This window comes from Bacillus sp. S14(2024) (assembly GCF_050473785.1).
Classification (GTDB): Bacteria; Bacillota; Bacilli; order Bacillales; family Bacillaceae_G; genus Bacillus_A; species Bacillus_A yunxiaonensis.
In genome coordinates this window covers 351,030-466,372 of sequence record NZ_JBFLUP010000006.1, presented here as the reverse complement: position 1 = coordinate 466,372, position 115,343 = coordinate 351,030, and the positions used below count along the sequence as shown (strand labels likewise).

Annotated in this window: 121 protein-coding genes, 1 tRNA gene, 1 other RNA gene, 1 pseudogene and 2 other annotated features (1 of these 126 only partly in view); of the genes and pseudogenes, 39 read left to right on the top strand and 85 right to left on the bottom strand. The window is 37.2% G+C overall.

Going from position 1 to position 115,343, the window contains the following annotated elements:
• Positions 1–62: 62 nt before the first annotated feature.
• From AB1279_RS02535 to AB1279_RS02490, 10 genes are all read right to left on the bottom strand, one after another.
• Positions 63–1,076, bottom strand: coding sequence for a PTS transporter subunit IIC (locus AB1279_RS02535; protein WP_429757728.1), 1,014 nt, complete (start codon positions 1,074–1,076; stop codon positions 63–65).
• A 20-nt stretch (positions 1,077–1,096) separates the two neighbouring features.
• Positions 1,097–2,047, bottom strand: a complete 951-nt coding sequence (locus AB1279_RS02530; RefSeq protein WP_429757727.1) for an L-lactate dehydrogenase — start codon at positions 2,045–2,047, stop codon at positions 1,097–1,099.
• 234 nt (positions 2,048–2,281) lie between these two features.
• On the bottom strand, positions 2,282–2,530 hold the full coding sequence (locus AB1279_RS02525) for a spore coat protein (protein WP_429757726.1): 249 nt from the start codon (positions 2,528–2,530) through the stop codon (positions 2,282–2,284).
• 13 nt (positions 2,531–2,543) lie between these two features.
• Positions 2,544–2,729: a hypothetical protein gene (locus AB1279_RS02520; protein WP_098308865.1), complete on the bottom strand. Its 186-nt coding sequence runs from the start codon at positions 2,727–2,729 to the stop codon at positions 2,544–2,546.
• A gap of 110 nt (positions 2,730–2,839) precedes the next feature.
• Positions 2,840–3,415: a permease gene (locus AB1279_RS02515; RefSeq protein ID WP_429757725.1), complete on the bottom strand. Its 576-nt coding sequence runs from the start codon at positions 3,413–3,415 to the stop codon at positions 2,840–2,842.
• Positions 3,416–3,608: 193 nt separating this feature from the next.
• Positions 3,609–4,163: a TetR/AcrR family transcriptional regulator gene (locus AB1279_RS02510; protein ID WP_429757724.1), complete on the bottom strand. Its 555-nt coding sequence runs from the start codon at positions 4,161–4,163 to the stop codon at positions 3,609–3,611.
• A 3-nt stretch (positions 4,164–4,166) separates the two neighbouring features.
• A complete protein-coding gene (locus AB1279_RS02505) occupies positions 4,167–4,889 on the bottom strand; it encodes an MBL fold metallo-hydrolase (RefSeq protein ID WP_429757723.1) in 723 nt (240 codons plus the stop codon).
• 138 nt (positions 4,890–5,027) lie between these two features.
• The gene (locus AB1279_RS02500; protein ID WP_429753243.1) at positions 5,028–6,812 is read right to left on the bottom strand and encodes an acyl-CoA dehydrogenase family protein; all 1,785 of its coding nucleotides are present in this window, start codon (positions 6,810–6,812) and stop codon (positions 5,028–5,030) included.
• 203 nt (positions 6,813–7,015) lie between these two features.
• A complete protein-coding gene (locus AB1279_RS02495; protein WP_429753242.1) occupies positions 7,016–8,191 on the bottom strand; it encodes an acetyl-CoA C-acetyltransferase in 1,176 nt (391 codons plus the stop codon).
• Between the two features lie 15 nt (positions 8,192–8,206).
• On the bottom strand, positions 8,207–10,588 hold the full coding sequence (locus AB1279_RS02490) for a 3-hydroxyacyl-CoA dehydrogenase/enoyl-CoA hydratase family protein (protein ID WP_429757722.1): 2,382 nt from the start codon (positions 10,586–10,588) through the stop codon (positions 8,207–8,209).
• A gap of 395 nt (positions 10,589–10,983) precedes the next feature.
• Here AB1279_RS02490 and AB1279_RS02485 point away from each other — a divergent pair, with 395 nt between their 5' ends.
• Together AB1279_RS02485 and AB1279_RS02480 are read left to right on the top strand one after the other, a co-directional pair.
• Complete coding sequence (locus tag AB1279_RS02485; protein WP_090916082.1) at positions 10,984–11,130, top strand: YuzL family protein; 147 nt, start codon at positions 10,984–10,986, stop codon at positions 11,128–11,130.
• An 83-nt stretch (positions 11,131–11,213) separates the two neighbouring features.
• On the top strand, positions 11,214–12,053 hold the full coding sequence (locus AB1279_RS02480) for a D-alanyl-D-alanine carboxypeptidase family protein (RefSeq protein WP_429757721.1): 840 nt from the start codon (positions 11,214–11,216) through the stop codon (positions 12,051–12,053).
• Between the two features lie 24 nt (positions 12,054–12,077).
• Here AB1279_RS02480 and AB1279_RS02475 read toward each other — a convergent pair whose 3' ends face one another.
• From AB1279_RS02475 to AB1279_RS02465, 3 genes are all read right to left on the bottom strand, one after another.
• Positions 12,078–12,995, bottom strand: coding sequence for a proline dehydrogenase family protein (locus tag AB1279_RS02475; protein WP_429753238.1), 918 nt, complete (start codon positions 12,993–12,995; stop codon positions 12,078–12,080).
• A gap of 407 nt (positions 12,996–13,402) precedes the next feature.
• Positions 13,403–13,648, bottom strand: coding sequence for a YusU family protein (locus tag AB1279_RS02470; protein WP_336482407.1), 246 nt, complete (start codon positions 13,646–13,648; stop codon positions 13,403–13,405).
• Between the two features lie 176 nt (positions 13,649–13,824).
• Complete coding sequence (locus AB1279_RS02465) at positions 13,825–14,127, bottom strand: MTH1187 family thiamine-binding protein (protein WP_090998954.1); 303 nt, start codon at positions 14,125–14,127, stop codon at positions 13,825–13,827.
• A gap of 256 nt (positions 14,128–14,383) precedes the next feature.
• Between AB1279_RS02465 and AB1279_RS02460 the strand changes: the two genes are divergently transcribed.
• Positions 14,384–15,001, top strand: a complete 618-nt coding sequence (locus AB1279_RS02460) for an adhesin (protein ID WP_429753237.1) — start codon at positions 14,384–14,386, stop codon at positions 14,999–15,001.
• A 120-nt stretch (positions 15,002–15,121) separates the two neighbouring features.
• On the opposite strand, the gene AB1279_RS02455 is transcribed toward AB1279_RS02460, so the two are convergent.
• Positions 15,122–17,119 carry a methyl-accepting chemotaxis protein gene (locus tag AB1279_RS02455; protein ID WP_429757720.1) on the bottom strand — a complete coding sequence of 666 codons (1,998 nt, stop codon included), beginning with the start codon at positions 17,117–17,119 and terminating at the stop codon, positions 15,122–15,124.
• Between the two features lie 212 nt (positions 17,120–17,331).
• On the opposite strand from AB1279_RS02455, the gene AB1279_RS02450 reads away from it, so the two are divergent.
• Positions 17,332–18,090 (top strand): TrmB family transcriptional regulator, encoded by a 759-nt coding sequence (locus tag AB1279_RS02450; protein WP_429757719.1) that lies wholly within the window; start codon positions 17,332–17,334, stop codon positions 18,088–18,090.
• A 35-nt stretch (positions 18,091–18,125) separates the two neighbouring features.
• Here AB1279_RS02450 and AB1279_RS02445 read toward each other — a convergent pair whose 3' ends face one another.
• Both AB1279_RS02445 and AB1279_RS02440 read right to left on the bottom strand, forming a co-directional pair.
• Positions 18,126–18,293 carry a hypothetical protein gene (locus AB1279_RS02445; RefSeq protein ID WP_429757718.1) on the bottom strand — a complete coding sequence of 56 codons (168 nt, stop codon included), beginning with the start codon at positions 18,291–18,293 and terminating at the stop codon, positions 18,126–18,128.
• 106 nt (positions 18,294–18,399) lie between these two features.
• Positions 18,400–19,728, bottom strand: a complete 1,329-nt coding sequence (locus AB1279_RS02440) for an APC family permease (RefSeq protein WP_429757717.1) — start codon at positions 19,726–19,728, stop codon at positions 18,400–18,402.
• Between the two features lie 66 nt (positions 19,729–19,794).
• Positions 19,795–20,032 (bottom strand) — a binding site (T-box leader).
• Positions 20,033–20,399: 367 nt separating this feature from the next.
• On the opposite strand from AB1279_RS02440, the pseudogene AB1279_RS02435 reads away from it, so the two are divergent.
• Positions 20,400–21,452 (top strand): annotated as a pseudogene (locus AB1279_RS02435) (CHASE4 domain-containing protein); the annotation flags it as partial.
• The gene (locus AB1279_RS02430; protein WP_429761282.1) at positions 21,447–22,394 is read left to right on the top strand and encodes a methyl-accepting chemotaxis protein; all 948 of its coding nucleotides are present in this window, start codon (positions 21,447–21,449) and stop codon (positions 22,392–22,394) included. The pseudogene AB1279_RS02435 and the gene AB1279_RS02430, both read left to right, overlap by 6 nt.
• Before the next feature lie 93 nt (positions 22,395–22,487).
• Here the strand turns inward: AB1279_RS02430 and yidC are convergent, their stop codons facing one another.
• Positions 22,488–23,291, bottom strand: coding sequence for a membrane protein insertase YidC (gene yidC, locus AB1279_RS02425; RefSeq protein ID WP_429757716.1), 804 nt, complete (start codon positions 23,289–23,291; stop codon positions 22,488–22,490).
• 31 nt (positions 23,292–23,322) lie between these two features.
• Positions 23,323–23,607 (bottom strand): hypothetical protein, encoded by a 285-nt coding sequence (locus AB1279_RS02420; RefSeq protein ID WP_429757715.1) that lies wholly within the window; start codon positions 23,605–23,607, stop codon positions 23,323–23,325.
• Positions 23,608–23,812: 205 nt separating this feature from the next.
• On the opposite strand from AB1279_RS02420, the gene AB1279_RS02415 reads away from it, so the two are divergent.
• Positions 23,813–24,706, top strand: coding sequence for a YitT family protein (locus AB1279_RS02415; protein ID WP_429757714.1), 894 nt, complete (start codon positions 23,813–23,815; stop codon positions 24,704–24,706).
• A 321-nt stretch (positions 24,707–25,027) separates the two neighbouring features.
• A complete protein-coding gene (locus AB1279_RS02410) occupies positions 25,028–25,405 on the top strand; it encodes a DUF3938 domain-containing protein (RefSeq protein ID WP_429753230.1) in 378 nt (125 codons plus the stop codon).
• Between the two features lie 88 nt (positions 25,406–25,493).
• Here AB1279_RS02410 and AB1279_RS02405 read toward each other — a convergent pair whose 3' ends face one another.
• Positions 25,494–26,678: a cell wall-binding protein gene (locus AB1279_RS02405; RefSeq protein ID WP_429757713.1), complete on the bottom strand. Its 1,185-nt coding sequence runs from the start codon at positions 26,676–26,678 to the stop codon at positions 25,494–25,496.
• Positions 26,679–27,073: 395 nt separating this feature from the next.
• Here AB1279_RS02405 and AB1279_RS02400 point away from each other — a divergent pair, with 395 nt between their 5' ends.
• Complete coding sequence (locus tag AB1279_RS02400) at positions 27,074–28,090, top strand: N-acetylmuramoyl-L-alanine amidase family protein (protein ID WP_429757712.1); 1,017 nt, start codon at positions 27,074–27,076, stop codon at positions 28,088–28,090.
• Between the two features lie 133 nt (positions 28,091–28,223).
• Here the strand turns inward: AB1279_RS02400 and AB1279_RS02395 are convergent, their stop codons facing one another.
• A complete protein-coding gene (locus AB1279_RS02395; protein ID WP_336482395.1) occupies positions 28,224–28,838 on the bottom strand; it encodes a DedA family protein in 615 nt (204 codons plus the stop codon).
• 399 nt (positions 28,839–29,237) lie between these two features.
• Between AB1279_RS02395 and AB1279_RS02390 the strand changes: the two genes are divergently transcribed.
• Positions 29,238–30,143 carry an EamA family transporter gene (locus tag AB1279_RS02390; protein WP_429757711.1) on the top strand — a complete coding sequence of 302 codons (906 nt, stop codon included), beginning with the start codon at positions 29,238–29,240 and terminating at the stop codon, positions 30,141–30,143.
• Between the two features lie 385 nt (positions 30,144–30,528).
• On the opposite strand, the gene AB1279_RS02385 is transcribed toward AB1279_RS02390, so the two are convergent.
• Together AB1279_RS02385 and metG are read right to left on the bottom strand one after the other, a co-directional pair.
• Positions 30,529–31,059: a hypothetical protein gene (locus AB1279_RS02385; RefSeq protein ID WP_429753225.1), complete on the bottom strand. Its 531-nt coding sequence runs from the start codon at positions 31,057–31,059 to the stop codon at positions 30,529–30,531.
• A 219-nt stretch (positions 31,060–31,278) separates the two neighbouring features.
• On the bottom strand, positions 31,279–32,913 hold the full coding sequence (gene metG / locus AB1279_RS02380; protein ID WP_429753224.1) for a methionine--tRNA ligase: 1,635 nt from the start codon (positions 32,911–32,913) through the stop codon (positions 31,279–31,281).
• 51 nt (positions 32,914–32,964) lie between these two features.
• Positions 32,965–33,237, bottom strand: a binding site (T-box leader).
• A gap of 118 nt (positions 33,238–33,355) precedes the next feature.
• Here metG and AB1279_RS02375 point away from each other — a divergent pair.
• From AB1279_RS02375 to AB1279_RS02360, 4 genes are all read left to right on the top strand, one after another.
• On the top strand, positions 33,356–34,156 hold the full coding sequence (locus tag AB1279_RS02375) for a class I SAM-dependent methyltransferase (RefSeq protein WP_429757710.1): 801 nt from the start codon (positions 33,356–33,358) through the stop codon (positions 34,154–34,156).
• Positions 34,157–34,504: 348 nt separating this feature from the next.
• Entirely contained in the window at positions 34,505–36,199 is a 1,695-nt protein-coding gene (locus tag AB1279_RS02370) for a methyl-accepting chemotaxis protein (RefSeq protein WP_429757709.1), read from the top strand.
• 354 nt (positions 36,200–36,553) lie between these two features.
• Positions 36,554–38,245, top strand: a complete 1,692-nt coding sequence (locus AB1279_RS02365) for a methyl-accepting chemotaxis protein (protein WP_429757708.1) — start codon at positions 36,554–36,556, stop codon at positions 38,243–38,245.
• A 129-nt stretch (positions 38,246–38,374) separates the two neighbouring features.
• On the top strand, positions 38,375–38,689 hold the full coding sequence (locus tag AB1279_RS02360; RefSeq protein ID WP_429753221.1) for a metal-sulfur cluster assembly factor: 315 nt from the start codon (positions 38,375–38,377) through the stop codon (positions 38,687–38,689).
• A gap of 101 nt (positions 38,690–38,790) precedes the next feature.
• Here the strand turns inward: AB1279_RS02360 and AB1279_RS02355 are convergent, their stop codons facing one another.
• The 3 genes from AB1279_RS02355 to AB1279_RS02345 form a co-directional block, all read right to left on the bottom strand.
• A complete protein-coding gene (locus AB1279_RS02355) occupies positions 38,791–39,489 on the bottom strand; it encodes a pirin family protein (protein WP_429757707.1) in 699 nt (232 codons plus the stop codon).
• A gap of 48 nt (positions 39,490–39,537) precedes the next feature.
• Complete coding sequence (locus tag AB1279_RS02350) at positions 39,538–39,951, bottom strand: MarR family winged helix-turn-helix transcriptional regulator (protein ID WP_429757705.1); 414 nt, start codon at positions 39,949–39,951, stop codon at positions 39,538–39,540.
• Between the two features lie 111 nt (positions 39,952–40,062).
• Positions 40,063–40,497: a DUF3920 family protein gene (locus AB1279_RS02345; protein WP_429753217.1), complete on the bottom strand. Its 435-nt coding sequence runs from the start codon at positions 40,495–40,497 to the stop codon at positions 40,063–40,065.
• 191 nt (positions 40,498–40,688) lie between these two features.
• On the opposite strand from AB1279_RS02345, the gene AB1279_RS02340 reads away from it, so the two are divergent.
• Positions 40,689–41,129, top strand: coding sequence for a Dps family protein (locus AB1279_RS02340; RefSeq protein WP_377880204.1), 441 nt, complete (start codon positions 40,689–40,691; stop codon positions 41,127–41,129).
• A gap of 319 nt (positions 41,130–41,448) precedes the next feature.
• Here the strand turns inward: AB1279_RS02340 and AB1279_RS02335 are convergent, their stop codons facing one another.
• Positions 41,449–42,027, bottom strand: a complete 579-nt coding sequence (locus AB1279_RS02335; protein ID WP_429753215.1) for a TIGR00730 family Rossman fold protein — start codon at positions 42,025–42,027, stop codon at positions 41,449–41,451.
• Positions 42,028–42,099: 72 nt separating this feature from the next.
• On the opposite strand from AB1279_RS02335, the gene AB1279_RS02330 reads away from it, so the two are divergent.
• The 5 genes from AB1279_RS02330 to AB1279_RS02310 all read left to right on the top strand — a co-directional run bounded on the left by AB1279_RS02330 (position 42,100) and on the right by AB1279_RS02310 (position 45,494).
• On the top strand, positions 42,100–42,414 hold the full coding sequence (locus AB1279_RS02330; protein ID WP_429753214.1) for a MazG nucleotide pyrophosphohydrolase domain-containing protein: 315 nt from the start codon (positions 42,100–42,102) through the stop codon (positions 42,412–42,414).
• A 66-nt stretch (positions 42,415–42,480) separates the two neighbouring features.
• Positions 42,481–42,987 carry a ferritin gene (locus AB1279_RS02325; RefSeq protein WP_429757703.1) on the top strand — a complete coding sequence of 169 codons (507 nt, stop codon included), beginning with the start codon at positions 42,481–42,483 and terminating at the stop codon, positions 42,985–42,987.
• 549 nt (positions 42,988–43,536) lie between these two features.
• The gene (locus AB1279_RS02320; RefSeq protein ID WP_429753212.1) at positions 43,537–43,977 is read left to right on the top strand and encodes a DUF1641 domain-containing protein; all 441 of its coding nucleotides are present in this window, start codon (positions 43,537–43,539) and stop codon (positions 43,975–43,977) included.
• Between the two features lie 44 nt (positions 43,978–44,021).
• A complete protein-coding gene (locus tag AB1279_RS02315) occupies positions 44,022–45,200 on the top strand; it encodes an NAD(P)/FAD-dependent oxidoreductase (protein ID WP_429757702.1) in 1,179 nt (392 codons plus the stop codon).
• Positions 45,201–45,401: 201 nt separating this feature from the next.
• Positions 45,402–45,494 carry a zinc ribbon domain-containing protein gene (locus AB1279_RS02310; RefSeq protein ID WP_429753210.1) on the top strand — a complete coding sequence of 31 codons (93 nt, stop codon included), beginning with the start codon at positions 45,402–45,404 and terminating at the stop codon, positions 45,492–45,494.
• Positions 45,495–45,748: 254 nt separating this feature from the next.
• Here AB1279_RS02310 and AB1279_RS02305 read toward each other — a convergent pair whose 3' ends face one another.
• The 4 genes from AB1279_RS02305 to AB1279_RS02290 form a co-directional block, all read right to left on the bottom strand.
• Positions 45,749–46,930, bottom strand: a complete 1,182-nt coding sequence (locus AB1279_RS02305; RefSeq protein WP_429757701.1) for a NupC/NupG family nucleoside CNT transporter — start codon at positions 46,928–46,930, stop codon at positions 45,749–45,751.
• 308 nt (positions 46,931–47,238) lie between these two features.
• Positions 47,239–48,663, bottom strand: a complete 1,425-nt coding sequence (locus tag AB1279_RS02300) for an alanine/glycine:cation symporter family protein (protein WP_429757700.1) — start codon at positions 48,661–48,663, stop codon at positions 47,239–47,241.
• Positions 48,664–49,128: 465 nt separating this feature from the next.
• Positions 49,129–49,395, bottom strand: coding sequence for an ArsR/SmtB family transcription factor (locus AB1279_RS02295; RefSeq protein WP_429753207.1), 267 nt, complete (start codon positions 49,393–49,395; stop codon positions 49,129–49,131).
• Between the two features lie 155 nt (positions 49,396–49,550).
• Positions 49,551–50,438 carry a thioester domain-containing protein gene (locus AB1279_RS02290; protein WP_429753206.1) on the bottom strand — a complete coding sequence of 296 codons (888 nt, stop codon included), beginning with the start codon at positions 50,436–50,438 and terminating at the stop codon, positions 49,551–49,553.
• A 194-nt stretch (positions 50,439–50,632) separates the two neighbouring features.
• Between AB1279_RS02290 and AB1279_RS02285 the strand changes: the two genes are divergently transcribed.
• Positions 50,633–51,241: a DedA family protein gene (locus AB1279_RS02285; RefSeq protein ID WP_429761280.1), complete on the top strand. Its 609-nt coding sequence runs from the start codon at positions 50,633–50,635 to the stop codon at positions 51,239–51,241.
• Positions 51,242–51,457: 216 nt separating this feature from the next.
• Here AB1279_RS02285 and AB1279_RS02280 read toward each other — a convergent pair whose 3' ends face one another.
• From AB1279_RS02280 to AB1279_RS02270, 3 genes are all read right to left on the bottom strand, one after another.
• Positions 51,458–51,580: a DUF4023 domain-containing protein gene (locus tag AB1279_RS02280; protein WP_230574650.1), complete on the bottom strand. Its 123-nt coding sequence runs from the start codon at positions 51,578–51,580 to the stop codon at positions 51,458–51,460.
• Between the two features lie 71 nt (positions 51,581–51,651).
• Positions 51,652–53,046, bottom strand: coding sequence for a DUF4179 domain-containing protein (locus tag AB1279_RS02275; protein ID WP_429757699.1), 1,395 nt, complete (start codon positions 53,044–53,046; stop codon positions 51,652–51,654).
• The gene (locus tag AB1279_RS02270) at positions 53,016–53,576 is read right to left on the bottom strand and encodes a sigma-70 family RNA polymerase sigma factor (protein ID WP_429757698.1); all 561 of its coding nucleotides are present in this window, start codon (positions 53,574–53,576) and stop codon (positions 53,016–53,018) included. Before AB1279_RS02270 ends, AB1279_RS02275 begins: the two co-directional genes overlap by 31 nt.
• A gap of 256 nt (positions 53,577–53,832) precedes the next feature.
• On the opposite strand from AB1279_RS02270, the gene AB1279_RS02265 reads away from it, so the two are divergent.
• On the top strand, positions 53,833–54,144 hold the full coding sequence (locus AB1279_RS02265; RefSeq protein ID WP_154711262.1) for a heavy metal-binding domain-containing protein: 312 nt from the start codon (positions 53,833–53,835) through the stop codon (positions 54,142–54,144).
• Positions 54,145–54,244: 100 nt separating this feature from the next.
• Here AB1279_RS02265 and AB1279_RS02260 read toward each other — a convergent pair whose 3' ends face one another.
• The 8 genes from AB1279_RS02260 to AB1279_RS02225 all read right to left on the bottom strand — a co-directional run bounded on the left by AB1279_RS02260 (position 54,245) and on the right by AB1279_RS02225 (position 61,812).
• Positions 54,245–55,768 (bottom strand): HAMP domain-containing sensor histidine kinase, encoded by a 1,524-nt coding sequence (locus AB1279_RS02260; RefSeq protein ID WP_429757697.1) that lies wholly within the window; start codon positions 55,766–55,768, stop codon positions 54,245–54,247.
• Complete coding sequence (locus tag AB1279_RS02255; RefSeq protein ID WP_429757696.1) at positions 55,752–56,453, bottom strand: response regulator transcription factor; 702 nt, start codon at positions 56,451–56,453, stop codon at positions 55,752–55,754. Before AB1279_RS02255 ends, AB1279_RS02260 begins: the two co-directional genes overlap by 17 nt.
• Positions 56,454–56,472: 19 nt before the next feature.
• Complete coding sequence (locus tag AB1279_RS02250; protein WP_429757695.1) at positions 56,473–57,105, bottom strand: DedA family protein; 633 nt, start codon at positions 57,103–57,105, stop codon at positions 56,473–56,475.
• A 16-nt stretch (positions 57,106–57,121) separates the two neighbouring features.
• A complete protein-coding gene (locus AB1279_RS02245) occupies positions 57,122–57,682 on the bottom strand; it encodes a class I SAM-dependent methyltransferase (RefSeq protein ID WP_429757694.1) in 561 nt (186 codons plus the stop codon).
• Positions 57,683–57,888: 206 nt separating this feature from the next.
• A complete protein-coding gene (locus tag AB1279_RS02240; protein WP_429757692.1) occupies positions 57,889–58,224 on the bottom strand; it encodes a heme oxygenase in 336 nt (111 codons plus the stop codon).
• Positions 58,225–59,031: 807 nt separating this feature from the next.
• Positions 59,032–59,550, bottom strand: a complete 519-nt coding sequence (locus AB1279_RS02235) for a PadR family transcriptional regulator (RefSeq protein WP_429757691.1) — start codon at positions 59,548–59,550, stop codon at positions 59,032–59,034.
• Positions 59,551–59,740: 190 nt separating this feature from the next.
• On the bottom strand, positions 59,741–60,583 hold the full coding sequence (locus AB1279_RS02230) for an aldo/keto reductase (RefSeq protein ID WP_429757690.1): 843 nt from the start codon (positions 60,581–60,583) through the stop codon (positions 59,741–59,743).
• A gap of 35 nt (positions 60,584–60,618) precedes the next feature.
• Positions 60,619–61,812 carry an MFS transporter gene (locus tag AB1279_RS02225; RefSeq protein WP_429757688.1) on the bottom strand — a complete coding sequence of 398 codons (1,194 nt, stop codon included), beginning with the start codon at positions 61,810–61,812 and terminating at the stop codon, positions 60,619–60,621.
• Between the two features lie 347 nt (positions 61,813–62,159).
• Between AB1279_RS02225 and AB1279_RS02220 the strand changes: the two genes are divergently transcribed.
• On the top strand, positions 62,160–62,540 hold the full coding sequence (locus AB1279_RS02220) for a winged helix-turn-helix transcriptional regulator (RefSeq protein WP_429757687.1): 381 nt from the start codon (positions 62,160–62,162) through the stop codon (positions 62,538–62,540).
• A 118-nt stretch (positions 62,541–62,658) separates the two neighbouring features.
• Here AB1279_RS02220 and AB1279_RS02215 read toward each other — a convergent pair whose 3' ends face one another.
• Positions 62,659–63,399 carry an SDR family NAD(P)-dependent oxidoreductase gene (locus tag AB1279_RS02215; RefSeq protein WP_429757686.1) on the bottom strand — a complete coding sequence of 247 codons (741 nt, stop codon included), beginning with the start codon at positions 63,397–63,399 and terminating at the stop codon, positions 62,659–62,661.
• A 119-nt stretch (positions 63,400–63,518) separates the two neighbouring features.
• On the opposite strand from AB1279_RS02215, the gene AB1279_RS02210 reads away from it, so the two are divergent.
• On the top strand, positions 63,519–64,337 hold the full coding sequence (locus tag AB1279_RS02210; RefSeq protein WP_429757685.1) for a LysR family transcriptional regulator: 819 nt from the start codon (positions 63,519–63,521) through the stop codon (positions 64,335–64,337).
• 4 nt (positions 64,338–64,341) lie between these two features.
• Here the strand turns inward: AB1279_RS02210 and AB1279_RS02205 are convergent, their stop codons facing one another.
• The 3 genes from AB1279_RS02205 to AB1279_RS02195 all read right to left on the bottom strand — a co-directional run bounded on the left by AB1279_RS02205 (position 64,342) and on the right by AB1279_RS02195 (position 65,693).
• Positions 64,342–64,518 (bottom strand): hypothetical protein, encoded by a 177-nt coding sequence (locus AB1279_RS02205; RefSeq protein WP_429757684.1) that lies wholly within the window; start codon positions 64,516–64,518, stop codon positions 64,342–64,344.
• 564 nt (positions 64,519–65,082) lie between these two features.
• Positions 65,083–65,418 (bottom strand): zinc ribbon domain-containing protein YjdM, encoded by a 336-nt coding sequence (locus tag AB1279_RS02200; protein WP_429757683.1) that lies wholly within the window; start codon positions 65,416–65,418, stop codon positions 65,083–65,085.
• A 116-nt stretch (positions 65,419–65,534) separates the two neighbouring features.
• Positions 65,535–65,693, bottom strand: coding sequence for a XapX domain-containing protein (locus tag AB1279_RS02195; protein WP_429713855.1), 159 nt, complete (start codon positions 65,691–65,693; stop codon positions 65,535–65,537).
• Between the two features lie 423 nt (positions 65,694–66,116).
• Between AB1279_RS02195 and AB1279_RS02190 the strand changes: the two genes are divergently transcribed.
• The gene (locus AB1279_RS02190; RefSeq protein ID WP_429753188.1) at positions 66,117–66,230 is read left to right on the top strand and encodes a YjcZ family sporulation protein; all 114 of its coding nucleotides are present in this window, start codon (positions 66,117–66,119) and stop codon (positions 66,228–66,230) included.
• Between the two features lie 154 nt (positions 66,231–66,384).
• Here AB1279_RS02190 and psiE read toward each other — a convergent pair whose 3' ends face one another.
• Both psiE and AB1279_RS02180 read right to left on the bottom strand, forming a co-directional pair.
• Complete coding sequence (psiE, locus tag AB1279_RS02185; protein ID WP_429757682.1) at positions 66,385–66,789, bottom strand: phosphate-starvation-inducible protein PsiE; 405 nt, start codon at positions 66,787–66,789, stop codon at positions 66,385–66,387.
• Between the two features lie 334 nt (positions 66,790–67,123).
• Entirely contained in the window at positions 67,124–67,492 is a 369-nt protein-coding gene (locus tag AB1279_RS02180; protein WP_429757681.1) for a YxeA family protein, read from the bottom strand.
• 748 nt (positions 67,493–68,240) lie between these two features.
• Between AB1279_RS02180 and AB1279_RS02175 the strand changes: the two genes are divergently transcribed.
• Together AB1279_RS02175 and AB1279_RS02170 are read left to right on the top strand one after the other, a co-directional pair.
• On the top strand, positions 68,241–69,713 hold the full coding sequence (locus AB1279_RS02175) for an MFS transporter (RefSeq protein ID WP_429757680.1): 1,473 nt from the start codon (positions 68,241–68,243) through the stop codon (positions 69,711–69,713).
• A gap of 289 nt (positions 69,714–70,002) precedes the next feature.
• Complete coding sequence (locus AB1279_RS02170; protein WP_429757679.1) at positions 70,003–70,530, top strand: DinB family protein; 528 nt, start codon at positions 70,003–70,005, stop codon at positions 70,528–70,530.
• Between the two features lie 241 nt (positions 70,531–70,771).
• Here the strand turns inward: AB1279_RS02170 and AB1279_RS02165 are convergent, their stop codons facing one another.
• Positions 70,772–71,332, bottom strand: a complete 561-nt coding sequence (locus AB1279_RS02165) for an NADPH-dependent FMN reductase (RefSeq protein WP_429757678.1) — start codon at positions 71,330–71,332, stop codon at positions 70,772–70,774.
• A 74-nt stretch (positions 71,333–71,406) separates the two neighbouring features.
• Here AB1279_RS02165 and AB1279_RS02160 point away from each other — a divergent pair, with 74 nt between their 5' ends.
• Positions 71,407–72,498 carry a low temperature requirement protein A gene (locus AB1279_RS02160; protein WP_429757677.1) on the top strand — a complete coding sequence of 364 codons (1,092 nt, stop codon included), beginning with the start codon at positions 71,407–71,409 and terminating at the stop codon, positions 72,496–72,498.
• A gap of 68 nt (positions 72,499–72,566) precedes the next feature.
• Here the strand turns inward: AB1279_RS02160 and AB1279_RS02155 are convergent, their stop codons facing one another.
• The 3 genes from AB1279_RS02155 to AB1279_RS02145 all read right to left on the bottom strand — a co-directional run bounded on the left by AB1279_RS02155 (position 72,567) and on the right by AB1279_RS02145 (position 74,756).
• Positions 72,567–73,292: a MerR family transcriptional regulator gene (locus AB1279_RS02155; protein ID WP_429757676.1), complete on the bottom strand. Its 726-nt coding sequence runs from the start codon at positions 73,290–73,292 to the stop codon at positions 72,567–72,569.
• Between the two features lie 421 nt (positions 73,293–73,713).
• Entirely contained in the window at positions 73,714–74,484 is a 771-nt protein-coding gene (locus AB1279_RS02150; RefSeq protein ID WP_429757675.1) for an alpha/beta fold hydrolase, read from the bottom strand.
• A 68-nt stretch (positions 74,485–74,552) separates the two neighbouring features.
• Positions 74,553–74,756, bottom strand: a complete 204-nt coding sequence (locus AB1279_RS02145) for a hypothetical protein (protein WP_429753181.1) — start codon at positions 74,754–74,756, stop codon at positions 74,553–74,555.
• A 529-nt stretch (positions 74,757–75,285) separates the two neighbouring features.
• On the opposite strand from AB1279_RS02145, the gene AB1279_RS02140 reads away from it, so the two are divergent.
• Together AB1279_RS02140 and AB1279_RS02135 are read left to right on the top strand one after the other, a co-directional pair.
• The gene (locus AB1279_RS02140; RefSeq protein WP_429757674.1) at positions 75,286–75,477 is read left to right on the top strand and encodes a hypothetical protein; all 192 of its coding nucleotides are present in this window, start codon (positions 75,286–75,288) and stop codon (positions 75,475–75,477) included.
• 35 nt (positions 75,478–75,512) lie between these two features.
• Positions 75,513–76,544, top strand: a complete 1,032-nt coding sequence (locus AB1279_RS02135; protein WP_429757673.1) for an alpha/beta hydrolase — start codon at positions 75,513–75,515, stop codon at positions 76,542–76,544.
• A gap of 40 nt (positions 76,545–76,584) precedes the next feature.
• Here the strand turns inward: AB1279_RS02135 and AB1279_RS02130 are convergent, their stop codons facing one another.
• From AB1279_RS02130 to AB1279_RS02105, 6 genes are all read right to left on the bottom strand, one after another.
• Complete coding sequence (locus AB1279_RS02130) at positions 76,585–76,992, bottom strand: hypothetical protein (RefSeq protein WP_429757672.1); 408 nt, start codon at positions 76,990–76,992, stop codon at positions 76,585–76,587.
• Positions 76,993–77,246: 254 nt separating this feature from the next.
• Entirely contained in the window at positions 77,247–77,996 is a 750-nt protein-coding gene (locus tag AB1279_RS02125) for an ABC transporter permease (protein ID WP_429757671.1), read from the bottom strand.
• Positions 77,997–78,758 (bottom strand): ABC transporter ATP-binding protein, encoded by a 762-nt coding sequence (locus AB1279_RS02120; protein ID WP_429757670.1) that lies wholly within the window; start codon positions 78,756–78,758, stop codon positions 77,997–77,999.
• A gap of 446 nt (positions 78,759–79,204) precedes the next feature.
• Positions 79,205–79,546, bottom strand: coding sequence for a DUF1048 domain-containing protein (locus tag AB1279_RS02115; RefSeq protein WP_429757669.1), 342 nt, complete (start codon positions 79,544–79,546; stop codon positions 79,205–79,207).
• Between the two features lie 72 nt (positions 79,547–79,618).
• On the bottom strand, positions 79,619–79,939 hold the full coding sequence (locus AB1279_RS02110; protein WP_017151750.1) for a PadR family transcriptional regulator: 321 nt from the start codon (positions 79,937–79,939) through the stop codon (positions 79,619–79,621).
• A 739-nt stretch (positions 79,940–80,678) separates the two neighbouring features.
• Positions 80,679–81,803, bottom strand: coding sequence for an RNA-guided endonuclease InsQ/TnpB family protein (locus tag AB1279_RS02105; protein ID WP_429757668.1), 1,125 nt, complete (start codon positions 81,801–81,803; stop codon positions 80,679–80,681).
• A 348-nt stretch (positions 81,804–82,151) separates the two neighbouring features.
• Between AB1279_RS02105 and AB1279_RS02100 the strand changes: the two genes are divergently transcribed.
• Positions 82,152–82,778: a LysE family translocator gene (locus tag AB1279_RS02100; protein ID WP_429757667.1), complete on the top strand. Its 627-nt coding sequence runs from the start codon at positions 82,152–82,154 to the stop codon at positions 82,776–82,778.
• A 224-nt stretch (positions 82,779–83,002) separates the two neighbouring features.
• Here AB1279_RS02100 and ssrA read toward each other — a convergent pair.
• The 18 genes from ssrA to AB1279_RS02010 all read right to left on the bottom strand — a co-directional run bounded on the left by ssrA (position 83,003) and on the right by AB1279_RS02010 (position 101,196).
• Positions 83,003–83,364, bottom strand: a transfer-messenger RNA (tmRNA) gene (gene ssrA, locus AB1279_RS02095).
• Between the two features lie 127 nt (positions 83,365–83,491).
• Entirely contained in the window at positions 83,492–83,959 is a 468-nt protein-coding gene (gene smpB / locus AB1279_RS02090) for an SsrA-binding protein SmpB (RefSeq protein WP_377880243.1), read from the bottom strand.
• 73 nt (positions 83,960–84,032) lie between these two features.
• Positions 84,033–86,372 carry a ribonuclease R gene (gene rnr / locus AB1279_RS02085; RefSeq protein WP_429761278.1) on the bottom strand — a complete coding sequence of 780 codons (2,340 nt, stop codon included), beginning with the start codon at positions 86,370–86,372 and terminating at the stop codon, positions 84,033–84,035.
• Between the two features lie 113 nt (positions 86,373–86,485).
• Positions 86,486–87,226 (bottom strand): alpha/beta hydrolase, encoded by a 741-nt coding sequence (locus AB1279_RS02080; RefSeq protein ID WP_429753173.1) that lies wholly within the window; start codon positions 87,224–87,226, stop codon positions 86,486–86,488.
• A 145-nt stretch (positions 87,227–87,371) separates the two neighbouring features.
• The gene (secG, locus tag AB1279_RS02075; RefSeq protein ID WP_336482343.1) at positions 87,372–87,605 is read right to left on the bottom strand and encodes a preprotein translocase subunit SecG; all 234 of its coding nucleotides are present in this window, start codon (positions 87,603–87,605) and stop codon (positions 87,372–87,374) included.
• Between the two features lie 102 nt (positions 87,606–87,707).
• A complete protein-coding gene (locus tag AB1279_RS02070; protein WP_429757666.1) occupies positions 87,708–88,397 on the bottom strand; it encodes an LrgB family protein in 690 nt (229 codons plus the stop codon).
• On the bottom strand, positions 88,394–88,762 hold the full coding sequence (locus tag AB1279_RS02065) for a CidA/LrgA family holin-like protein (RefSeq protein ID WP_429757665.1): 369 nt from the start codon (positions 88,760–88,762) through the stop codon (positions 88,394–88,396). The genes AB1279_RS02070 and AB1279_RS02065 overlap by 4 nt, the downstream gene beginning before the upstream one ends.
• 359 nt (positions 88,763–89,121) lie before the next feature.
• Positions 89,122–89,697: a topology modulation protein gene (locus AB1279_RS02060; protein ID WP_429757664.1), complete on the bottom strand. Its 576-nt coding sequence runs from the start codon at positions 89,695–89,697 to the stop codon at positions 89,122–89,124.
• 195 nt (positions 89,698–89,892) lie between these two features.
• Positions 89,893–91,188, bottom strand: coding sequence for a phosphopyruvate hydratase (eno, locus tag AB1279_RS02055; RefSeq protein WP_429753169.1), 1,296 nt, complete (start codon positions 91,186–91,188; stop codon positions 89,893–89,895).
• A 27-nt stretch (positions 91,189–91,215) separates the two neighbouring features.
• Complete coding sequence (gpmI, locus tag AB1279_RS02050) at positions 91,216–92,745, bottom strand: 2,3-bisphosphoglycerate-independent phosphoglycerate mutase (RefSeq protein ID WP_429753168.1); 1,530 nt, start codon at positions 92,743–92,745, stop codon at positions 91,216–91,218.
• Positions 92,742–93,497 carry a triose-phosphate isomerase gene (tpiA, locus tag AB1279_RS02045; protein ID WP_429753167.1) on the bottom strand — a complete coding sequence of 252 codons (756 nt, stop codon included), beginning with the start codon at positions 93,495–93,497 and terminating at the stop codon, positions 92,742–92,744. The genes gpmI and tpiA overlap by 4 nt, the downstream gene beginning before the upstream one ends.
• A 31-nt stretch (positions 93,498–93,528) precedes the next feature.
• Positions 93,529–94,713 (bottom strand): phosphoglycerate kinase, encoded by a 1,185-nt coding sequence (locus AB1279_RS02040; RefSeq protein WP_429753166.1) that lies wholly within the window; start codon positions 94,711–94,713, stop codon positions 93,529–93,531.
• Positions 94,714–94,847: 134 nt separating this feature from the next.
• Positions 94,848–95,852 (bottom strand): type I glyceraldehyde-3-phosphate dehydrogenase, encoded by a 1,005-nt coding sequence (gene gap, locus AB1279_RS02035; protein WP_429753165.1) that lies wholly within the window; start codon positions 95,850–95,852, stop codon positions 94,848–94,850.
• Between the two features lie 34 nt (positions 95,853–95,886).
• Entirely contained in the window at positions 95,887–96,909 is a 1,023-nt protein-coding gene (locus AB1279_RS02030; RefSeq protein ID WP_429761276.1) for a sugar-binding transcriptional regulator, read from the bottom strand.
• Positions 96,910–97,042: 133 nt separating this feature from the next.
• A complete protein-coding gene (locus AB1279_RS02025) occupies positions 97,043–97,291 on the bottom strand; it encodes a glutaredoxin family protein (protein WP_429757662.1) in 249 nt (82 codons plus the stop codon).
• 9 nt (positions 97,292–97,300) lie between these two features.
• Positions 97,301–98,596, bottom strand: coding sequence for an RNA polymerase factor sigma-54 (gene rpoN, locus AB1279_RS02020; RefSeq protein WP_429757661.1), 1,296 nt, complete (start codon positions 98,594–98,596; stop codon positions 97,301–97,303).
• Positions 98,597–98,947: 351 nt separating this feature from the next.
• Positions 98,948–99,023 (bottom strand) — tRNA-Arg (locus tag AB1279_RS02015).
• Positions 99,024–99,282: 259 nt separating this feature from the next.
• A complete protein-coding gene (locus tag AB1279_RS02010) occupies positions 99,283–101,196 on the bottom strand; it encodes an APC family permease (protein ID WP_429757660.1) in 1,914 nt (637 codons plus the stop codon).
• A gap of 389 nt (positions 101,197–101,585) precedes the next feature.
• On the opposite strand from AB1279_RS02010, the gene AB1279_RS02005 reads away from it, so the two are divergent.
• The 8 genes from AB1279_RS02005 (at position 101,586) to clpP (ending at position 106,286) form a co-directional block, all read left to right on the top strand.
• Positions 101,586–101,792, top strand: coding sequence for a DUF1657 domain-containing protein (locus AB1279_RS02005; protein ID WP_336482332.1), 207 nt, complete (start codon positions 101,586–101,588; stop codon positions 101,790–101,792).
• A gap of 192 nt (positions 101,793–101,984) precedes the next feature.
• Positions 101,985–102,467, top strand: a complete 483-nt coding sequence (locus tag AB1279_RS02000; protein WP_429753161.1) for a YhcN/YlaJ family sporulation lipoprotein — start codon at positions 101,985–101,987, stop codon at positions 102,465–102,467.
• A gap of 34 nt (positions 102,468–102,501) precedes the next feature.
• Positions 102,502–102,978 carry a stage V sporulation protein AC gene (spoVAC, locus tag AB1279_RS01995; protein ID WP_429757659.1) on the top strand — a complete coding sequence of 159 codons (477 nt, stop codon included), beginning with the start codon at positions 102,502–102,504 and terminating at the stop codon, positions 102,976–102,978.
• Positions 102,979–103,992, top strand: a complete 1,014-nt coding sequence (gene spoVAD, locus AB1279_RS01990; RefSeq protein ID WP_429757658.1) for a stage V sporulation protein AD — start codon at positions 102,979–102,981, stop codon at positions 103,990–103,992.
• Positions 103,993–104,343 (top strand): stage V sporulation protein AE, encoded by a 351-nt coding sequence (gene spoVAE, locus AB1279_RS01985; protein ID WP_429753158.1) that lies wholly within the window; start codon positions 103,993–103,995, stop codon positions 104,341–104,343.
• A gap of 11 nt (positions 104,344–104,354) precedes the next feature.
• Positions 104,355–104,561, top strand: coding sequence for a DUF1657 domain-containing protein (locus AB1279_RS01980; RefSeq protein WP_429753157.1), 207 nt, complete (start codon positions 104,355–104,357; stop codon positions 104,559–104,561).
• 20 nt (positions 104,562–104,581) lie between these two features.
• Positions 104,582–105,457, top strand: a complete 876-nt coding sequence (locus AB1279_RS01975) for a DUF421 domain-containing protein (RefSeq protein ID WP_429757657.1) — start codon at positions 104,582–104,584, stop codon at positions 105,455–105,457.
• A gap of 247 nt (positions 105,458–105,704) precedes the next feature.
• Complete coding sequence (clpP, locus tag AB1279_RS01970; RefSeq protein WP_098308426.1) at positions 105,705–106,286, top strand: ATP-dependent Clp endopeptidase proteolytic subunit ClpP; 582 nt, start codon at positions 105,705–105,707, stop codon at positions 106,284–106,286.
• Between the two features lie 49 nt (positions 106,287–106,335).
• On the opposite strand, the gene AB1279_RS01965 is transcribed toward clpP, so the two are convergent.
• The 10 genes from AB1279_RS01965 to AB1279_RS01920 form a co-directional block, all read right to left on the bottom strand.
• Positions 106,336–106,593, bottom strand: a complete 258-nt coding sequence (locus tag AB1279_RS01965) for an HPr family phosphocarrier protein (protein WP_377880264.1) — start codon at positions 106,591–106,593, stop codon at positions 106,336–106,338.
• Positions 106,594–106,614: 21 nt separating this feature from the next.
• Entirely contained in the window at positions 106,615–107,565 is a 951-nt protein-coding gene (gene whiA, locus AB1279_RS01960) for a DNA-binding protein WhiA (protein WP_429757656.1), read from the bottom strand.
• A gap of 128 nt (positions 107,566–107,693) precedes the next feature.
• Complete coding sequence (locus AB1279_RS01955; protein ID WP_429757655.1) at positions 107,694–108,647, bottom strand: gluconeogenesis factor YvcK family protein; 954 nt, start codon at positions 108,645–108,647, stop codon at positions 107,694–107,696.
• Between the two features lie 3 nt (positions 108,648–108,650).
• Entirely contained in the window at positions 108,651–109,532 is an 882-nt protein-coding gene (gene rapZ / locus AB1279_RS01950) for an RNase adapter RapZ (RefSeq protein WP_429753153.1), read from the bottom strand.
• Positions 109,533–109,550: 18 nt separating this feature from the next.
• Complete coding sequence (locus AB1279_RS01945) at positions 109,551–110,009, bottom strand: NUDIX hydrolase (RefSeq protein WP_098308417.1); 459 nt, start codon at positions 110,007–110,009, stop codon at positions 109,551–109,553.
• Between the two features lie 256 nt (positions 110,010–110,265).
• On the bottom strand, positions 110,266–110,967 hold the full coding sequence (locus AB1279_RS01940; RefSeq protein WP_429757654.1) for a LutC/YkgG family protein: 702 nt from the start codon (positions 110,965–110,967) through the stop codon (positions 110,266–110,268).
• A complete protein-coding gene (locus AB1279_RS01935) occupies positions 110,967–112,382 on the bottom strand; it encodes a LutB/LldF family L-lactate oxidation iron-sulfur protein (RefSeq protein WP_429757653.1) in 1,416 nt (471 codons plus the stop codon). The genes AB1279_RS01940 and AB1279_RS01935 overlap by 1 nt, the downstream gene beginning before the upstream one ends.
• Before the next feature lie 2 nt (positions 112,383–112,384).
• The gene (locus AB1279_RS01930; protein WP_429757652.1) at positions 112,385–113,116 is read right to left on the bottom strand and encodes a (Fe-S)-binding protein; all 732 of its coding nucleotides are present in this window, start codon (positions 113,114–113,116) and stop codon (positions 112,385–112,387) included.
• 822 nt (positions 113,117–113,938) lie between these two features.
• Positions 113,939–114,892 carry a thioredoxin-disulfide reductase gene (gene trxB, locus AB1279_RS01925; protein WP_429753149.1) on the bottom strand — a complete coding sequence of 318 codons (954 nt, stop codon included), beginning with the start codon at positions 114,890–114,892 and terminating at the stop codon, positions 113,939–113,941.
• 192 nt (positions 114,893–115,084) lie between these two features.
• On the bottom strand, positions 115,085–115,343 hold the 3' end of the coding sequence (locus AB1279_RS01920; protein WP_429757651.1) for a tetratricopeptide repeat protein. Its footprint extends 1,253 nt past the window's final position; only the last 259 of its 1,512 coding nucleotides appear in the window; its start codon lies beyond the right edge, outside the window; the stop codon is at positions 115,085–115,087.

Sequence of the window (115,343 nt, the reverse complement as noted above, 5' to 3'; positions counted from 1 at the left end):
ACTGTGGCTTCTTCAGTCTGCTTTTATCTATGTAAGGGGAGATTTTCAAATTGGCATATTTTTTAGGATTGCGGTACAGTCATGTCCCCAGGTTTAATGCGACCTGCTTTTTTCAAAATCATATATAGTATATAAGAAACAGCTACTGGAATTATGATGTAAGTAATCACCATCGCTGGAACAACACTTAATCCTTTGCTTGAAATCAAATTAATTGGTGCGATTAAAGAACTTAGTCCAAGACCCGCAATTTCTTTCCCAGCTGTCATTTGGAATACAAGCGCCGATACAGGACCTACAATTGCGCTAGCGACAACAGTTGGTACAAGAATCATGGGGTTTTTAGTGATATTCGGAAGCTGTACTTTCGGTGTACAAAGAGCTTGTGCTAAAATACCGCCTAAATTATTTTCTTTCGCAGAGATAACAGCGAATCCGATAAATTGAGCGACGCATCCTGCAAGTGCAGCACCGCCTGCCACGCCGTCTAGGCTAAGTGCAATTGCTAGAGCAGCTGATGAAGCTGGAGAAATTAATAATAATCCCCAAGCAACCGCAAGTACCACAGAAGCGATAAATGGGCTACCAGCTGAGCTATCTTTAATAAATGCTCCAACTGCATGTAAAACCGGACTAATATTTTGGGATAACCAAATACCGACTAAACCTGAACCTAATATTGCAGCAAACGGAACGAGCATCATATCTACAGCAGTTTTTCCACTTAATCGTTTACCAATATAGACCGCTAGAGTTGCTGTTAATAACGCACCGATTGGTTCACCAGTTTTAATCATCAAACCGGCTGCAGTAATCGAGATTGATCTAGCTCCAATCGCTCCTGCAACCATCGCTGAGAAAATGACAAGTCCATTTGATCCGAGCATAAAAGCAATTCCTGCTCCAATTGCTGGCGCCATGAGTGATTTCGCAACAACTCCAATTGTAATTAACATAGGAATATCAGCAATTCTTCCTATATTTTCAATGAGCAGACCAATCCCAAGAGATACGAAAATACCTTGTGCAATTCCTGCAGATCCTTTGAATATACGAGGCATGATATATTCCTTCATCTGTTTCACCTTCTCCTAGTTTAGTAACCGATTGTTTTCATGTAGTCGCGTAAAATTTCATTTGATTTTGCAAATCGGCTTTCTTCAGCTTCTGTTAAGTTCAGTTCGACAAGTTCTTTTATACCATCTCTTGTAATGATAGCTGGTACACCTGTGGAAATTTCATACTCACCATATTCACCGTCTAAAACGGCTGATACAGCAATAATACAGTGATCATCATTAAAAATAGAACGTGCAATATAAGCTAACGCATTCCCAATGCCGTAATAAGTAGTTCCTTTCCGCTTATAAATCTCCCAACCAGCTTTTGCTGTTTCTTCTACAATTTCATCTAAATCAAGTTCACCTAGACGCTCTTTTTGCTCTTCTAAAATTTGTAGAATCGGCTTTCCACCAACTGTTACGTGAGACCAGGCAACCATTTGTGAATCGCCATGCTCCCCTAACGAATAACCTTGAATGCTACGAGGATCAACATCTAGCAATTCCGACAAAATTGTTCTTAGACGAGAAGAATCTAATGATGTCCCAGTACCAAGAACGCGATTTCTTGGCAAACCTGATAATTTCCAAACTTGATAAGTAATAATATCAACTGGGTTTGATGCAATTAGGAAGATGCCATCAAATCCGCTCTCCATTACACTGGGTACAATACTTTCCATAACTTTTGCACTTGCTCCTAAAGTATCAAGGCGACTTTGACCTGGCTTTGGCGCAGGCCCTGCTGTAATAATAACAATGTCCATATCTTTGCAGTCTTCATAAGTTCCTGCGTATACTTTTGTTCTTGTATTTGTAAAATTAATGCAGTGTGATAAATCCATTTCTTCGCCAACTGCTCGCTCATGATTAAGATCAATTAACGCTAATTCTTCACAGATTCCTTGATTCACAATAGAATACGCACAGCTTGATCCAACTAATCCAGTACCAATAATCGCAATCTTTCTTGTGTTTCTATTCATGACAATCTCACCTGCTTCTTCGTGTAATTTTCTTTGTGTTGTGTTCTTTACACTTTTTATTATAGAAGTTTTTTCCATGGAAGCCATGTACAATTTGTGAAATATATCACAAATAATATGGACATTTTATGTCCCCTCGCACATAATTCCGACAAAGTCACGAACATTTCACTTTCGCAAAAAAAAAACGAGTAACGTCTCAATCACGTCACCCGTTTTAAAAAGTCTCTTTTCTTATTGCGCACTTAATTGATTCTTCAGCTGCTGAACAATCGTTGGATTAGCAGGAGCTGCTGGTTGATAATAATTCTTTTGTTTTGCGTATTGATACAGATTACGTTGACGCATTTCGTCTTGATTACGAATTTGAACTAACGTTTGATATAATTGATCGTTATTCGTTTGCGCAATGTAATTCGCATAGCCTGTTAAACTTGCATTTAATTCAGCTAAATAATCATTTACCATATCTTTTTCATTCATGTTCTTTACACCCCTATCCTAGAAAAGACATTAATTGTTGTTTCGTATTTTGTGCATCTTGCACATCTTTTTGCAGCATCTGCTTTAACTGCGGATCCGTACATGCCTGTGCATACTCTTGTAATTTGTTAATAACTGTTGCATGCCCGCCAATAAGATGACGTAAATTCTCCACTTCAAGCTCATTTAAATTTTGCATCGTAACAGCCTTCCTTTCTTTGTTCATTCAAGATTTAGTATCTATTTATTTTTAGATTGTATGCACTAAAAAACCTTAGAATCGCTTCTAAGGTTTCCTTTTATTCATACTCAAGCCGCAAAGCCAAATACATCTGTAATTAACGAAAGAATCAATAACACAACTACTACACCACCGGCTACTCTTGCTATCAATTTCTTTCGTTGTTCTACACTCGAAACAACAAATCGGAAGTATAATATACCACCTAACGCAATAAGAATACATTCCAGTGCGATACTAATAGCTGGAAAGCGCCACAACTCAAAACCCAGCAAAGGAAAGTCTCCAAAATTCCCTGGAAGTAACGGCAAATCAGCACGATGCACAAGTAAATCAAGAATCCAATGACTGAAAACTACCGCTCCAATAACAAAGCCACTTCGTTTTCCCCAAAACTTCCTACCCACTATTCCTGCAAAAATGGCAATACACAGTGCTCCGATTAAAGAGTGTGAATAATCCGCATGAATCACCGCTTCACCATACCCATTACCACCAACAGGCTCTATTGTCTCTACTCCTAAAACATAAAGCGGCACAAAGATGACGTCCAATAGTTGTGTGCTTAACATGAGAGCCCAAAGCGGTATTTTCGGTGAATTCGCTTTCACTGCTGCAGCTAAGCCAAAATGTCCTGCAAACATTTCACTTCACATCCTTTAGCACTTTCGCCTCTAACAAACCGCAACCTACTGTAAAAAGAAGCATGAACAGCAAAAAATTCATGGTTTCTCTCTCCTTATTCACTCTTTTATCCCGCACTAACGGGCAGTAAGACCCCGATTGGTTCAACTAACCATCAGTGAGGGATGAAGAAAACCCCCACTGATGGAAGTTTCACTTTATAACATGTAGCCCTTTAATAAACGTTTCCAATAATAAATGTAAACTTGTATCTAGATCCAGCGGCAATCCAAATCCACCTTGCTGTTCAATCGATGCAAATCCGTGACAAATACTTCTTAGTCCACGAGTCGCATGAAGCGCCTGCTCACCTTCTAAACCGTATTGTTGTAAAACACGAAGACAAAGCTCTACAGTTCCATCACCTGCTTGTTGCACTTCTTCATCTCGTAAAAAAGTTGCTTCATACAATCCAGGATGTTTTCGGACAAACGATACGTATGCTTCTCCTAATGCATAAATTGCTTCATCCATACGTTTACCCTCTATCGCCTCTTTCAGCGCCTCATGCAGCTGTTCTATTCCGTAAACACCAAGATTTTTCCGTACGTCTTGTAAACCTTTCACATGATTATATAGAGAAGGAGAACGTATTCCAAGCCTTTGCGATAATGACGCTAATGTTACTTCTTGTATCCCATTTGTATCTGCGATTTCTGCTGCTGTGTCTACAATTTTCTGTAATGTAAGTCCGATTCTCGGTGACATAAATTAACCCTCTTTCATACTTTCTACATTTCGCTTTGCTTCCTCAATCGCACGGTCTATTGCAGCGACTGGATTATTTATCATTTTCCCATGCCCTGCCGCAAGTAAGGAAGGCTCATATTCTCTTAGCTTCTCTGCACTCTGTAATGCTAATTCTTTACTCCATGTTGCCATTGCAGGAAACGGAAACCAAAATTTCATTTGTCCCGAAACAGCCATGCCCCCTCTTGTTTGAAATGCATCCCCGGCAATAAGGGCGTTATTTCGCGTATCAAGAAACGACATGGAGCCTGGTGTATGTCCCGGTGTCATAATCGCAAGAAGCGATCCAATTCGATCTCCATCTTCCAATAAAACATCCGGTCTCGTTTTCACCTTTTTAGGTACACCGCCTTTTATTGGCGTATTTTGTTCATCTCTTTGTAATGTCGTATCTCCTTCTAACAACCGTGCATCCCGCTTAGAAATATAAACAGGAACATCTGGAAGTACTTCCTTTAATGCATCTAGCGCACCGATGTGATCATCGTGTGCATGTGTTAATACAATATTAGTAATCGGTTTTCCTATTTTTTGAGCTGCTTGCAAGATACCTTTTGCGCTATATGGCAAAGCCGCATCAATTAAAGTTAAACCGTCTTCTTCCTCCACAAAGTAACAATTTACAGGAAACGCTCTTGGCAAAAATGACAATTGATATACCGTTTTTTCATGAATCATTCTCATATTTCCAGCTCCCCTTCACAAAAACTAATGTCGTTAGTTTTATTATAACTAACGACATTAGTTTTTGTCACTAGAAATTCCATTTTTGTGCAAAAAAAGGGCAGGAGTCGCTCCAAACGACTCCCGCCTTTTTACATATTAAACTGTATAACGCTCATCCTCTAACACTTTCGCTGCGATTTCACGTTTCTTTGGAATCACATTAAGCGGTGTATGACGAGTGAATTTACGAAGCGCAGATAACATCATGCGCAGCATATCGCCATTTTCTACAGCAATAATTGTTTCTTTCGCATCTGCTTCGATTTGATTGAACGCCTCTTGGCAGAATACTTCAGTGTATAATACTTTCTGTTTGTTCTTCTCAAGGCCAGTTGTTTTGATTGCTTTTTCTGTACGAAGAACTGCAGATTCCATTGCATATAGGTTGCTTACGATATCAGCGATATTAACAAGAACTTCTTGTTCTTTATCTAACGCTTTACCGTATTTTTGAACAGCTAAACCAGCAACCATTAAGCCAATTTTCTTCGCATTTTTCACTAAATGTTTTTGCAGTGCTAATGGCTCATCGCCTACTTCTTCCGGCATCATCATCATTAATTCTTCTTGTAATTTTTGTGCTTTTTGCAGAAGTGGTAATTCACCTTTCATTGCTTTACGCAAGAACGTACCTGGTACGATTAAGCGGTTAATCTCATTCGTACCTTCGAAAATACGGTTAATACGAGAATCGCGGTACATTCTTTCAATCTCGTACTCTGCCATAAATCCGTAACCACCATGAATTTGAACACCTTCATCTACTACATAATCTAGCACTTCAGAACCGAATACTTTATTTAAAGAACACTCAATTGCATATTCAGCGATAGAAGCTGCTACAGCTTTCCCGTCTTTTACTTCTTCTTCTGATAATGTACTCATACGGCTTTCAAACAAACCAACTGTACGATATACAGAGCTTTCAGCTGCATAAATTTTCGCTGCCATATTTGCAAGCTTCTCTTGAATTAATGGGAAGCGAGCAATTGGTTGCTTAAACTGCTGACGTTGATTTGCATATTGTGCTGAAATTTCTAACGCACGTTTTGATGAACCAACTGTACCAACACCTAATTTATAGCGGCCGATATTTAAAATGTTAAATGCGATTACATGACCTTTACCGATTTCACCAAGTACATTTTCTTTTGGCACTAGTGCGTCTTCTAAAATTAACGTACGAGTAGAAGAACACTTAATACCCATTTTCTTTTCTTCCGGGCTTGTGGATACGCCAGCGTATTCTTTCTCTACGATAAACGCCGTGAAGTGCTCGCCATCTACTTTTGCGTATACAACAAATACATCGGCGAAAGCGGAGTTTGTAATCCACTGTTTTTCACCGTTTAATACATAGTGTGTACCTTCCGCATTTAAGCGAGCTGTTGTTTTTGCTCCTAATGCATCAGATCCAGATCCTGGCTCAGTTAATGCGTACGCAGCTAGCTTTTCGCCTGTTGCTAATGCAGGAAGATATTTTTTCTTTTGTTCTTCGTTACCGAATAATACGATTGGTAACGACCCGATACCAACGTGAGCACCGTGCGTAATCGCAAAGCCGCCCGCACGAGAGAATTTCTCTGCAATTAACGCAGAGCTAACTTTATCAAGGCCAATACCGCCGTACTCTTCTGGTACATCAGCACCTAATAATCCAAGCTCACCTGCTTCTTTTAATAAACGAACAGAGCGATCAAACTCATGCTGCTCTAAATATTCAAGCTCTGGCAGTACTTCATTTACAATAAAGTCCTCTGTTGTTTTCGCAATCATTTTATGCTCATCTGTATAATCTTCAGGTGTAAACACTTGATCAATTGTAATATCATCAACTAAAAAGCTGCCGCCTTTCACTGCACTTCCTACTATTTTTTCCATGAAAAATTCCTCCTTCATATTTTCATAGGCTGCTTCTCTTGTTACGAGAGAAGCTAGCCCTCCCTTTATTTGTTTTCGTACCCTTTAGTCGCTTCCATTCTTTATCTGTCTAACTTCACTTTTATTAAATCCAGTTCCAGCGGCTAGAATGTTCGGTGGCTTCACTTCTTCCTCACATTCTGAGCGAGCCGCTTCCACTTTTTTTATAATAATTCAAACACTCCAGCAGCACCCATTCCGCCGCCAATACACATTGTCACGATACCGAACTGCTCATTACGGCGCTTCATTTCATGAATAAGAGATAATGTTAGTTTCGCTCCTGTACAACCAAGTGGATGTCCAAGGGCAATCGCTCCGCCGTTTACGTTTACTTTTTCTTCATCTAATCCAAGTTCACGAATAACTTGGATCGATTGAGATGCGAATGCTTCATTTAATTCAAATAAGCCAATATCAGATAACTCTAAACCTGCTAATTTTAACGCTTTTGGAATCGCTGCAATTGGACCGATTCCCATTACTTCTGGCGGTACACCAGCTACTGCGAAGGAACGGAATTTTGCAAGCGGCTTTAATCCGTCGCTTACTGCTTTTTCACGATCCATCAGTAATACTGCAGCTGCGCCGTCGCTCAGCTGCGAAGAATTTCCAGCTGTTACCGAACCGCGCACGTTAAATGCTGGTCGCAGTTTCCCAAGCACATCTAACGTCGTATCTGCTCTTACCCCTTCATCTTGTGAGAACACAATTGTTTCTTCTTGTAACTTGTTGTTTGCTGAAACAGTGCGAAGTGTTACATCCACCGATACTGTTTCATCTACGAACTTTCCTTCCGCTAATGCTTTTGCTGCGCGTTGATGGCTTCTTACCGCAAACGCATCTTGCTCTTCACGGGAAATTCCATATTTCATCGCTACTTGCTCCGCTGTATGTCCCATGCTCATATAATATTCTGGAGCTGCTTCAACAAGGCGGTTATTCGGACGAACAACGTGTCCCATCATCGGTACTAAACTCATAGATTCAGCACCGCCGGATAATACCGCTTCCGAATGTCCAAGCATAATACGCTCTGCACCGAAAGCAATACTTTGCAGTCCAGAAGAGCAGTAACGGTTAATTGTAATAGCTGGAACATTATAAGAAAGTCCTGCTAGCCCGCCGATATTACGCGCCATGTTTAAACCTTGCTCTGCTTCCGGCGTCGCACAGCCAAAAATTAAATCATCAATTGGACCGTCGTAGTTATTCGCACGTTTTAATGTTTCTTTTACAACTAATGCCCCTAAATCATCAGGACGTACTGTTTTTAATGATCCTCTCTTCGCTTTCCCAACTGGCGTTCTTGCCCCTGCAACAATAACAGCTTCTCTCATGAACACTCTTCCTCCTTAGTTACGTAATGGTTTTCCTTTTACAAGCATGTGCTGCATTCTTGCTTGTGATTTCATTTCGCTCACTAAACTGATAAATGCTTCGCGTTCCACATCTAATAAATATTGTTCATCAACTTCTGTTCCATATGGAATTTTTCCGCCAGCAATGACATATGCAAGTTTTTTCGCAATGTGTAAGTCATATTCGGAAATATAGCCAGATAAGTGCAGTGCTTCTGCCCCAAGCACGAGCGTTGCATATCCTGTTTCACCGACAACTGGGATCTTTTTACGAATTGGTGCTTTATAGCCCGCTTCATATAAGGCAAGTGCCTTTTGTTTTGCATCATATAGTAAGTGATCGCCATTGACGCTAATACCATCTTTATCGCCTAAGAAGTTATGAGAAGCTGCTTCTTGTGCAGATGTTGAAACTTTCGCCATCGCTACTGTTTCAAACACTTTGTTTGCAACTTTTTGCAGGTCAAACTCAACACCGTTTGCCATTTTGTTCAAATGTTTAATGTATAGCTCTTTGTTACCGCCTCCGCCAGGGATTAAACCAACACCGACTTCTACTAATCCCATGTATGTTTCGCTAGAAGCTTGAATACTAGCAGCTGGTAAGCAAACCTCTGTACCGCCGCCAAGTGTCATACCATAAGGCGCTGCCACGACTGGTTTTGAACAGTACTTTATTTTCATCATTGCATCTTGGAAGTTTTTCACGACCCACTCAATTTCAAAGTAGTTATCGTCTTGTGCTTCCATTAAAATCATCGCAAGGTTCGCACCAACGCAGAAATTCTTCGATTGATTTCCAATAACAAGCCCTTTATAGTTCTTTTCTACTTCATCGACAGCGTAATTAATCATTTGCGTAATATCCATACCGATTGCGTTGCTCTTCGAATGGAATTCTAAACAAAGAATACCGTCACCTAAATCAATCAGGCTCGCACCGCTATTTTTCTTCAGTACGCCATTTTTCTCTTTCAGTTGTTTTAGAGAAATTGCCTTTTTATTACGAACGATTTGTTTATATTCACCGTTATCATAGTAATAGCTCTCGCCATTATCATGTTTATAGAACGATGTAATACCTTTCTCGATCATTTCTTTTACCCAAGCTGGAACTACTTGACCGTTTTCCTCCATTTTCTGAACGGACTTCTCAACGCCAATTGCATCCCAAATTTCAAATGGTCCTTGCTCCCAGCCAAAGCCCCACTTCATCGCATTATCAATTGCGACAATATCATCAGCAATTTCTTTCATTAGCTTTGCTGAATATAGAAGAGTTGGTGTAATAATGTTCCATAACAATTCACCAGCGCGATCTTGTGCATATACAAGCGCTTTCAATTTATTCGCTAATCCTTTTTCTTGTTTACTTAATTCAACAGAAGCCGCTTTCATTTTTTTACGTTCTTCGTATTCCATTGTTTCAGGATTTAACTCTAAAATCTCTTTTCCTTGTTTTAAGAAGAAGCCTTGACCTGTTTTACTTCCAAGCCATTTTCTTTCTAACATGTCGTGCATGAAAGCTGGTACTTTGAAAACTTCACGCTCTTCTTCTTGTACGTTTTCATATACGTTATTTGCAACATGAACAAATGTATCTAATCCGACAACATCTAATGTACGGAACGTTGCACTTTTCGGACGGCCAATTAATGGGCCTGTTACAGAATCTACTTCGCCAACGCTATAACCGCGTTTTACCATCTCTTGCAATGTTACAAGCAGTCCGTACGTACCGATGCGGTTTCCAATAAAGTTTGGTGTGTCTTTTGCAACAACAACACCTTTTCCAAGTACATCTTCGCCAAATAGTTTCATGAAGTCTAACACATGAGGAGCCGTTTCTTTTGTCGGTATAATCTCAAGAAGTTTTAAATAACGCGGAGGGTTAAAAAAGTGCGTTCCCAAGAAATGCTTTTTGAAATCGTCTGAACGCCCTTCTATCATTTTTTCAACGGAAATACCAGATGTATTTGAGCTAACAATAGAACCTGACTTACGAACAGCGTCTATTTTCTCAAATACTTTCTTTTTAATTTCTAAATTTTCTACAACAACTTCAATAATCCAATCAACGTCAGCAAGGCGTTCCATATCATCTTCCATATTGCCAGCCTCAATTAACGTTAAGTTTTCTTTCATTGTAAGAGGAGCTGGTTTTTGCTTTAACAATTTTTGCAGAGCTCCGTTACTGAAACGATTTCGTACACTTTTATGTTCTAATGTAAGTCCCATCGCTTCTTCCTCTTTTGTAAGCGATGGCGGTACAATATCAAGCAATAATGTCGGTATACCGATGTTAGCTAAATGCGCAGCAATTCCAGAACCCATTACACCAGAACCAAGAACTGCAGCCTTTTTAATTTGGAACATCCAATTCTCCCCCTTATTCTTGAATGAATGCTCATTCAATTTTTTGACAAACGTCGCAATCTATGAATGAGCCTCTACTAATAAATATATGATATAGTTTAAATTTTCGCAATATATTTAAAAATAAAATTTTCTGAACTTATTTCTTTTTTTCTATTTTGGGCATGATATGTAGTGAACTTCCTTTCTTAAACACCTTACCTTAAAGGGTTCGTTACAATTTAAAAAATCCATAAAGTGAAACTTCCATCAGTGAATGATTTTTTCACTGATGGTTAGTTTCACCAATCGTGCTTTTACGGGCAGTTATTTTTCTCGCTTTTCTCTGCATCTTGATGTGGAAGTCTTACTGCCTGTTAAAGCGGGATAAATTTGATCACACGGAGGCATAACTTATGGCTAAAATTAAGAAAAACCCATCAAAAGCAGGTATTAGTTCTACAAGCGTGACAGGAAATGCTGGTCCAGTTGATCGAGGTATCGAAAAAGGCCGACAAGGAAACAATCAGCAATATAAAAAACAAAACATGGGTGAAAAATAAGAGTACAAATATAGGCAGCGAACATGGCATAATAAAAAATAGGCTATATCGCTGCCTATTCCATACATAAAAGAGGGTACAGAATGAAACGAACGATTACACTACTTGTTATTACTGCTACATTATTTATTGCAATGATTTTTTCTTTATATGCGCACAGGCAAAAAGTAGCCAGGGCCAACCAGCCTGATATATACGGGAAATACGGCGTGACAATTGACGCAAATACAGGAGAAATTTTATACGGAAAACATGAACATGACCGTTCCTATCCAGCGAGTGTAGCGAAAATGATGACCGCTCTTCTTCTACTGGAAAACGTAAAAGAAGATGAGGAAATTACCGTTACAGAAAATGCGATAAAAACAGAGAGCCAAAGTAAAAAAATTTCACTACATGCTGGGGAAAAGCTAAAGCGCGATGAGGCATTAAAGTTGATGCTTGTTATTAGCGCCGATCCAATCGGTGAATCGGTTGCAGAACATATTGCCGGTTCCAAGGAAAAATTCGCTAAAATGATGAATGAACGAGCAAAGCAGCTCGGAGCGACACATACAACGTTTAAAAATGCAAGCGGGGCTGATGCACTTGGAAATAAAATTTCACCATATGATTTGGCACTTATTACAAAAGAAGTATTAAAGTATCCACAAGTCTTGCAAGATATGAATACAATTCATACAACTATACATACATCCATGCAAACGAAAAAAATCGCAAACTATGGACGTGAAGAATTGTACGCTGATCCACATGCGATTGGAAGTAAAAGCGGTCTTTCTGCATTAGCAGAATATACAGTCGTTACAATAGATGAGAAAGACGGTAAAAAGGTTATTACGGTTGTCCTCTCTTCTGGTCGCAAAACACTGTACCCTGATGCAAAAAAGATGGCTGACTATGCTTTTGGACAATTAAAATAACCAAGGAAGTCTATGCTTCCTTGGTTATTTTTTAATCATTCCTTTTAATACGAATGCTACGTTAGCTGGACGTTCTGCTAAGCGACGCATGAAGTATCCGTACCAATCGTTTCCATATGGTACATACACGCGCATTTTATATCCTTCTTTCACAAGCTCAAGTTGACGCTCTGTACGAATGCCATATAACATTTGGAATTCAAACTGATCACGCGAAATGTTGTATTCCTCAGCAAGTTTTTTTGTATATTCAATAATTGCATCATCATGTGAAGCGATTGCTGTATAATTACCATTTAATAAGTGCGTTCTAATAATCTTTTTATAATTGTCATCTACATCTTTCTTTTCTGGAAATGCAACTTCTTCAGACTCTTTATAAGCCCCTTTTACAAGACGCAAATTTGGGTTATACGCATTCAAATCATCTATATCTTTTTCAGTACGATATAAATACGCTTGAATTACTGTACCAACATTGTCATATTCTTCTTTTAACAGCTTGAAGATTTCAATTGTTTTTCCACAACGTGAGTAATCTTCCATATCAATTGTTACAAACACACCGTTTTCTTTCGCTGCGTCTAAAATACGGCGCATATTGTTCATAACTAAATTTTCTGAGATGTCTAAACCCATAGAAGTCATTTTTAATGAAAGCTGAGAATCTAGCTTTTCGCGACCAATTGCACGAATCGCTTCAATCGATTCATCCGCCATTTCGTTTGCCTCTGCTTCGTTATCAACAAATTCCCCTAAATAGTCGATCGTAACACAAAGGTTTTGCTTGTTTAAATCTTTAATTGCAGCTACTGCTAAATCAATTGTTTCCCCTGCAACAAAGCGTCCTGCTCCAAAACGTAAACCGTATTTTTTCGCTAGTTTTGTCATCGCTTTATTTTTTGATAAAAACAAGAAGGAATTACGCATTAATTGTTCCATGTACTCCACCCCTATGACTGTACTTTGTCTGTTTTTTACCCCTCTTCTAAATTATATCATTGTTTAAAATTATTTGATACAAATAATTATTTAGATAATTAACACAATAATACGAGAATGTTTGTATAATTGAATTTTAAAAGGAAAAATACGAAATAAAAATGTTTCGACATATAGAAATTCCAGGTGTATGAGTAGCAATATAGGAAAACAACGCCTATGAGAAATAATTTCGACAAATAATCTTTAATACTTTCTTCTCTTTATACAAAGAAAAAAACACTCCCTTTATTTCGTATAAAGATGGCATACACATAACCAAACATTATATAAAAATAACTCATATACATGTTCATCAAAAAATACAAAAAAAGACTACTTGATTACAAGTAGCCATTTCTCATTTGTCACTTATTTTGTCTATGTTCATCATTGCGCTTTTTAATTTCTGTAATTAATTTTACCATCTCTTCTTTCGCATCTGGATACGTTTCATTCCAATGCTTTACAAGCGCTGGCATTGTTTTAGCAATATACGAATATAACGCCCATTTCTCAACCTTTTGTTTATATTCTTCATCGCTCTCTCCTAATAATAGCTCTGTATACTTCTGTAGCAACCCATCAAACTGTTCTTGAAATTTTTCATTCACCCTATAGCCCCTCCTTCATATTTCTTTACACTTGATAATAAAGAAATTTAAAGGCGGAAACAAATTTCTTGCCCTTCATACAAAAAGAAGCAGCTCTATTTAGCTGCTTCCCCTATACTTCATCTCGCTACCTTCGGACAGTAAGGCTCGACTGATTCCACTAGTTAAGGTTCACTCTATAACTTCGACTGTACAGATTGTAACTTCTTCTCCATAGAGCTAACTTTATCACGGCGGTCATCAACGCGAATATTTGTTGCTACGCGGCCTGCACCTTTTGAAAATGGAACTTCATGCATTTGTTGAATAACTTCAAATAACACCGGAAGTTCTCCTTCAATAATTGTATTCATTGGTGTTAATTGATACTTCACGCGATCTGCATTTTTCTCAAGTACTTTTTGTATTTCTGCTACATACTCACTTACACTTGTAGTACCTGTTCCAACTGGGATAATTGTAACATCAACAATTGCCATTTCTGTTCACCTCTTCTATAGATTCTTTATTATTGTACAAAATTTTCTCCGCAATTTCCTACATTACATACTTATGTAAATCAAATTTTCATCTTTTGAACTTCCTACTACCTAATATCTTAGCTTAATGCTCTATAAATTAGTTTATTTTCTCTGAATATGCTTATCTACCGTAACTCTTTTCTGTCCGCCTTGCATATATTGATATCACTTCTGCAAGAAATCGCTTTTTCGCAACTTTGAAAGGGAGTGAACGATGAAACGTTTATTTATTACTTCATTATTAGCGGGCAGTCTTCTACTCGGAACAACAGCTTGTGGAAAAGAGAAAGAAAAACCAACTTCTTCTCCTCCAGTTGAAAAGCCGGTTCCACCAGAACAACAACTACCTCCTACTCCACAACCTGCTCCTCAACCGAGCCAACCTAATCCATCTCAACCAGCACAAGTTGAGACAACTCGAACTATCCAAGAATTTGTCTCAACTTTTAACAGTCTCGGGAAGCCATCCGGATATAACTTAGGGAATGTTAAGCTATTCACAGAGGATCAAGCAACTGTTACGTACAATGGGACATTCAGCAATGGTTTAGGATTTGGCATGACAATTTATAAATCTAACGGCAATATCGGCGCTGTTGCTGTTGTCGGTTCAGATGCTTCTGAACAAGACATTTCAGCCTTTTATGCAACGGTAGGTCTTATTATTTTGAGTTTAGATCCTTCTCTTGGTCAACAAGGTGTTATGTCTATTTTAGAACAACTTGGATTAACTGATCTTACATCTCATCAATATACAACACAAGCTATTGGGGGTACATTAAAAGTAACAGAAAGTAACGGTACCCTTACATTTCAAGCTGTCCATAATTAAATATGAAAAGAGCTGCAATCTCAACATGTAGACGCTTCTCATGATATATCGGTGTTTCTACAATATACGATATGAATAATTCAAAAATGGCTGTCGGGAAAATCCCGACAGCCTGAAATTTTATTTTTCTATTTTAAATTGTTCTACTAGCTTTTCCAAATCGCTCATTTCCACTGTTAATTGCTTCATCGTTCCTGATACTTGTTCTAGATGCGATACCTGTGTTTCTGTCGCTGCATTAACTTCTTCTGATACAGCCGCACTCTCCTGACTTGTTTCAGCGATGGTTTGCATAACTTGTGTAATATCTTTCTGCTCATGTCCAATATTTCGCACTTCAGTAGAAATGTTTTCAATTGAAGTTACAATTGTATTTACTACAGACATAACAATTTTGAATGCTTTCTCAGCATCGACCGTTACATGGCCTTGTACATTTGCAATTTCTTTTAAATTACCGACAACTTCTACAACGCGAGATACTTCGCGCTGTACTTCCCCAATAATAGATGCGATATCCCCGGTCGCTTCTTTTGATTGCTCTGCTAATTTTCGTACTTCTTCTGCAACAACAGCAAAGCCTTTTCCTTGTTCCCCTGCACGCGCTGCTTCAATAGAAGCATTTAATGCTAATAAATTTGTTTGATCAGAAATTCCTTTAATAAGCTCAACTACATTTTGAATAGACTGCACACTCTGTTCAAGCTTATCAGCTGCCGCTTCTGTTTCAGTCACAATCGAAGAAGCTTCTTCTCTTGTATTCACTAAACGCTGCATCGTCTGCAAACCATTTTGTGACGCTTGTTCTGCCTGGCTCGTTACATCTTTAATAGAAATTACTGATCCATTTACCTGTCCCACTGACTGTTCCATATTTTCTAGCTGCGCTGAAATTTCCTCAACACTATTTGCTAGCGTCGATGCACCGCCCGTCACATCATCCATTGCACTAGAAACTTCCTTACTTGCGGCAACTGTTTCATTTGTTAAATAATGCAAGTTATCCGCTGACTGTTGTACTGATGATACGTTATGCTTAATACGGCTAACCATTTCATTCATTTGTCCAACCATTTCGTTAAAATGCTTTGTTAGCACACCGACTTCATCATTCGTTTGGACGTTCATTTGTAGCGTTAAATCCCCTTCTGCTACTTTCTGTACTTGTCCCGTTAATGATTGAAGCGGTCTTGTTAATCTTCTTGCAAAGAAATACGATACGAGAAGTGCAACAAGCATACCAGCACACGCTAACCATATAAACGTATTTCTTAGCTCTGTTAATAAATTATCAACATTCTCTTTCGGATAAACAATTGCTATCTTCCATTGCATTGATTTCATTGGCTGACTATACGCAATTACATCTTTCCCCTTTAACGTAGAAGCAACAAAATCATTTTTCTCTTGTTTGAAACTTTGAATCAGCGGTTCTTTTGATACATCTTTTCCAACTTTATCCGGATACACTAACGCTATGTTTTTATCATTCACAATAAGCGTTTGTCCTCCATAGTTATACTGGACGTTATGAAGCATCTGCTGGACTCTGTTTAAGGACACATCCATTGCTACAACACCAATTACTGAACCATCTGGTGATAACATCGCTTTGGAAACACCAACACTTAATTGTCCTGTCGTAAGTTCATACTGAGGCTGTCCCCAATGTATAGTTTTCGGGTCCTTTATAGCATCCTTATACCAGGCCCTTGTTGTAGGATCATATCCTTCTGGCAACTTCCCGCCATCTGCAACACTCGCACTTAATGTATTTTTATCTTTCGTCCCAATATAAAGATCTAAAATATCAGGGTGATTTTTTTTAAAATCTAAAAACTCCCTCGTTATCAGCGCTTCTTCTTCTGGCGTAACACCATCTTGTAACATTTTAATGGTCATCTCACTACCTGAATAGTATTGCATATCCTCTCCAATCCCATTAATAAACCCATTCATTTGTTGTGATAACAAATCCATCGTATTATGAGAATATTGATCAAGGATACGTGACTGCTGCGTTTTTTGTAAATGATATATAGTTGTCCCTAAAATCACAAACAACATTGAAATAAGTACCGAAAATACAATTGTTAATTTCCAACGTAAACTTCTCATAATCTCTAATCCCCTAGCCCCTTCTTAATAAATTTTATTTAACCGCTAATATTATTATATTAAGAAAAAGTAATTATTGTAAAATCTTATTCATTTCCATAACCAAAAATTCTTATATAACCATTTCCGTATAGGGCAAAATAACTGTACTTGTATTCATAAGGAGAGTTCCTTATTCTTAAGAAAGAAGAAATTTTCGTTCAGGAGGCACTATGTTACAAAGATTCGGTTTTTCACAATATGAAAGTCAAGCATACGAGGTCCTCGTTTCAAGCGAAGAGCCGCTTGATGCAACGAGCATCGTGAAGTATTCTGGTGTTCCGAAAGCAAAGATATACGAGGTATTAACACGTCTTATTGATAAAGGCATGGTGATGGATTCTGTTTCCGAAAAGAAAAAGCTATATACAGCCTTGCCGCTGCAACTTGCTATTGAAAAACTAACCACAGAATTTCAATCACATATTGAAGAGTTACAAAACAACGTATCGAAAAAAATATTTACAGATGACCGGGTTTGGAGCTTAAAAGTGCAATCTTCTATTCACGCACAAAGTAAACAACTTGTACAGGAAGCGAAAAAATCCATTCGTATGTCTGCATGGAATGATACGTTCCTAGAATATATGCCGCTATTAGAAGAGAAGAAAAAGCAAGGCGTAGAGATAGAAGCACTTGTTGTAGGGAATCTTGATACAACACTAGAACAGATTCACCTTCTTATTCCAACAGAAGAACATGATGCACTTGAACGCTTTTTACTGATTATTATCGATGATCGTGAAATTTTATTTGCGGGCGTTGAGCAAAACTCATGGCAAGCAATGAAAACAATGTCTCAACCATTCGTTAAATTTTTCACAGAATTTTTCTATCACGACGTTGCTCTTGCGAAAATTACAGAGAAGCATCATGATTTATTTATGAACGATGAGGAAATTCGAGGCCTCTTAATGAAACTACGTTATTAAAAAAACGGACATGTATTCCCACTCATGTCCGTTCTTCATTTTGCTTCTTTATATCCGATAACAACGAAATGATTTGCTGATTTTGCCTTATTTGTTCTTCTGAGTTTACATATAAAAAAACGGATCCATCGAAACACAAAAGCAAGTACTACAACAGGAATTATCATAAAGAAAAAACCAATAACAGACGATAACATTGCCACTAGCATCCACCTCCTTTTAACAACATATTCCACAATCCCTTTCAACATCCTTGCACAAAAAAATAGGCATCTCCAAAAGATGCCTATTTCAAAATTTCATTATCGACTAACTTACCTTTTTCTTATTCAAATTTACCTCTTTCTTATTCAAATACCAATATACCGGTAATCCAGTCAATACGATACCAATTGACAAGAAACAACTTACTGGATCATTAATAATCGCACTTCCAATTACAAATAACGACCCTAAAATTGCTAATATTGGCACGATTGGATATAAAGGAACACTATATTCACGTTTTTGTCCTGCATTACGTTTTCGTAAAATAAATACACCGATAAATGTCATCACATAGAAAATATAAATAATAAATACGGAAATCTCGGACAATTTATTCGGGTCACTTATGATCATCAAAATAATACCAAGCATAATCTCAACAAAAATTGCATTTGCTGGCGTTTTAAACTTATCATTAATTTTTGCAATAAATTTTGAAAACGGTAGCTGACCAAGCTCTGCCATTGATACTGGAATACGTGGGAATGTTAAAATCTTTCCGTTTAAACATCCAAAGATTGAAACAATAACACCAATACTAATCAATTTTCCGCCATATTCACCTAATAACATTTCAGCCGCTTTCGCTGTTGCATTCTCGCTAAGCACAACAATTTGCGGAGCTGGTAACACTTTTAATAATGCAAGATTAATTAACACGTACGCTGCTGTTACCACAAGAATTCCAACTGTCAGCGCTTTTGGCAATAGCTTTGTTGGGTTTTTCATTTCACCGCCGATAGACGCGAGTAGAATCCAACCATCATATGCAAATAATGTTGCTAAAATTGCCATCCCAATACTTTGATTTGCAGACTCTGGTACAACAACGTTAAATACATCACTATTCCCCTTCCAAAATCCCATCACAATAATAAGCACAATTGGAATCATTTTTCCAATCGTTGTCGCGGTTTGAACAATGCCCCCATACTTTGTTCCAACACTATTTACAACACCAAGAAATACAACTGTTCCAATCGCGATTGGCAAATTCCACACTTTATCAATATGGAAAAAATTCATGACTAGTGAACTAAAATACAATCCTAATGTCCCAATAATTGCTGGTCCATATACAAGTGTTTGCATCCACCCAGATAAATAACCCCAAAATCTTCCATAAATCTCTTCTAAATACGTATACAAACCACCGTTTTTCGGAATTTGTGCCCCAATTTCCGCAACAGTTAAACCGCTTGCTAAGGTTAAAATACCACCTATTACCCAAGCGAAAATTGCCATGTTAGAGCTTCCTGCATAATCCAATACTTTACCTGGCTTCATAAATACACCAGAGCCGATAATTGTTCCGATAACGATTGATAATGCGACTGTTAGGCCAATTTTATTTTTGTCATCGTGATGCATGCTGCGTTCCCTCCTTCTAATTCTAGTTTGATTTAAAGTAAAATAAAAAAAACACTCATCCCTAAAAAAAGGGACGAGTGTTTGATTCGCGGTTCCACCCTTGTTCCAATTGACACGAAGACACAATGCGCCAATTGCTCAAGTTTCAGATAACGGCTGTTGCCGGCAAGCAATTACTAGATGTTCGTTCACTGCTGCAGTTCAAAGGTGGTAAACTATTCTTTCGTATTAGGAAGCTCACAGCCTAAGGCTCCCCTCTCTGAGAATCGTAAAAAACAGATCATGTCCTTATCAATACTTTTATAATTTCGAATGTTGTTGTTATTGTTCATTATATTGAATTTTTTTAAAAAAGCAAGAGTGTTTTATATTACATACAGGAATTATTTCAGTATAATATAACAGATGTAAACTTTCTTCTACACCGCTGAAAGAATTCAAATTTCTTTTCCCACTCATCAATCATTTTCCAAAATTAAATTATCCTTTCAAATAATATTTGCAAAAATAAGTATTATAGGAATTTTTTGTTATTTTTTTGTTACATTATTCAAAATATCGTTATATAATAGTGTATTGATTTTAATTACATTTTTCGTAACACGATAAAAAAGAACGTTGTATATAAGCAACGGCTTTTTACTATTCAGAAATGAAAGAAGGAATCTTGAATGTCTTTTATGAAAAGGTCTTCATTAATTAAACAAATTACTCTATTTATTACTCTACTATTATGTATCCCGCTCACCATAGCCGGCTATTATTTCTTTACAAAATTAAATGATGACATAACAATTGTAGAACAAAATCAAATGAAAGAAGCTGCCCGCGCTTCTGAAAAACTACTGCAATTTCAAGGCAGCAACTTGCTAAAATTTACTCAGACAAATTCACAATGGGAGGCTAATAGACAAGCTGTTGAACATAAAGATGTGAAGTGGATTGAGGAAAATGTAAACGTAAACACGAAAATCAACCCTGATATTGACTTTATCGCCACTAGTACCTTTGATGGTACCGTTTTGAGCCAAATAGGAGATATAAAAGAATTTACAGGAACGATAAATGACAAAACGTTACTGCAGACGGTTCAACAAAAGTCAGACTTGTATACTTTTGTTCAAACTTCTAAAGGACTAGCAATCATTGCTGCCTCTAAAATTATAAATGAAAATGAAAAAATGGAGCCCGCAGGAATTTTAATATTCGGGAAATTTTTAAACAACGAAAATCTTACTAGTATAAAAAATACGTTAGGAACTGATCTTTCCATATTAACTGCTGAAGGAACGTATTTAACAACGTCTCAATCTCTTTCTAAAACAATCATGAATGAATATTCAGAGAGATTAAAAAAGGATCCCAAAGGGGATATTTTTCAGATCCAGCATACAGATGGACAAAACGTTCTCCAACATCCTGTCTTACTAAAAGACTTGGATAATCATGCATTAGGAGCGCTCGCTGTTAGTCGAGATGCGAAAGTAAGCGCGATGTTTAAGAAAGAACTTACAAATGTGAGCATTGGGATTGGAATTGGATTAGTTGTATTGATTATCGTGCTAATGATTACAATCCACCGCATTATTGTACAACCATTGCAACGTTTGTCTGTTATTTCAAATGAAGTATCAAATGGTATGTTAACGAGTGAAGTACCGCCAAATCTTTTAGAACGCAGTGATGAAATCGGTTTTCTTAGCCAATCTATTGGCGGCATGGTTACAAATTTAAAGAATTTAATTAGCGATGTTTATACCACGTCCGATCATGTAGCAACTTCTGCTGGGCAGTTATCTGTTCATTCTAAAGAAACGAGAAGTGTAACAGACATCATCGTTTCTTCAATGCAAGAAGTAGCAAGCGGATCTGAATCTCAGTTAAACAGTGTGCAGCAATCCAAAATAGCGATTCAAGAAATGACCGAAGAGGTAGGGCATATCGCAGTTCATATGTCCAATGTATACGATAAATCACTGGAAGCGACTCGAGAAGCAGAGGAAGGTAATAGCAGCATGCAACTGGCGATTAATCAAATGGAGGCTATTAACGAATCCGTTCAGCACTCTCTTTCTATCATTCAAGAGTTAAGCGAGCACTCGAAAGAAGTAGGAGAAATTATCTCTATGATTCAAAATATCGCCGATCAAACAAATTTATTGGCGCTAAATGCAGCGATTGAAGCAGCACGCGCAGGAGAAAATGGGAAAGGTTTTGCTGTTGTAGCAGAAGAAGTACGAAAACTAGCAGAACAATCTACTGGCTTTACAAAGAAAGTAACAGAACTCATTACAGGCATACAAAAAGATTCCCACTCCGCAGTGAGTTCAATGGAACATGTATATAAAGATGTCCAAGATGGAGTCCATACGATTCAATCAACAGGTAACATGTTTCAACATATCCATCTGACTACACAAAGTGTTTCTGAGCAATCGCAGGAAGTATCCATTGCTGCTCAACAAATTTCTGATGGAACGATACAAATTTTAAAAACTGTAGAGCATATTTCCGAAATTGCTGAAGAATCATCTGCAAGTACACGTGAAGTGGCTGCTTCTTCTGAAGAGCAGCTAAACGCAATGGATGCGATTCAGCATTCTAGCAATGAATTGAAACAGATTGCTCATAAGCTTCAAGAATTGATGCAGCAGTTCCATATATAGAAATCACACAAAAAATAGACAGTGCTCGTAACGAGCACTGTCTTATTCATTTTCCACTGAGGGACGTTTCACTTTAGAGTAAATAAACTTTTCTTATGCCCCTTGCCCTTGTACTTGTACATCTTCACGATCCAAGACTTTCTTCAATACTATAGTTTGAATCACAGTAAATAGGTTACTTGTAATCCAGTACAAGACAAGTCCTGATGGAGCAGCAGATCCCATAAACAAAATCATTGCCGGCATCATAAACTGCTGGACTTTCAATACTTGATTTTGAGCTTGTTCTCCTGTCATATTAGACTGAAATACTTTCATTTGCAAAAATGTTGTCATAGCAGCAAGGACAGGTAAAATGTGATAAGGATCTGGATGTCCTAAATTTACCCATAAGAAAGACGCTGAACGAATCTCTTCCGTATGACTAATTGCATAATACAATGCTGAGAAGACTGGCATTTGCAGCAACAGTGGTAAACAACCCATTAGCGGGTTTACACCGCTCGTTTTCATTAAAATCATCATTTCTTGTTGATATTGCTTTTGTTTTTCCGGATTGTTCGTCATATCGCCATACTTTTTCTTCAACTTCTGCAACTCTGGCTGCATTTTTTTCGTTTTTAATTGGCTGCGATATTGCGTAATTGTCAGCGGCAGTAGTATCGAACGAACTATAATCGTAATAATAATAATGGCAATCCCAAAGCTATGATTCGGCAAATGGTGCGCCACAAACTGCAACATAACAGAAATTGGATATACAATATAGTGATTCCAAAATCCTGGGCTATTCGCATCAATTGGTCCTGCATTCGCACTTGCATTACTACAACCAGATAAAACAACAACAAGTAATAAAGATAAACTTACGAGCCGAGCTCGGTATGATTTAAACATATATATGATTCCTCCAATGTTTCATAATTCTTTAGCGAAACATTGGTATATACGGACCTACATCCTCACTCTCTCCGCTTGCTTCTTGCCTGCGAACTGAGCGAGCCATTCCATGTTTATAAAAGATAGGGAAAAACGAGATATTCCCTATGTGCTCCTCACATGTTTCAACAACTGCAAAGGCTTTCTGTCTGCCCCTATATGTTTGCTGGCGTACAAAGCGCGAAACATTAGTGAGAAATAAGACTTCTAATAAACAAAGAGCTGTTGTTACAACAGATATATATAACATTGCATCTTGCAATAGAAATTCCATCTCTTCACATCCTTATGACAGGATTATATCATACTACTTCAACATGTAAATTCCTTATATTTTACATATTCATGTTTTTATTTACACACTCGAATTGTAAAAATTTTATAAAATTTTCGTATAATAATAAAACTATTGCCAGTGCTTGAAAAAAGCATTATTCTCTTCTTGTAATCAAAAACGAATATGGAGATGAAAATAGACTATGGGCCAACTAGGAGACGCCGATTACGTTCCCGATACCGCCTTTTTATCATTCCCGGCCGCAAAAACATTACATTTAGAATTCATTATTCAACTTGTTGTTATTTCAGTTGCTTCAATTCTCTATGCAGTTTCAATGAATATGTTTTTTATTCCACACCACATGATTAGTGGCGGTTTTGCTGGCGTTGGGATGATTATCGGTTACTTAATGCACTACAGTATTGGTGCACTCATCTTTTTATTAAACATTCCACTGCTCTTTCTTAGCTATTTTTACTTAGGAAAGAAAACAACTTTTTTAACAGCATACTTTCTTGCTGTATCGACTCTTGCTATGAATATCATTCCAGTTCATCAACTTTCTGAGGATGTGTTGTTGTCTTCTGTTTTTGGTGGTGTATTGTGCGGAGCTGCAACAGGAATCATTTTCCGATTTGCTTCTTCGACAGGTGGGTTTGATATTATTGGGTTAATTGTGGCAAAACATAGAGATATTTCTATTGGATCCATTATTTTTGGCTTTAACCTTATTCTACTTGCAGTCGGTGGTTTTATTTTTGGATGGGATATTACACTTTACACACTTATTAGCCGATTTGTTGTAAGTAAAGTCATTGATGCCATTCATACAAAACATATTAAATTAACAGTGATGACCGTTACAGAAAAAGGAAATGCCATAAAAAAAGCATTACTACACAACGGGATTCGCGGTGTAACAATGGTTGATGCTGTCGGTGGATATACAGATCATAAGAAAAAAATGATTTACACAGTTGTTACACGCTATGAACTAGGAGAAATTAAACGTCTAATCCGCCACGTTGATAGCCATGCTTTTATTAACATTACAGAAACAGTAGAAGTGGTTGGACGATTTAAACGTATATAACAAAACGCAAGGAGTGGATCCTTGCGTTTTTATTTTGCACATAAAGGGAAACTTCCATCAGTGGGGGTCTTCTTCATTCCCCACCTATCTTCTTCGCTTCCCTCAATCTTAAGGTGAGGGTCTAACTGCCCACGAATAGCGAGATAAATTCAAAACATTAAAAACTAGAAATATCAGATAATTATTTTTATTCAAATCTAAAACATGTTATACTATGTATATATTGTAAAAGTAGATAATAAATATAGCATCTTATTTAATTGCTATTAATTAAAATTCAGGTCCTCCTGTTCAAATGATGATGATAAAGGAGATGAACGTATGAACAAACAATTTAGATTTATAATCGCAACATTATTTGCCGTAGCAGGCGGCCTCGTATGCTTTTGGACAAATACGTATACTGGGGAAAATTTATATATGAATGGAATCGACTCCATTGTAAGCGCTTCAATTTTAGGTTCATTTATTTTCTTCCTTTTCAATCCGGAAGAAAACGCAAGAAAAACGACACTTTTAACAATGATTGGAATTGTCGGCGGTTGTATCTCATTTTCAACAACAACTTATGATTTACCTCTGCAACTTAGTACAGCATTCTTCCATGGCCTTTGGACTTGGTTCATCGCATTTTGCATAGCAGATGTCTTTGATTTACTACAAGATGAAGGACAAGTTCAAGTGGAAAGTAATTCGTAATAAAAAAGAAGGTGGTACGAGACCACCTTCTTTTTTATTACGCTATTCGCGGACAGTAAGCCCCAACACTGATGGAAGTTTCACTTTATTAATAATATTTCAGTTCATTCTCCGGTGTTTGCACAATCACAGGACTTTTAGCAGGATCTAACCATCGTAAAACGGAAAGAACATTTTCCCGAGATGTCGCTGTACAACCGTATGTATACATGTCTGAAATATGGAAGAAAATCGCCGAACCAGCTCCAGGTATTCGTTTTGTATTATAGTTAATCACAAACCCATAATCATATTGAGGAATATCCATGTTTTCGGCACTGCTCCAACGACCATTCGCTGGTTTTTGCTGCCACGTATTATATAAAGATGAATTAGAATCATCCACCCAAACATCATTTGATGTAATTTGTCGATATGATAGTTTTGTTCCTGGATTACCGTAGCGACCGAACGCTGTTCCAATTGTATATTTACCGCGTGGAGAACTCTTTCCCGCTTCTGACATCGTATAAGCAAATCCGTCACGACCAATATATCCCTGCATAGCAGCATACACCGGATACCATTTATTATTTCGTTTCTCGAATGTTTGAATTTTCGCCTTATTAGTTCCGTAATCATTTGCTGTCACAAGAATAAGCTGCTGATTTTCTCCTATTGTATATAAATAGTCAGCAGCATTGCTTGCAACCCATACACCGTTATTCTCAAAGTAATACCATGTCCCACCTATTTTCTGCCAACCAATCTCCATTCCACCATTGTTATTCATATAAAACCAATTCGTTCCGTCAAAATACCAATCTGTTTTCATTACACCATTACTCGCAAAGTAATACCACGTTCCTTGAATCTTTTGCCAGCCTGTCTCCATTCCACCATTGCTATTCATATAAAACCAATTTGTTCCATCAAAATACCAACCTGTTTTCATTACGCCATTACTCGCAAAGTAATACCACGTTCCCTGAATCTTTTGCCAGCCTGTTTCCATTCCACCATTGCTATTCATATAAAACCAATTCGTTCCGTCAAAATACCAACCTGTTTTCATTACACCATTACTCGCAAAGTAATACCATGTTCCCTGAATCTTTTTCCAGTCGCTTACCGGCACATTATTCGCATAATAATACCAATTGTTTTGTTCAAACACCCAACCATCTTTTACAACAGCTTGCTGATTTCCACCTGTATTTACTTCTGCAAAACTTTGTATAGGTGCTATTAATAAACTTCCTGCTACACATATCGATGCAATCATTCGTCTCATTACATTTCTCCTCTTTTTCTTTACAAAATATACACTTACACTTTTAAAATATTGAACTAAAAAACTTTCCTAGCATCCTATTAAAAAAATGCTAGCGAATCAAAATCACACTGCTGATTTTGACGAATTTCCTTCTTCTATAATAGAAGGGAAAAGAAACAGCTAGCAAGAAATATTTTAGAACTCCTTTGCATACTAATGGTAATGGTGATTTTATTCGGTATTAACAGATACTAATGAATAATACCTTTACTAAAAGAAATATTTCATACATATTCAAGAAATGTTTTTAACATTTTTGTAACATTACTGTAATAAAAGTATTGAATTTGTTTTAATAACTAGATATATTAGTAGTAGGGAAAGAGAATTCCCCAATAAAGGAGCAGATAATTATGAAAAAACAAATTGCTGGTATGTTATTTGCTGCAGGTATATTGTTTAGCACAATACAGCCTCATGTTTATGCAGAGACAACTAAACAATCTACTCCCGTAACTGGTTGGGTACAAAAACAACAAGCATGGTATTATTACATAAATGGAAAAACAGCAACAGGATGGATAAACACAAATAACAATTGGTATTTCCTTGCTGAAGACAGTGGAATTATGAAAACTGGATGGTATCAAGAAGGACCAAATTGGTATTTTCTTGATAAAAATGGTGCTATGCATACTGGATGGTTAAAACAAGATCAAAAATGGTACTTCTTGAATAAAAGCGGTGCTGTGCAGTATGGATGGATTTTTGATAATGGAAAATGGTATTTTCTTGGTAAAAATGGTGTCATGAAAACTGGATGGCATCAAGATTCACCATATGATTGGTACTATTTAAATAACGATGGTTCTATGAAAACTGGATGGGTTTTTGATCAAAACAAATGGTACTTTTTAAATGCAAAAGGTATGATGCAAACAGGCTGGGTACTCGATCAAAACAAATGGTACTACCTTGATAAAAGCGGCGCTATGAAAACTGGATGGATTGTCGACGATCGATTACAATGGTACTACCTCGATAAAGACGGTGTTTGGAATTCTGATGCAAAACCAACTTCTATTCTATACAACGTTCAAGGAACATGGTCAGAACAAGAATTACCGAAAAAACCACCGTATATCGGTCCAGCTTTCACAATGATGCAGATTAGTCCTATTTCTGAAAACGAAGCAGTTGTCGGTGTATCTTCTTATTCCGATAATGCTGAAGATATTGCATATGTAGACGGTACTGTAACATTCAAAGACAATAAAGCAACTTTAGTTTTTGATCAATTTGGTAAACAAGGTCAAATTGATATTGAAATTGTAGATGGTAAAGTATTGTTAGATATTAAACTTCTAAAAAGTGAAGATGAATGGAACTTAATTCAAGGGAAGCATACATTGCCTATCTATAAAAGATAAGATCTTATAAATAAGAAAGAGGAGAACTAGCATACTTTGCTAACTCTCCTCTTTTTTATGTATCTATTTACTTAACAAAAAGGGCGGTGCTTCTTCTCTAAGCACCGCCCTTTTCGACATAGAATGGATTTTTTCAATTTACTGTTTGGGCAAACACACGTTTAAGTTGTTTACGGAATCTTACCGCTAAAGCTGCTGCCACGACTGCAACAACACCAATAATAATCTTTCCGATATGACCTTCAACCGCTCTAAAAATATTATCTAAGTTTCCACCTAACCAATAACCGCCTACTAGGAAGAATGATACCCAAAACACTGCTCCAGAATAAATCGTCATTGCGAAGCGGCGAAATGGTAAATTAATAATTCCTGCAAAATACCCTGTAAAATGACGCACACCAGGAATAAAGAAACCAATAAAGATTAAAAAATAACCGTACTTATCAAACCATTTATTCGTTAAATCAATTTTACGCTGTGTTAAAAAAACATATTTTCCGTACTTTTGTATAAATGGCATCCCAAGCTTGTTTCCTACAAAGTACTGAATTGTCATACCTACACTTGTTCCTACAAAAGATAAAAAGATTAGCGGTACTAAATGTAAATCACCGGTATGCGCTAAATACCCTGCATACGCTAATGTCGGCTCTCCCGGAAATGGAAATGCAATATATTCTAGCATCAATCCAATAAGTACAACATAGTATGCATGCTGTTGAAATAAGTCGTGAATCCATTCCATCTCTTTCTCTCCTTTTTTGTTAATACCCATCCTTCTAGCACGTACTGATTTTGTACCTTTATTGTATAATAGATTTTATCAAAACTACCATCACAATGACTTACAATAAGATTACATTTTTGTAAGAAAAGTGCTTTGTATATAATCATCAGTCGAACATCTTCTCTTACCTTCCATACGTCCGTAATACTGTATATTTCAAAATACAGTTCCTTACATCCTGCTTTTCATATATTGACGAAAAAAAAGATGACAGCTACAATCTTATATAGAATGTAATATCCAAACTCACACTTGCTTGTGAGAGGTGAAATTTTGTAGAGCCTTGACTCTGTTTCGTTCGCCCGTTGTCCATTTATGGACAGCGGGCGTTTTTTATTTCACAAGGGGGGATCTATTATGGGAAAACTAAAGTATTCATTACTAGTATTATTTGGCGCCTGTAGCTACGGCGTTCTTTCTACGATCTTTAAACTCGGATTTTTAGACGATTTTTCTGCCCATGAATTGCTAGGCGGACAATATGTGTTTGGCTGGGTAGGACTGTTATTACTCGTCCTGTTCTTCTCACGTCATACAGTAACAAAAAAACAATTCTTTTCTCTGTTAACAGTCGGATCAACAATGAGTATGACAGGAATTTTCTACGCGATTTCTGTTGAAGAATTACCGGCATCCATTGCGGTTGTCCTACTATTTCAATTCACATGGATTGGTGTCCTTATTGAAGCAGTAGCAAACAAAACGTTCCCAAGCCGAGAAAAAATTGTATCTATTATCATTTTATTCATCGGTACACTCTTTGCCGGTGGTGTCTTTGAAAGGTTAGGACAGAGCTTATCAACAAAAGGAATCATCTTCGGGTTGCTCGCTGCTGTTTCCTTTTCGTTTTATATATTTGCAAGCGGCCGCATCGCAACAGACGTACCACCTTATACGAAAAGCTTCCTTATGACAACAAGTGCTACTCTTATTGTGTGCCTTATATTTCCGCCAACCTTTCTAACAAATGGAGCACTGCAAGCTGGGCTTTGGAAATACGGGCTCTTTCTAGGTTTATTTGGCGTTGTCGTTCCCGTAATTTGCTTCTCAATCGGTGTACCGAAAGTAGGTACAGGACTTGGCACCATTTTGGGAGCTGCTGAATTACCAACCGCTATCATTGCTTCTATTACTCTTGTACATGAAGCTGTATCACCGCTGCAATGGTGCGGAATTATTTGCATTTTACTTGGCATCGCTGCGCCGCAATATCTCACAATGAGAAAAGAAAAACAGAAAAGCGTTCAGCATGCTGTTTCATAAAAAAATGTATGAAACCATAAAATGAAACTTCCATCAGTGGGATCTTTTCATCCCCCACTGATAGTTAGTTGAACGAATCGGGCTTTTACGAGATAAAAAAAGATGATCCCTGTCAATACAGAGATCATCTTCTTAAAGCCGCCTAGACTTTTTAATGTCCTTTACAAAAGGCACATTTTAAGATTTGAAGGGACTTTTCATTCACATAATTAATGTTATCGATAGTTACTAAAGTACTCATTAGCTTAATACCTTACTTGCCATGTATTCCAGAAGGGAAGAAATAATATCTTGATTGGTACTTTGTAGCAAGTTTGGGATATCATCACGATAACGCAAATTAATAAGAAGTTAATTTTCTTTAGACTTGTTTCAGATAGTTAAGTTAGGCTTCTACTTGGTCGCCTATCTCACCATCGTTTTCTGCCGTACCACCGCCACCAACAGCGTGTTGCTGTTTCGTATTGGAACTTTCAATTGCCGCGTTTGTTCCAGCTGTACTGTCTTTTCCAGCCCCGCTTGCAACCTGAGTAGCAGAAGATTGTTCCTGACCCATATCGATTTGATTATTGATAACAATCACATTTTCTTGCTCATCGTGGCCATGTCCATGTTCATTGTGCGGTTCAGTCTGAGTACCTTCTATACCTGTATTTCTCGCTGTTCCGTCAGCTCCCACACTCTGTTGTTGTTCAGTATTCGATGAATCAAGAGCAGCATTATTCCCTGCAGCGCTGTTTCGTCCAGCCCCGCTCGCGATTTGTGTAGTATTTGGTGCACTAGTAAACTGGTTGTTGATGACAATCACATTCTTCTTTTTTCCAGATGGAGAAGGCATAACAACAAATCTTTCTCCGTCTCTTTCAAAAATGACAGTCGGCCGTTCATCGTTATCATGTTTTTTACCAAAATCCATTTTCAAATTTCCCTCCTTTTTATAGAGATAATAGAAGGGACTTTCATATTTTAACGTTTTTATATGCCCTGATTCCTTAACTTTTTCACTAGAATATGAATAGCTCCCCTTACTATAAAATGAAAATTTAAAAAAACTGCTTGGACAAATATATAAAATCTTAACATTCTCTCAAACACCTACGAACTTCACGCTGTTTAATCTAATAAGATATTTACTTTATACGAAAGACCCGTACAGCTTTTCTACTTCCTCCTCAATTTTCTTCACATCAATACGTTCAAATAATGGTGACACATTCGAAATAGAATCCGGGCATTCAGCAATGTAATCCCATTTGCTCTGAGAAACATCTAACATTTGTTGCACTTGTGCGGATGAAAACGGAAGAAACGGCGCTAATAGCTGCGCAAAATTCACTATAAGATGCATACAATTTCGCATTGTCGCATCACATTCTATCCTCTCTTCTTTAATTTGTTTCCATGGTTGTCTCTCATCGAAATATTTATTCGCATAGCGAATTGTTTCAAAAATTATTTCTAGCGCTTGTTTAAAATGGGCTTCTTCAATTAATCGGCCTACTTCCACATATAATTCTTTTAGTCTTTCTTCAATTTCTTGATTGATGTGTCCAGTTGGTACAGTATTCTCGTAATATTTTTCAAGAAACTTTAGCGTTCTATTAACAAAGTTTCCATATGCTCCTAACAATTCACTATTATGACTATAAATGAACTCTCGCCATGAAAAATCTGTATCTCGATTTTCTGGTGCGTTTACAGTTAAAAAATAACGGATCGAATCAGGATTATATTCCTTTAACATGTCTGGAACCCAAACAGCCCAGTTCCTACTCGTAGATAACTTCCTTTTTTCCACCGTTAAATATTCATTTGAAACAATATATTCTGGTAATGCTTTTGCTTGTATCCCCTGCAAAATAGCTGGCCAAATGATTGTATGAAAAGGAATATTATCTTTGCCGTGAACATAATACGTTCGTGTATCCTCTTGCCAAAATGGTGCGTCATCACAGTTTGTTTCTTGTGCCCATTGTTTACTTGCTGAATAATAACCAGACACAGCCTCAATCCAAACATACACCTTCTTATCTTCGTACCCAGCAACCGGAACGCTTACTCCAATTGGTAAATCCCTCGAAGCAGCACGGTCTTGTAAGCCTTCTTGTAAATATCGCTGCGTCAGCTGCACGGCGTTCTCACGCCACGTGCCATTCTGCTTTACCATTTCTACATACTCTTCTAACTGCTTCTGTAATGACGTTAATGCAAAATAAAAATGCTCTGTCTCCTTAATTGCCGGCCTACTTCCGCACAACTTACATGTTTTCTCCAATAAATCTATCGGATCCAAAATAGCAGAACATGCATCGCATTGATCACCACGCGCTCCAGCACTGCAGTGCGGACAAATCCCTTCCACATAACGATCCGGCAAAAATTGCACGCAAGTCTCGCAGTACGTTTGCTCCACCTTCTTTTTATAAATAAGCCCTTTTTCTAGAAGCTCTAAGAAAATGTTCTGAACTACTTGATGATGATGAACACTGTCAGTACGTGTATAGCAATCATAGGAAAAACCCAGCTCCTGAAAACATCGCTCAAATTCCTCATGATAGCGATTCGCAATTTCTTTTACACTTACTTCTTCCTGCTTAGCACGAATCGTAATCGGTGTACCGTTACAATCACTTCCCGATACATATAACACATTGTCCCCTTTTAACCGATAATAACGTGCTAAAATATCTCCTGGCAGTAAGCTAGCAATATGGCCAAGGTGCAATGAACCATTTGCATACGGCCAAGCGCCTCCAATAAAAATATTCATCCTACATTCCCCCTTTAAAAATAAAAAAGCCCCGCCCTTATCTTCTAAAAAGATAAGGACGAGGCTGTATATACAGTCGTGGTACCACCTTATTTCATCAATCGCTCACACGATTGACCTCTGCAAGTACGGAGCTACTATTGCTCGTATACTGTGACTTTGATAACGAGAGCCAACACTCGTCGCCGCCTACTATTATCAACTGATAAGTTCAGGACGAAGCTCAGAGGCCATTGTTCGAATGCGCATTCTTGCTTCTTTTCAGCTACCGAAGCTCTCTGGAAAGAATGATTTCATTCTACTTTTCCTCTTCAACGCTTTTCGTATGTAATCTACATTGTATAGATATTATACAGAAAAATCAAACTATTTTATAAATAACAAGCAGGATTTTTCACTTTCATAAGGAAACTATATACCTTCACGGAAAGGAGCGATATGTTTGAATCAACAGCAATTAAGTGCAAAAAATAAAGCCGGCTGGAGCAAAGCCGCTTACGAAGCTTGGACGAATCGCCACGGAACGCCGCATTCTTTTGGCAAACGAATACGGGAAAATCCTACCGCCGAGGTTGCTTATTATTTGCCTTATCTCGGTGAATTGAAAGGTAAACGTATTATAAATTTAATGGGATCAAAAGGAAGTAAGGCAGTTGCCCTTTCATTATTAGGAGCAGAAGTAACAGTTGTCGATATTTCAGAGAGTAATGCAACATATGCTAGAGAACTTGCCGCAGCCGCTGAAACACATATTGAATACATCGTGTCTGATGTGATCGATATACCAAAAACAATAGGCTCATTTGATGTAGTATTACTTGAGCTTGGTGTACTCCACTATTTCATAGATTTAGAGCCTTTATTTACACTGATTTCTCAATTACTAAAACAAGGTGGAACATTCCTTTTACGCGACTATCACCCAATGTATACAAAGCTTCTGCAAATAGAAAATAACCGAGCAATCGCAAATGGTAATTACTTTGATGAAAATGTAATCGAAGTAGATGTGGCCTACAGTATGCTCTTATCAGTATCAGAGCGCTCCTGTTTACCTAAAAATACAATTCGCAGATGGACGTTGGGAGAAATTGTAACAAAAATTGCGCAAGCAGGACTCCATATCGAAGAACTCACAGAAGAATACGGCGCAAAGCAAAAATGGGTCTTTCCACCTCACGCTCCGGAAGGAATTGAACATCGCATCCCTGGACTCTATACACTAATTTCCAAAAACACATAGAAAAACCCTCTTCAAAGTGAAGAGAGTTTTTCTTCTATGTATAGCGCATACAAGTCGAAGCTGGAGATTACTAAATAGTCAAAAGCAGTATCCAAACAAGCTTCACTATCATTATTTTAGGATTATACAGCAACAAATTCGTTCATACAATACATATTTTTACTTTCACAATATAATTTTATTATCCTATATATAAATGTATACATTTCTTGAACAAAAGCCTTCATCTATTTCTCTCCTATATGCCGTTTGTTATAATTCCAGTGAACATACATTAGGAAACAAAGCGTTCTCTTTTCATTCAATATATATAAATCATAATAAAAAGATAAAAAGGAATGGTTCCAAATGAAGTATGTTAGTATTCGGAAGAAACTCATCTTTATGCTACTAAGCGTTTGTTCATTATTTGGCATCGCTTTAGCAGTGATTTTATTCTTCGCTACAAGTCAAGCGCAACAGGCAGAAACATTACAAGCTGATGTTTCTCGCAAAGCAACTATCTTAAAAGAGCGCGGAGATTTGTTTCAGGCTCAAGTTGCTGGCTTACAAGGCTATTTATTACTGCACGATGAAAAAGAGCTAGAGCGGTTTAATAAAGCTGGGAAACAATTAGCCGATACACGCGAACAAGTAACAAGCGATAAGAGTCTTCCACAAGAAATGAAAGACACCATTAACATGGGCGCAAAATGGCGTGGCGTAATGGATAATCAAGTCATTCCTCTTACACGAGAAGGCAAATGGGATGAAGCAACCAAAATTGCATTAGAGCAAAACGAAATTGTAGATACCATTTTAGGAAATTTCGCGAAATATACAGCGCAGGAAAACACAAAACGTGATGAATTAATCGATCAAATTAAGCATTCATCAACATTAATACAATTGATTATTTTCATCTCACTTATCACATGTACAATAGTAGCTCTTATACTAGCATGGTGGTTCTCTGGTAAACTTGTGAAGCCTATTCAAGAAATTGATTCTAAACTAAAAGAACTAGCATCTCAGGATGGTGACCTCACAGCTCGTCTTCCTATACGTAGCAAAGATGAGGTTGGAGAGATTGCAGCATCATTTAATCAAATGCTTTCAAACTTACAAAACATTATTAATCAGGTTAAAAAAACATCTACAGACGTACAGGCAGCTTCTGAAAATATGTTAACGGAAACAACACATTCTATGAATGTAACAACTCATATTCAAACAACGATGTCAACATTAGAGCATAGTATTCACTCTCAAATTGCCAGCATTGAAGAAAGCTCTACTGCTATGGATGATATGGCTGTTAGTGTACAGCGCATTGCTGAATCCGCTTCTACTGTTGCGGAACTTGCTGTAGCAGCTTCTGAGCAAGCGGATGATGGTGGTCACGTCATTGAAAAATCTATTACGCAAATGGGTACCATACACAAAGCTGTTCATGCAACATCTGAAGTTGTTGAGCGTCTTATTACACATACAAACTCTATTGATCATGCTGTACAAGCAATCTCTAATATTGCAGAACAAACAAATCTTCTTGCCTTAAATGCTTCCATTGAAGCTGCACGCGCCGGGGAACATGGAAAAGGATTTGCTGTTGTTGCTGATGAAGTGCGAAAGCTCGCAGAACAGTCTAAAACAGCTGCAACAGATATCAATCAATTACTTCGCCATATTCAAAACGATACAAGCACTGCAAACACGATGATGCTACAAGGTCAAATAGAAGCTGCTGAAGGAATTTCAGTCATTCAGGAAGCTGGTTCTTCTTTTGCAATCATTGTAGAAAAAATTAATGAAGTATCTTCACAAATGCAGGAATTTTCTGCAGCTGCGGAAGAAATGGCTGCAAGTGCAGAAGAAATGAATGCTTCACTTAATAACATCTCTTCTATTTCAACTGAAGTTGCAGCAGAAACAACACAAACTGCAAACTCCGCCGATAAGCAAGTAAACGTAATGAAAGATATGTCTGTGATTTCTAAAGAGATGAAACTTGCTGTAGAAAAAATGGAAACACTCGTATCTCGTTTTAAAACGGAATCATAAGCCTGAAAACAACTTTGCAAATGAAGTATGGAGTGAAATATTTCGCAAACTCCTCCTTTTGTAGAAAACTTGAGACAAAGGAGGAGTTTTTCATTTTATAATCACCATACTTCCGCTTTGCTAAATCATATTTAAAACTATATCTCAACAACGCCTATCTGTTTCTCTCTCTGCCACCCATGACAGGTCTATAAAAAAATAATTTTTTCTCACTTTTCCTGCCATATCGTGTCTGCTATAATGCCTAAAGGAGAAGAATGCTTTATTTCAAATACAGTCGAAATAAAGCATTCTTTTAAATTTTTATATACAATAATCGTTATAAAACAATTATAAAAAGGAGGATTTATAATTATGAAATACATGGGTATTCGTAAAAAACTTATGTTTATGATGGGTACAATTTGTGCTTTATTTGGCATCGCATTAGCTTTTATTCTTTTCTTTGCTATAAGTGAACAAAAGATAACAAACACATTACAAAAAGATCTTGCACCAAGAGCAACACTCTTACAAGAACGCAGTGTGGCATATCAAGTGCAACTTTCAGCCTTACGAGGCTATCTATTACAGCACGATTCTGCTGAACTAGATAAGTATCGCGAAATGGAAAAGCTACTAGACGATACAAAAGGAAAACTGCTAGACGATCCAAATACTTCCCAAAATATAAAAGATACCATCGATTTAGGATCACAGTGGAATCGTTTTATTAATGAAAAAGTGCTTCCTCTTACTAGCGAAGGGAAATGGGAAGAAGCACAAAAAGTTACTGCTGAACAAAACGGAACTGTTTATACAGTAATCGGTAGTTTCACAAAATATAGTAGTGACGAAAATGCAAAGTGTGATCAGCTCATCCAAGAAGTAAAAAATTCATCTGCATTCGTTGAATTGATTATCTTTATTTCTCTTGTTCTTTGTACAATGATTGCGATCATCGCAGCGTGGTTATACTCCGGTAAACTTGTAAAACCAATTCAACAAATTGATACGAAGTTAAAAGAGCTTGCCTCTCAAGATGGGGATTTAACAGCAAGATTACATGTAAACAGCAATGACGAAATTGGTAAAATTGCTGCTTCCTTTAATCAAATGCTAGAGAACTTACAACATATCATTGGACAAGTACAGAAAACGTCTCTTGATGTAAAAACTGCTTCTGACAGCATGTTAAAAGAAACAAACATCTCTATGGATGCAACAACGAATATCCAAACGACAATGTCTGAATTAGAAAATAGTATTCAATCACAAGTTTCTAGCATTGAAGAAAGCTCTACTGCTATGGATGATATGGCTGTTAGTGTACAACGCATCGCTGAATCTGCTTCTACTGTAGCTGAACTTGCTGTAACTACTTCTGATCATGCAAATAGCGGTACGCAAGTAATCGAAAAATCAATTACACAAATGACAACCATTCATAAAGCGGTCAATGCTACATCTCAAGTTGTCGAACGTCTAACTACACATACAAAGCAAATTGATACAGCTGTCCAAGCGATCTCAAATATTGCGGAACAAACAAATCTCCTTGCCTTAAATGCTTCTATTGAAGCTGCACGCGCCGGGGAACAAGGAAAAGGGTTTGCCGTTGTTGCTGATGAAGTACGAAAACTTGCAGAACAATCAAAAACAGCTGCAATAGGCATTAACCAATTGCTTCAACATATTCAAGATGATACAAAAGCTGCAAACAATATGATGACACAAGGTCAACAAGAAGCTTCTCAAGGAATTACAGTTATACAGGAAGCTGGTTCTTCTTTTGCAACTATTGTAGAAAAAATTAATGCAGTAGCCTCACAAATGCAAGAGGTGTCAGCGACTGCTGAAGAAATGGCTGCAAGTGCAGAAGAAATGAATTTCTCCCTCAATAATATCGCTTCCATCTCTAATGAAGTAGCAGCTGAAACAACGCAGACTGCAAGCTCTGCTGGTAAGCAAGTAAATGTAATGAAAGATATGTCTGTAATGTCTAAACAAATGAAGCATACTGTAGAAGAGCTGGAAACACTCGTTTCTCGCTTTAAAACAGAGTAATAAGAAAGGCATTCCTTTTATAAGGAATGCTTTTTAATCTAGAAAAAATGCTGTGAGCTCAATCACTGCATTTTCTCTCCTCATCTTGTATAATGAGAATAAATATCAATCATAAATAGAGGTGTTAGTATGTCTCAACCTTTAGAGGATAAAGTATATGCCAATTTAGAAGCTGTAATTGACCCTGAGCTTGGCGTAGATATTATAAACCTTGGATTAGTATATGATGTTACAACTGACGAACAAAATAATGCCGTCATTACAATGACAATGACTTCTATCGGGTGTCCAATGGCTGGTCAAATTGTATCTGATGTCAAAAAGGTATTATCGACAAATGTTCCAGAAGTAAACGAAATAGAAGTAAATGTTGTTTGGAATCCACCTTGGTCCAAAGAACGGATGTCACGTATGGCAAAAATCGCACTAGGAATTCGCGATTAGACGAAAAGAAAGACCTGACATTATCAAAGTCAGGTCTTCTTCATTTCTTATCCCGCTATTCGCGGGCAGTAAGCTTCCTCACTGTTGAAAGTTTCACTTCATTATTGTTTCTTCATCTCAATTACTAAGTAATGAGCTGTTTCTGCTGCTTGAATGCGGATATCTTCTTCAATTACTTCTGCTGCATCTCTCATCACTAACGTTTCACCATTCACAATACCGCTTCCTTCAATTTGAACCAAATAAGCTTGACGTCCTTCACCAACTGAGAATGTAATCTCTTTTCCTTTTTCTAAAGCAAGAGAGTACAAATTTGCATCTTGATGAATTTCAATCGGTGCACCGCCATCAATTGGTGAAACCATATGGAACCATGTATTCTCACGTTTATTCCAATCAAATTTAAACTCACCGTAATTTGGCGTATGGCCAGCGCGGTCTGGTAAAATCCAAATTTGCAGAAGACGTAATGTTTCATCTCCTAAGTTGTGCTCACTATGGAAGACACCTGTTCCAGCGCTCATATATTGCACATGACCACGCTCAATTGTCCCGCGGTTTCCCATACTATCTTGATGCGTTAATGCTCCGTCCACTACATAAGAAATAATCTCCATATCGCGGTGTGGATGCATATCGAATCCTGTTTGTGCCGCTACTAAATCATCATTAATTACGCGAAGCGCACCAAATCTCATATTATTTGGATTGTAGTAATCTGCAAATGAAAAATGAAAATGTGTATTTAACCAACCGTGATTTGCTCTTCCCATTTGTTTATGATCGATTTTTTTAAACATATCCTTCACCTCATATTATCTCGAATTCGAGATATTTATTAAAATTTTTTATGATTGTAATTTACGAAGTAACGCTAACAGCTGTTTCTGTTCCTCTCGGTCCAACTTGCAAAATTGCGATGCTTGAAACCTTTCTTGAGGCGGAACAACTTCTTCATACAGTGCTTTACCTTTCTCTGTTAAAGAAAGATACTTCGTTTTTCCTTCTTGCTCTCTTTGAATCAAACCAAGTTGCTCCATTTTACTTAAAAGCTGCGTAACATTTCCTTTTGTAACGAAAAGCTTTCGTCCTAATTCTTGTTGCGTCAAACGATCCCCTGCCCCAACTTGTACTAATACATCAAATTGCGCAGCAGACAAATCCCACTTTTTTAAATGTCGATTCGTTTCTCTAATACTCTGGTTGTAAAAGCGTGATAAACGAAACCATACTAATAAACCAAGTCGTTCATCTGTTTTCATTCCATCACCTCACTAAGCTCTGTAACAACAGTTTAGAACTAAACTTTTAAAAAGTCAACTACTTTCTTTTTGTAAGTACAAACTAAAACATAGAGCCGTGCCCAATATGTTTTAGTTTGCACGCCTTCTCATAAATTCTCTCATCTTTCTCTTCGCAAACACTCTTGCATCCTTCTCAATCCACCGCTGTTCATACATTTCATTACCGACATACAATAACTTTCGTTCATGCTGCATATCATGCCGAAACTCATGCAACAGCGTTTCTAATAATTGCTCATACTTCTCCCACATACAAACGAAAATTAAACGTTTTTCTTTATGATAAAATCCGTTCAACGGAAATAAAAATTCTTCTTCCTCTTCTCCTAATTGTACTAACACATCATTTGTTTCACACGTATCACAGAAAAATACAGGTACCTCACGCCGTTCAATTAATGAGAACACATCCCTCTTTACTTGATTTATATCCCATGGAAAATCGTCATCAAGTACATACCAGTTCCCAGCTTGTTGATATACCTTTTGAAATAGGAGCTGCATCTTCATTCCCCTTTCTATTTATTCTCTTTTATCTATATGTCACATTATCCTCTGTTTTAAACATACCGCTTCGTCACAAAATGTTTAAAAATTATATATGCAAAAAGGGTTGATTTCATACCCGTTATTAGATTATAATAATTATAAATTAGTAATTGATACAAAATAAAAACGTGAAGGAGATTGATAGTATGAATACACAAGTTATTGAAGTATTAAACAAACAAGTAGCAAACTGGAACGTTTTATTTACAAAATTACACAACTACCACTGGTACGTAACAGGACCTCAATTCTTTACATTACATGAGAAATTCGAACAACTTTATACAGAAGCAGCTACGCACATCGATGAAATTGCAGAACGTATTTTAGCAATCGGCGGCAAACCAGTAGCAACAATGAAAGAATACTTAGAACTATCTTCTGTTCAAGAAGCAGCTTACGGAGAAACTGCCGAAGGGATGGTTGAAGCAATTATGAAAGACTATGAAGTGATGCTTGGTGAACTGAAAAAAGGCATGACAATCGCGCAAGATGCAGACGATGAAACGACATCTGACCTACTACTTGGCATCTACACAGAACTTGAAAAACACGCATGGATGTTACGTGCATTCTTAAACCAATAAGAAAAGCGGAAGCGGCACCGATATATCGTCTCTTTTTCTAATATAACGGTGATTCGACACAACACAAAGATCCTTCGACCGCATTCGACAAATATCAAGCCAAAAAATCGAGCGGGAATATTCCGCTCGGTTTTTTATTTATCCCGCTATTCATGGGTAGTAAAAAGTTTCACTTTATCCCGCATTAACGGGCAGTAAGATTCCCACCTCAAGATTTAGAGAGAAACGAAGAAGATAGGTGGGGGATCACTACCCGTAAAAGCCCGATTGGTTCAACTAACCATCAGTAAAAAAATCACTCACTGATGGAAGTTTCACTTTATGTTAACTGCTTCCATTTATTTCCCATCACTGGTCGTTTGTACTCTTTCATTTTAGGAACCAACTCATTAGCCGTTTTTGCAGATACAAGTAATTCTTTATTCGATGGGTTCATAAAGCCTTCCTCTGCCGCACGATCCACCATTTGTAATAACGGTGTGTAGAAGTCTGCAATGTTCAGCAATCCAACAGGCTTTTCATGAATCCCAATTTGCGACCAACATACCACTTCAAACAGCTCTTCAAATGTTCCATAACCGCCTGGAAGTGCAATAAATGCATCAGCAAGTTCACTCATCTTCGCTTTTCTCTCATGCATCGTTTCCACTTCGATTAGCTCTGTTAAGCCTTGGTGAACAATTTCACCTCTAAATAATCCGCGAGGCATGACACCTGTTACACGGCCGCCTAGCTCTAATACTTGATTTGCTACCTCTCCCATTAATCCAACACAAGAGCCTCCGTATACAAGCTCTATGTTATTTTGAACTAGTATTTCTCCAAGCTGCCGAGCTTCTGCTTGAAACTCTGGACGCTCTCCAACATTCGATCCTGCAAATACACAAATACGTTTCATTACTCCACCCCAAGACTACATATTGTTATGCTACAATGTAATCATACTACATATTGGGAGGATGGGAAAAGGATGAATACGAATGAATTTCAAAGCTGGGTGGAACAATTTTATTATGAGCGAGGATGGGCACAATATAATTCCTTTATTCGCGTTAATTTTTTAGCGGAGGAAGTTGGCGAAGTTTCTCGCGTCGTGCGTGCTATTGAAATTGGCCGTGATCGTCCAGATGAACAAAAAAAGAGCGAAGAAGAATTAACAATTGAATTAAAAGAAGAAATTGGAGATGTATTAGGGAATCTTATTATTTTAGCGCAAAAATATAATTTAGATTTACAAGATATTATGGAAACGCATGTTAAGAAACTCTCCAAGCGATTTGAATAATGAGTGAGAATTATTTTCAATTATGATATGATTATATCGTAATAATATGAAAGGGGTCTTTTTTTTATGTTATCTCCAAAATTACGCGACGCACTAAATGATCAAATGAACTTTGAGTTTTACTCCGCCCATGTGTATATGGCAATGGCGGCATATTGTACATCAGAAAGCTACGATGGATTTGCTAATTTCTTTCTTGTACAAGCAGAGGAAGAGCGTTTCCATGCTATGAAGCTGTACAATTATATTAATAATCGCGGTGAGCGTGCAATCATTACTGGATTTGATCATCCAAATAACGAATATGAATCGATTTTATCTGCTTTTGAAATCGCCCTTGAGCATGAACGTAAGGTTACAAAACGTATTTATAACCTATCTGATATCGCTTGGGATGAGCGCGAACATGCTACCATCACCTTCTTAAAATGGTTCGTTGACGAGCAAGTAGAAGAAGAAGCATCTTTCGATAGCATCATTCAAAAATTAAAGCGTATTACAAACGATTCAAATGCATTATTTATGTTAGATGCTGAATTAGAAAAACGCACGTTTACACCACCAGCTGAGTAATAGAGTAGAAAACTAAAACAGATGTCTTAGAGATGGCTTTGCCATCTCTTTTCTGTTCCAGCTTAGCTGGGCACGCAAACAAAAAAAGCATAAATCAACTGCTTTCGTCAATTTATGCTTCTTACATTGTAAAATTGAAATAAAACAACAGATATAACGCCCTGTAAGTTCGTAGATCATAGTCATTAAAATCGAATGCTTAATAATCATTTTTATGTTAACATAGGTGTATTGTAGTATATAATATACTCAGTTGGTAGACAAAGTCTTTTACTGGACAAGTCCATAAGCTAGAGGACGCAACTAGCCTTTTAAAATTTACTATTTCAGATTCGGTGATTACGTATAGTTCATTCGAATGTTGCAACGGTTTGAAAAGACGTATTCACCCGCAATAGTAACTTTAAGAGCATCTTGCCTTAAATCTTTGTGTAAAGTTTTACAAATTTCCTCGAGTTGTTACGGACGAAGAAATCTTACCTATAATGGGGAATCTTCTTTGATTCCCAAAAATTTAAGACGTATTGCTATCGTAAAGGAGAATTGGAGATGCCAGAAACAATCACTCAAACAAAGCCTGAACAAGAATCATTACAAATTTCTGCTAGTCAAGCACAGCTTGATGTACTTGATCAGCTATTAAAGCCTGAAGTTCAAGAGTCTTTAACTACATTAGTAGAACAACTTCCAAAATTAACTGAGCTCGTTAACATTTTAACAAAGTCTTATGATTTCGCTCAAGCAGTCGCTACTGATGAAGTATTAAAAAATGATACTGTTGGAGCAATCCAAGAACTTGCAGAACCTGTAAAAGATACAGTGAAAACCATTGCTGCAACTGCTATCGAAGCGAAAGATCGCGCTGAAGAAAGCAACGAAGTTATCGGTCTTTTTGGCCTTTTAAAAATGCTAAAAGATCCGCAAGCACAAAAAATGTTTCGCTTTGTAAACGCTTATCTTCAAATTACTGGAGAACGCAATCATAAATAATTCTTTCTTACACAACAATTAGTAAAGACGGGGGATATCATACTATGTCAAAACAAATTGTCATCTTAGGTGCTGGTTATGGCGGACTTCTTGCAGCTTTAAATGTACGTAAACATTACAGCAAATCAGAAGCACAAGTTACAGTTATCAACCAATATCCAACACATCAAATTATTACGGAACTACACCGCCTTGCAGCAGGAAATATTTCTGAACAGGCAATTGCTATGCCATTAGAAAAACTTTTCAAAGGCAAAGATATCGATCTTAAAATCGCAACAGTTGAGTCATTCTCAGTTGATAGCAAAGAAATTAAACTAGCTGGTGGCACTACTTTATCTTACGATGCACTTGTAGTTGCTTTAGGAAGTAAAACTGCTTACTTCGGTATTCCAGGACTAGAAGAAAACAGCATGGTATTAAAATCTGCTGCTGATGCAAACAAAATCTACAAACACGTTGAAGACCGTATTCGTGAATACGCTAAAACGAAAAACGAAGCTGATGCTACAATCTTAATCGGCGGCGGCGGATTAACTGGCGTTGAGCTAGTTGGTGAACTTGCTGACATTATGCCTAAACTTGCAAAAAGCCACGGCGTAAATCCAAAAGAAATTAAACTTCTTCTTGTTGAAGCAGGTCCAAAAATCCTTCCAGTATTACCTGATCATTTAATTGAACGTGCAACTACTAGCTTAGAAGCACGCGGCGTTCAATTCTTAACAGGTCTTCCTGTAACAAACGTTGCTGGCAATGAAATCGACTTAAAAGACGGTCAAAAAATCGTAGCTAACACATTCGTTTGGACAGGCGGCGTACAAGGTAACCCATTAATCGGTGAATCAGGTCTTGAAGTAAACCGTGGTCGTGCAACAGTTGATGCATACCTACAATCTACTTCTCACAAAAACGTATTCGTTGCTGGAGACAGCGCTGTTGTCTTTGCTCCAGACGGTCGTCCATACCCACCAACTGCACAAATCGCTTGGCAAATGGGTGAGTTAATTGGATACAACTTATACGCAGCACTAGAAGGCAAAGCATTCGAAGAGTTCGCACCAGTAAACTCTGGAACACTTGCAAGTCTAGGACGTAAAGATGCGGTTGCTACAATCGGAGCAAGCTCAACTCCACTTAAAGGCTTACCAGCATCTCTAATGAAAGAAGCAAGTAACGTTCGTTACTTATCACACATTAAAGGTCTATTCAGCTTAGCTTATTAATCTGAATGATAGCCCGAATCATGTTTATCTATGATTCGGGTTTTTTATTTGATCAAAATTCTCTATCTAACTTATTCGCTAAGAAAGTAACATACACCTTTCAAAATTTCTGAATATACTGTTTAATTTGTTACGATTTTGTGTATTGTAAATACTCTATGTACTCCTCTTTCTCACAAGACTGTTCTTTTTGCAAAAATCGTGCGAAGAAGTCTCTCCATTCGTACTCACATTTGTACAAAGTGTGGAACGGTATTGGATAGAGACTATAACGCGAGCCGGAGCATCTTATAAAAAGGATTAGAAGAATTGTTTACCACAAACTGTAGGGCAAGGTTATGTCCGAACAGTATAAGCTCGCACTTCTAGTAAAAAGTTACTTTGTCACAGGGCTTCAATCTTAGAATTCCTCCCCCATTGCCTGTCAGCTACTAGGCGACTTGGTTCTTACCTAGACTGGACTTTCGCCGGCGAGCAGTGCCCAACTAAGCTGGGCACGCAACAAAAAAAGCAATGAGCCCACTGCTCATTGCTTTTTCTTCTTCTTTTTATAGCATTACCCCAACGATAATTGCTGATAACACACTTACTAATGTTGCACCGTATACAAGTTTTAACCCAAAAGAAGATACAACGTTTGCTTGTTTTGCGTCGATACTCTTCGTTGCGCCTGCGATAATTCCGATAGATGAGAAGTTCGCAAATGATACAAGGAATACAGATAAAATACCAACTGTACGAGGTGTTAAATGACCTGCTACTTTTCCTAAATCAAGCATCGCAACGAATTCGTTTGTTACTAATTTTGTTGCCATAATTTGTCCAGCTGTTACCATCTCAGATGCTGGAATACCCATAATGAACGCTAATGGTGAGAACACATATCCTAAGATTGTTTGGAATGTAATACCGAAAATAGAATCAAACAGACCGTTAATTGCCGCCATCAATGCAATGAATCCGATTAACATCGCTGCTACTGTAACCGCAATTGTAAATCCTAACATAATGTACTCGCCTAACATTTCGAAGAACGTTTGGTGCTTGTCCTCTTGTAACTCTAAAATATCTTCCTCTTCACTTACATCGTAAGGATTTAAAATGTGAATGATAATAAATCCGCTAAATAAGTTTAAAACAAGTGCTGTTACAACATATTTAGGATCAATCATTTTCATGTAAGAACCAACGATTGACATAGATACTGTTGACATAGAAGAAGCACATAGTGTGTATAAACGATTTTTTGGTAACTTACTTAGTTGATCTTTTACTGTAATGAAGACTTCTCCTTGACCAACAATTGCTGCTGCTACTGCATTATAAGATTCTAATTTTCCTAAACCATTTACTTTACTTAATAAAAATCCAACTGCTTTAATAATAACTGGTAAAATTCTTAGATGTTGCATAATTCCAATTAACACCGCTAAGAAAATAATTGGAAGTAATACAGAAAGGAAAAATGTATATTCTCCCTTATTTACAAGTCCGCCAAATACAAAGCTAATTCCAGCGTCCGCAAATTTTAAAATTGCAGTAAAACCGTCAGAAATCCCTTTAACTAAATAGTATCCAATCTGTGTATTTAGTAAGAAATATGATAATGCTAATTGAATAACAAGCATTATAGCAATTGGCTTGTATTTAATCTTTTTTCGATCAGTACTTACGAGAAACGCTAATATAAATACAGCAATTAATCCTACAAGAAACATGACAAATTTCATATGTGAATCCTCCATTTTTTTCGTTTCATCTATCATTCCCTATTAGTCGTTGAACGATAGACGTCTGACAATTCAGATTAAAAAAATAAGTCCCTCTAAAAACCATTTAACACTTACATCAGTAAGCGTTTGCATTGCGCGAATTTATATACTACATAGTTCATGTGGAATATGAGAATGATATCATTTTGTTCTATCCATAAGGAAATTGTAAGCGTTATCTTTCAGAAATGCAATATATTTTTTAAAGGGAAAAATAGCCAAAAAAAGAACATAGAAGCTATCCCTTCTATGTTCTTTTCGGATCACTAACCTACTTGTTTTTCTTTTCCAGCAACTGAATCTTCCCAGCATTCCGCATTCTTTAATCCTGGGATAGAGCTTGCATGGAATACAGGATCTTTTCCTTGCTTCTTCTGTTTTAAATAGTCTGTAAGTGCAGCAAAGGCTGTTTTTGATAGGAATGCAATAGCAATTAAATTTATAATAACCATAAAGCCCATAAATAAATCCGCTAAATCCCATACAAATTGGACCTTTGCTACAGAACCGAATACAATCATGGCTAACACGCTTATTCGGTATACCATCAACCATACTTTACTATTGTTTAAGAATCGAATATTTGTTTCTCCGTAATAATAGTTACCAATTAACGCACCGAATCCAAATAGGAAAACAAAGATAGCTAGACAGCCTGACGCCCAAGAACCGATGTGTTCACTTAATGCTGCTTGTGTAAGTGCAATACCAGTTAGATCTGGTTGTTTGTATGCATCAGAAAGTAAAATAATAAAGGCTGTGCTTGTACAGATAATCAGTGTATCCGTTAATACGCCAAATGCTTGAATAAGTCCTTGTTTCACTGGATGGCTTGTTGTTGCCGTTGCGGCAACGTTTGGCGCACTCCCCATACCAGCTTCATTTGAGAATAAACCACGTTTAACTCCATTCATGAGCGCTGCACCGATTGAACCGCCCGCTATTTGTTTAAAGCCAAATGCGTTTTGAACAATAAGAGAAAGAACCTCCGGCATTTTTGTTATGTTCGTAATTACAACAAATAATGCAACACCAATGTATAACACCGCTAGGAACATTACCTTATATTCAGCCATTTTGGCAATACGCTGCACACCGCCAAAGATAATCACAGCGAAAGCAATTGCCATGATAATCCCTAAAGTTAGACGATCTGTACCGAATGAGTTCTGAAAAGCAAGTGTAACGGTATTTGATTGGACAGAATTGAATACAAGACCGAAAGTAATCGTAATTAAAATGGAGAATAATACTCCCATCCAACGTTTGTTCAATCCTTTTTCCATATAATAGGATGGACCGCCACGGAAACCATTTTTATCTTTTACCTTATATATTTGAGCTAATGTACTTTCAACAAAGCTGGATGCTGAGCTAATAATAGAAATAATCCACATCCAGAATACCGCTCCAGGACCACCTAATGCAATTGCAATCGCAATTCCTGTGATATTTCCCGTTCCAACACGAGCGGCCATACCAACACAGAACGCTTGAAATGGGGAAATTTCATCTTTAGAACCAGCTTTCCCTTCCATTAACACACGGACCATTTCCTTTAACATTCGAAACTGTACAAATTTCGATTTAAATGTGAAATAAACTCCGCAAGCAATAAGCATAATAATTAACAATTTAGACCACATAAAATCATTCGTTATTCCAATAAACTTTTGTAAAATATCTATCATGTTTCACCCTCCCTTTTTTCCTCACATAAGTTAAATTATAATTTGAAATCGTTCAAAAAACAACAATTTTCGACAAAACATAACAACTACACATTTTTACCTCGCTAATTCTTTGTTTTTCTTATAAATACTCAATAATACTATCACTTGCATAAAAATAATCCATGTCACATTTTCTGACATGGAAATATAATTCACATAAAAAAGCGCAATTCTTTCTTGAAAGAATTGCGCTTTTTTATGGTTTTTTTCTTTTCTTTTCTCTATTATTCGGTTAACAGCCTAATATTTTATTACGAAATATTTTAGGATCTACAATAAACTATTAGAATGTTAAAAAATAGCGTTAGAATGAAAAAACAATCGGAATGTGTTGTATCTGGAACCTTCAAAAAATTATTTTAGGGGCTTTACGTCTTTTACAAAAGTAGTGAGTTCCACGGAGTCAAAAAAATACTATTTTACTTAAATAAGGTTTGCTACTATCGTTTTTGTACGATCATCCACTACTTCATAATAAATTTCTAATCCCTTTCGAGTACCTGCAACGACTTTAGCAGCTTTCAACTTAGATAAATGTTGACTAATTGTACTTTGAGGCATTCCTAATTTTTCATACATTGTTGTTACATTCGTAGGGCCTTTTGTAAGCATTGTTTCTACTAAGCATAAACGCACAGGGTGTGCTAATACCTTTAATACTTCAGCAATATCTTCATATTTTTCTATCATTTTCCTTATCTCCTCTTTATATATAAATATTTTGTTTATAGCTTTCCTCTATACTATTCGAAAGAACATACGATTTTATGTCCGTCGTTTTTTAAAAAATTTTAGAAATTAAAAATCCCAACGTTCACACTAACTCGAAGCGTTGGGATTTGTTATTATCTTTTATTTTTAGAAGGTGCTGGTGCTTTCCAATTTACTAACAAGTCAGGACTCGTTTTCTCTTCTCCTCGTTCTACAAGAACTGTTGCATCTTGGATTGCAGGAGTACCTTTATATTTAATAGCTTGTAACCTCGAAAGGTTTGCAACAACTTTAAAGCTAAATTCCCCTGCTTTTGTTGCTTTTGGAATTAGAACACGGAATTTTTCACCTACGTTAAACTGTGTTTTTGCTTCGCCATTTTCATTCACAAACTTTACGCCTTCAGGGGCGTTCGTTGCTTGCACTTGATACGTGCCTTTTGTTGCATTTGTTTCCACTGTATACAAATCAGTTTCAAAGAAATCATTTTTTAACGTTGCTGTTTGCTTTTCTGTTGGAGTCACATTCATCGTAATCTCTTGCACTTCTGTGCTGTTCTCCGCATTTGTAACAATTTCTCTCATTGCTTTTCCTACATTTTTATTGCGATGATCTAAATCATTGATATCGATTTGCTTCAGCGCATTCCATACAGCTAGCTGCGTTGCATAATGTGCTTCTTCCCAAGTTGATACACCGAGCTCTTGCGGACTTTTTACCGGATATCCATTGAGTAATACACGGTATACCCCAATATCTGCTTTTCCTATTTCAGGTAAATCCTGACCGCTTGGTGATTTTAAATGTACATTTAAACAGTAGGCAATTTTTCCATCTGCTGTTTTAATAAGCTCAGTTCGAATTGGTTTCTTTAAAGACTTACTATAACTCCAATCCATTTGATACTTCGTATGATCCATTACTAGTGCAAATGCCTTTCCAAGTGGAAAAACAAAACTTGAAACAATAATTAACACACTCACTAAGGCAATCCACAACTTATACGGTTGTTTTAAAATCATGTTTACAGCCCCTTTTTAGATTATAATAAAAAATAGCAAATTTAATATGGTTAGTATTTAATTGCGGGACGTTTTTATACATGCTATTTCTTATAAATTAAATGATCCGTATAGTAATGATTGCATGTAATTAGGTGAAACTAAGAAGAATACATAGTAATTCTTAATGCATATGAGACGGACGGTGATTACAAATAGAACAGCACTTAACTTATTTCATTTCCCATTATGGATATTTTGGACTGATTATTGCTTTAGTTGGAGGAATTATCGGCTTACCGATACCCGATGAAACTTTGTTAACTTTTGTAGGGTATTATATATTTCAAAAAAAGATGATATTTTCTCTTGCCTTACTAACTGCCTGGTTTGGCTCTGCAGTTGGGATTACGCTTAGTTACATATTAGGAAAAACACTTGGACTTCCCTTCTTAAGGAAATTTGGCCCTAAACTGCACATTACAGAAAATAAAATTGCCCGGACACAAAAGCTCTTTCAAAAAATTGGTCCACCTTTATTGGTTTTTGGTTACTTTATTCCGGGAGTTCGGCATGTTACTGCCTATTTAACTGGTATCTCCCGTTTGAGCTTTCGAAAATTTTGCCTTTACGCTTACACGGGAGCACTCATATGGAGTTTCACTTTTATTAAATTAGGAATGGTATTCGGGAAAGATTGGCATCTGATCGGTCATTCTATTCACCGTTACGCTTTTATCTTAGTAGTTGTATTACTCGTTCTCGCACTTTTCGTTTTGCTATATATTCGCAGTAGAAAAACAAACACTAAGCGCTGCACATAAAGTGAAACTTCCATCAGTGGGGGGATGAAAAGCTCTCACCAATCGGGCGCATGCCAGCAGTTGTCTCCCACCTATCTTCTTTGTTTTCTCGAAACCTTAAGGTGGGAGTCTTACTGCCCTAAAGTAGCGGGATAAAATTCAGAAAGAAAAAAGAAATTAAAAACAAAGAAAAAACACCTCCTCAATACGGAGGTGTTTTTCATAAACTTTTCGTAATTATTTATGTGTTTTATTCGGCTTTTTTTTGCCTGGATTCCCGTTACCTTGGCGCTTTTTATTTCTTTCAGCTTTCTCCTGTGTATCGTGCAATTTCTCTAAAAAGTTACTACTGTTGTCCACTAATGTAGCCTCCTTGATTATCGTTCCTTTGTTACTATAACCAATTGCACGTAAAATCATGAAGGATCGTTTTACTTTAATTTAATCTGAACTGGCGGCAATGTTTTCTCAGGGTGATACGATGACATATCCACTTCTAATACATAATCCTTTAAGCTGAAATTTTTCACGCCATATTTTCCGTCCAATTGGAACGTTGCTTGAAATTGCAGTTTTTCCTTATCTAACACTTTCACCGTGCTTCCCTTTACAATATGACCAATCGGTGCAAATTCCTTATCTATATACGCAGAATCCATTACATTCATAACTTCACCACGATTCATTAACTCATCCATAGATATACGCTTTGTATCCACATTTTGAAGTGTGTACTGCACGATTAATCGGCTGTTCTTATGTTGAATTTTATTCACACTAATTTTGAAATCACTACGTGTACTCTTAATTTCAAATGGTGTTTTTTCATCCAATTTCACAATTGCTGGTTTTTCAGATAAAAGAACAAGAGGATATAATGTAATAAATTCTGCACCATCAGGAATTTTTCCGAAAATAGAACGTTCTTCAGATTCTACATGATCACCTACTTTTTCTCTGCCAAATTTAATTCCTGAACTGGACAAATGAATTTCTTTTCCTTTGTCATCTGTTATTTTGCGAATTTGTGCTAAGTCGTTCTCTCCTGCAAGCGGATAAATCGCTTTGTAGTCAATCGTCGTTGCTCCTTTACCAATTGTAATATTTTCAAAGTGAAATGTATGCTGCTGATCCTCACTGCTAATGGACTGCTGCAAGTTAATCTTTTTATTCTCTAATTGCTTCACAGGGATATCAAATTTCCAGAACCCTTTTGTTTCGCCAATAGATGTAATCGTAATTGGCAACGTTGTATTTGGGGGTAATTCTTTTTCTGGATAATTAATACGGATATTACCCAGCCAGCCATTTTCCGTTCTCCTCCCAATCCATGAAGCGGAACTCTGCCATTTCCGACTCCCATCAACAAGTTTAAAATTATAATCAAACTCATTAGCAAAAGTCTTTCCCATCTTTACTTTTTCAGGATTATCCACTTTAAATATGATACTAATCCGACCGCCATCATAATAAACGCTTTTCATCGTTACACTAACACCATTGCTCACTGCTTGTTGATTCAATTCTGTTATAAGTTTACTTTCTGTGAGGTCTTGTCCCATCGTATCATGAAAATAATCATACACTTTCCCTATAAGCGGAACTTCTGCTAATACACGATTCATTTGCGGAAAAACAAATCCTGAACCTAGTACACACATACATACTGATGCTGCAGCTAACCATGCAATCTTTCTTCGTTTATCTTTTCTTTTTACTGGTTTTTCTTGTTGGGCCCTATTCATACCTTTTGTTATAGCAATATGTAATTCTTCCCGAGGAACTTCGATTTTGTTTATTTCATCATTAAACCACTGTTTATCCAATTCTCATCACTCCCTCCTAATAATTTCTTTAATGATTTTCTCGCTCTATGTAAATACGTTTTGACGGTTCCTTCAGGTACATGCATATGCCAAGCAATTTGGTTTATCGGAAGATCATAATAATAATGTAAAATAATTACGGTTTGATAATTTTCATTTAATTGTCCAATCGCTACTTGTAAATCAATGTTTTGCTCAATTTGGTTTACCTTGTTCCGTTCGTCTCCGTAAGCAGCAGATTCCCTGCTATCTTCTAATTTTTGAACCTTCTTCTTCTCATTCAACAACTGATAAGCATTATGCATTAAAATACGCGTCAACCACGTCAGAAAAAAGTTGGGTTGCTGTAATTGATTTAAGGATAAGTACGCTTTATAAACTGTTTCTTGTACGATATCTAATGCATCTTCTTTGTTTTGCACATACATATAAGCAGTTCGATATAATTGGTCCTGATGGAGGTTAATGAGCTGTTCAAACGCTGCAGCATCACCTTTTTTCGCTTTTTTCACTAATTTTATTTCATCCATCTTATCCCTCCTTCCACTTATTAGATAGAATATGGAATGTTTTGGTTTCAAAAATTTATATTTTTTTATTTCTACATTACTATACAAGAAAACGCCTCAAGAAAACTTGAGACGTTTTTTCATCAGAATAAAATGAAACCTTACGAAACTGTCACCTTTATGTAAGAGAATTAGATAGTTACTTTACTGTTTCAATGTAATAATAAAAGCATAAAAACAATCACAAATTTTTAGAGATTATAGGAGAGTGTCGGTAATGATCGTAACAACAACTTCTGTTATTCAAGGAAAAGAAATTATTGAGTATATTGATATCGTAAACGGTGAAGCAATTATGGGAGCAAATATTGTACGTGACATATTCGCTTCTGTTCGCGACGTTGTCGGCGGCCGTTCTGGTGCATATGAAAGTAAATTGAAAGAAGCACGTGATATTGCAATGGAAGAAATGAAAAGTCTTGCGAAGCAAAAAGGCGCAAATGCAATTGTCGGTATCGATGTAGACTACGAGGTTGTTCGCGACGGGATGTTAATGGTTGCTGTAAGCGGTACGGCTGTGCGTGTGTAAATATATGTAAGAAAAAGCATCTCATTGGAAGTTGAGGTGCTTTTCTTTTTTATAATCATCCGATTCATGATGGTTTTCCATCAATTGATACGAAGAACAATTATGTTTCCGCTACAACCGGCAATACAATAATAAACCGAACTATTCCATTCTCATATTCTGCTCGAATTTCTCCGCCCTGCATCTCAACAATACTTTTCGCAATTGCAAGACCAAGTCCCGACCCTTCTGAGACCCTACTTCTCGATTGATCCTTTTTATAAAAGCGTTCAAATACGTTCTCAAGCTCTTCTTTTGTAAATTCTTCACTATGATTCGCAACAGAAATGCAAATGTTACGCCGCTGCTTTTGAAGTGAAACTGCAATTTCTCCCTCATCTTTACTATACTTAATTGCATTCATCAATAAGTTATCAAACACACGGACGATTTTTTCCGAATCCAAGGCAGCGTATAGACGTTCTTCAGGAAATTCTTTCACAAACGAAAGATGATGTTCTTCTGCTTGTGGTACAAGTTCTTCGATTAATTGATCAAGAAGTTCGTTTACACATACTTCTTGCTTTTCTAATGTGATTTTCTCATTTGTTAGCTTTGTGTACTCAAATAAATCTTCTATTAAATTCTTTAACTGCTCTGACTTTGAAAATGCGATTCTTACATACTCATCATATTGTTCTTTATTTTCATATTTGGCATCTCTAAGTAAACGTAGATATCCCATAATAGAAGTAAGCGGTGTTCGCAAATCGTGTGATACATTTGTAATCAATTCACTTTTTTGCTTTTCAATTTTCCGTTCTTTTTCAATATTCATCCTAATCTCTTCTGCCATATGATTAATATTTTCTGTTAATAAAGCCAGTTCATCTTGTCCCTTTTCCTCAATTCGATATGCTAAGTTTCCTTTCGCGATTTCTTTCACCCCTTGCGCCATCGCTTCAATCTGTTTCATCTTTCGCTTCGTTATATAGAAGAAAGAAAAAATGAATACAATAACGCCAATAAGAAATGGAAAAGGTCCTTCTGTCGTGTTATATATAACATCTCCTCTTGGAATGCCGCTCACGAACATATATAAATTTTTACCTTCAATTGTAACTGGGTAAAAAGTGATAAATTCTTTATGCAAGTCCTCAATTTCTCTTGAACCACTATTATCAATTGGACGGTTAATAGCAAAGGACATCACATTGCGAATGGTATCATGCAGGTTGATTTGTTCTTCCTGTGCTTGTTTTGTTTTATACAAAACCTTACCTGTTTCATCCGTAACTAGTACTTTTAAAGCATGCTGACTATGTTCAGCTTTTTGGTTTTCCATATCAATCATGCTTTGCAACGCATCTACTGTATTTTCTCTCACTATGGTCTCTGCTGTGCGCTTTGCTTCGTCATTAATTTGCTCCATACCACTTCTATAATCAATTTCTGCATGTTGATTAGCCCTTTCAAAAAATGGAGCGGATAATCTTGTTACAAAAAAACCTAACAATGCACAAAAAATAAACGTAGTAATTAATTGAATTCTAATACTTCGGCGAACATGATGATTTAAAACTTTGTTTATTAACCCTATTATTTTTTTATTCACATAATAAAATGGTTTAAATATCTTTCTCAATCTTATAACCCACTCCCCACACTGTTTTTATATAACGAGGTTTCCTTGGATTTTCTTCCGTCTTCTCACGGATATTCCGAATATGTACCATTACAGTGTTATCAGATTGAAAAGGCTGTTCATTCCATATTCGCTCATAAATTTGATCCGCACTAAATACTATCCCGCGATTTCTGGCAAGTAACTCTAAAATCGAAAATTCCCTCGGTGTCAATTTCACTTCTTCCTCTGCAACAATCACCTCATGTGTTGCAACATTCATTTTCATATCCCCGATTTCAATTTCATTTTCATTTTGTATAAAGCCTCCGCTCATTTTCATATATCTGCGAAGCTGCGATTTAATTCGTGCAATTAATTCTAATGGATTAAAAGGCTTTGTTACATAATCATCTGCACCAGTTGTTAATCCTAAAATCTTGTCCATGTCTTGTGTTTTTGCAGATAACATAATAATCGGCATCTCAGCTATTTCCCGTACTTTCATACACATATGAATACCATCTACTTTCGGCATCATAATATCTAATACGACTAAGTGCACTTGATGTTTCTTTACTAGCTCTAATCCCTCTGCACCATCCCCAGCCTGTAATACTTCATACCCCTCATTTTTCAAATAAATGGTAATGAGGTCCCTAATTTCTTTTTCATCATCTACGACAAGTATTGTTTCTTTGCTCACAATAGCCCCTCCAACATTTTCAGCCTATCAAATCTTTAGATTCCTTCGATTCTTTACCTACAACTATCTGTTCTTTTCGCTGTCTATATAAATAAGAAGTACCAAATGCAATCGCAATAACTACTCCAAAAAACACGCCATACTTAGTTGTGAGTTCTACAATACGCTCTATGTTTCCTCCAAAGATAAATCCAATTATAAAGTATAACAATGTCCAAACAAATCCTGTAACGTATGAGTACTTGGCATACGTTTTAAATGGCATATTATTGATTCCAACTAAATAAGGAACAATATGTCTCACTACTGGTATGAAATAGCTTGTTACCAATGCATAACGTCCGTATCTATTCAGTAGTTCTTGTGATTTTAAAAGATACTTCATCTTCTTCTTTTTCATAATTCTATCAAGAATTTTCGAGCCAAACATTTTCCCAAGTATATATCCTAAAGATAGCCCTGACACAACACCCAAATACGTTAGTATAAAAGCTGGAATTGGTTTTAATATACCCATCGATGAAACAAATCCACCGCTCATCACAACCATTTCATCAGGAATTGGCATCCCAATAATCCCTAACCATAAACAAAAAAACAAGGCACCGTAACCGTAATGTTGAATATATAATAACAATTCATGTAAGTCCATTCGCTACAGTCCTCCCTTATTCTTTTCCGCAACAAAACACATAAGCTGGCGGGAAATTGAACCATACCTTTTTAAGTGATATCGCTGGAAAGAACTTCTGGATAAATGCTTTCTTTACAAGCGAATATTGAAATGTGATGAATTCACCATTCTCTTGTAATGCTTCCATAACATTGCTTAAAATACGCAATGATACTTCCACCGGTAAAGAAGTAAACGGTAATCCAGATAATACATAGTCGATTTTTTCTATATTTAGCTCTTTGATGTACGTTTGAATATTTTCAGCCGATCCATGTACAACAAAAACGCTTGGATCATCCTCAAACTGTTTCTGTAGATCTTTGAAAAACACTTCATTAATTTCAATAAGAATCAATTTGGTATGTTTCTTTTTTCTCTTCATTATTTCTTTTGTAAAAGATCCTGTTCCAGGTCCTAATTCGACAATATATTTCGCTTCTTCAAAGTTGATAGCATCCACCATTTTTTTCGCTAATATTTTCGAGCTCGGAGCAATCGCCCCAGTGTTTTTCGGGTGCTTAATAAATTCAGTTAAGAATGTAATGAATTGCATAAAATATCTCCTCGCTTAATCACTATTGTGTAAGATGACTCTAAGTATAAATATTGTTTCTTAACAAATAGCGAGGAGGTTTCTTAAGATTTTCTTAAGAAAATGAAAATGTCCCAAAACGAAAAAGATACTACTTTTTCGTTTTGGGACACACATTTAAATAATAGAATAGGAACGGATACATCCATTCCTATAAAAAAACATATTTACTCAGAAATTGCCTCCATTACACCTGCAACTTCTGCAACAATAATTTGGTTACCTAAAATCGGTGATTCTTGCTGTGCTTCGTGAGAACCTGGCTCTGGTCTTTTATGTGATTCTTTAAAAGCATCACTATTTCTCCAGTTCGTAAAGCTGTCCATGCTTTCCCAGTACGTGTTTACACTGATTTCATCATGCTCAGGTAAGTTTTGTGTAATTAAAACTTCAACTTTCACAAAGCCTTCCATTTTTTGTAGTGCACCTGGGCGAGTAAATGCTGGAGCCATCTTTTCTGCAAATCCTACTTTTGTTTTAATTCTGTTTGTAACAACGATCATCTTCAAAAACCTCCTTAAAGTTTGGAAAAACTTCTTTGAATTGAATATCTACATTACATATATACTTTTTTCATTAATCCTAATGCTAGAATGATCTCTGTTTCTACTTTCTTGGTAAATAACACTTAGCTTACTCTAGTTTACCGTCTTTCATTCGGTAGACTTTGTCACAGTATTCAAGCATGCGTTACCATAATGGTTACTTGATTTCTAAAATTTACTTCTTTTACGATAGTTGGACGACTTCATAGACTCTCTGAATATCAAGGCTTACTTTCAATTTATCTACTAGAATAATAGAATGACTGTCCATGACAGTACGAGAAATAATGTAAGTCACCCCTTTAGTTTTAAAATAATTAGTCACACGTGACTAATTAAGGTTATTATATACACAACATTCTTATTAGTCAACTGTGACTAATAAGAACATGACTATAAATTATATCGTCATATTTAGCAACGGGATATGCAGCAAAAACACTCACATAAATAAAGTGAAACTTCCTTTCATGAATGCTTTTTTCATGAAAGGTTAGTTGAACCAATCGGGCTTTTACGGGCAGTTATCCCCCACCTATCTTCTTAAGAAAAGCGGAAGCGGCTCGCTCAGAATCGCAGGACGTTGGAGCACCCGACAGAGAGGCGCTTTTTGCCTCGTCCGAGGGGGCGAAACGACCGGAGATTCTAGCAGCTAGAGCTGGACAATGCCTCTCTCCAATTCTTGAGGTGGAGGTCTTACTGCCCGTTAATGCGGGATAGCAAAAAAGAACCTGCTATACAGAGGTTCCATTGCCTTTAGAGCATTTAAATTTTAGAACTAAGCGTTTGAATCGCTTTTTCAAGAAATGCAATTTCTGCTTCTAACATTGTTATTTTATGCTCTATTGCCAGATTGACTCCAATCCTCATCTCATGAGCTGGAGTTTGTTTAAACATATGAATGAACTTCCTATTTTTATTTAATCGTTCCTCTAGAGCAGGCAACGATTTTTCTAATGGAAGAAAGTCAATAAACATCAATCCTATATCACCTTGATAGTTAACACTCTCGGCTGATGATAAGTTGTCCAATAACAATTTGTAAAAATATTGCTTACCATTTTCATTAATAGAATATACTTTGCGGGATGGTCTGTTTCCTTCTTGCTCCAATTGAACATCAATGTATCCCTTTTTATGAAGTTTATCTAAAGTTGCATAAGCAGTAGGCTTTTTCATATCTGTAACTGTACTTAAATTTCTTTCAATAAATTCATTAATTTGATATCCATGCTGACTTTGGCTCATAAGCAAACCAAGCAGGACGAGCGAGCGCTGTTCCATAGAAATCATCCTTTCTAAACCATATTATAGCTGATGATGTAAATGAGAACTAGACAATAACTCAATTATCATATTATGAAAACTCCCGCACTTATCTCTTTGCAATCTTGAAGTGCGGGTTCTTCATGTATCCCCTTAGATGCTTAACATGAGCAAAAGTGACACAGATAACTCCTAATAGTTCATTACATTAAAAATCAAAATTATCAGGATCTGGACCAACACGATGATCCTCATTCAAATCATCAATGCGTTTCATATCTTCTTCCTTTAACTCAAAATCAAATACATCTGCATTTTCAACAATTCGATGCTCTTTTGTAGATTTCGGGATGGTTATAACGCCATTTTGTAAATCCCAGCGTAAAATGACCTGTGCAACAGATTTGTTATAGTTGTTAGCAATTTCTTGAAGAACTTCATGATTAAGTAATTGTCCTTGCATTAATGGAGACCAAGCTTCTAACTGAATGTTATGTTCCTGACAAAATGCTTGCAGCTCTTTTTGCGTTAAGCGCGGATGGTACTCTACTTGGTTCACCATTGGTTTAATCTCTGCATCTTTCATTAAGTCTTCAAGATGATGGATTTGAAAATTACTTACTCCAATCGCTTTTACTCGTCCTTCCTTATAAAGGGTCTCTAATGCTCTCCACGCCTCTTTATATTTCCCTTCCACAGGCCAATGAATCAAGTATAAATCTAAATACTCTAGTCCAAGTTTATCTAAACTTGTCTCATAAGCAGCAATTGTGGACTCATATCCTAAATCTGCATTCCAAACTTTTGATGTCACGAATATATCTTCTCTAGAAATATCCGCTTGTTGTATTCCTTCACGAATCCCTTGTCCAACTCCTTCTTCATTTCCATAAATCGCTGCTGTATCAATACTGCGGTAGCCATGTGTAATCGCTGTTTTTACAGCATTCACTAACTCAGGACCTTCTTCTACTTTAAATACTCCAATGCCAAACCAAGGCATTTTTACACCGTTATGCAAAGTTGTTTTATCTTGTAAATGTTTTATCATTATAAATAAGCCTCCTAATTATGAAAGAAAATTTTCTATGCTGCACGTTTTTGATCGTTTTGTTCCAGCGTTTTGCTCCACCCTGTTAAAATCACAGCTCCTAAAACCATTAATGCTCCAATCCAAGGCGTATAAATGAGCCCAATCGAATCTGTAATTACACCACCTAAATAAGAACCAATAGCAATTCCAGCATTAAATGCAGCAATATTAATTGCAGATGCCACATCTACTGCACTCGGCACAAAACGTTCAGCTAACATCACGACATATACTTGTAATCCTGGTACATTCATAAACGCTAATAATCCCATTAAAATGATTGTAATAAGACCAGCTATCTTAAATGGAGCTGTGAACGTTAAAATAAAGAGCACAACCGCTTGTACAATAAACATATAGAATAATGCACGAATCGGATTCCGGTTCGCTACTTTACCGCCAATAACGTTACCGATTGCAATTGCTACTCCATAAACGAGTAAAATAATAGTAACAGCCCCTGCCTTAAACCCGGTTATCTCTTGTAATAATGGAGATAAATACGTAAAGACAACGAATGTACCCCCATAACCTAAAGCTGTAATAATGAATAAAAGAAGTAAACGACCGTTTGTAATCAAAGTAATTTGATCACGAAATGTTGTTTGATTCCCTTTTCGCAAATTAGATGGAACAAGAATACTGTTTGCAATGAAAGCAATGATACCTACTACAACAATCACTATAAAAGAAGCCCTCCAGCCAAATTGTTGTCCAATAAATGTACCGATTGGGACACCTGTAATAGTTGCTACTGTGAGTCCTGTGAACATAATCGCAATCGCACTTGCTCGGCGATTTTCTGGAACTAACTCAGCGGCAATCGTAGAGCCTATTGACATAAATACACCATGTGAAAACGCTGAAACAACACGAGCAACTAGTAACAAACTGATACTTGTTGCACTTGCAGCAATGCTATTTCCAACAATAAAGACAATCATAATCCAAAGTAATAAGGATTTACGCGACATACTGGATGTTAAGGAAGTTAAGATAGGCGCTCCAAATGTCACCCCTAAAGCATATAAAGAAACAGTTAATCCCGCTGTTGTAACAGTAACGTTTAAATCTTGCGCAATAAGTGGTAATAATCCTACACTAATAAACTCTGTTGTTCCGATTGCAAAAGCACTTACAGCTAATGCCAATAGTGCCAATGTACTTCGTTTTTTATCTAAATTCATTCTTCCTCCTCCTCATTTTCTTGTTGTATCGTTGTATCCTTGTATCGTTCTATCTCATCTAAACAAACTATATAAAGTGAAACCTCCATCCCCCACGGATGGTTAGTTGAACCAATCGGGCTTTTACGGGCAGTTACCCCCCACCTATCCTCTTCGTTTTTCTCTGCATCTTGAAGTGGGGGTCTTACTGCCCGTTAATGCGGGATAAAAACTATATGGTAAGAATTCGCCGGCAAATGTTATTATGGAGTATAGGAGAAATAAAGAAAAGTACGTACTTTTAAGTAATATAGATACTAAAAAGTTATATAGGCACCAAAAAGTACCTATTAATTAGGAGGCAGAACATGGAGAAAAAAAAGTACAATATTTCCGTAGAAGCAACACTCGAAGTAATAGGAGGAAAGTGGAAATGTGTGATTCTTTGTCATCTTACTCATGGTAAAAAACGCACAAGTGAATTGAAACGTCTTATGCCAAACATTACACAGAAAATGTTAACGCAGCAATTACGTGAGTTAGAAGAAGATGGCGTCATCAATCGCATCGTTTACAATCAAGTGCCGCCAAAGGTGGAATATGAACTAAGTGAATATGGATGGAGCTTACAAGATATTTTAGACTCTCTATGCACATGGGGAGAAAGACATATTACGAAAGTATATGGTGATAAATTTGCTGTCTTAGAGGACAATATTTTAAACGAGAAACTGAAACAACAAAATTGAAAATACACATACGAATTTCAATGTTCCGCTTTGTAACGTGAATGTTAGGAACATCTATAATGAAAAACATCCTCTTATACATGAAGTAAGAGGATGTTTTTCATTATAAACTACAACTTCAAAGCGTCTGTCCGTTATCAATTGTAAATATCTGTCCTGTAATAGACTCTTGAGTCAATTGAAACAAGATCGCCCCTGCAATCTCATCAGGTGTTGAAATTCTTTTCAGCGGTATGTTTCCCGCAAGTTGATGCATCTTCTCTTCATTGTCAGCCCACCATCTCGTATGAACTGCACCAGGGGCGATACTATTCACCCTAATCTCAGGTGCAAGTGCAAGTGCTAACGATTTCGTCATCGTGTGAATAGCTCCTTTTGTTGCTGCATACGGTACAGATGAACCTAGTCCCGTTATTCCGGCAACACTGCCTACGTTCACGATAGCACCCGATCCTTGTTTCTTCATATAAGGAACAACAGCCTTTACACAATGAAACATCCCTTTCACATTTACGTTAAAAAGAGAATCCCACACTTCATCCGTTACAGACTGTAAATCATCCATCGATATTTGCGCTGTTATACTTGCATTATTCACTAAACAATCTACTGTCCCAAAAGATTTCACAGTTTGCAGCACCATGTCCTCAACTTCTTTTTCTATCGCTACATTAGCTTTTAGGACGAGCGCTGTACCTCCGCGTTGTACAATTTCATCCCTTGTTTCTACTGCTTCTTTTTCCGAACGGCTGTAATTAATTACAATCTTCGCTCCTGCACCTGCCAATTTCAAAGCCGTAGCCTTTCCGATACCAGTACCGCCGCCTGTTATAATAACCACCTTATCTTTTATCTCCATTGCTCCTTCTCCTCTTCTTTTCCTATTTGTTATAATTGTATCTTCGCTCATACGAAAGGTATAATACGGAATAATGAAGGTGATATCATTTAAAATGATATCAGTGGAGGGATGTATTTTTGGAAAGTCACGATTTATGGATTTTTAAACACGTTGCCGAATTGCAATCTATATCTAGAGCTGCTGAAAAACTCGGATATGTGCAGCCAAATATAAGCCAGCGCATAAAAAGTTTAGAAGAGGAACTAGGCGTTCAATTATTCATACGTAATAACAGAGGAGTAACATTAACTGAAGACGGAAAAATTTTATTAGATTATACAAATCAAATTATGCTGTTAATGGATGAAGCAAAAACAAAAATAAACCCAAAAAAGTGGAGGGAATCTTTAATCATCGGAGCACCCCAAACGATTTCTGCCGTGAAAGTTCCGTGGCTCTTCTCTTCTTTTTTGCAGGCAAATACAAACATTGATTTAAAAATAAAAACAAACAGTAAGCTAAAATTACAAGAAATGCTTTCTTACGGAGAGGTTGATGGAATTTTTATAAACGGTACATATAACGATTCACAGTTCGAAAATGTTTACAGTTATTTTGAAAACATCGCACTCACTTCTCCAATTGAACAGCACCATCATCCAACGCTGCTTATCAATAGTGATCCCAGCTGTATATATAGAAATAAACTGTTAGATTTTGCAGAGGAACAGAATTGGAAACAACCAAATATTATAGAATTTGATTCCCTTGAATCCATTCTCCAAGCTGTTCATGCAGGACTTGGGATAAGCATCCTACCAGTAGATGTTGCAGAAATGAAGACTATTCATCACGAGAAACTACCAGACAAAATTAAGATCAATTTTATTATGAAACGCGGCAAACGAAGGTCACAAAGTTTGGAGAAGTTTATTTTGTTTTTGAAGGAATTATAGTTTTTTACTTTTTCTTTAATTTGAAACCGATAAAATAAACAAGACTAAAAGCTATAGTATACCCTAGGGATCCTAAAATGTGATCATTTGTAATTACATCTGTATGTATATATCTAACTAACAAACCAAACGCGAAGATCATAACAGCCGCTAAAATCCATAAAACGGCCTTTGATTTCATATATTTGACCTCCTCCATCTAGACGATGCATTCTAGTACAATTACATTATATGATGAATCAAGAACGTTGAATTTCTTACAAGTACGTTTTTATTTGACCATCAAGCTAATAAACAAAAAACACTATTCTCTCAATAAAGTAGCGTTTTTTCCAAACACAAGAATTCTTACAATAATGTAAGATTTTTGTTAGGCAATTCGATGTTTCCGCTTCTTAAATTCATGTAAGCTAACACTAAACCTAGAGAATACGATAAAGGAGCGGATTCTTATGAACGAAAATAAAAATTTATTATTCACCCAAATCGTTACTGGTTCTTGCTTAGGCGGTTTTGTATTATTATCTAGTATTGCTGCTTTTATAAAAGTCGTTCAGCAAGTTTTCATGTAATAGCACTTATTTTTAACAACCGCTTAAAGGAGTTAGACACTGCGATGTTTACAAACTTTTATTCTTCGATTTTCATTCATTTCAACAACATGATAAAAAAGAAAATAGATTAAAAAGGATTACCTCTTATAAACATACAAGGTAATCCTTTTTAGTTTCTAAAAATACTTTATTTATGCCTTTTTAACAAATTCCGATTTTAATTTCATAGGTCCAAAACCATCAATTTTGCAATCAATGTCATGGTCGCCATCAACTAAACGAATATTTTTTACTTTTGTACCGATCTTTACGACTAGTGAAGTTCCTTTTACTTTAAGGTCTTTGATTACTGTTACAGAATCACCATCGTTTAACACATTTCCGTTTGCATCTTTAATAACCTTTTCATCTTCACTACTTTCCGTTTCTGAACTCCACTCATGCGCACATTCTGGACAAACAAAAAGGACTCCATCTTCGTAAGTGTATTCTGAATTACATTTTGGGCAATTTGGTAAAGTTGACATAAGTTTATTTCCTCCACTCGCTATATATACTTTTATATACTGCCATAGTCTTCTTTTATTGACAACCCTACCCGGACATAACAAAAAAAGGAAGCATAAACCCGCTTCCTTTTATGCTAACCCCAAAATAATTGAACTAACTTCATCCCGCCCCATACACCAATGATTCCCATGATTGCTGAGAAAACTGGGGGTGCAGGAATCGGAAGTTTTAATAAAGTAAATATTACTCCTACAATTAATCCTGCTAAAGTTGACATAAAGATTTCATGCATGTTACCTTCCTCCTGTTTTTCTCTAATTTGTAAATTATATATGGAACCCAGATAGTTGCTAACAAAGCTTGTATTAGCATTCCCTAAAATAGAATATTTTTCATACGTGTTGAGCTACCATTTAAACAAGGAAAACATTACCAAACTCAAATTCAGGAATCTGAATTGTCACCGGGTTCTTAGTTCGATCCAGCCGCTTAGTTCAAGATAGAAATTATGAAAGTCTTTCCTCCCATTGATTATTCACGCAATAGGGGATATCAGCTTGCTTCGAAAGAACTTCAGCAATAACCGAAAAGAAAAATAACTTCACCTTGAGGACTTGCACTGTACATATGCTTATAACATATACTGAATTTGAATCTGCCGTAAGCAAGTATGTTCCCACTGTTTTATCCCCTTATTTATGAAGGAGGAGTTCATATGGGTTTTGCTGGTTGTGGTGGTTTCGGTGGCGGGTTCGCCTTATTAATTGTGTTATTCATCCTGTTAATTATAATTGGATGTAGCTGTTTTGGAGGCGGATTCGGTTTCTAGAAAAACCAACCAACTATACGTAAAGCGAAGAGTCCTATTTATAATAGGACTCTTCGCTTTATTTAATGTTATCACACCTAACGAAAAGACCCCCATCTCGATTCTCTCTGAATCTTGAGATGAGGGTCTTACTGCCCGCGAATAGCGGGATAAATTAATCTTTCTTCAAATCCCTTATATTAGAGAGATATAAAGCCACAACTAAAATGAGAATAGAGCCTGCATACAATAATGTTTCAAATGGTTCTTCATGAGAAACAATAATTAATCGAATTAGGGCCGTAATTCCTATGTAGATAAAATAACGCAGCGGAAAGTGATAATTCGATTTGAAATATTTAATAATCAATGCAATAAACTCAAAATATAAAAAGTAAACAATAATACTTTCTACTAATTTATACGGTGTGTATTTTTTTGATGAAAACACGTATTGTATAAATGTGAATGTTTCATTGATTAAAAAGATAGATAGAACAAGGGATAATATAATAAGAGCTATATTTAATATCCACTGTAAAATATTAGCGATATGATAATCGATTTTAGATCTTTGCATTTCATCTAGCACCCCTCTCTATATATAAATTATGCTAATACATTATAGCAAAACCGCTTCACGATACAAAAGGTGACAATTCATTAATTACTATACATAATTATCGAAATATGAATTGTACAATTGTTTAACTAACAGCTCTTCCTTACAACTTTAATCAGCCCCCACCTATCTTTATTGATTCTCTCTCAATCTTGAAGTGGGGGTCTTACTCTCCACAAATAGCGGGATAAATAAAACCCGAAACCTAATAAATCGGTTTCGGGTTTTGTTTTATATATCTTGATTAGCTTGATGACAATTGAGTGCGATCCTAAAAGCATCTTCTTTCCTGTTATTTCTTAAGTTTTTCCTTTGCCTTTTCAGGAACATCTTTTTCTTGTACTTCCTTAAATTCGAAAACATATTTTCCTTTTGCACGAAGTTTTAAATAAGTGTTTTCTTGAAACTCGTCTTTAGCAGCAGTTCCTACTTTAACTTCTCCTTCTTGTCCTGATTCGTCAACTCCATTTAATATGTACATATATCTACCAGGGTAACCAGGATCAGGCTTTCCTTCACCTTTAGTAAGAACATACACAACTTTTTCTTTGACAAACGGGTTTAATCTATCTATATTTTCATCAGCATTTCCAGTTCCAACAATCATGAATGCTCCCAATCCAATAATTAGACCTATGATTCCAAGTAATATTTTTTTCATCTTTATTTCTCCTTCTTTTAAACCTTTAAAATTTCAATAAGAATAAATGTACTTTATTGAAGACATCTCTAAGTATAGAGATCGTTTCTTAATAAAAAATGGAAAAATTTCTTAAGTTTTTCTTAAAGGAATAAAAGATTTTTAATTTGATTATATAAATTTAAAGATTTTAAACTGGGTATGCTGTACTTTAAAAGCATACACCTGCATTCTATGCAAAGTTATGCTTCCTATCATAACAAAATGTAATTTAAAACATAAAATTTCCACCAATACATTATAATGGACAAATTAACAGCTAAACATATAGCACCACGCTTTTTGGAGCGTATATTGATGTACTGACATAGCAAAAATATATATATTACATTCAAAAGGAGTTATTATGAATAAGCAAAAAAATAAACTCTCATATCAGAGAGTTTTCCATCGCGTACTTGGTTATTGAAAAAACAGCTTAAAGGGAACTGTATAATTTATTTTATCATATAGGTAACAGAAGTTATGTTGAGAAAATCTAATTCTAGTTAAGATAACAACGAAATGTTGGCGGGACCCCATATAGTAATCATTCTATATCACTGAATGAGAGGTTGTTCTATTCAAAAGTCTTTAACAAATTTTATTAAAATGGTTGTAAGCTATGTTTCCTTGCCAATCAGTTTTCTATCTATATTCATGGTTCCTTTCTAGCACTCCTTAAAAAATTTTAATCAGCAATATTTGCGCAACTATTGCTATTAATGAGGTGTTACCCTTGAACTCTCAAACAAAAACTTTCCAAGAAGATCCCTATGTTCAGCAAAAACGCTGGACTATTTTGATCATTCTCAATTTGTTTGTTTTTATGGCCACGCTTGATTCAAGTATTGTGAATATTGCTCTTCCGGATATTTCTAAATACTTTCAATTGTCGATTGCCAAAACGGAATGGGTGGTTAGCAGCTATTTAATTGCTATTTGTACGCTTATTTTGTTCTTTGGCAAATTAGGAGATATGTTTGGTAAAATTAAAATATTTAAAATTGGAACAGTCATTTTTGTAATCGGTTCTCTTTTATGTGGATTTAGCATTTCCTTGTCATGGCTTGTTCTTTTTCGAATTGTTCAGGCCCTTGGTGCTTCCATGACCATGGCCAACAGCCAAGGAATTGTTACTGATATTTTCCCTGCTAATGAGCGCGGAAAAGCTCTTGGTCTTGTCGGGACATTTGTTTCTCTCGGAGCTATTGCAGGACCGAGTCTTGGAGGACTACTGGTTTCTACTTTTGGTTGGAACTATATTTTCTGGGTTAATGTTCCCATTGGGCTGATTGCTATTATTTTTGGGTGGATAATTTTTCCGAATGATCTTAACTTTTTACATGTAAAACTCGACATTGCAGGAAGTTTATTGTTCTCAATTTTTATTGTTTCATTTTTTTCAGGGCTTTTGTTAGGACAACAAATTGGCTACACTGATATCCGGATTATTACCACTTTTGCCGTAGGGCTCATTAGCTTTATCATATTTTTGTGGGTGGAATCCAAAGTATCAGAGCCTATGCTGCATCTGTCATTATTTAAAAACTCTTTATTTTCGTTAAGTATTTTGGTTGGTTTTCTCGTGTTCGTAGCAAATTTCTGTTTTAATATTATCGCTCCATTTTATACGCAAAGTATTTTAGGCCTATCACCGCTAAGTGCTGGATTTTTGCTCATGCTGTTCCCGATTACCATGTCAATTGTTGCACCAATAAGCGGAGCATTATCAGATAAAATCGGGCAAGAATTACTAACCTTTATTGGTTTACTCGTGATGGTCCTGGCGCAATTTGGACTAGCTACGCTTCATGACGGAAGTTCGATTACGCTTGTAGGAGTTCTTGTTGCCATGCTCGGACTTGGAAGCGGGCTTTTCCAATCACCTAATAATTCATTGGTCATGTCAACCGCACCAAGATCTATGCTCGGTGTAGTAGGAAGTGTCAACTCACTTGTTCGAAATATCGGAATGGTAGTGGGGATTTCCGTTGCTACTACCACCTTGTTCAGCGTTATGAGCGCAAAAGCTGGATACCGAGTTACAGGGCTCATCCCTAATCGTCCAGATATTTTTCTTGAAGGGATGCATATTGTTTTTATCGGTTCAGCTTTCATCTGTTTAGTTTGTGCCTTTTTAACAGGATGGAGGTTACTACAATCACGCGCTGCTCGTAATCGCCATATCACAAGACAATAAGTAATTTTTCGTCAATGGCACCTCTTTTTTGAGGTGCTTTTTTAACTGTATTACATGTAACAGAGCTATTTCGTGTTGTTGATGCTATCCCTAGTAGGATTATTTGAGTTACAACTTCATTATTCTTTTTCTATCCATATCAAAAAAGAAATTAAAGTAATTGTTATAATAAATGTTCATCAAAAACTAATGTATAATAATGTAAATGATTTACCACTTTTTTAAAGGATTGTATGAAGGTAATTTTTTGGAATATACTTTTGTATCATGAGCGAGAGGAGGAAATTATGTGAACTTTAATTTAAATGAAGCTGTTGAGATTCTTGATCGCACACCACCAACATTGGAGTATTTTTTATCTGGTTTATCTAATGGATGGTTGTACTGCAATGAAGGAGAAGGAACATGGAATGTCTCTGAAGTGATTGAACATCTCATTGAAGGAGAGAAAAACAATTGGATACCACGGCTAGAATTTATTCTCCAGGAAGGTGAAAGTAAATCTTTCCCACATTTTGATCGCTTTTCCCACTTAAACAATACATCTCAAGAATCTATTGAAAAAAAATTATTTGAGTTTAAAACAATTAGAAAATACAACATAAACAAACTTACATCACTTATTGATTCTGAATCGCATCTTGAATTGACGGGATACCATCCTGCATTTGGTGTAGTGAAGGTAAGAGAATTAATTTCAACATGGGTTATTCATGATTTAACACATATTTCTCAAATCATTCGTGTTATGTCTGAAAGGTACAGAGAAGACGTTGGCCCATGGGATGCATATTTAGGCATATTAAAAAAGAAATAACAAAAATCTTCAATTTTTACGCACGAAAAATAAGACTTCTTCAGCAAAGACACCTTCAGTAATGCGGCAAAAAAAACGCGCCATCCCATGGCCTAATACATTTCTTCATACTCTTAACAGCGAAGAATCGTTCGAAATCATTCTACCAATATTACCGTCCGCTAATGCGAGATAAATCGTATTCTGTTCCTCACGTTCCATGAAGAAGGAGAATAGGGGCATTAAAATTTTGCCCCTTTTGTTAATCTAGAACAGGAGTGTGATCAATCCAATGAATAAATTGTTGTAAATAATGCTGAAGATATCGTTTTGTTTTTTCGTCAGTAAGCACTTTTTGATCGGAATCAATTTTTTCATGTACTTGCGAAATCAGCATTTTTTGAAATGGAAGAACATGAACTTGCATGGCTTCTAGTATTTGTCTGATTTGCATTTGAGCAAAGGCGGTACCTAATCCGCCAGGAGTTGCTCCGATTAAGCCAACTGGTTTTCTACTAAGAACAGAGGATTTCGAAGGTCTTGACGCCCAGTCCAATGCATTTTTTAACGCACCCGGAATGCCAGAATTGTATTCTGGACTAACGATAATAATACCGTCAACTTCTTGAATAGATGACTTAAATGATGTTACTTCTTCTGGATCTCCGCCTACTTCTAAATCTTCGTTAAATAGAGGAAGCTCTTTTATCTCGATCCAACGAAACTGAACAGAATCACTCATATCTGTCAATGATTGAGCTATGATTCGATTATAAGAATTTTTTCTTAAACTGCCGCACATAAGGCCAATCGTTTTAGTCATTTCAATTACCCTCCTTGTTCAAAGTTACCTTTCATGATACTATACTCTATCAAACATGGAAAGGGGTGCTAAAAATGGAAGAAAAAAAGGTTACATGGTTAGAACTTTTTTATGACCTCCTATTTGTAGCAGCAGTTGCAACTACCACTCAAGTTCTCGTTCATGCTGAAAAGGGATATATTTACCCAGAATATTTATTAAAGTTTGCTCTCATGTTTATTCCGATATGGTGGTCTTGGACTGGACAAACAATGTTTACGAATCGGTATGGCCAAGATTTTTTACATCAACGTATGTTTATGATTCTTCAAATGTTGTTTGTTCTTATTATGACATCCAGCTTATCGGTAGATTTCGATCAATACTATTTCTCCTTTCTGATTGGTTATATTGGATTAAGAGCACTAACAGCTATCCAATATCTTGTTGTCCAAAAGATAGAAGAAGGTAATCGAAAAAAGGTGGCTCGCTTTTTAGGAAGAGGGTTTTGGCTTGGAATCATAATCTCATTTTTTTCCCTCTTTTTTGATTCATGGATTCGATACGCCTTGTTATATGCAGGAATTATTGTGGATATTATTGTACCTATTTTCGGACGCAAGTATTTGGTGAAAGCTCCGCCAAATACAACTCATTTATTAGAACGGTTTGCTTTATTAACATTAATCCTTTTTGGAGAATCAGTCGTCAGCACCATTTCTGTGCTGCAGCCGCAAAAAGGGGATTGGCATTCAATCTCATTTTCGTTTATTTCATTTATTCTTATTATTTCTATGTGGTGGCAGTATTTTGATAATGTAGAGAAGAAAGTGGATAAATCAATCCAGACAACCGGCCAAATCATTATTTACGGTCATTTGTTTATTTTAATGTCTTTAAGCATGATTGCTGCATCTATTAAGTTGCTGTTTTTACAAGAGGTTCGTTATTTGTTTATCTTGTATTTTGTATTCGGTTCTGTATTACTCTATTTCATTGCAACTTCTATTGTTTTTCATCAATACAGATATGAAAAACATCGTTTGAAATATTATCACTTAGGGCTATTTTTAGGTATTTTAGCCATCTTTTTTATTATTGATTTAATAGTAATGGTTCCGAACATTGTCATAATGGGAGAATTAACCCTGTTCTTTATCATCTATGCTAAATTAACAACTACGTGAATAACCCCCTCCCTCTGAACCTTGAGGTGGGGGTCTTACTGCCCACGAATAGCGGGATAAAGATGAATTTAACTGTGTGATATAGCCTTCTTGATGTAGTCAGAAAGCTGGCTATCTATCCCAAATTTCTCTCCTATTTCAGGATTCTCTCTATAATAACGTTCAGCTGCTTTAGATATCTCAGGATCCTTAAAAGTCAACTTATTGAGGTATTCATTCCATCGCTTTGCCAATTGTGTTACATCTAGGTTTTCAGGTGGTGTCCCTTTCTCATATTCCGCGCGTATCTTTGCAGTTATTTCAGACCATTCACTTACATATTGCTTTCTTTTCTCTAATCCCATCTGTTTGAATATCTTTTCCTGTTGTTCTTGGGTAAAATATTTATCTTTACTCATATTAATCACCTCAATTAAATTTATAAATTGTTCTGCGCTCACTTCTTGTTGACTGTTAAGCAGCTCGTATATTCTTTCCAACCGACTGCACAATTGATCTTGTATCCGAATCGACTCTTTTACACTTTCTAGTTGTACTTTTATAACTTCGGCCGGATTCAAATTTGGATTTTCCATCATCTCTTTAATTTCACCTAAAGCAAAACCTAACTGCTTAAGTGACATAATTTGTTGCAGCTTGGCAATATCCGTTTCAGTGTAGATTCTATGTCCCTTATCAGAAGAATGCGAAGGAGAAAACAACCCAATTTTGTCATAATAATGGCGCATCCGTACCGTAAGCCCGGTTTGCTTGGCTAACTCTCCAATTTTCCAAGTGTTTTTATTCAGAATCAACCCCTCATTTCGTACGAATTATTTTAGCCGGCAACATTACTATACAACCTGACATAGTGTTAGGTTCAAGTACCTCTTTTAAATTTTTTGTTGTTTATATTTATAACAAATGATGTCACTTTACATTAGCTGATAATGATTCATTTCCAAAACTTTAAGGAAGCATATCCTTGTACAACAAAAAAGGAAGCATAAACCTGCATTTTATGCAAAGTTATACTTCCTTTAGGGCTAAATGAAGTTTGTTAATACCAATAACGCTGATTATGCAAATGAACAGTACTTCCTGTAATATTCGATATTTCGCTATTATATAAGCCACCTATCAAGTATAAGGAGGTATCTAATATGAATGTAAACAAACTCTTATTCATGCATGTAATAATCTTTCAGCAGCATGAATAAGAGTTATAACAAGTTATTAAAGAACTGAATATTTATTGTTATCCTTTACCATACTTAACATATCTCTTATTACCCCAACAACAACTTGTGGTTGATCAGCATGTATGACATGCCCAGCATCTTCAACAACAATATGTTTGTTATTAGTTGATAAGTTAGCAAGCTCTCTTTGGAATCTCATCCAAGCAGCCATAGATTCTACTGTATGAAAAGGCTGCAAACCACCCGTTACAACAATAAGTGGAATGTTCCCAAAAGATTTAGAAGTACGAACTTGTTCTAAACTTTCTTCAACCTCATGAAGAGAACCTTCTAAAGTAAATTGATTAAAATACGCTTCCTGAACTTCTTTTGTAAATAAATAAGGCAATATTTTATTTTGATCCTCGTGAGTTGAGTCTAAGAGGATTACTCCTGCAACTTCCTCTGGATATGTACTTGCAAATAATCTTATGTTTAACCCTCCAAATGAGTGTCCTACTAATACATATGGAGGTTTTACACCTGCTTTTTTTAGTAATACACGTAAATTCTCAACACTTTGTTGACTATGACGAGGTCTGTCATCCATTCCACTTTTTCCAACACCAGCTCTATCATAAATAAATAGTTTTGAGAACTTTGAAACCTCATCTCTAATCGGATTCCAGCTTTCTAAAGTAGCTCCATACCCAGAATCAAAAACTAGAGTTGGACCTTCATTATGTTCCCCTAACAATTCATAGTATAATTCAATACCACCTATATCTAGTCCTTTTCCCCGTTCATTCCCAATACATTCACTCATATCCAATCCCCCATTTTTCATTTTGCTATAAAAAGAGGTTTTATTTTGATTTGTTTTAAACATTGAATTTATTTTTTAAATAATTGTGGTTCTTCAACTTTAAAAGATTGAACTTCTCCACATTCTAAACAAAATGTAGTTAATAACTTAGAACGAACTCCGCTTTTAAAAATGGTACTAGATATATTTTCACAAACATATGCATGGTATCCAAATCCAACTTTTCCTTCTTTTAAATTGGTAGAACCACAATTTTTACATTTATTATTCATGTTATAATCCACCCCTTTTACTTATATTAACATGTAACAAAAAAGGGATTTACCTAATATTTGTTAAAAACATCGATAAATAACCTATTAGGAATAAAAAGGATAAATATAACATCTCCTAATTGATCAAACATCTATTCAGAAAATCCTTCCTTAACATACAAAGAAACGATTAACTTGTATCCTTTCCTATAATGGTATTGTGACCCCTATAAAATAGTAAGTAAAAAACGGCTTACTTTTTAAGCATAAAGCTGCCGGAAACCTTTTGTTTTTAAACAATTTTCCATGACTTCTTATGAAAAATGAAAGTATAAGTTTACCGCGGGCTAATCATTAATTCATAAGCTTGCCGTTAGTTTATGCAAGCTTTTATACATATGGAGTATAGGAAATTGGTTAAAATACGGAATGTGTTTTTATAAATCATTATATTCGAAATCAACTGACATTCCACTTCTCTTAAATGGTATAATTAGGTAAAAAAGAAGAGTGGATGTGTCATGAATAAAAAACAGGTTGGACTAATGTGATTGGTTTAGTCTGGTTAGGAACTATCGGGGCACTCTTATCTGTTTGTGCTAGGCTGATTCCTAACAATATTGTGTCCTTGGGAATCCTTGCTGTTGGAATGATGATTACATTTGGGGCTTCTCTTACAGGGCTTTCCTTACTTAGAAAAAACAGATTGCAAGAACAAATAACACTGATGGTTCACTAAGCCAATTTTTCATACGAGAAGCAGAAAGGAGTCATATGAAAAATATAAAAAAATTAATAAAATTTATTGGAGTAATTATTATAGTATTGCTAACTATTGCACTTTTTTCCCCTACATGGACTTCGCATATAAAAGGTCATAACAGTATAAGTGCATTAGAACAAGTAGAGATAAATGGAAGTAGTCATGAAATTATGATACGTGGCAAAGATAAGGATAATCCAGTTATTATTTTTGTACATGGAGGACCTGGATGTCCAGAAATACCATATGCCCAGAAATACCAAGACTTATTAGAAAATAGTTTTACGGTTGTTAATTATGATCAAAGAGCTAGTGGAAAATCGTATCATTTTTTTGAGGACTATTCTAATCTTTCATCAGACTTATTAGTGAAGGACTTACTGACTATGACGGATTATATATCAAAACGTCTTGGCAAAGAAAAGGTAATACTAATTGGTCATTCTTATGGTACATATATTGCAACGCAAGCTGCCTATAAAGCACCTGAAAAATATGAAGCATATATTGGTATTGGACAAATGAGTGATACAGTAGAAAGCGAGATTGACAGTTTGAACTACTCTATTAATCAAGCTCAAAATGCTGGCAATAAAGATGATGTTTTATCTTTACAAGGGTTAACTGAAAAAATCAAAAATGGTGATACATTTACCCCACGAAATTATGTTATGAAATATGGTGGGAGTTCAAGACTTATTGATAACCCCGATGGCAATAACATAGATATGTTATTCAGTAGTGAATATAACTTATTAGATGTAATCCGTTATAACTATGGGTTAGCCTATTCTCAACAAATTTTGTTAAAGGAAGTATTAAAAAATCCATTGCCTACTTTAGTAACAAAACTAAAATTACCATGCTATTTTGTAATGGGTAAATATGACTATATGACTTCCTCTAATGCAGCAAAAAAATATTTTGATATGATTGAGGCCGATAAAAAAGAATTTATAGCTTTTGAGAAATCAGCTCATTATCCACAATTTGAAGAGAAGGAAAAATTTTATGAATGGATGCGCAATACATTTATAAAATAAATACAATTGAGCTAATTTCATAATCCCAAGCCCAGTCAAATTAAGGACTATCGGTTAACTTTAGGAACAATTTAGTGTCAAATGTGCTTAAACTAACGGGTACTTTAGTGCAAAAAGGGGGATATCTGATGAAATGCCAATGGCGTAACTTGATAACCATATTTCTAATATGCTCTTTTCTCACAGCTTGTTCGGAATCAAAACCTTTACAGGTAACAAACATTAAAAGTTGAAAAATCAATCCAGCTTGCAATACGTCCCTTATACTTAGCCAATGAAAGCCAAAGTGGTAATCAGCATGTACAATAGGAGAAATTCCTTTCATTACTAAATATCCCTTTTTATCATTTAGCTCAAACATATAAAGATTTGTATGATAACGATCTGAGTGATTTGTGTAGATATGATCAAATGAAGAAAAATTTATAACTAAAAAAACTGTGGGCATAAAGATTCCACCTATGATGTAATTGTAGATTTAGAATAAAGTTTGATTAAAGCGAAGTAAAAACCTTTATTTAACGGATAATATAAAAATTCCTTTTAAAAAAGATTGATCATTTCTACCTATGTTGTTCAACAATCGTTACCCTGAGAACATGACAAATAATTAAAGCACGGATAATTTTTTCCGTGCTTTTCCAAACATATATTTTATTTCGGAAGATTTAGTTGCCACGAGACACCGAACCGATGGTGTACTCATCCTAACTGGCGTTTGAATGCTTTACTGGCGAAGAAGTAAGCGATGACCATGATGCCGACGCACCAAGCAAGCGCAATCCAGATGTCGTTGCCAACAGACCCTTTATACAAGAGGGCACGTATCGCATTCACGATTGAAGTCACGGGCTGGTTCTCAGCGAACGCACGGACGATTTTAGGCATAGTTTCGGTGGGGACAAAGGCCGAACTGATAAACGGCAGGAAAATCAGCGGGTACGAGTAGGCTGTCGCCCCTTCCATAGATCTTGCTGTCAATCCGGGAATAACAGCCAACCATGTCAGCGCCAGCGTAAACAGCCCGAGTATCCCAGCTACCGCGAGCCAATCCAGGATATCAGCGCTGGAACGGAAGCCCATCAAGAGCGCGACAAGAATAACCACCACGATCGTAAGCGCATTGGAAACAAGCGAGGTCAATACGTGAGCCCACAATACCGACGAGCGCTTGATGGGCATGGTAATGAAACGCGCCATTAGCCCGCTCTTTACATCCGTAAACAGCCGCACGGAAGTGTAAGCGACGCCGGATGCGATAGCCATCAGCAAGATTCCCGGCAATAAATAATTGACGTAGTTGTCCGTGCCTGTCTTTATGGCGCCGCCAAATACGTAGACAAACAGCAGCATCATCATAATCGGCGTAATCGCCACCGTGATAATCGTATCCGGGCTGCGCATGATGTTGCGCATTAAACGCCCTAGTAATACCCCTGTTTTGCTTTTCATTTACATCTCCTCCTTTTTGCCGATGATCGCGAGGAAAATTTCCTCTAATGTCGGTTGCTTCTCGATGTACTCCACTTTCGCTGGCGGGAACATCTCTTTGAGTTCGGTAAGGGTACCGGTCGTGATGATTTTTCCGCCATGCAGGATGGCGATACGGTCTGCCAGTTGTTCAGCTTCCTCCAGATACTGGGTTGTCAGCAAGATGGTTGTGCCGCCGCCGGCAAGCTCCTTGACGGTATCCCAGACTTCAATCCGCGCTTCGGGATCAAGCCCTGTCGTCGGTTCGTCGAGAAAAATGACTGCTGGCGTCCCGATTAGGCTCATGGCGATGTCAAGCCGGCGCTTCATCCCGCCGGAATACTGGTCTGCCCGGCGGTTGGCCGCATCGGTCAGGCTGAATCTCGCAAGCAGATTGTCGGCGACTTGAGCGGGATTGGAAACTCCACGCAACTTGGCAATCATCATCAGGTTTTCCCGCCCGGTGAGCATGCCGTCTAAAGCCGCGAACTGCCCTGTCAGGCTGATGCTCTGGCGCACATGATCCGGTTGCCGCTGGACGTCAAAGCCGCAAATACCTACTTCGCCGCCATCGGGCTTCATCAGCGTCGAGAGGATGTTGACAGTCGTCGTCTTGCCCGCTCCATTTGAGCCCAGCAGTGCGAAAATTTCGCCACGCCGCACCTCAAAATCCACCCCCTTTAAAACTTCCTTGTCTTTAAAGGATTTTTTTAACCCTTTTACAGAAATCGCTGCATTGCTCATACTTTTTTCCTCCTTATAAAGTGAAACTTTAATCAGTGGGGGGGGGTTTCTTCATCCCCACTGATTATTAGTTGAACCAATCGGGCTTTTACGGGCAGTTTATCTCCCACCTAACTTCTTTAGAAAAGGGGAAGCGGCTCGCTCAGAATCGCAGGACGTTGGAGCCCCCGACAGAGAGTCGCTTTTTGCCTCGTCCGAGGGGGCGAAACGACCGGAGATTCTAGCCGCTAGAGCTGTACAATGCTTTCGCTGAATTTTGAGGTGGAAGTATTACTGCCCGTTAATGCGGGATAAAAAGCGCTTTGCGGAGCTAGATTACCTATACTCCGCTATTTAGTCTGACTGATAATCTGTATTACTTATTACCGGGTTAAAAATATAACTGAATAGCGATGGCAGCAATTCACATTTGTAACCAGCTAATCAGTCGGTACTATTTATTAAATTTATTCTTTTCTCAATCGCTTCATGATACTCTGATTCAAATCTTCACGATACTTGGCGACATAGGTTCTAGCATTTGCCACTAGTTCATCAGCAAAGGACGCTACGTCGTCCCCAGTGATTTCCAGCACTTGTCTACCTTCCGCCGCACCGGCTTCGAACAAATCGATTAATTCATACTGTATGTGCAGCATATCCATCCCGTTGCCCGCTGAGAAATTCCACATGTAGTTTTGAATTTTCTTAAATACAAACTGGTAGTCCTCTGGCAGAGCTCCAACCCGCGCCATCATCATTTTGTACTCTTTTTTATCACCAATCATTTTTTTGAACATTTCCATCATGTTATTTTTCCTCCTTTTTTTATAAAGCTGAATAAGACACTCCAAAAATATTAGACAGAATATCTTATGAAGCTAGATTGACTTTAAGACGTTTATTTTTGATGATACAAAATCCCATTTTTTCCAAAATAATTCAAGCTCCTGGCGTCCAGCCTCATTCAGTGAGTAAAACTTGCGGGGCGGCCCCATATCTGACGGTTTCTTTTCTATATTCACAAGTTTTTTCTTTTCTAATCGCACGAGGATGGTATAAACCGTCCCTTCCACGACTTCGGTAAACCCAAGCTCATTCAGGTGGCGGGTAATCTCGTAGCCATAGGTCTCATGTCGGCTGATGATTTCCAGTACACAACCTTCCAGCGAACCTTTCAGCATTTCAGTTAAATTTTCCATATTTAGATCCTCCTCTACCTCCCCTATTCTGTCTGACTTATATTCAGTATTACAGAGTACTAAGGCAAATTTTTTACTTAATAGCTTTTGGAAAATCCAACTATTAAGTATTACTTATTACATGTATATTGTATCACTGAGTAGAAGGTGTCAACTATTTTTCTTAATTTTTTTTGCACCCTCACTATTCAGTGTGACATATTACAGGTATATCGTAACACGCAGTAGATGAACTGTCAAATGGATTTTCTAACTATTTTTAAAACCAGCTATCCCCATTGGATACAGCCTATTTTCTTTATGGAGCTTTTACTTCCTCCTATGCTTCTTTCACAATGATTACACCCTTATTATTCCCATCCAGCAGCTGTACATGTAAATATCGCAATTCTATTCCTCCATTATTTTTCGATTATCTTATTCACTACTTTACTCATTAACTTTTTAAGTAAAAAGCCGTCTTCTGTTTCAATGAACTCACCGAATAGATCTAGAAATTTGTTGTTCATTAGTATATACCTCTTATGTCTTTACTGGATTTATTATAAATTAAAAGTTTATCTCTGCGATTATTATTCCAGTGAATAACCCCTCCTTATCCACCTTCCGGTCTGATTGAAGAAGGGGCTTCCTGTTTCATAGACCGTTGCATAATGGGGGGTCCCACTGCGTCTTACACAGTCTCCACAGGCGTAGTTTATACTGTTCGGACATAACCTTGCCCTACAGTTTGTAGACTTTAGTTTGTGATAAGCAATTCTTCTAATCCTTTTTGTAAGATGTTCCGGCTCGCGTTATAGTCTCTATCCAATACCGTTCCACACTTTGTACAAATGTGAGTACGAATAGAGAGAGACTTCTTCACACGATTCCCACAAAAAGAACAGTCTTGTGAAGTATACTTTGGTTCTACTTTGATGAGTACACCGCCATGATTTTCGCATTTGTAAGCAAGCATGTTTCGAAACATTCCCCACCCTGCATCAGAAATAGACTTCGATAATTTTCTGTTTCTAACCATGTTTCGAATGTTCAAATTTTCTACAACGATAACGGAATACTCTTTTGCTAGATTGTAACTGAGTTTATGAAGAAAATCTCTGCGCTGGTTTGCTACTTTTTCATGTAGCTTGCGAACACGCTCGACTTGTTTTATGAAGTTAGCAGAACCTTTTTTCTTCTTAGAAAGTTTTCGTTGTGCTTTCTGCAGTTGTTTTTCTTTTTCATGGAGAAATCTAGGGTTTTCATATTCTAAACCATTAGAAAGAACGGCATACTTATATAATCCCACGTCAATTCCTATCGCACGATTGGTATCGATATCAGATGGTACCACTTGTCTTTCGACACAGAAAATAGCGTACCATCTTTTCCCTTGACGTTTGAGAATCAATTGCTTGATTGTTCCTTCAAGTGGTCTGTGAAGGATGATATCTATTTCTCCCAGCTTTTTATTGTATAATTTACCGTTATCAGAAAAAGACATGGCATAGCGATGCTTTCCATTTGGTTTCAACCCAAATTGCGGAAATGTCATACTCGTGTAATCTTTATACTTTTTCTGTTTCGGATACTTTGCATCTTTACGAAAGAAATTTTCAAACGCTTTTTTCAGACGTGCAAAAACTTCTTGCAAAGGCTGAGAAGGCATTTCTTTTAGAAAAGGGTACGTATTCTTGTCCAATGTAAGTTGTCTTTGCATATCATAACGATTGTAATTTTCTTTATTTTGCTTATATTTCCGTTCTTTGTCTAGCAAGGCAGAATTGTAGGTTTGACGACAATATTGTAGCCAACGGTCTAACACTTCTTGTTGTGCTTCTGTTGGAAAGATTTCATATTTTTGATTCAACAACATTGTCATCACTTCCCATTCGTTTTGTCCTTGTGTTTCGGTATTGTTTTAGAATTTCTAATGGTGTACCGCCTATAGTCAGCAAACAATAACTTTGAGATCAAAAGTATTCTTTACTATCATTTCTGTTTCATTTGAGGAAATTCCTTTTTCATTCCTTTGGCTTACGCCAACCAAAATTCATCCCCTCCCTACTCATTGGGCTTCACCCTTCTCATTCCTTGAGGAAGGGGAATTCTTTTGGAAGCATGTTAAAAATTTATGATACTATCCTCATCATGTCTTTTATATTTAATGTTTTAAGGAAAAAAGCTATACTATAAGCAAAACTAAAAATTGGAAAGGAAATACTAAAACATGGAAAATTATTTATTGTTTATCCTTACAGCACTCCTAATCATAATAATGCCTGGTCCCGGTTTTGCTTTAGTTACAAAAAACACTATCTCTCATGGTAGAAATGGTGGGATAAAGACCGTCTTAGGAACGGTATCTGGAATGATGATTCATACAATAATGGCTACACTAGGACTCTCTGCTATCCTAATGAAATTTGCTATGCTATTTACATTAATAAAATATGCTGGGGCTCTTTATTTAATTTATTTAGCTGTAAAGTCACTTAAAAGTTCTTTTTCCAAAAAAGAACATATGTCAGGTTCAGTGGAAATGAACCCTAAGGATATTGGAACGGTTAAAAGTTTTAGACAAGGATTTACCACGGCAATCTTAAACCCAAAAACTGCTGTATTTTTCCTTAGTTTTCTACCCCAATTTATTGTGAGCAATCAAAGTCATCTCTTCCAATTTCTTTTGCTAGGACTCACATTTACGACTTTGACAGCAATATGGTATTTTCTTTATATCTCACTAATACGTCAACTAGGAAATTTTTTAAGAAAAGAAAAAGTGAACCGTGCCATGGAGGGTATTACTGGCACAATATTATTAGTATTTGGAGTTAAGTTATTTTTCCAAAAATAAATATGTATATAAAAAGAGAAATAATCAATGGTGGTTATTTCTCTTTTTCACTTATTCTAAAATTTTTTGTACTACTGTTGAACAAATCCTTCTTAGATTTAATTCAGAAACATCAAAATTACCAGAAGCATAAGCTTGCCGCAAACAAAAAGAACCATAACCTTACCGAAACGGCAAAGTTATGGTTCATATCATACAAAATAAAAAAACCACCAAATATGTATTGGTGGAGACGGTGGGAGTCGAACCCACGTCCAAAAGTATCGGCACTTAAGCTTCTACGAGTGTAGTCGACATATTAGCATTTCGCAAATTCTTCGGCCTATCGACAGGCTTCCGAATTGCTAGTCTGGTTGTTCTCTTCCTTTGTCCTCAGACGGTGAACTCCGGCGTAGCCCACTTAGAGTGAGTCCGCTACCCTACCACATGGGCAATGGAGGGGCGAACCGCTAAAAGCTGTTATTAAGCAGCTAAAGCGAAGTTGTTTTGTTGTTTGCCAGTTATAGGCTTTGACGTTTTAACGAGGCCGATCCCCTCGACTCGCAACCTAAGCTCGAACTACCCCTGTCGAATCCGTAACGTCCCCATATAAGAAATGGAGCATACGAAGTATATTCGTGATAGCTGCTATTGAGCTGTTTTTCAATGTTCAACTGGCCTTACATTTGTTATTATAGCACACGATCGTCATTTTGCAATTGTAAATTTCTGTATTACGCTTTTTGACGATCACGGAATGCACGTGCAATTTCACGTTTTGCTTCTTTCTCTTTTAAATCATGGCGCTTATCATATTGCTTTTTACCTTTACCTAAACCTAGTTCCATTTTCGCAAATCCATTTTTCAAATAAATTTTAAGCGGTACAAGCGTATACCCTGTTTCTTTCGTATACCCAATAAGCTTTAAAATTTCTCTTCTATGAAGAAGTAACTTTCTTGTACGAAGCGGATCATGGTTAAAACGATTTCCTTGTTCATATGGACTAATATGCATATTATGTACCCATACTTCACCATTTTGCACACGCGCAAAGGCATCTTTTAAGTTTACACGGCCTGCACGAATCGCCTTAATTTCCGTTCCTTGAAGGACAAGACCTGCTTCGTATGTTTCTTCAATAAAATAATCATGATATGCTTTTTTATTTTGTGCGATGACTTTTCCTTGACCTTTTGGCATCTCGATTGACGCCTCCCTTCATTTTTATCATTGTAGCAAAATATGAAGAAAGAAGCCATATATGGCTTCTTTCTTACTTACGTTTTTTCTTTTTCTTCTTAAAGTTCGGTGCATTTTCAAAGAATGGCTTTTTCTTTTTGGCACCATTTCGTTTGCCATTCCCATTTCGATTTGATTCTTTGCCTTGGCCGCCGCGATTGTTTTCACGATCGCTACGTTTTCTTCTACTTCCTTTTGGCTGCTCAATTACAACAGGACGATCTTTTCGTTGTCGTTTCACATTGCCTTTCATACCGACAATTTCAAAGTCAATTGCACGCTCATCTTTGTTTACATTCACAACGCGAATCGTAATCTCATCACCAATACGGAAGACATTTCCTGTACGTTCGCCAATCATCGCAAAATGATGTTCATCATAACGATAATAATCATCCGTTAAATAGCTGACATGAACAAGACCTTCAATTGTATTTGGAAGCTCTACGAATAAACCGAAGTTTGTTACAGAACTAATAATTCCATCGTATTCTTCACCAATTTTATCAAGCATGTACTCTGCTTTTTTCAGTTCATCCGTTTCACGCTCTGCTTCAACAGCACGGCGCTCCATGTTGGAAGAATGCTCGGCAATATCCGGTAAGTTTTCACGCCACTTTGCTTGTGTCTCACTATCGACTTTTCCGTTAATGAGATACGTGCGAATCAATCTGTGCACAATTAAATCTGGATAACGGCGAATCGGTGATGTGAAATGTGTATAAAACTCTGTGGATAAACCAAAATGGCCGATACTCTCTGCATCATAACGAGCTTGCTTCATGGAACGAAGCATAACTGTCGAAATAACAACTTCTTCAGGCTGACCTTGTACCATTTCAAGAATTTGTTGAAGCGCACGCGGATGTACTTCGTTCCCGCGACCTTTTACCGCATAACCGAAGTTTGTAATAAACTCAAAGAAACGCTCTAGTTTATCTTCTTTTGGATCTTCGTGAACACGGTACATAAACGGTACGTTCATCCAGTGGAAATGCTCAGCGACTGTTTCGTTTGCTACAAGCATAAATTCCTCAATTAATTTCTCAGCTACAGAACGATCACGCAAAATCACATCAGTCGGTTTTCCTTCTTCATCCACTAGTACTTTTGCTTCTTTGAAGTCAAAATCAATTGCTCCGCGGCGCATACGCTTTTCACGTAAAATGGCAGCCAATTTCCCCATCTCTTGGAACATTGGTACTAACGGCTCATAACGCGCCATTAATTCTTCATCTTCATCGTCTAGAATCTGCTTCACATCTGAGTACGTCATGCGTTCCGTCGTTTTAATAACGCTTTGGAAAATCTCATGACTCACTACTTCCCCTTGATCATTAATTTCCATTTCACAAGATAATGTTAAACGATCTACCTTTGGATTTAATGAACAAATTCCGTTAGACAAACGATGCGGAATCATTGGAATAACACGGTCTACAAGATAAATACTCGTTCCTCGTTCAGCTGCTTCACGGTCAATTGCAGATCCTTCCGTAACATAATGGCTTACATCCGCAATATGCACACCCAGCTTGTAGTTACCATTCTCAAGTTTCGTTACCGTAACCGCATCATCTAAGTCTTTCGCATCCGCGCCATCGATTGTAACAATTGTTTGGTCTCGCAAATCACGGCGCCCTTGTAAATCGTTCTCATCAATTGTTTCTGGTACACTGTTCGCATGCTCCATTGCATCTGCCGGAAACGCAAGCGGTAAGTTATGCTTATGGATAACTGATAAAATATCAACGCCTGGGTCATTTTTATGACCAAGAATTTGAATAACTTCTCCTTCTGCACTTAAACGATCTTGTGGGTAGCTTGTAATTTTAACAACGACTTTATGTCCTTCTACTGCACCCATAGAAGCACTTTTTGGAACGAAAATGTCGCTCGCCCATCGCTTATTGTCAGGGATAACAAACCCAAAATTTTTCGATTCTGTATATGTACCAACTAATTCCTTTGTTCCGCGTTCAATAATTCGAACAATTGTCCCTTCCTTGCGTGAACCGCTTGATTCCGAACTAATACGTGCTAATACTGTATCACCGTGTAGTGCACCCTTTAATTCTGTTGGCGGAATAAAAATATCATCTAACCCTTTTTCTTCAGGTACGACAAACGCAAACCCGCGAGCATGTCCAATTAGTTTACCGCGTACTAAGTTCATCTTTTCTGGAAGACCGTAGCGGTTACTTCTTGTACGAACAACACGCCCTTTTTCCTCCATAATGACAAGTGCTTTCACAAACTCTTTAAAGTCAGCCGCATCTTCAATACCAAACGCTTCTTCTAACTCTTGCACAGTAAGCGGCTTATATGCTTCTTCTTTCATAAACGATAACAATTTATCGATGTTTGCTTGCATGATTTCTTCCAAGTACAAAAACCTCCTTATAAATCCTCGTATTTTATAGTCTATCCGAAAATATAGTCATGTATAAATGATGTTTGCTTATGTAAAAAAGAGGCAACTAGATCTTACCAATCTAGTTGCTCCAAGAAGTTATATACATCTTCGTGCAGCTCATCACGCTGTTTATCCAGCGTAATTACATGCGTGGAATCCTCGTACCATTTGATGTCTTTTAAATTTGACTCTACACCGTTATAAATAATGTTTGCGCTATCTGTATTAATCATTTCATCATGGCGTGCTTGAACGACAAACGTCGGTGCATAAATCATGTCAATGTTATTGCGTACATCACGAATTAAATCTTGCAGTGCTTTTAATGTATTCATCGGTGTTTGCTTAAACTCAAACATCTCTGCTTCAATTTGCTCTGGTGATTTACGCTCACGTTTTTTATATTCACGTGCGTATGCCAGTATACCTTGATACATGATTTCTTCACTCTTAATGTACATCGGTGCACACATTGGTACAACTCCGATAATTGGCATTGTATAAGCAAGCTTTAACGAAAAAACGCCGCCAAGCGATAAACCAACAGCTGCAATCTTTTCATATCCTTTATCTTTTAAATGTTGGTATGCTGCCATAACATCTTTCCACCAGTCTTCTGGACCTGTGTGCACAAGCTGCTCCGGCGGTACACCATGACCTTTATAAATCGGCGCATGACATGTATAGCCTTTTGTCTCTAAATAACGTCCGAGCATACGAACGTCTGCAGAGTTCCCTGTAAATCCATGTAATAGTAAAACTGCACGTTCTCCCGCCTCAAATGTAAACGGTTTTGGGGATGCTAGCTTCATTTCACGTTCTCCTTCTCTTCCTATAATGTAATCTTCATGTATGATCTATTTATAGTGTATCATAGTTTCTTTTCCATAATCTAATCAGAAACTTTTTCGATAAAAAATAAAAAAGATTCAACCCAAGAAGGCGAATCTTTTCTATTTATACTTGTAAATACGTAACGGCAAATGTTAATACGAAGAATAATACAGCAAGAACAACTGTAATACGGTTTAATACAGCTTCGATTCCGCGCGCTTTTTGCTTACCGAATAATTGCTCCGCTCCGCCGGAAATTGCACCGGATAAACCAGCACTCTTACTAGATTGCATTAATACAAGTACAATCAATAACAGTGATACAATAATAAGTAAAACTGATAAAAACGTATGCACTTTACATGCCTCCTAAAGTTTCAATTACTTTAAATGTATCATAAAATAATTGGAAAAGCGAGAGCGTCTCATGGGCTCTCACTCACCGAATACTTCACCAGATTAAATAAAAAACGCCGCAAACAACGGACCAAGTAAACATGTTAAGATTGCTGTTAATGTCATTGTTACTGACCCAATTACACCTTCATGCTCATTATTTTTCATCGCACGCATAACGCCCATAATATGGGATGCACAGCCAAATCCAATTCCTTTTCCAACAGAATTTGTCACTCTGCTCCATTTTAATAAAAGAGGACCAGTAATGGTTCCAGATACTCCTGCAACTACTACGAAAGCTGCTGTTAAAGATGGGACACCGCCAACTTCTTCTGACACACTCATGGCTACTGGCATCGTTACTGACTTCGGCAAAGAAGATAAAATCAAGCTTTTATCCGTTCCCATAATTGTTGCAATTATCATATCACTTGCAATTGCAACAATCGTTCCCACTAATACACCGCCAGCAATTGGTACAACATACTTCTTCAAAACGCTGCGTTGTTGATATAGAGGAATTGCAAATGCTACCACACCTGGACCAAGCAATTTCGAAATCCAGCCCCCGCCGCTTTGCATGTATTGTTGATAGGGTATATGGAATACAACTAACAACAAGATCATTAAAGCTGTTGCAACAAGCATAGGAACTGTAAACGGTGTTGGAATCCATTTATAAATCTTCTTTGACAGTTGATACAGTAAAGCTGTTACAATAATCCAACCAATTCCGATTACTATACTCATTGTGTCTCCTTTTCCTTTCTATTCGCAAGATATTGTCCTGTATGTCCTGCTACAACAATAATTAAAAACGTACTCGCGACAACAGTAATGCACAGCGAAATACCTTTATTCATAAAAAAAGAACCATAATTCATTAAACCAATGGTCGGAGGTATTAATAAAAATGGCATAAGAGCCATTAATGTTTCTGTTCCTAATTCAAACCATTTTACTGGAAGGACTTTTAAACCGAGCAATATGAGCAGCAAGAACATCCCTATTAAACTTCCTGGAATCGGGATATGCAGCACTCCTTGTATCCACGTGCCAATCATATTAAACACGTAAAGCGCTGCTATTTGGACAATAATTTTTGTAAATTTCATTTGTCTATCATCCTTCATTATACGATTCTTTATAATTTCTATATTTATCATAGTATAAATTGTAATAACCCGCAATTTCTCGAATTGACCAGGAAAACCGACCATGGTATGCGCTTACATTGGCATTTTTACTGTATTTGTAAACCGAATCAGAGGTAGAATAAAGTTATCGCAGTATAAAGTTTATATTTTCAGACTTTTTTAGTGAGAATTTAACACTGGAAATCGATTTAGTTATGAGATCATATATACATTAAAAACCTGTCTATAAACTGGATCATGCCTTTTTATATTTTTTCCATTTTTCTTGCTTTGTTAATACAAAAAAAATTGCCTTATAAAGCAATTGTACTCGTTTTTTAAAAAGGATTATTTTTATTTAAATTACTAAAGTCAACACGTGCAATTTCTTCCTGCTTTTTTATATTTTCTAAATAGGAGTTAATCTCTTGTTTACTCTTCAACGTAATAATAACCTTTTTAGAGCCTAGCGATTGAAAGAACTGTAATCGTTCAGCCATTTTTCTCTTACGAGGATAGTAAGTTGTGCATATGAACTTAATGAAATCCCAATCGATTTTTTCCTTACATCCTGCGCCCATATCAGGCCTTGTTTTTCCAATATTCGTTAACCAGCGCTTTATAACACGGTACAGGCATATATAGAGTGGAAGTTCTAAATAAATAATTGTATCAGCATGTTCTGCACGAATCTCAAAAGTATTGCTGTAATTTCCTTCTATAATCCATTGATGTTGATTTACAATATCCTGCTGTGCTGTTGAAAACTCTTCTATTGAAGCCTCTACCCAACCAGGCTTCCAATAGAAAGCATCTAAATGATAAACAGGTATATATAAGATTTCCGCTAAATTTCGTGCAAATGTTGATTTCCCTACACCTGCCGAAATTCCAATCACCATAATGCGATTCACCGCACATCAACTCCTTTTCCCCTTCTTTTTCCATTATAGGTTGGCTTTTAGATACTGAAAAGGAATTTTCCCCCATTTAAAATGAAACATAGTGTATGAGTCAAAAAACATATAAAAAACCTCCTATAAAAATAGGAGGTTAAAAAGCAATATCGATTGTACGACTAAGTTCAAATACTTACTACCTTACAGAAATTACTTCTTTAAGTTGTAGAAAGATTTTAAACCATCGTAAACAGCGATTTCGCCTAGTTCGTCTTCGATGCGTAATAATTGGTTGTATTTCGCAATACGGTCAGTACGGCTCATAGAACCAGTTTTGATTTGGCCAGCGTTCGTTGCAACTGCGATGTCAGCGATTGTAGCATCTTCAGTTTCACCAGAACGGTGAGATACAACTGCTGTATAACCAGCACGTTTAGCCATTTCGATTGCTTCGAAAGTTTCAGTTAAAGTACCGATTTGGTTAACTTTAATTAGGATAGAGTTAGCGATACCTTTTTCGATACCTTCAGCAAGTTTTTGCGTGTTCGTTACGAATAAGTCGTCACCAACTAATTGAACTTTGCCGCCAAGACGTTCAGTTAATAACTTGTGGCCGTCCCAGTCGTTTTCATCTAAACCATCTTCAATAGAGATGATTGGGAAGTCTTTGCAAAGCTCTTCATAGAAATCAACCATTTCTGCAGAAGTTAAGCCAGTGCGGCCTTCGCCTGCAAGGTCGTATTTACCAGTTTCTTTGTTATAGAACTCAGAAGAAGCAACGTCCATTCCTAGGAATACGTTTTCGCCAGCTTTGTAACCAGCTTTTTCGATTGCCTCGATGATTACTTCTAATGCTTCACGGTTAGAACCAAGGTTTGGAGCGAATCCACCTTCGTCACCTACTGCTGTGTTAAGACCTTTGTCATGTAATACAGCTTTTAATGCATGGAATACTTCAGCACCCATACGGATTGCTTCTTTGAATGTTGGAGCACCAACTGGTAAGATCATGAACTCTTGGAAGTCTACGTTGTTGTCAGCGTGAGAACCACCGTTGATGATGTTCATCATTGGAGTTGGTAATTGTTTTGCATTGAATCCGCCAAGGTAACGGTATAATGGAAGACCTACGTAGTCAGCTGCTGCGTGAGCTACTGCCATAGATACACCAAGGATAGCGTTAGCGCCTAATTTACCTTTGTTTGGAGTGCCGTCTAATTCGATCATAGCACGGTCAATTCCAGCTTGGTCAGTTACGTCGAAACCAATGATTTCTGGAGCGATAACTTCGTTTACGTTATTTACTGCGTTAAGAACACCTTTACCAAGGTAACGAGATTTGTCACCGTCACGTAATTCTACTGCTTCGTATTCACCAGTAGATGCACCACTTGGTACTAATGCGCGTCCGAATGCGCCGCTTTCTGTGTATACTTCTACTTCTACAGTTGGGTTACCACGAGAGTCTAAAACTTCACGAGCATAAATATCTAAAATTGCTGGCATATTATTTCTCTCCTTTTATATAAGTAATTATTTAATAATTGTTTTACCTGTCATTTCTTTTGGTTGTTCAACACCAAGAAGTGTAAGCATTGTTGGTGCGATATCTCCCAAAACACCGCCTTCACGAAGCTCAATACCTTCTTTTGTAACGATGAAAGGAACCGGGTTCGTTGTATGAGCTGTCATTGGCTGACCTTCTGGAGTTAACTCCTCATCAGCATTACCATGGTCAGCAGTAATAAGTGCTACACCATCTTTTGCAAGAATTGCTTCTACAACTTTTCCTAAACATTCGTCAGTTGCTTCTACTGCTTTAATTGTTGGTTCCATCATCCCAGAATGGCCAACCATATCACAGTTTGCAAAGTTTAGAATGATAACATCATGTTTGTCATTCTCAATTTCATTTACAAGAGCATCTGTTACTTCATAAATGCTCATTTCTGGTTTCAAGTCGTATGTTGCGACTTTTGGTGAATTAATTAAGATACGCTCTTCCCCTGGGAATTCAGCCTCACGACCACCGCTAAAGAAGAATGTAACGTGCGGATACTTTTCAGTTTCCGCAATGCGAAGTTGTTTTAATCCCGCTTGTGAAACAACTTCACCTAACGTATTGTCCAAGTTCATTGGCTTGAATGCTACATAACCTTTTACTGTTTCACTAAAGTGTGTCATACAAACGAATTCTGGAATGTGAGGTACTTTTTCACCACGATCGAACTCACGGAAGTCCTCGTCTGTAAATACACGAGCGATCTGAATTGCACGGTCTGGACGGAAGTTGTAGAAGATGATTGCATCATCATCATTGATTGTTGCAACTGGCGTTTCATCTTCATTTACCATTACAGACGGCAATACGAATTCATCGTAGATACCATTTGCGTATGAGTCATCCACACACTCATATGCTGTTTTGTAAGTAGGGCCTTCGCCGTTCACCATGGCACGGTAACATTTTTCAACGCGATCCCAACGCTTGTCACGGTCCATGGAGTAGTAACGACCGGAGATTGTCGCGAACTGTCCTACTCCTGTTTCTTTCATCACTTCATTTGTTGCATCGATATAACCTTTTGCTGTTTGCGGACCAACATCGCGGCCATCTAAGAATGCATGGATGTATACTTTCTCCACGCCTTCTTTTGCAGCTAAGCGAAGAAGAGCAAACATATGGTCAATATGACTATGTACACCACCATCAGAAAGTAAACCGAATAAATGAAGGGCTGTACCTTTTTCTTTCACGTGTTTCATTGCACTTTGGAATGTTTCATTCTGATTGAACTCACCTTCACGAATTGCAACGTTAACACGCGTTAAGCTTTGGTATACAACGCGGCCGGCACCAATATTTAAGTGACCTACCTCAGAGTTACCCATTTGACCCTCTGGAAGACCTACCGCCTCACCGCACGCTGTTAGTGTTGTGTGAGGGAACTTGTTCCAGTAGCCGTCGAAATTAGGTTTCTTAGCTTGTGCTACAGCATTCCCGTAAGTTTCTTCACGTAGTCCAAAACCATCAAGAATGATTAAAGCTGTTGGCTTTCTCATTTTACCGCCTCCAAAAGACCTAAGAAGGACGCAGGCTCTAAGCTTGCACCGCCAACTAAAGCACCATCGATATCAGATTGTGCCATATATTCTTTAATGTTTTCAGGTTTTACGCTGCCGCCGTATTGAATACGAACTGCTTCTGCAGCTGCCGGAGAAACAGCTTCAGCAACAACTTTACGGATGTGCGCACATACTTCGTTTGCATCTTGTGCAGAAGAAGATTTACCTGTACCGATTGCCCAAATTGGCTCATATGCGATAACAGTTACTTTTACTTGCTCTTCTGTTAAGCCTACAAGTGCTTTTTTCACTTGATCCCCTACAAGATCAAATGTTTTGCCGCTTTCGCGCTCTTCTAACGTTTCACCACAGCAAACGATTGGTGTTAAACCATGCTCAAATGCTGCTAACGTCTTTTTGTTTACTGTTTCGTCTGTTTCAGCAAACATTTCACGGCGCTCAGAGTGACCTAAAATTACATAGCTTACTTTTAAGTCGCTAAGTGCTACTGGGCTAATCTCACCAGTAAACGCACCGTTTTTCTCGAAGTGCATGTTTTGTGCACCTACTTGTAAGTCAGTTCCCTCTGCCTTCGCTACAAGACGCTCTAAGAAAAGAGCTGGAGAGCAAACAACTGCATCAACAGCTGCCCTAGCCGGGATTTGACCTTTTACTTCCTCTACGAAGCTAACTGCTTCAGATAGAGTTTTATTCATTTTCCAGTTACCTGCGATAATTGGTTTACGCATGCTTTGCACCGTCCTTTTTCTTGGCTGCTAATTATTTGTCGTTAAGACAAACTACACCAGGAAGTTCTTTACCTTCCATGAATTCTAATGACGCACCGCCGCCAGTAGAAATGTGGCTCATTTTATCAGCCATACCGAATTTTTCAACAGCTGCTGCAGAGTCACCACCGCCGATAACAGAGTATGTACCTTCTGCCTCTGCTAATGCTTGTCCTACTGCTTTTGTACCTTCTGCAAATGGAGCCATTTCGAATACGCCCATTGGTCCGTTCCATACAACAAGCTTAGAGTTTTTAATTACGTCTGCATAAATTGCACTTGTTTTTGGTCCAATATCCAAGCCTTCCCAATCAGCAGGAATAGAATCGATATCTACAACTTGTCGGTTTGCAGTTTCAGAGAAGTCATCTGCAACGACGCAATCAACTGGCATGTAGAAGTTTACACCTTTTTCTTTTGCAAGTTGCATAAACTCTTTTGCTAGTTCAATTTTGTCATCTTCACATAGAGACTTTCCAATTTCATGACCTGATGCTTTTACAAATGTATAAGCAAGTCCGCCGCCAATGATTAAGTTATCAACTTTATCAAGTAGATGACGTATTACACCGATTTTATCTTTTACTTTCGCACCACCGATGATTGCTGTAAATGGACGATCTGGATTAGAAAGTGCTTTACCTAGTACTTCTAATTCTTTTTCCATTAAGAAACCTGATACTGCTGGTAAGTAATCTGCAATACCTGCAGTAGAAGCATGAGCACGGTGAGCTGCACCGAATGCATCGTTTACGAAGATATCAGCAAGAGCTGCAAATTCTTTCGCAAGTTCAGCATCGTTCTTTTCTTCGCCCGCATAGAAACGCACGTTTTCAAGAACTAATACGTCGCCTTCGTTCATTGCTGCAACCATTTCTTGTACAGCAGGTCCGAATGCTTCGTCCGCTTTTTTCACGTCTTTACCAAGAAGCTCGCCTAAACGTACTGCTACTGGAGTTAGACGCATTTCTTCTACCACTTGTCCTTTTGGACGACCTAAATGGCTTGCTAAAATCACTTTTGCACCTTGCTCTACTAAATATTGAATTGTAGGAAGAGCTGCACGAATACGAGTCTCGTCTGTAATTTTGCCTTCTTTCATAGGTACATTGAAATCAACGCGGCAAAATACTCGTTTACCCTTTAAATCTACGTCACGAATTGATTTTTTGTTCATTGGATTTCCCTCCGACTAGTTAGGATTGACAAAACCCATTCAAAAGCTTATCACATTTGCTTATAAAACGAAAGAAGAGAGAGGGAATAAACCCTCTCCCTCGTTTTGTCATTAATTACGCATAAACTTATGAATTAAAGACCTTTAGAAGCGATATAGTCTACTAAATCAACTACGCGGTTAGAGTAACCAGTTTCGTTATCGTACCAAGAAAGTACTTTAACCATGTTACCTTCCATAGTCATTGTAGATAATGCATCAATTGTAGAAGAGTTTGTGCATCCGTTATAGTCGATAGATACTAATGGCTCTTCGCTGTATCCAAGGATACCTTTTAATTCGCCTTCAGCAGCTGCTTTGAATGCTGCGTTTACTTCTTCAACTGTTACTTCTTTCTCAAGTTCAACAACTAAGTCAACAAGAGATACGTTAGCAGTTGGAACACGAACTGCACCACCGTTTAATTTACCTTTAAGTTCTGGTAATACTAATGCTACTGCTTTAGCTGCACCAGTTGTAGTTGGAATCATGCTCATTGCTGCTGCACGTGCACGACGTAAATCTTTATGTGGTAAGTCTAAGATTTGTTGGTCGTTAGTGTAAGAGTGAATTGTAGTCATCATACCGCGTTTTACGCCGAATTTTTCATTTAATACTTTAGCAAATGGAGCTAAGCAGTTTGTAGTACAAGAAGCGTTAGAGATTACGTTATGATTAGCTGCATCGTATTGTTCGTGGTTAACACCCATAACAATTGTGATATCTTCGTCAGAAGCTGGTGCAGAGATGATAACTTTTTTAACTGTTCCACCTAAGTGTTTTTCAGCATCTGCTTTTTTAGTGAAGCGTCCAGTAGATTCTACTACTACTTCTACGCCGTAGTCGCTCCATGGTAATTGAGCTGGGTCACGCTCAGCGATAACTTTGATTTCTTTACCGTTAACAACGATGCTGTCGCCGTTAGCAGATACTTCTGCATTTACTGCTCCATGAACAGAGTCATATTTTAAAAGATGTGCTAATGTTTTAGCATCTGTTAAGTCGTTGATTGCTACTACTTCCACGTTAGGGTTGTTAAGAGCTGCGCGGAATACTACACGTCCGATACGGCCAAATCCATTAATACCAATTTTAGTCATTTGAATTTCCTCCTTGGGGGATGTATATTAAGGGTTATTTACCCTCTACTAACTGTTTTGCTGCACCTTCATCTGTGATGAGTAATGAAGTGTGTCCTTGTTTAATTACTGCTTGAATTGCTTTTGCTTTTGATGAACCTCCAGCAACTGCAACGACATGAGATACATGTTGTAAATCTTCAAGTTGCATGCCGACCGTTTGTACTTTATGAACGACTTCACCTTGTTCGTTAAAGTAATAACCAAACGCTTCACCGACTGCCTGCATTTCTTTAATTTTCATCCAATCTGCTTCTAAAGTACTTCGTCTACGCGCCATCGTTAAGGCATCACCGATTCCGTGAATGACAATATTGGAAGATCGAATCAACTCAAGAATTTCTTTCACAGAAGGTTCCGTTACAATGGATGCGTATGCTTCGCTGCTCACATGATCGGGAACATACAATAAACGATAGTTGCTCATCGTATTTTGTGCCATTTTCGCACAGATTGTGTTTGCTTCTAGCTCAACACTCTCTCCTATTCCACCGCGTGCTGGGACAAATAATGTATGTAAATCCCTGCAATCCAATTGCATCATATCAGCTACGGCAGCTATTGTTGTTCCTCCAGTCACAGCAACGATATTATTCGCTGTCAGACGATCTTTTATACAAGCAACACAAGCGCGGCCCATCTCGAGCTTAACCCAAGGTGATTCATCACTATCACCAGGGACAACGAAAACTTCATCCAAGTCTAATGTTTCCTTAAGCTGTTTTTCCAAAACCTTTAAACCTGAAATTTCTTTCATAAAGTCTTCCAAAGCAAGAACAACAGCTGTTCCTTCTTCTGTTAATGTCATTCCAGAAGTGGCGACGTGAACCAAGTTCTCTTCTTTCAAAACCTGTACTTCACTTCGTAATACTCGTTCTGTCATACCAAGACTTGCAGATAAGTTTCTTCTGCCAATAGGTTGTGTTAACCGAATGTACTGAAGAATTTGCATTCTTTTTTGCATAACAGGTAGCAGATCAGGTAATAATTTTTTCGTATACTGAATCCATGAGCGCATCATATTGTATCTCCTCACCACATTGGTTCATTCCCTATATGGTCATTATATGTCCCGTAGTGACAATTTGTGTCCCACATAGAGTAAAAAAATAATCCCTGCTACGGTTATTATTGTAACAGGAGATCCAAAGTTATTCAACTCTTATTGCACGAATTATGCTGTTTATTATGACATCTTTGTGAATGATTCCATATTCTACCTCTTCCCCTTCAATTTCAACGACAGGAATCATAAGATGATATTTTTCTAACAGCTGTTCATCCTCATAAATATTTATTTCCTTTAGATCAAATACATATTCAGTTTTCAGCTCTTGCAGAAGCTTTTTCGCCTTCTCACAAAGACCACATTCTTCTTTTGTATATAGAATAACCTCCATATTCATCACCTATACAATCGTTTTTCGCAGTGAAGACGCCGGAATGTTTAACTGCTCTCGATATTTCGCTACCGTTCTGCGCGAAACAACAATTTCATGTTCTTCCTCTAACATTTTTGAAATCTTTTGATCTGAAAGTGGTTTTTTCTTATCTTCTTTTCCCACAAACTCTTGAATAAGCTGTTTCACTCTCTTTGTCGAAATTGCTTCATCTTCTGTTGTCGCTACTGCATTACTAAAGAATGATTTCATCTCAAGTAAACCATATGGTGTTTGCACATATTTATTACGCGTTGCACGGCTGATTGTTGACTCATGGACACCTAATATCTCAGCTACCTCTTTTAATGCAAGCGGCTTTAAATATTGAGGACCATTCATAAAAAAGTCGCGCTGCTTTTCAATAATCACTTCCATTACTTTCAGGAGCGTTTGTTTTCTTTGTTTTAAACTGCGCATAATCCATTGTACATGCTGATATTTTTCAGATACATAAGAAGCGACGTCTCTTTCACTATTATGAAGGAGCTCACTATATTCTGCATGAATTTCAATTCTCGGCATATTACGTTCATTCATTTGAATTATCAAACGATTATCTTCTTTTTTCACCGCCATATCAGGCACGATGTACATCGGCTTTTCCGAAGAAAAAGCCAAACCTGGTTTCGGCTGCAGTGATGTAATCACATGAACAGCTTCTTGCAATTCTTCTGTACTACATTTTAGAACATTTACTAACTTGCGCCAATCTTTCTTTACAAAATATGCAAAATGTTCATCCACAATCATTTCTGCTAATGCACTCTTCTTTTGTAAGCGCTTTAATTGGATTGATAGACACTCCTGAATATTTCTTGCCGCTACCCCTGCTGGCTCTAACGATTGAACGAGCTCCATACATCTATTAACTTCTTCTACACATACTGATAATAACGCTGCTAATTCCTCATTTGTTTCTTGTAAATATCCGTTCTCATCCACATTTAAAATAATGAATGAGGCAATTTTCCTTTGTTCTTCATCTATTTTATAATACTGTAATTGACTAACTAAATGCTGTTGAATCGTCGTTGAATCTACACTATAAATTTCCATTTGATTCTCTGTTTGTTTACTTGTTGTTGTACTCTTTTTCTTCTCCCTGTCAAATCCACTCAACTCGATAAGGGGATTCTCCAGCGATTGCTCATACAAAAACTCCGTTAATTCCTGCACATTGTACTGGAGCATTGTAATCGCTTGTCTTAACTCTTGCGTCATTGCCAAACGTAAACTTTGTTCTTGTAAAAGACTTGCTTTCAACCTAATCTCCCCCTCACTTCTATTGTACAATAAGTTTCTCAAAAGGAGAATCCTTACAAAATACCAACATCCATATATTATTACTTCATATGTATTAATTAAGTTTATATATTACAACCAAAAAATAGGTGATACCGAAAGAAAATACCGAAATTTTAAAAATACTCATACACTTTATACCACATACTAATAGTAACTCCTATTTCAAGAAATAACAATTAAAAAGAGTAATTTAAGTATAATGAAGTTTCGTTATACTTAAACTACTCTTTTTCTCCTGTATATTCTAAGAACTTTATAAACAAACTAATAAAAAACCCTAACTTCAAAATTGAAGTTAGGGTTTTTTTACGCGCCCAGAGGGATTCGAACCCCCGGCAGACGTGGTACCGGAAACCACCGCTCTATCCAGCTGAGCTATGGGCGCATGAAATATATAATAGTATCATGTACTTACAACCGCAAGAGACACTTTCACACTGCTTTGCGTAATGTTTATTATACGATATCTTCGTTTTAGAAGCAATTACTTCTTATGTTGCAGCTTACAAAGCCACTCTTACATCCTACACTTCTCTTCCTTCAACCTTATCCGTTCATACAATAAAGAAACACCCGCGTCGATTAACGACGCAGGCGCTATAACTCAAATTATCAGGAGTAAATTCATAAATAACCGAAATGAATTATTTATGCAAATGATACGGAACCGTTGTGATCACGATATCTTTATGACGAATAAACCACATTCGTAAAAGAAGTGCACTTTGGTTATGTAATACATGATGCCACCATTTGTGCGGAATAAACTGAGGGATAATAATATGGATATGCCCCCCATTTTCTTGTTTCGCCTCTATTGTTTTAATAAGACGATTCAATGGTTCAAGAAGAGAACGATATTTACTACGAAGAACGACCAGCCTACAAGGAGTTCCCCACTCTTTCCACTTTTTCTCCATTTTATCTATAGATTGCTCATCGAAACCAACGTATACAGCAATCGGATCAACATCTAAACTTTTCGCAAAGGAAAGCGTATTGTTCACAACACGATGAACACCTGACACTAAAACAAGAGTAACGACATTGCTTGCTTCTGGACGTATGCTCTGCATATCAATGCGCAGTTCTTTTGCAACATCTTCATAATGCTTGTGAATAGCCATTGAGATAAAAATAATAATAGGCAATACAACTAATACAACCCAAGCACCGCCTGTAAACTTTGTAACAGCGAAAATAACAGCGACTATTGATGTAATAACCGCACCAACTGTATTAATCGTAAGCTTAACTTTCCAATTCGGTCCTTTAATTCGTTTCCAGCGGCGCATCAAACCAATTTGCGCTACTGTAAATGAAAGGAAAACACCGATCGCATACAATGGAATTAAAGCATTCGTATGCGCATGAAACGAGATAATCAAAATACATGCCAATGATGCTAATACAATAATTCCGTTTGAATACCCTAAACGATCTCCGCGATTTGTCAAACTTCGAGGCAAAAATCCATCTGCTGCTACAATTGCAGCAAGCTGAGAAAATCCTGTAAACGTCGAATTTGCCGCTAAAATTAAAACGATAAACGTAAACCATATAATTACTTGGTATAAAATCCCATGACCAAAATACATGCCAGCTAACTGAGACAACATGGTGTTGTGCGGATCTGGCGTAATTCCTTTCGTATATAAATGAAACGAAAATCCGAACAATGTCACAGCTGTGATACTACCTAAAGCAATATAAGTTTTAATTGCGTTTTTTTGCTGCGGTTCTCTAAAAATAGGAACTGCATTCGAAATCGTCTCAATTCCTGTAAGCGCCGAACAAGCTGAGCTGAACGCTTTCAAAATCAATAAAGTTGTTAATCCCTCTGGAACCGTTCCAAAGGATGGTGTAGTTGATTGGATAAATCCATGACGAAGTTCATCAAAAAATCCGGTAAAAATTAAAATTAACATACAAATCATAAAACCAAATGTCGGCCAAGCAAAAACGCGAGCTGATTCTGCTACTCCTCGCAAGTTTACAAGTACTAAGAGAATAACACACAAAATGGCCAAAATCGTTTCATATGGAGTAACTACAGGGTAAGCAGATGAAACGGCTTCTATAGCTGCAGATACAGATACAGCCACGGTTAACACGTAATCAACGAGCAATGAACTAGAAGCAACGAGAGAAACCCATCGCGGCTTGAAGTTATCTTTTGCAATGGCATATGCTCCCCCGCCGTTTGGATATGCCAAAATCCCCATAATATAAGATACAATCAAAATTGCCAAAAGAACGATAGTAGAAATCGTAATAGGCAAAATCAACCATTTCGCACCAGGACCAAGCCCTGCAAGCTCTGTCATTCCTGATTCAGGTCCATATGCAACGGATGAATACAAATCCGCTGAAAGGATAGGCAGTGCAATCAACCAAAATAACTTGTTATGGTGCGCATGAAGCTCTGATGTTCGCATAGGACGACCAATTAAAAATCGCTTCACATTACTGAAGTTGCTTGCAGAAAACCAAATTGCAACCAATGCTAGTATGATTAATACTGCTTCCAACCATCTAACTAAAGTATGATGATCCATAACTTTTTCTCCTTTTAATTGCTATTTTTTTATTCTCCTTATTTTAATTGATACATAATATTTTGAACAACAAAATATAAACTATGTAGTTTTCGAAAATATTCACAATAAAAAATCTACAATCTATATTTAGAAATTCATTATATATAATACGAAAAACCCGCTAGCTTCATGCTAACGGGCTGCATAATGGTGGATAGAAGAACTAAATTCTTCTATCCCTTATTATTTAATACCTCCTCTATCATTATCCATGTTAGTTTTCTTGTATTTTTTAAAATTAAAAATGATACGCTTTCAAATAAACCTAAAATTGGTAATTATATTTCAGTGCCTATTCACAAACTCTAATGATTGAAATCAAATTCAACCAGAGGAGGAATTACGTTATGACTGTAATTACAAAACTTAAACAAACTGTTTCAGGATTAAAAAGTGCACAAGCAAGCTTAGAAGGATTTGCTCTTGATACTGATAACCAACAAGCAAAGCAATTATTCCAAAGTGCAGCTCAACAAACACAATCAATTATTGAGTCTTTATCTCCGCGTGTTCAAGAAGTTGAACAAGAAGAGCCTCAATATACACAGCAATAACAACATAAGAAAAATCGGTCATCCACAAGCCAGTATACCAACAAAACAGAATGATACTTATCAATGTATGCCTACACACATAGGCTAGTTCATTATTATATGTATACTTTCTGATTAGCTGAAAAAAGGGTGATACAATATCATCCTTTTTTCAAATCCAATTACATAAAGCAATAGAAATGGAATGATACCATGCGAAAATTCGGAACAATCTCCTTGTTATTCCTTCTCTTATTCGGTTTCCTATGCGGATGTCACAGTCCATTAGATAAACAAGTAAAGCAAGAATCAACACAGAAAAGAAATAAAACAGATGCGAAACTAACAAAGGTAAACATAGAATCCATTGATCAATCGGCAGCGAATGAAGCGAAAAATAAGATTCTTGCTATGGATGAAATACTTGAAGTAAAAGCTGTTAATTTCAATAACGAACTTTATGTAGCTGTTAAACCAAAGCATCGTGAACGCTTTCAGCTAAAGAAACTACGAAAAGAAATAAAACAAACATTAAAAAAGATGTATCCTAATGTAAAAATTTATGTAAGTACGGATAAAAAAATTTTCACGTTACTCGATAAGTTAGATACCAAGATTAAAAATAAAGAATTAGATAAGGAGGAAGTAAAAAAACAACTAAAAATAGTGAAAAAAGAAATGCATTCCGATACGTAATGATACTTTTCAAAACAGAAAAGGAAGGATTCATATGTCAAAGAGAAATAAAGATTTAACACCAGCACAGCAAGAGTATAAACAATTTGAAAAGCAGCGTGAACCGAAACGGCCTGTTCTGAAAAATTGTATAAAAGCTTTTTTTGTCGGCGGATTTATTTGCTTAATCGGTCAACTTATTTCTACGTTTTATATTACGTATTTCGATTTCACTGAAAGGTCAGCTGGTAATCCGACTGTAGCTACAATGATTTTTATTTCCATGCTCCTAACAGGCTTTGGTGTGTACGATCGACTAGCTCAATTTGGCGGGGCTGGTACAGCTGTTCCTGTTACCGGCTTTGGAAATTCAGTCATCGCAGCTTGTATTGAACACCGTACAGAAGGCTTTGTTCTTGGGGTAGGCGGGAATATGTTTAAGTTAGCAGGATCCGTTATTTTATTTGGTGTATTTTCCGCTTTTGTCATCGCACTTATTAAAACCATTTTAGTTCAATGGGGAGGGTTTTAAATGTTACAAGGTCACCGAACATGGGTATTTGAAAATAAGCCGGTAATTATATCAACTGGTGTCATCGGCGGACCATTCGAAGCAAACGGAAACATCCCTGAAGATTTCGATACATTGCATGACAATTTATGGTTAGGACAAGACTCCTATGAAAAAGCACATCGAATTTTATTCGAAGAAGCTTGCAGCAGGGCAACAGAAAAAGCAAAACTGCGTAAAGAAGATATTCAATTTATTCTAGCAGGAGATCTTATCAATCAAATCACTCCCTCAAGTTTTGCCTCCCGAACACTCGGCGCTCCTTATCTCGGATTGTTTGGGGCTTGCTCTACTTCAATGGAAGGCCTTGCTTTAGGTGCGAGTATTGTAAATGGAAAAGGAGCGAAATACTTATTAACAGGAGCTTCTAGCCATAATACCGCTGTTGAAAAGCAATTCCGATATCCAACTGAATATGGAGGACAAAAGCCCCCTACCGCTCAGTGGACAGTAACTGGAGCGGGGGCTGCTCTATTAAGTGATCAAGGAGACGGACCTTGCGTTACGTCAGCAACAATTGGACGAGTTATTGATATGGGTTTATCAGATCCATTTAATATGGGAGGTGCCATGGCGCCCGCTGCTGTCGATACAATAGAAGCACATTTAAGAGAACGACAAATTGATGCATCCTACTATGACTTAATTGTAACAGGTGATCTCGGTCATGTAGGACGCGAAATTGCTTTTGATTTACTGCGTAAGCAAGGAACATCTGTAACAAGCGAGCAGTTTCAAGATTGCGGATTACTCATTTATAGGGACGATCAACCGATTTTAGCAGGAGCGAGCGGTCCAGGCTGTTCAGCCACTGTCGTGTATGGGCATTTATTAAATCGCATGAAGAAAGGGGAATTCAGCAAAATGCTCGTAGTCGCTACCGGCGCTTTACTTTCCCCATTAACTTTCCAGCAGCAAGAAACAATTCCATGTATCGCCCATGCAGTATCCATTGAAGTTGGAGGTGTACAATAAATGATCTTTTTTTGGGCTTTCGTAATTGGCGGCGCCATTTGTGTGATTGGTCAAATTATGTTTGATGTCTTTAAACTTACTCCCGCTCATACAATGTCAACGCTTGTTGTCATTGGTGCCATATTAGACGGACTCAATTTGTATGAGCCATTAATTGATTTTGCCGGGGCCGGTGCAACAGTTCCTATTACAAGCTTCGGTAACGCCCTTGTTCACGGTGCGCTGGCAGAAGCGGATAAGCATGGCATCATTGGAGTTATAACAGGAATGTTTGCAGTAACAAGCGCCGGTGTATCTGCCGCGATTATCTTCGGTTTTATCGGAGCTTTATTATTTAAACCAAAAGGATAAGAGGTGTTCCTATGACCGTTGTCGCTAGTGTAAAAACATGCCTTGCCAGCTTAAAAGGCGCACAGGCAAATTTAAGTACACTTTCACAAAACGCTGCTGACGAAGAAGCAAAACGCGTTTTTCATGAATGCATGATAGAAATGGATAGTGTCATCGCTGATTTACAAAGACGAGTTTCAGCATTGGAACTAGAAGAACCACAATATAAAGGATTTTAAGAAGACTGGAGGGACTTTATATGCCTAACATTCACATACCAGAATGGCCGCTTGTCATTATACGTTCTTTATGTGTCTTAGTTGTTTTATTCGCCATTACGAAATGGCTTGGCAAAAGACAAATCTCTCAACTTTCCTTTTTTGAATACATAGCCGGTATGACGATTGGTGATATCGCTGCAGAAGTATCGACAGGATTGGAACAAAACTTCTTCCACGGTATTTCTAGTATGATGGTTTTTGCTGTCATACCTTTTTTCGCAGGACTGATTTCCTTAAAAAATAAGACGGTACGAGATTTTTTTGAAGGTAAATCCACTATTTTTATAAAAGATGGAAAAGTACTCGAAGATAATTTAAAAAAGGAAAAATATACAAGTGATGAACTACTAGAGCTTCTTCGAAAAAAAGATGTCTTTAACATAAATGATGTTGAATACGCTGTACTAGAACCAAGCGGGGAATTAAACGTTTTACTAAAGAAAGACAGACAACCACTAACCGCAAAAGACGTCGGCTTAAAAGTACCAAATGAAAAAGAAACGCACACAGTCATTATGGATGGAAACATACTAGATGAACCTCTTTCAGCTAGCGGCCATAACCGCGCTTGGCTTCGCACGGAGCTCGAAAAAATTGGGGTTGCATTAGATAATGTTTTCATCGGACAAATCGATTCTTACGGACAACTAACTGTCGACATATACAACGATAAAATCCAAATGCCTTCCCCTCAAGACAAGCCATTATTACTTGCTTCCTTAAAAAAGTGTCATGCTGATCTCGAACTATTTTCTTTAGAAACGAAATCAAATGCCGCTAGCAGCATGTATGCAAATAATGCAAAGAAGATAGAAGAAATTTTAAATAAAGTAACGTATCTACTTAAAGAATAAGAGAGAAAAGAACGCTTATATATGTAACGGCGTTCTTTTTTTGTAGCAGTCTTTCTCCATGTTTGATATGTTTAAATTCATACAATTCGGTTATGATGATGAAGGTATAGAAGAAGGGAATTCCTTATCAGTAGCGAATTAACATGATACACATACATATTTTTTAAACTGAAGTGGTTTCGTTTGACCTTTATTGACCATAATTGTATTATAAAACTAACAAATGTGTTAAAGGAGGAAGTTACACATGAATTTAATTCCTACAGTTATTGAACAAACAAATCGCGGGGAACGCGCTTACGACATTTACTCTCGTTTATTAAAAGACCGCATCATTATGCTTGGCAGCGCAATTGATGACAACGTAGCAAACTCAATTGTTTCTCAGCTTTTATTCTTAGAATCACAAGACCCAGAAAAAGATATTCATATATATATCAACAGTCCTGGTGGCTCTATTACAGCAGGTATGGCAATTTACGATACAATGCAATTCATTAAACCAAAAGTATCTACAATTTGTATCGGTATGGCTGCATCTATGGGTGCTTTCCTGCTTGCTGCTGGTGAAAAAGGAAAGCGTTTCGCTCTTCCAAACAGTGAAGTTATGATTCACCAACCACTTGGCGGTGCACAAGGACAAGCGACAGAAATCGAAATCGCTGCAAAACGCATCCTATTCTTGCGTGATAAATTAAACAAAATTCTTTCTGAACGTACAGGTCAAGATTTAGAAGTAATCGAGCGCGACACAGAGCGTGACAACTTCATGACAGCAGACAAAGCACTAGAATACGGCTTAATCGACAAGATCTTTACAAATCGCTAATAAAAGCGGATTACAAAAAGAGCTATCGCGCATTCGCGATAGCTCTTTTTTATTGTTCCTTTTGCACATAAGCCACAAGTGCTTCTAATGCTGCTGTTTCATCTGATCCTTCTGTAGTAATTGTAACTTTGCATCCAGCTCCGATTGCTAAGCTCATAATCCCCATAATACTCTTAGCATTGACCGTTTTTCCGTCTTTCTCCATAAAAATATCGGCTTGAAAACGATTTGCTTCTTGTACAAACAACGCTGCCGGACGTGCTTGCAATCCAGCTTTCAACAACACCTCTACCTGTTTTTGAACCACAGCTCCATTCCCCTTTATCTTTTATTTTTTTACAATCGCTTCTCCAGCACGTAATTTATCTGCAATGTCATCGATTTTACGCAAACGATGGTTGATACCCGATTTACTAATGTTCCCCCCGGATACCATTTCCCCCAATTCTTTCAATGTAACATCTTGATAATTGATACGCAGTTCTGCGATTTCACGTAATTTATCTGGTAAAAAATCTAGACCAACTGTTTCTTCAATGTAACGAATATTTTCGATTTGCCTTAATGCTGCACCAATCGTTTTATTTAAGTTTGCTGTTTCGCAGTTCACAAGACGATTTACAGAATTACGCATATCGCGCACAATGCGAATATCTTCAAACCTTAAAAGGGCGTTATGAGCACCAATAATATTTAAGAATTCGGTAATCTTTTCCGCTTCCTTTAAATACGTAATATACCCTTTTCGCCTTTCTAACGTTTTACTATTTAATGCAAATTCGTTCATAAGTTCACATATCGCATCATTATGTTCTTTGTATAACGAGAAAATCTCTAAATGATATGATGATGTTTCTGGATTATTAACAGAACCACCAGCTAAAAACGCACCGCGTAAGTATGAACGTTTACAACACTTTTTCTCAATTAATTCTTGTGAAATATTACGAATGAACGAAAAGTCCTCTCGTACAATATGCAAATCCGATAAAATCTCACGTGCTTTTTCAACTAAACGAACGATATACACATTATTTTTCTTTAGGCGCATTTTCTTACGTACAAGCAACTCAACTGTAACGTTATACCCTTTTTTCAATAATGTATAAATTCTTCGAGCAATCGCTGCATTTTCCGTTTGAATATCAATAATTACACGGCGATTTGAAAAGGAGAGTGAACCGTTCATCCGAAGTAATGCTGATAGCTCTGTCCTCTCACAGCACCCCTTCATTTCAAGCTTTGTCAGCTCTTTTTTTGTTTCTGATGCAAATGACAACCATTTCACCTCCTGACAAAATATAAAATTACAATTATTTTCATGCCCTAAATGAATTTGTAGCGTTACTCCAAAGAAGTAACGCCTTCACCATGCAAGCTCATTCACTATTCCTTCAAGCTTACAATTTATATTAACGAATGTAAAATCGAAGCTAGTTTTACTGTATCATGACGTACAACTTGATCATCATACTTTACTAAACGATCTTTAATCAAATTAATATTTTGCGCTTTAAAATGCCCTTCATCAATTACAACCGGCTCCGACATTTCTTCTGCATAACGTCCTAATAATTCAGCCGGAATTGGCTCATCGTTTACTATTGTTATATCAATAAACGCTTCTCCAAGATGATCATGCAATGCTTTCACATGATCAAACGCTGTATATCCCATTGTTTCACCAGCTTGGGTCATTACATTACAGACATATACTTTCTTCGCCTTCGCGCGAAGGACTGCATCGCCAATTTTTTTCACCATTAAATTCGGCAAAATGCTTGTATACAGACTACCTGGCCCAAATACAAGTAAATCAGCTCTTTGAATTTCCATTAATGTTTCATGAAGCGGTTCTACTTCCCCTGGTGTTAAAAAGACACGGTTAATTTTTTTGCCGGAATACGGAATTTTAGATTCCCCGCTTACAATTTGTCCATCTTCCAATTCCGCATGCAAAACAACACTTTGATTCGCAGCCGGAAGCACACGTCCCCTTACATTTAACACTTTACTTGTCTCCGTAATAGCATGAAAGAAATCGCCTGTAATAGCTGTCATTCCAGCTAACAATAAATTACCAAGCGCATGCCCCGTTAACCCTTCCCCCGATGTAAAACGATGTTGGAATAACGCCTCGACAAGAGGCTCCACATCGGACAACGCAACAAGTACGTTGCGGATGTCTCCAGGAGGTGGAATTTCTAACTGATCACGAAGTCTTCCAGAACTTCCCCCATCATCAGCAACTGTTACAATTGCTGTAATATCAACAGGATACTTTTTTAAACCACGCAGTAAAACGGATAGACCAGTTCCGCCCCCCATAATAACGATTTTCGGTTTCCTCTCTTTTCCCATCGCTTAATGTCCCTTTCTCTTCTCCACATCACGATGAGATACATGAGTTGGACACTCTTGCTTCAAATGTTTCGTCAAATATTCTGCAAGCGTAACGGATCGATGTTGCCCTCCTGTACATCCAATTGCAATGACAAGTTGACTTTTTCCTTCTCGCTTATAATGTGGAAGCATAAAGGAAATAAGGTCTGTTAACTTCTCAAGAAATTTATGCGTTTCATTAAACTTCAGCACATAGGACGATACTTCCTCATCAAGACCTGTTAACGGCTTCATGTGTGGAATATAGTATGGATTCGGTAAAAAACGAACATCAAATACTAAATCAGCATCAATTGGAATACCATATTTAAATCCAAATGACATCACGTTCACACGAAATGCTTGCTCACTCTCAGTTGAGAATAATTGAACAATCTTTTCTCTTAACTCTTTCGGTTTTAAGTCTGACGTATCAAGTACAATATTCGCGCGCGCCTTCATATCTGTTAACAGCGTACGCTCTGCTTCTATTCCTTTCAACGGAAGACCTGTTGGAGCAAGTGGATGTGAACGCCTTGTTTCTTTATAACGAGTTACAAGCGTGCTATCTTTTGCATCTAAAAATAAAATATGAGGAATAATCCATGTGCGCTCCGTTAAATCATCAAGCGCTCCCCATAAGTGATCAAAGAACTCTCGGCCACGCAAATCGATACCGAGCGCTACTTTATTCATTTTCCCTTTCGAATCTGCCATTAATTCAACAAACTTCGGCAACAACATGGGCGGTAAATTATCCACACAAAAATATCCTAAATCCTCAAAGCTTTGCAGGGCAACTGTCTTTCCTGCTCCGGACATTCCTGTAATAATGACCATTTTAATATCATTATGTGCGTCCATCATATCCCCCCTTATGGTTTAACTCGGATCTAATCGATACGAAAGTAATTCAAAATTTGGTGTATATACAAATGTACCGTAAATAATACCATTTCCTTTAATTAAATAATCAATAATATGATAATCTCCTGGCGCCATTGGCAGCTCATCAATCTTATCAACTGTATGCCAGCCTATTATCCCTTCTTCGCTTTGCAATTTATTTTCTCCTGCAAAATCTGTAGCTAAGAAGGAAAACATCATCCATTCAGAAACAACCTTATCCCCTTCTTGGATCACGAAAGTAAAGACACCTTTTAATGTTGGATTTTTTAAATAAATACCCGTTTCTTCGCGATATTCACGAACAACCGACTCTCTTACTGTTTCGCCGCGCTCCATCTTTCCACCTGGAGCAACCCACCAATTCCGACGAGGTTTTTGTAATAGGAGAACTTCATTATCCTTGATTAACACACAGTTTGTCACTCTTTGCAAGCTTCTCACCTCAGCTACTTATAACAGGGAAATCCCTATTATATACTCACTTCATTATACTATCAAATACAGTTTGTCACAATGAAGGAACGCCCGGCCCATGACAAATAAAAAGGATGATGGGAGACTATTCCCATCACCATTCAGTGAAAAATAAAGTGAAACTTCCTTTTGGAGCGTTCTTCTCCAAAAGGTTAGTTGAACCAATCGGGCTTTTATATGCAGGTGGCAGATACCAGGAAGAGATCTTGTACAATTATTGATCATCCACAATAATATATGCTGTTCTTATTGGTCCATGCACACCTACAACAAGATTCATTTCAATGTCAGCACTGTTAGATGGACCAGAAATGAAGTTCAAACAGGCTGGGATTTCCCTCCCTTCCATATTTTGACTATGAATCATCTTTGTAGCTTGTGTTAACCTTGGCACAATCGTACTTTTCGGGACAATTGCGATATATGATTCAGGAAGAAGACTAACAGGCCTCCCTCTCGTACCCTCATTAAATAAAACAACGGTTCCTGATTCAGCGAGAGTAATATCACTGAACGTAATTCCAACATCAGCTGTTTTTGCAAATTCAATACTCTCTTCTTTATGATTTAAGTCCCATTTATGAAAACGTGTTGCATCGTCATTTGTAAAAGAATCACTAAGATTATATGCATCGAAACGTTCATCATGAGAATAAATAACTGATTTTATATTCCATTCTTTCATAAAGGATTGTAATGTTTCAGCAAGATTCGCCTTTGTTGTTCGCTGAACTTCTGTATGAATATCCTTGCATTGTTCAATTAACTTCAGTATAAGTTCATCTTGTGTTAATCCGTCAAAAATACTCCATTGCGGAGAAAGTGACCAGCTTGGCTTCTTTACTGCTTCTGGACGTTTCCTCTCTAATTTTTCTGATAATTTAGATAAAAATTTCTCACGATTTTGAATAGCCATTATTTCTCCTCCCTTGACCGTTTTTCAAACCAATCTCTAAACGGTTGTTTTTTCGGAGCCGGGAAGTCTCTTGCTTTTGTCCAAGCCTTTAACGGCCCTACCCCGCGTTCAATTTTATCTCCTTTTATAAAAGGCTTTAATGCGTACGGAGCTGTCCTCGCCGCAAGAGAGAACGACCTCGAGCTATTCGCCACTTTTTCAAAGCCTTTCATAGCCATATCCCAAGCTAAAGGAGACTTCTTCGCCTCTTCCACAATCTGTCGGCGATGTCGAATTAATAATTCGTGTAAAGGTATTTTTACCGGACATGCTTCCGTACAAGCACCACAAAGACTAGAGGCATAAGGCAGGTCCTTATACTCATCATACCCGCCTAAAAGCGGCGTCAATACAGCACCGATCGGGCCTGGATAGATAGAACCGTATGCATGACCTCCGATGTGACGATATACTGGACATACATTAATACATGCAGCGCAACGAATACATTGAAGGACACTTTGGAATTCTGTTCCTAAAATATTGGAACGCCCATTATCAACAATTACTAAATGAAATTCCTCAGGTCCATCTGTCCCTCCAGGTTCCGTTAAGCCTGTAATATAACTTGTTAACTTTTGCCCTACAGAACTTCGGCATAGGAGTGTTACTAGCACATCCAGCTCCTCCCATGTTGGGACAATCCGTTCCATCCCCATAACGGTAATTAACGTTTTCGGAATGGTCGTAACTAACCTCGCATTCCCTTCATTTGCTACAATAGAAACAGACCCGGACTCTGCAACAGCAAAATTACATCCAGTCACTCCTACATCCGCTGTTAAAAAGTCATTACGCAAATAGTTCCGTACAAACCTCGCCATTTTTTCAGGATCAGCTGGTCCGGTATACCCTATTTTTTCTTTAAACAACTCGCAAATACTTTCTTTATCTTTATGAAGACAGGGAACAACAATATGTGATGGCGGATCATGGTCATTAATTTGTAAAATAAATTCTGCAAGGTCCGTTTCTAATACTTCCCCGCCAACTTCTTCAATTGCTTCATTTAGACTGATTTCTTCCGTTACCATAGATTTTGACTTTACAATTTTTTTCGCGTTTTTCTTTTTTATAATACCCTTTACATATTCCCTTGCCTCTTCAGCAGTCTCTGCGAAATAAACAAAGCCTCCGTTTTTCTCAACATTTTCACTGAGTTGATATAAATAATAATCAAGGTTTTCTAATGTATGCTTTCGAATCTCTTCTCCTAAAGATCGCCATTCTTCCCAATTCCCAAGACTCTCAGTTGCTTTTAGTTTCTTACCCCTAAGGCCGTCTTGCGCTTTCGCAACAGCCCTTCTCATGAATTGATCACCAATGGCCGTTTCAGTACGTTTATGAAAGGGATCATTTCCAATCTTCATTCCCATTTTTATATCCCCTTTCTATCTTCATTTAATACTTGCGCAATATGTTTTACCTCAATTGGATAACCATGACGGGTTAATCGACCTTTTATATTCATTAAACAGCTGCAATCCATCCCGATTAACACTTCCGCACCTGTTTCCATAATATGTTTCACTTTTTCATCAACCATTTGCTCTGAGATTTCTGCCATCTTCACTGAGAATGTACCGCCGAATCCACAGCAATCATAATTGTGTGATAATGGAACAACTTCCAACCCTTTTACATGTTTTAATAACTTTTGAGGAGGTTCCTTAATACCCATTAACCGGCTCATATGACAAGATGTATGAACAGTTGCTTTTTTATGAAGTTCCGCACCTAAATCTTCTTTACCTAACACTTCTACAAGAAATTGTGTAAATTCATATGTTTTATTCGCCAGTTCAGTAGCTTTTTGCCGCCATTCCGTTTCACTTTCAGAAAATAAGCTTGAAAACTCGTGAACCATCATGACACAGGAACCAGATGGCGCTACAACATATTCCGAACCAGCAAATGCTTCAATCATATGTTTTGCAGCTGTTTTCGTTTCTTTTTGATAACCGCTATTATAAGCAGGTTGACCACAGCAGGTTTGGTTTTTTGGAAAGTCGACTTCACAACCTAAATCTTCAAGAATTTCAACAACATCTTTTCCTACTTCTGGATAAAAAACATCTCCAAGACAAGTAATAAATACGGATACTTTCATATTGACACCTCCAAATAAGGTAAAGTAGCGGGATACAGTGAAACTTCCATTCGGAAATGCCTTTCTTCTGAATGGTTAGTTGAATCAATCGGGTTCTTACAAGCAGTTCTACTCCCAGAATTTCCACCTTCACTTACTGCTTGTTAGAGCGGGGTAAAGTGAAACTTCCACTCGAAGGTGCTTTTCCTTCGAATGGTTAGTTGAACCAATCGGGTTCTTACAAGCAGTTCTACTCCTCGAACTTTCACCTTCGTTTACTGCTTGTTAGAGCGGGATAAAGTAGAAAAGCAAAGATAATCACTGTATGTTCAAGTAATCTTGTCAACCAATCTACCTTTTTGTATTTTTAGTAAAAAACATAAAAAATATGAATAAAAATGGTAAGTAATTGAAATAAAGTGAAACTTCCACTCGAAGATGCTTTTCTTCGAATGGTTAGTTGAACCAATCGGGTTCTTACAAGCAGTCATTCTCCTCGAATTTCCACCTTTGCTTACTGCTTGTTAGAGCGGGATACTGTGAAACTTCCATTCGGAAACGCTTTTCCTACGAATGGTTAGTTGAACCAATCGGGCTCTTACAAGCAGTCATTCTCCTCGAATTTCCACCTTTGCTTACTGCTTGTTAGAGCGGGATACTGTGAAACTTCCATTCGGAAACGCTTTTCCTACGAATGGTTAGTTGAACCAATCGGGCTCTTACAAGCAGTCATTCTCCTCGAATTTCCACCTTTGCTTACTGCTTGTTAGAGCGGGATAAACACAAAAAAAGCCACCTTACAAAGAAGGTAGCTTTCCTATCACGCATCCTCTACGGGGCGTCTTATTTATTTGCTTCTTTTAATTCTTCTAATAGTTCTTCCACATAATGCTGTGCACTTTGCGCTGCAATACTTCCGTCACCAGTTGCTGTTACAATTTGACGAAGCATTTTTTCACGAATATCACCAGCTGCGAAAATACCAGGAACTTTTGTTTCCATACGTTCATTTGTTTCAATATAACCATTTTCATTTGTAATACCTAGCTCTGCAAATGGTTTAGAAAGTGGCAGCATACCGATATAGATAAATGCGCCATCTGTTTTAAACTCTTGCTCTTCACCGCTGTTTACATCCACAAGTGTTACGCTGCCTACTTTTCCGTTTGCTTCGTTAATTTCTTTTACAGTATGATTCCAAATGAAATCAATTTTTTCATTTTGGAAAGCACGGTCCTGTAAAATCTTTTGTGCACGTAATTGATCACGACGGTGAACAATCGTTACCTTCGTTGCAAAGCGTGTTAAATACACACCTTCTTCAACAGCTGAGTCGCCGCCGCCCACAACAACAAGCTCTTTACCTTTAAAGAATGCACCGTCACATACAGCACAGTATGATACGCCGCGGCCGCCAAGCTCTTTCTCTCCTGGCACGCCAATTTTCTTATATTCCGCACCGCTCGCTACAATAATTGCACGTGCTTTATATTCTTTCTTTCCAGCGACAACTGTTTTATATTCTTTCCCATCAATAACTTGTTTCACATCGCCATATGCGTATTCTGCACCAAATTTCTTCGCATGTTCAAACATTTTGTTTGATAAGTCCGGCCCTAAAATATGGTCATATCCTGGATAGTTTTCTACTTCTTCTGTATTTGCCATTTGTCCGCCCGGGATACCGCGTTCAAGCATCAACGTGCTTAAGTTCGCACGAGATGTATACACAGCTGCTGTCATCCCTGCTGGACCAGCTCCGATAATAATTACATCATAAATTTTTTCTTCCGCCATATTGTTCATCTCCTGTTCTTATCGCTCTTTTCATACCCTCATTATACTGTTCGCAGTTGATTTTTCCCAATGATTTGCTTGCATTTATCCCGCAGTAAGACCCCCGAAATTAGGAAGATAGGTGAGAGCATGCGCCCGATTGGTGAGAGCTTTCCATTCGAAGGAGAAGCACCTTCGAATGGAAGTTTCACTTTATGCATGCAAACGTCTTACTGCTTGCACATATTTTCGTACAGTTGCTACCGATACATTATATATATTCCCAAGCTCTGCCTGCGTCAGCTTATCTTGGCACTCGCCGCGTACAATATATTCAACTGCTGCTGACCAGCCATATACATTTGTAAAAGATGTTCCGCTCGTGTATAAACGTATAAATGTACAAAACCAAAGATGTAGACATTCTTCAATAAGCTCATCGTCTTTTTTCGTATAATTGTATAAAGCGTCT

Bases quoted from the DNA above. Each gene is read 5' to 3' on its own strand.
- AB1279_RS02535 (WP_429757728.1), bottom strand. From the start codon at position 1,076: ATGAAGGAATATATCATGCCTCGTATATTCAAAGGATCTGCAGGAATT.
- AB1279_RS02530 (WP_429757727.1), bottom strand. From the start codon at position 2,047: ATGAATAGAAACACAAGAAAGATTGCGATTATTGGTACTGGATTAGTT.
- AB1279_RS02525 (WP_429757726.1), bottom strand. From the start codon at position 2,530: ATGAATGAAAAAGATATGGTAAATGATTATTTAGCTGAATTAAATGCA.
- AB1279_RS02520 (WP_098308865.1), bottom strand. From the start codon at position 2,729: ATGCAAAATTTAAATGAGCTTGAAGTGGAGAATTTACGTCATCTTATT.
- AB1279_RS02515 (WP_429757725.1), bottom strand. From the start codon at position 3,415: ATGTTTGCAGGACATTTTGGCTTAGCTGCAGCAGTGAAAGCGAATTCA.
- AB1279_RS02510 (WP_429757724.1), bottom strand. From the start codon at position 4,163: ATGTCACCGAGAATCGGACTTACATTACAGAAAATTGTAGACACAGCA.
- AB1279_RS02505 (WP_429757723.1), bottom strand. From the start codon at position 4,889: ATGAGAATGATTCATGAAAAAACGGTATATCAATTGTCATTTTTGCCA.
- AB1279_RS02500 (WP_429753243.1), bottom strand. From the start codon at position 6,812: ATGGAAAAAATAGTAGGAAGTGCAGTGAAAGGCGGCAGCTTTTTAGTT.
- AB1279_RS02495 (WP_429753242.1), bottom strand. From the start codon at position 8,191: ATGAGAGAAGCTGTTATTGTTGCAGGGGCAAGAACGCCAGTTGGGAAA.
- AB1279_RS02490 (WP_429757722.1), bottom strand. From the start codon at position 10,588: ATGTTCCAAATTAAAAAGGCTGCAGTTCTTGGTTCTGGTGTAATGGGT.
- AB1279_RS02485 (WP_090916082.1), top strand. From the start codon at position 10,984: ATGGCTAAAATTAAGAAAAACCCATCAAAAGCAGGTATTAGTTCTACA.
- AB1279_RS02480 (WP_429757721.1), top strand. From the start codon at position 11,214: ATGAAACGAACGATTACACTACTTGTTATTACTGCTACATTATTTATT.
- AB1279_RS02475 (WP_429753238.1), bottom strand. From the start codon at position 12,995: ATGGAACAATTAATGCGTAATTCCTTCTTGTTTTTATCAAAAAATAAA.
- AB1279_RS02465 (WP_090998954.1), bottom strand. From the start codon at position 14,127: ATGGCAATTGTTGATGTTACAATTATCCCAGTTGGAACAGGTACTACA.
- AB1279_RS02460 (WP_429753237.1), top strand. From the start codon at position 14,384: ATGAAACGTTTATTTATTACTTCATTATTAGCGGGCAGTCTTCTACTC.
- AB1279_RS02455 (WP_429757720.1), bottom strand. From the start codon at position 17,119: ATGAGAAGTTTACGTTGGAAATTAACAATTGTATTTTCGGTACTTATT.
- AB1279_RS02450 (WP_429757719.1), top strand. From the start codon at position 17,332: ATGTTACAAAGATTCGGTTTTTCACAATATGAAAGTCAAGCATACGAG.
- AB1279_RS02440 (WP_429757717.1), bottom strand. From the start codon at position 19,728: ATGCATCACGATGACAAAAATAAAATTGGCCTAACAGTCGCATTATCA.
- AB1279_RS02430 (WP_429761282.1), top strand. From the start codon at position 21,447: ATGGTTACAAATTTAAAGAATTTAATTAGCGATGTTTATACCACGTCC.
- yidC (WP_429757716.1), bottom strand. From the start codon at position 23,291: ATGTTTAAATCATACCGAGCTCGGCTCGTAAGTTTATCTTTATTACTT.
- AB1279_RS02420 (WP_429757715.1), bottom strand. From the start codon at position 23,607: ATGGAATTTCTATTGCAAGATGCAATGTTATATATATCTGTTGTAACA.
- AB1279_RS02415 (WP_429757714.1), top strand. From the start codon at position 23,813: ATGGGCCAACTAGGAGACGCCGATTACGTTCCCGATACCGCCTTTTTA.
- AB1279_RS02410 (WP_429753230.1), top strand. From the start codon at position 25,028: ATGAACAAACAATTTAGATTTATAATCGCAACATTATTTGCCGTAGCA.
- AB1279_RS02405 (WP_429757713.1), bottom strand. From the start codon at position 26,678: ATGAGACGAATGATTGCATCGATATGTGTAGCAGGAAGTTTATTAATA.
- AB1279_RS02400 (WP_429757712.1), top strand. From the start codon at position 27,074: ATGAAAAAACAAATTGCTGGTATGTTATTTGCTGCAGGTATATTGTTT.
- AB1279_RS02395 (WP_336482395.1), bottom strand. From the start codon at position 28,838: ATGGAATGGATTCACGACTTATTTCAACAGCATGCATACTATGTTGTA.
- AB1279_RS02390 (WP_429757711.1), top strand. From the start codon at position 29,238: ATGGGAAAACTAAAGTATTCATTACTAGTATTATTTGGCGCCTGTAGC.
- AB1279_RS02385 (WP_429753225.1), bottom strand. From the start codon at position 31,059: ATGGATTTTGGTAAAAAACATGATAACGATGAACGGCCGACTGTCATT.
- metG (WP_429753224.1), bottom strand. From the start codon at position 32,913: ATGAATATTTTTATTGGAGGCGCTTGGCCGTATGCAAATGGTTCATTG.
- AB1279_RS02370 (WP_429757709.1), top strand. From the start codon at position 34,505: ATGAAGTATGTTAGTATTCGGAAGAAACTCATCTTTATGCTACTAAGC.
- AB1279_RS02365 (WP_429757708.1), top strand. From the start codon at position 36,554: ATGAAATACATGGGTATTCGTAAAAAACTTATGTTTATGATGGGTACA.
- AB1279_RS02360 (WP_429753221.1), top strand. From the start codon at position 38,375: ATGTCTCAACCTTTAGAGGATAAAGTATATGCCAATTTAGAAGCTGTA.
- AB1279_RS02355 (WP_429757707.1), bottom strand. From the start codon at position 39,489: ATGTTTAAAAAAATCGATCATAAACAAATGGGAAGAGCAAATCACGGT.
- AB1279_RS02350 (WP_429757705.1), bottom strand. From the start codon at position 39,951: ATGAAAACAGATGAACGACTTGGTTTATTAGTATGGTTTCGTTTATCA.
- AB1279_RS02345 (WP_429753217.1), bottom strand. From the start codon at position 40,497: ATGCAGCTCCTATTTCAAAAGGTATATCAACAAGCTGGGAACTGGTAT.
- AB1279_RS02340 (WP_377880204.1), top strand. From the start codon at position 40,689: ATGAATACACAAGTTATTGAAGTATTAAACAAACAAGTAGCAAACTGG.
- AB1279_RS02335 (WP_429753215.1), bottom strand. From the start codon at position 42,027: ATGAAACGTATTTGTGTATTTGCAGGATCGAATGTTGGAGAGCGTCCA.
- AB1279_RS02330 (WP_429753214.1), top strand. From the start codon at position 42,100: ATGAATACGAATGAATTTCAAAGCTGGGTGGAACAATTTTATTATGAG.
- AB1279_RS02325 (WP_429757703.1), top strand. From the start codon at position 42,481: ATGTTATCTCCAAAATTACGCGACGCACTAAATGATCAAATGAACTTT.
- AB1279_RS02320 (WP_429753212.1), top strand. From the start codon at position 43,537: ATGCCAGAAACAATCACTCAAACAAAGCCTGAACAAGAATCATTACAA.
- AB1279_RS02315 (WP_429757702.1), top strand. From the start codon at position 44,022: ATGTCAAAACAAATTGTCATCTTAGGTGCTGGTTATGGCGGACTTCTT.
- AB1279_RS02305 (WP_429757701.1), bottom strand. From the start codon at position 46,930: ATGAAATTTGTCATGTTTCTTGTAGGATTAATTGCTGTATTTATATTA.
- AB1279_RS02300 (WP_429757700.1), bottom strand. From the start codon at position 48,663: ATGATAGATATTTTACAAAAGTTTATTGGAATAACGAATGATTTTATG.
- AB1279_RS02295 (WP_429753207.1), bottom strand. From the start codon at position 49,395: ATGATAGAAAAATATGAAGATATTGCTGAAGTATTAAAGGTATTAGCA.
- AB1279_RS02290 (WP_429753206.1), bottom strand. From the start codon at position 50,438: ATGATTTTAAAACAACCGTATAAGTTGTGGATTGCCTTAGTGAGTGTG.
- AB1279_RS02270 (WP_429757698.1), bottom strand. From the start codon at position 53,576: ATGGATGAAATAAAATTAGTGAAAAAAGCGAAAAAAGGTGATGCTGCA.
- AB1279_RS02265 (WP_154711262.1), top strand. From the start codon at position 53,833: ATGATCGTAACAACAACTTCTGTTATTCAAGGAAAAGAAATTATTGAG.
- AB1279_RS02250 (WP_429757695.1), bottom strand. From the start codon at position 57,105: ATGGACTTACATGAATTGTTATTATATATTCAACATTACGGTTACGGT.
- AB1279_RS02245 (WP_429757694.1), bottom strand. From the start codon at position 57,682: ATGCAATTCATTACATTCTTAACTGAATTTATTAAGCACCCGAAAAAC.
- AB1279_RS02240 (WP_429757692.1), bottom strand. From the start codon at position 58,224: ATGATCGTTGTTACAAACAGAATTAAAACAAAAGTAGGATTTGCAGAA.
- AB1279_RS02235 (WP_429757691.1), bottom strand. From the start codon at position 59,550: ATGGAACAGCGCTCGCTCGTCCTGCTTGGTTTGCTTATGAGCCAAAGT.
- AB1279_RS02230 (WP_429757690.1), bottom strand. From the start codon at position 60,583: ATGATAAAACATTTACAAGATAAAACAACTTTGCATAACGGTGTAAAA.
- AB1279_RS02225 (WP_429757688.1), bottom strand. From the start codon at position 61,812: ATGAATTTAGATAAAAAACGAAGTACATTGGCACTATTGGCATTAGCT.
- AB1279_RS02220 (WP_429757687.1), top strand. From the start codon at position 62,160: ATGGAGAAAAAAAAGTACAATATTTCCGTAGAAGCAACACTCGAAGTA.
- AB1279_RS02215 (WP_429757686.1), bottom strand. From the start codon at position 63,399: ATGGAGATAAAAGATAAGGTGGTTATTATAACAGGCGGCGGTACTGGT.
- AB1279_RS02205 (WP_429757684.1), bottom strand. From the start codon at position 64,518: ATGAAATCAAAGGCCGTTTTATGGATTTTAGCGGCTGTTATGATCTTC.
- AB1279_RS02200 (WP_429757683.1), bottom strand. From the start codon at position 65,418: ATGTCAACTTTACCAAATTGCCCAAAATGTAATTCAGAATACACTTAC.
- AB1279_RS02195 (WP_429713855.1), bottom strand. From the start codon at position 65,693: ATGCATGAAATCTTTATGTCAACTTTAGCAGGATTAATTGTAGGAGTA.
- AB1279_RS02190 (WP_429753188.1), top strand. From the start codon at position 66,117: ATGGGTTTTGCTGGTTGTGGTGGTTTCGGTGGCGGGTTCGCCTTATTA.
- psiE (WP_429757682.1), bottom strand. From the start codon at position 66,789: ATGCAAAGATCTAAAATCGATTATCATATCGCTAATATTTTACAGTGG.
- AB1279_RS02180 (WP_429757681.1), bottom strand. From the start codon at position 67,492: ATGAAAAAAATATTACTTGGAATCATAGGTCTAATTATTGGATTGGGA.
- AB1279_RS02165 (WP_429757678.1), bottom strand. From the start codon at position 71,332: ATGACTAAAACGATTGGCCTTATGTGCGGCAGTTTAAGAAAAAATTCT.
- AB1279_RS02160 (WP_429757677.1), top strand. From the start codon at position 71,407: ATGGAAGAAAAAAAGGTTACATGGTTAGAACTTTTTTATGACCTCCTA.
- AB1279_RS02150 (WP_429757675.1), bottom strand. From the start codon at position 74,484: ATGAGTGAATGTATTGGGAATGAACGGGGAAAAGGACTAGATATAGGT.
- AB1279_RS02145 (WP_429753181.1), bottom strand. From the start codon at position 74,756: ATGAATAATAAATGTAAAAATTGTGGTTCTACCAATTTAAAAGAAGGA.
- AB1279_RS02135 (WP_429757673.1), top strand. From the start codon at position 75,513: ATGAAAAATATAAAAAAATTAATAAAATTTATTGGAGTAATTATTATA.
- AB1279_RS02130 (WP_429757672.1), bottom strand. From the start codon at position 76,992: ATGCCCACAGTTTTTTTAGTTATAAATTTTTCTTCATTTGATCATATC.
- AB1279_RS02125 (WP_429757671.1), bottom strand. From the start codon at position 77,996: ATGAAAAGCAAAACAGGGGTATTACTAGGGCGTTTAATGCGCAACATC.
- AB1279_RS02120 (WP_429757670.1), bottom strand. From the start codon at position 78,758: ATGAGCAATGCAGCGATTTCTGTAAAAGGGTTAAAAAAATCCTTTAAA.
- AB1279_RS02115 (WP_429757669.1), bottom strand. From the start codon at position 79,546: ATGATGGAAATGTTCAAAAAAATGATTGGTGATAAAAAAGAGTACAAA.
- AB1279_RS02110 (WP_017151750.1), bottom strand. From the start codon at position 79,939: ATGGAAAATTTAACTGAAATGCTGAAAGGTTCGCTGGAAGGTTGTGTA.
- AB1279_RS02105 (WP_429757668.1), bottom strand. From the start codon at position 81,803: ATGACAATGTTGTTGAATCAAAAATATGAAATCTTTCCAACAGAAGCA.
- AB1279_RS02100 (WP_429757667.1), top strand. From the start codon at position 82,152: ATGGAAAATTATTTATTGTTTATCCTTACAGCACTCCTAATCATAATA.
- smpB (WP_377880243.1), bottom strand. From the start codon at position 83,959: ATGCCAAAAGGTCAAGGAAAAGTCATCGCACAAAATAAAAAAGCATAT.
- rnr (WP_429761278.1), bottom strand. From the start codon at position 86,372: ATGCAAGCAAACATCGATAAATTGTTATCGTTTATGAAAGAAGAAGCA.
- AB1279_RS02080 (WP_429753173.1), bottom strand. From the start codon at position 87,226: ATGAAGCTAGCATCCCCAAAACCGTTTACATTTGAGGCGGGAGAACGT.
- AB1279_RS02070 (WP_429757666.1), bottom strand. From the start codon at position 88,397: ATGAGTATAGTAATCGGAATTGGTTGGATTATTGTAACAGCTTTACTG.
- AB1279_RS02065 (WP_429757665.1), bottom strand. From the start codon at position 88,762: ATGAAATTTACAAAAATTATTGTCCAAATAGCAGCGCTTTACGTGTTT.
- eno (WP_429753169.1), bottom strand. From the start codon at position 91,188: ATGCCAGCAATTTTAGATATTTATGCTCGTGAAGTTTTAGACTCTCGT.
- gpmI (WP_429753168.1), bottom strand. From the start codon at position 92,745: ATGAGAAAGCCAACAGCTTTAATCATTCTTGATGGTTTTGGACTACGT.
- tpiA (WP_429753167.1), bottom strand. From the start codon at position 93,497: ATGCGTAAACCAATTATCGCAGGTAACTGGAAAATGAATAAAACTCTA.
- AB1279_RS02040 (WP_429753166.1), bottom strand. From the start codon at position 94,713: ATGAACAAAAAATCAATTCGTGACGTAGATTTAAAGGGTAAACGAGTA.
- gap (WP_429753165.1), bottom strand. From the start codon at position 95,852: ATGACTAAAATTGGTATTAATGGATTTGGCCGTATCGGACGTGTAGTA.
- AB1279_RS02030 (WP_429761276.1), bottom strand. From the start codon at position 96,909: ATGCGCTCATGGATTCAGTATACGAAAAAATTATTACCTGATCTGCTA.
- AB1279_RS02025 (WP_429757662.1), bottom strand. From the start codon at position 97,291: ATGGAGGTTATTCTATATACAAAAGAAGAATGTGGTCTTTGTGAGAAG.
- AB1279_RS02010 (WP_429757660.1), bottom strand. From the start codon at position 101,196: ATGGATCATCATACTTTAGTTAGATGGTTGGAAGCAGTATTAATCATA.
- AB1279_RS02005 (WP_336482332.1), top strand. From the start codon at position 101,586: ATGACTGTAATTACAAAACTTAAACAAACTGTTTCAGGATTAAAAAGT.
- AB1279_RS02000 (WP_429753161.1), top strand. From the start codon at position 101,985: ATGCGAAAATTCGGAACAATCTCCTTGTTATTCCTTCTCTTATTCGGT.
- spoVAC (WP_429757659.1), top strand. From the start codon at position 102,502: ATGTCAAAGAGAAATAAAGATTTAACACCAGCACAGCAAGAGTATAAA.
- spoVAD (WP_429757658.1), top strand. From the start codon at position 102,979: ATGTTACAAGGTCACCGAACATGGGTATTTGAAAATAAGCCGGTAATT.
- spoVAE (WP_429753158.1), top strand. From the start codon at position 103,993: ATGATCTTTTTTTGGGCTTTCGTAATTGGCGGCGCCATTTGTGTGATT.
- AB1279_RS01980 (WP_429753157.1), top strand. From the start codon at position 104,355: ATGACCGTTGTCGCTAGTGTAAAAACATGCCTTGCCAGCTTAAAAGGC.
- AB1279_RS01975 (WP_429757657.1), top strand. From the start codon at position 104,582: ATGCCTAACATTCACATACCAGAATGGCCGCTTGTCATTATACGTTCT.
- clpP (WP_098308426.1), top strand. From the start codon at position 105,705: ATGAATTTAATTCCTACAGTTATTGAACAAACAAATCGCGGGGAACGC.
- AB1279_RS01955 (WP_429757655.1), bottom strand. From the start codon at position 108,647: ATGGGAAAAGAGAGGAAACCGAAAATCGTTATTATGGGGGGCGGAACT.
- rapZ (WP_429753153.1), bottom strand. From the start codon at position 109,532: ATGGACGCACATAATGATATTAAAATGGTCATTATTACAGGAATGTCC.
- AB1279_RS01940 (WP_429757654.1), bottom strand. From the start codon at position 110,967: ATGGCTATTCAAAATCGTGAGAAATTTTTATCTAAATTATCAGAAAAA.
- AB1279_RS01935 (WP_429757653.1), bottom strand. From the start codon at position 112,382: ATGGGAATGAAGATTGGAAATGATCCCTTTCATAAACGTACTGAAACG.
- AB1279_RS01930 (WP_429757652.1), bottom strand. From the start codon at position 113,116: ATGAAAGTATCCGTATTTATTACTTGTCTTGGAGATGTTTTTTATCCA.
- trxB (WP_429753149.1), bottom strand. From the start codon at position 114,892: ATGGCGGAAGAAAAAATTTATGATGTAATTATTATCGGAGCTGGTCCA.